At 45.7% G+C, this 115,343-nt stretch carries 89 protein-coding genes and 1 pseudogene (1 of these 90 running past the window's edge); 23 read left to right on the top strand and 67 right to left on the bottom strand.

Features of this window, described 5'->3' with window-relative positions:
* Both B5G00_RS07520 and B5G00_RS18635 read right to left on the bottom strand, forming a co-directional pair.
* Positions 1 to 24: the start of an ABC transporter ATP-binding protein gene (locus B5G00_RS07520; RefSeq protein ID WP_087270878.1), read on the bottom strand. 1,122 nt of this gene lie to the left of the window's left edge; 24 of the gene's 1,146 nt are visible here — the first part of the coding sequence; the start codon lies at positions 22 to 24; the stop codon falls past the left edge of the window.
* Positions 25 to 467: 443 nt separating this feature from the next.
* A complete protein-coding gene (locus tag B5G00_RS18635) occupies positions 468 to 623 on the bottom strand; it encodes a glutamyl-tRNA amidotransferase (RefSeq protein ID WP_140403126.1) in 156 nt (51 codons plus the stop codon).
* Between the two features lie 405 nt (positions 624 to 1,028).
* Here B5G00_RS18635 and B5G00_RS07515 point away from each other — a divergent pair, with 405 nt between their 5' ends.
* From B5G00_RS07515 to B5G00_RS07500, 4 genes are read left to right on the top strand one after another with little or no spacing between them, the layout of a single operon-like run.
* Positions 1,029 to 1,862: a GDSL-type esterase/lipase family protein gene (locus tag B5G00_RS07515; protein WP_087270874.1), complete on the top strand. Its 834-nt coding sequence runs from the start codon at positions 1,029 to 1,031 to the stop codon at positions 1,860 to 1,862.
* Positions 1,855 to 2,340 (top strand): DUF4358 domain-containing protein, encoded by a 486-nt coding sequence (locus tag B5G00_RS07510; RefSeq protein WP_087270871.1) that lies wholly within the window; start codon positions 1,855 to 1,857, stop codon positions 2,338 to 2,340. The genes B5G00_RS07515 and B5G00_RS07510 overlap by 8 nt, the downstream gene beginning before the upstream one ends.
* Before the next feature lie 28 nt (positions 2,341 to 2,368).
* Positions 2,369 to 3,781, top strand: coding sequence for an MBOAT family O-acyltransferase (locus B5G00_RS07505; protein ID WP_087270868.1), 1,413 nt, complete (start codon positions 2,369 to 2,371; stop codon positions 3,779 to 3,781).
* A gap of 42 nt (positions 3,782 to 3,823) precedes the next feature.
* On the top strand, positions 3,824 to 5,185 hold the full coding sequence (locus tag B5G00_RS07500) for a DHHW family protein (protein WP_087270865.1): 1,362 nt from the start codon (positions 3,824 to 3,826) through the stop codon (positions 5,183 to 5,185).
* Between the two features lie 202 nt (positions 5,186 to 5,387).
* Here B5G00_RS07500 and B5G00_RS07495 read toward each other — a convergent pair whose 3' ends face one another.
* On the bottom strand, positions 5,388 to 7,331 hold the full coding sequence (locus tag B5G00_RS07495; RefSeq protein WP_087270863.1) for a glycoside hydrolase family 127 protein: 1,944 nt from the start codon (positions 7,329 to 7,331) through the stop codon (positions 5,388 to 5,390).
* Positions 7,332 to 7,456: 125 nt separating this feature from the next.
* On the opposite strand from B5G00_RS07495, the gene B5G00_RS07490 reads away from it, so the two are divergent.
* From B5G00_RS07490 to B5G00_RS07480, 3 genes are all read left to right on the top strand, one after another.
* Entirely contained in the window at positions 7,457 to 8,359 is a 903-nt protein-coding gene (locus B5G00_RS07490; protein WP_087270859.1) for an AraC family transcriptional regulator, read from the top strand.
* Positions 8,360 to 8,449: 90 nt separating this feature from the next.
* Complete coding sequence (locus tag B5G00_RS07485) at positions 8,450 to 9,634, top strand: amidohydrolase (RefSeq protein ID WP_087270856.1); 1,185 nt, start codon at positions 8,450 to 8,452, stop codon at positions 9,632 to 9,634.
* Between the two features lie 39 nt (positions 9,635 to 9,673).
* The gene (locus tag B5G00_RS07480; RefSeq protein ID WP_087270853.1) at positions 9,674 to 11,071 is read left to right on the top strand and encodes a YfcC family protein; all 1,398 of its coding nucleotides are present in this window, start codon (positions 9,674 to 9,676) and stop codon (positions 11,069 to 11,071) included.
* 88 nt (positions 11,072 to 11,159) lie between these two features.
* On the opposite strand, the gene B5G00_RS07475 is transcribed toward B5G00_RS07480, so the two are convergent.
* Positions 11,160 to 12,116, bottom strand: coding sequence for a 2-hydroxyacid dehydrogenase (locus B5G00_RS07475; protein WP_087270851.1), 957 nt, complete (start codon positions 12,114 to 12,116; stop codon positions 11,160 to 11,162).
* Positions 12,117 to 12,385: 269 nt separating this feature from the next.
* Here B5G00_RS07475 and B5G00_RS07470 point away from each other — a divergent pair, with 269 nt between their 5' ends.
* The 9 genes from B5G00_RS07470 to B5G00_RS07430 all read left to right on the top strand — a co-directional run bounded on the left by B5G00_RS07470 (position 12,386) and on the right by B5G00_RS07430 (position 23,184).
* Positions 12,386 to 13,600 (top strand): MerR family transcriptional regulator, encoded by a 1,215-nt coding sequence (locus B5G00_RS07470; protein WP_087270848.1) that lies wholly within the window; start codon positions 12,386 to 12,388, stop codon positions 13,598 to 13,600.
* Positions 13,601 to 13,842: 242 nt separating this feature from the next.
* Positions 13,843 to 14,739 (top strand): glucose-1-phosphate thymidylyltransferase RfbA, encoded by an 897-nt coding sequence (gene rfbA, locus B5G00_RS07465; protein WP_087270845.1) that lies wholly within the window; start codon positions 13,843 to 13,845, stop codon positions 14,737 to 14,739.
* Positions 14,740 to 14,834: 95 nt separating this feature from the next.
* The gene (rfbB, locus tag B5G00_RS07460) at positions 14,835 to 15,854 is read left to right on the top strand and encodes a dTDP-glucose 4,6-dehydratase (protein ID WP_087270842.1); all 1,020 of its coding nucleotides are present in this window, start codon (positions 14,835 to 14,837) and stop codon (positions 15,852 to 15,854) included.
* Positions 15,855 to 15,866: 12 nt separating this feature from the next.
* On the top strand, positions 15,867 to 16,802 hold the full coding sequence (gene rfbD / locus B5G00_RS07455) for a dTDP-4-dehydrorhamnose reductase (RefSeq protein WP_087270840.1): 936 nt from the start codon (positions 15,867 to 15,869) through the stop codon (positions 16,800 to 16,802).
* An 84-nt stretch (positions 16,803 to 16,886) separates the two neighbouring features.
* Positions 16,887 to 17,489 carry a dTDP-4-dehydrorhamnose 3,5-epimerase gene (rfbC, locus tag B5G00_RS07450; protein ID WP_087270837.1) on the top strand — a complete coding sequence of 201 codons (603 nt, stop codon included), beginning with the start codon at positions 16,887 to 16,889 and terminating at the stop codon, positions 17,487 to 17,489.
* 165 nt (positions 17,490 to 17,654) lie between these two features.
* Positions 17,655 to 19,025, top strand: a complete 1,371-nt coding sequence (locus B5G00_RS07445; RefSeq protein WP_087270835.1) for a DUF262 domain-containing protein — start codon at positions 17,655 to 17,657, stop codon at positions 19,023 to 19,025.
* A gap of 33 nt (positions 19,026 to 19,058) precedes the next feature.
* The gene (locus B5G00_RS07440; RefSeq protein ID WP_087270832.1) at positions 19,059 to 20,180 is read left to right on the top strand and encodes an AAA family ATPase; all 1,122 of its coding nucleotides are present in this window, start codon (positions 19,059 to 19,061) and stop codon (positions 20,178 to 20,180) included.
* Positions 20,177 to 21,025 (top strand): hypothetical protein, encoded by an 849-nt coding sequence (locus B5G00_RS07435; protein ID WP_087270829.1) that lies wholly within the window; start codon positions 20,177 to 20,179, stop codon positions 21,023 to 21,025. The genes B5G00_RS07440 and B5G00_RS07435 overlap by 4 nt, the downstream gene beginning before the upstream one ends.
* 110 nt (positions 21,026 to 21,135) lie before the next feature.
* Positions 21,136 to 23,184, top strand: a complete 2,049-nt coding sequence (locus B5G00_RS07430; RefSeq protein WP_087270826.1) for a right-handed parallel beta-helix repeat-containing protein — start codon at positions 21,136 to 21,138, stop codon at positions 23,182 to 23,184.
* A gap of 144 nt (positions 23,185 to 23,328) precedes the next feature.
* Here B5G00_RS07430 and B5G00_RS07425 read toward each other — a convergent pair whose 3' ends face one another.
* From B5G00_RS07425 to B5G00_RS07395, 7 genes are all read right to left on the bottom strand, one after another.
* Positions 23,329 to 24,669, bottom strand: a complete 1,341-nt coding sequence (locus B5G00_RS07425; protein WP_087270823.1) for an MATE family efflux transporter — start codon at positions 24,667 to 24,669, stop codon at positions 23,329 to 23,331.
* 274 nt (positions 24,670 to 24,943) lie between these two features.
* Positions 24,944 to 25,783, bottom strand: a complete 840-nt coding sequence (locus B5G00_RS07420; RefSeq protein ID WP_087270820.1) for a hypothetical protein — start codon at positions 25,781 to 25,783, stop codon at positions 24,944 to 24,946.
* Positions 25,784 to 25,790: 7 nt separating this feature from the next.
* Complete coding sequence (locus B5G00_RS07415; RefSeq protein WP_087270817.1) at positions 25,791 to 30,599, bottom strand: AAA domain-containing protein; 4,809 nt, start codon at positions 30,597 to 30,599, stop codon at positions 25,791 to 25,793.
* 6 nt (positions 30,600 to 30,605) lie between these two features.
* A complete protein-coding gene (locus B5G00_RS07410; RefSeq protein ID WP_087270814.1) occupies positions 30,606 to 31,190 on the bottom strand; it encodes a hypothetical protein in 585 nt (194 codons plus the stop codon).
* 13 nt (positions 31,191 to 31,203) lie between these two features.
* Positions 31,204 to 32,163 (bottom strand): VWA domain-containing protein, encoded by a 960-nt coding sequence (locus B5G00_RS07405; protein WP_087270811.1) that lies wholly within the window; start codon positions 32,161 to 32,163, stop codon positions 31,204 to 31,206.
* Between the two features lie 12 nt (positions 32,164 to 32,175).
* Positions 32,176 to 33,390, bottom strand: a complete 1,215-nt coding sequence (locus B5G00_RS07400) for a protein kinase domain-containing protein (protein WP_087270808.1) — start codon at positions 33,388 to 33,390, stop codon at positions 32,176 to 32,178.
* Positions 33,391 to 34,200, bottom strand: coding sequence for a PP2C family protein-serine/threonine phosphatase (locus B5G00_RS07395; protein ID WP_087270805.1), 810 nt, complete (start codon positions 34,198 to 34,200; stop codon positions 33,391 to 33,393).
* A 79-nt stretch (positions 34,201 to 34,279) separates the two neighbouring features.
* Here B5G00_RS07395 and B5G00_RS07390 point away from each other — a divergent pair, with 79 nt between their 5' ends.
* Positions 34,280 to 35,137, top strand: a complete 858-nt coding sequence (locus tag B5G00_RS07390; RefSeq protein ID WP_087270802.1) for a protein kinase domain-containing protein — start codon at positions 34,280 to 34,282, stop codon at positions 35,135 to 35,137.
* 9 nt (positions 35,138 to 35,146) lie between these two features.
* Here the strand turns inward: B5G00_RS07390 and B5G00_RS07385 are convergent, their stop codons facing one another.
* From B5G00_RS07385 to glmS, 9 genes are all read right to left on the bottom strand, one after another.
* Positions 35,147 to 36,655 carry a penicillin-binding transpeptidase domain-containing protein gene (locus B5G00_RS07385; protein WP_087270800.1) on the bottom strand — a complete coding sequence of 503 codons (1,509 nt, stop codon included), beginning with the start codon at positions 36,653 to 36,655 and terminating at the stop codon, positions 35,147 to 35,149.
* A complete protein-coding gene (locus tag B5G00_RS07380; RefSeq protein ID WP_087270798.1) occupies positions 36,585 to 37,982 on the bottom strand; it encodes an FtsW/RodA/SpoVE family cell cycle protein in 1,398 nt (465 codons plus the stop codon). The genes B5G00_RS07385 and B5G00_RS07380 overlap by 71 nt, the downstream gene beginning before the upstream one ends.
* Positions 37,983 to 38,005: 23 nt before the next feature.
* Positions 38,006 to 38,656 carry an FHA domain-containing protein gene (locus B5G00_RS07375; protein WP_087270795.1) on the bottom strand — a complete coding sequence of 217 codons (651 nt, stop codon included), beginning with the start codon at positions 38,654 to 38,656 and terminating at the stop codon, positions 38,006 to 38,008.
* 66 nt (positions 38,657 to 38,722) lie between these two features.
* Entirely contained in the window at positions 38,723 to 40,342 is a 1,620-nt protein-coding gene (locus tag B5G00_RS07370; protein WP_087270792.1) for a hypothetical protein, read from the bottom strand.
* On the bottom strand, positions 40,339 to 43,335 hold the full coding sequence (locus B5G00_RS07365) for a hypothetical protein (protein ID WP_087270789.1): 2,997 nt from the start codon (positions 43,333 to 43,335) through the stop codon (positions 40,339 to 40,341). The genes B5G00_RS07370 and B5G00_RS07365 overlap by 4 nt, the downstream gene beginning before the upstream one ends.
* A gap of 15 nt (positions 43,336 to 43,350) precedes the next feature.
* On the bottom strand, positions 43,351 to 44,943 hold the full coding sequence (locus tag B5G00_RS07360; protein WP_087270786.1) for a hypothetical protein: 1,593 nt from the start codon (positions 44,941 to 44,943) through the stop codon (positions 43,351 to 43,353).
* A 15-nt stretch (positions 44,944 to 44,958) separates the two neighbouring features.
* Positions 44,959 to 47,580, bottom strand: a complete 2,622-nt coding sequence (locus tag B5G00_RS07355; RefSeq protein WP_087270783.1) for a vWA domain-containing protein — start codon at positions 47,578 to 47,580, stop codon at positions 44,959 to 44,961.
* A gap of 109 nt (positions 47,581 to 47,689) precedes the next feature.
* Positions 47,690 to 48,727 carry a YARHG domain-containing protein gene (locus tag B5G00_RS07350; protein ID WP_087270780.1) on the bottom strand — a complete coding sequence of 346 codons (1,038 nt, stop codon included), beginning with the start codon at positions 48,725 to 48,727 and terminating at the stop codon, positions 47,690 to 47,692.
* A 180-nt stretch (positions 48,728 to 48,907) separates the two neighbouring features.
* On the bottom strand, positions 48,908 to 50,746 hold the full coding sequence (gene glmS, locus B5G00_RS07345; protein ID WP_087270777.1) for a glutamine--fructose-6-phosphate transaminase (isomerizing): 1,839 nt from the start codon (positions 50,744 to 50,746) through the stop codon (positions 48,908 to 48,910).
* A gap of 228 nt (positions 50,747 to 50,974) precedes the next feature.
* Here glmS and B5G00_RS07340 point away from each other — a divergent pair, with 228 nt between their 5' ends.
* Positions 50,975 to 52,378 (top strand): leucyl aminopeptidase, encoded by a 1,404-nt coding sequence (locus tag B5G00_RS07340; protein ID WP_087270774.1) that lies wholly within the window; start codon positions 50,975 to 50,977, stop codon positions 52,376 to 52,378.
* A gap of 81 nt (positions 52,379 to 52,459) precedes the next feature.
* On the opposite strand, the gene B5G00_RS07335 is transcribed toward B5G00_RS07340, so the two are convergent.
* The 34 genes from B5G00_RS07335 to B5G00_RS07165 all read right to left on the bottom strand — a co-directional run bounded on the left by B5G00_RS07335 (position 52,460) and on the right by B5G00_RS07165 (position 90,328).
* The gene (locus B5G00_RS07335; protein WP_087270771.1) at positions 52,460 to 52,765 is read right to left on the bottom strand and encodes a hypothetical protein; all 306 of its coding nucleotides are present in this window, start codon (positions 52,763 to 52,765) and stop codon (positions 52,460 to 52,462) included.
* Between the two features lie 61 nt (positions 52,766 to 52,826).
* Positions 52,827 to 53,555 carry a hypothetical protein gene (locus B5G00_RS07330; RefSeq protein ID WP_087270768.1) on the bottom strand — a complete coding sequence of 243 codons (729 nt, stop codon included), beginning with the start codon at positions 53,553 to 53,555 and terminating at the stop codon, positions 52,827 to 52,829.
* Between the two features lie 19 nt (positions 53,556 to 53,574).
* Positions 53,575 to 53,883: a hypothetical protein gene (locus B5G00_RS07325; protein ID WP_087270765.1), complete on the bottom strand. Its 309-nt coding sequence runs from the start codon at positions 53,881 to 53,883 to the stop codon at positions 53,575 to 53,577.
* Between the two features lie 283 nt (positions 53,884 to 54,166).
* A complete protein-coding gene (locus tag B5G00_RS07320) occupies positions 54,167 to 54,742 on the bottom strand; it encodes a VanZ family protein (RefSeq protein ID WP_087270762.1) in 576 nt (191 codons plus the stop codon).
* Between the two features lie 135 nt (positions 54,743 to 54,877).
* Positions 54,878 to 55,600, bottom strand: coding sequence for a tyrosine-protein phosphatase (locus B5G00_RS07315; protein ID WP_087270759.1), 723 nt, complete (start codon positions 55,598 to 55,600; stop codon positions 54,878 to 54,880).
* Positions 55,593 to 57,161, bottom strand: coding sequence for a CpsD/CapB family tyrosine-protein kinase (locus tag B5G00_RS07310; protein WP_162613496.1), 1,569 nt, complete (start codon positions 57,159 to 57,161; stop codon positions 55,593 to 55,595). Before B5G00_RS07310 ends, B5G00_RS07315 begins: the two co-directional genes overlap by 8 nt.
* Positions 57,103 to 58,509 (bottom strand): tyrosine-protein kinase domain-containing protein, encoded by a 1,407-nt coding sequence (locus B5G00_RS07305; protein WP_087270752.1) that lies wholly within the window; start codon positions 58,507 to 58,509, stop codon positions 57,103 to 57,105. The genes B5G00_RS07310 and B5G00_RS07305 overlap by 59 nt, the downstream gene beginning before the upstream one ends.
* Positions 58,510 to 58,522: 13 nt before the next feature.
* Positions 58,523 to 59,350 carry an immunoglobulin-like domain-containing protein gene (locus B5G00_RS07300; protein ID WP_087270749.1) on the bottom strand — a complete coding sequence of 276 codons (828 nt, stop codon included), beginning with the start codon at positions 59,348 to 59,350 and terminating at the stop codon, positions 58,523 to 58,525.
* A 21-nt stretch (positions 59,351 to 59,371) separates the two neighbouring features.
* The gene (locus B5G00_RS07295; protein ID WP_087271000.1) at positions 59,372 to 61,132 is read right to left on the bottom strand and encodes an ABC transporter ATP-binding protein; all 1,761 of its coding nucleotides are present in this window, start codon (positions 61,130 to 61,132) and stop codon (positions 59,372 to 59,374) included.
* Between the two features lie 489 nt (positions 61,133 to 61,621).
* The gene (locus B5G00_RS07290; protein WP_087270746.1) at positions 61,622 to 62,395 is read right to left on the bottom strand and encodes a hypothetical protein; all 774 of its coding nucleotides are present in this window, start codon (positions 62,393 to 62,395) and stop codon (positions 61,622 to 61,624) included.
* 4 nt (positions 62,396 to 62,399) lie between these two features.
* On the bottom strand, positions 62,400 to 62,807 hold the full coding sequence (locus tag B5G00_RS07285) for a hypothetical protein (protein ID WP_087270743.1): 408 nt from the start codon (positions 62,805 to 62,807) through the stop codon (positions 62,400 to 62,402).
* 1 nt (position 62,808) lies between these two features.
* Positions 62,809 to 63,867, bottom strand: coding sequence for a radical SAM protein (locus tag B5G00_RS07280; protein WP_087270740.1), 1,059 nt, complete (start codon positions 63,865 to 63,867; stop codon positions 62,809 to 62,811).
* Positions 63,864 to 64,190, bottom strand: a complete 327-nt coding sequence (locus tag B5G00_RS07275; RefSeq protein WP_087270737.1) for a PqqD family protein — start codon at positions 64,188 to 64,190, stop codon at positions 63,864 to 63,866. Before B5G00_RS07275 ends, B5G00_RS07280 begins: the two co-directional genes overlap by 4 nt.
* Before the next feature lie 346 nt (positions 64,191 to 64,536).
* On the bottom strand, positions 64,537 to 65,748 hold the full coding sequence (locus B5G00_RS19935; RefSeq protein WP_087270731.1) for a response regulator transcription factor: 1,212 nt from the start codon (positions 65,746 to 65,748) through the stop codon (positions 64,537 to 64,539).
* Between the two features lie 451 nt (positions 65,749 to 66,199).
* Entirely contained in the window at positions 66,200 to 66,991 is a 792-nt protein-coding gene (locus B5G00_RS07260; protein ID WP_087270728.1) for a response regulator, read from the bottom strand.
* Positions 66,969 to 68,771 carry a sensor histidine kinase gene (locus tag B5G00_RS07255; RefSeq protein ID WP_162613495.1) on the bottom strand — a complete coding sequence of 601 codons (1,803 nt, stop codon included), beginning with the start codon at positions 68,769 to 68,771 and terminating at the stop codon, positions 66,969 to 66,971. The genes B5G00_RS07260 and B5G00_RS07255 overlap by 23 nt, the downstream gene beginning before the upstream one ends.
* A gap of 107 nt (positions 68,772 to 68,878) precedes the next feature.
* Positions 68,879 to 69,652 (bottom strand): sulfite exporter TauE/SafE family protein, encoded by a 774-nt coding sequence (locus B5G00_RS07250; protein ID WP_087270723.1) that lies wholly within the window; start codon positions 69,650 to 69,652, stop codon positions 68,879 to 68,881.
* A 96-nt stretch (positions 69,653 to 69,748) separates the two neighbouring features.
* On the bottom strand, positions 69,749 to 70,786 hold the full coding sequence (locus tag B5G00_RS07245) for a galactose ABC transporter substrate-binding protein (RefSeq protein WP_087270720.1): 1,038 nt from the start codon (positions 70,784 to 70,786) through the stop codon (positions 69,749 to 69,751).
* Between the two features lie 13 nt (positions 70,787 to 70,799).
* Positions 70,800 to 71,774 (bottom strand): substrate-binding domain-containing protein, encoded by a 975-nt coding sequence (locus tag B5G00_RS07240; RefSeq protein ID WP_087270993.1) that lies wholly within the window; start codon positions 71,772 to 71,774, stop codon positions 70,800 to 70,802.
* Positions 71,761 to 73,638 carry a cache domain-containing sensor histidine kinase gene (locus B5G00_RS07235; protein WP_242971312.1) on the bottom strand — a complete coding sequence of 626 codons (1,878 nt, stop codon included), beginning with the start codon at positions 73,636 to 73,638 and terminating at the stop codon, positions 71,761 to 71,763. The genes B5G00_RS07240 and B5G00_RS07235 overlap by 14 nt, the downstream gene beginning before the upstream one ends.
* Positions 73,619 to 75,229 carry a response regulator gene (locus B5G00_RS07230; protein WP_087270718.1) on the bottom strand — a complete coding sequence of 537 codons (1,611 nt, stop codon included), beginning with the start codon at positions 75,227 to 75,229 and terminating at the stop codon, positions 73,619 to 73,621. The genes B5G00_RS07235 and B5G00_RS07230 overlap by 20 nt, the downstream gene beginning before the upstream one ends.
* Before the next feature lie 164 nt (positions 75,230 to 75,393).
* Positions 75,394 to 77,043 (bottom strand): galactose/methyl galactoside ABC transporter permease MglC, encoded by a 1,650-nt coding sequence (locus B5G00_RS07225; RefSeq protein ID WP_087270715.1) that lies wholly within the window; start codon positions 77,041 to 77,043, stop codon positions 75,394 to 75,396.
* Between the two features lie 50 nt (positions 77,044 to 77,093).
* Entirely contained in the window at positions 77,094 to 78,602 is a 1,509-nt protein-coding gene (locus B5G00_RS07220; protein ID WP_087270711.1) for a sugar ABC transporter ATP-binding protein, read from the bottom strand.
* A 131-nt stretch (positions 78,603 to 78,733) separates the two neighbouring features.
* A complete protein-coding gene (locus tag B5G00_RS07215; protein WP_087270708.1) occupies positions 78,734 to 80,038 on the bottom strand; it encodes a substrate-binding domain-containing protein in 1,305 nt (434 codons plus the stop codon).
* 266 nt (positions 80,039 to 80,304) lie between these two features.
* Positions 80,305 to 81,618, bottom strand: a complete 1,314-nt coding sequence (locus B5G00_RS07210; RefSeq protein ID WP_330396323.1) for a HAMP domain-containing sensor histidine kinase — start codon at positions 81,616 to 81,618, stop codon at positions 80,305 to 80,307.
* Positions 81,611 to 82,327, bottom strand: a complete 717-nt coding sequence (locus tag B5G00_RS07205; protein WP_087270702.1) for a response regulator transcription factor — start codon at positions 82,325 to 82,327, stop codon at positions 81,611 to 81,613. The genes B5G00_RS07210 and B5G00_RS07205 overlap by 8 nt, the downstream gene beginning before the upstream one ends.
* Complete coding sequence (locus B5G00_RS07200; protein ID WP_087270700.1) at positions 82,320 to 83,366, bottom strand: hypothetical protein; 1,047 nt, start codon at positions 83,364 to 83,366, stop codon at positions 82,320 to 82,322. The genes B5G00_RS07205 and B5G00_RS07200 overlap by 8 nt, the downstream gene beginning before the upstream one ends.
* Positions 83,353 to 84,927, bottom strand: coding sequence for an MBOAT family O-acyltransferase (locus B5G00_RS07195; RefSeq protein ID WP_087270695.1), 1,575 nt, complete (start codon positions 84,925 to 84,927; stop codon positions 83,353 to 83,355). Before B5G00_RS07195 ends, B5G00_RS07200 begins: the two co-directional genes overlap by 14 nt.
* Before the next feature lie 2 nt (positions 84,928 to 84,929).
* Positions 84,930 to 85,157: an acyl carrier protein gene (locus tag B5G00_RS07190; RefSeq protein ID WP_087270692.1), complete on the bottom strand. Its 228-nt coding sequence runs from the start codon at positions 85,155 to 85,157 to the stop codon at positions 84,930 to 84,932.
* Positions 85,141 to 86,337: a diaminopimelate decarboxylase family protein gene (locus B5G00_RS07185; RefSeq protein ID WP_087270689.1), complete on the bottom strand. Its 1,197-nt coding sequence runs from the start codon at positions 86,335 to 86,337 to the stop codon at positions 85,141 to 85,143. Before B5G00_RS07185 ends, B5G00_RS07190 begins: the two co-directional genes overlap by 17 nt.
* Positions 86,334 to 87,848, bottom strand: a complete 1,515-nt coding sequence (locus tag B5G00_RS07180) for an amino acid adenylation domain-containing protein (RefSeq protein ID WP_087270686.1) — start codon at positions 87,846 to 87,848, stop codon at positions 86,334 to 86,336. Before B5G00_RS07180 ends, B5G00_RS07185 begins: the two co-directional genes overlap by 4 nt.
* 101 nt (positions 87,849 to 87,949) lie before the next feature.
* Positions 87,950 to 88,447, bottom strand: a complete 498-nt coding sequence (locus tag B5G00_RS07175; protein WP_087270683.1) for a hypothetical protein — start codon at positions 88,445 to 88,447, stop codon at positions 87,950 to 87,952.
* A gap of 272 nt (positions 88,448 to 88,719) precedes the next feature.
* Positions 88,720 to 89,454 (bottom strand): glucosamine-6-phosphate deaminase, encoded by a 735-nt coding sequence (gene nagB, locus B5G00_RS07170; protein WP_087270680.1) that lies wholly within the window; start codon positions 89,452 to 89,454, stop codon positions 88,720 to 88,722.
* A 16-nt stretch (positions 89,455 to 89,470) separates the two neighbouring features.
* Positions 89,471 to 90,328 carry a MurR/RpiR family transcriptional regulator gene (locus B5G00_RS07165; protein WP_087270677.1) on the bottom strand — a complete coding sequence of 286 codons (858 nt, stop codon included), beginning with the start codon at positions 90,326 to 90,328 and terminating at the stop codon, positions 89,471 to 89,473.
* Between the two features lie 211 nt (positions 90,329 to 90,539).
* Between B5G00_RS07165 and B5G00_RS07160 the strand changes: the two genes are divergently transcribed.
* Positions 90,540 to 90,893 (top strand): leucine-rich repeat protein, encoded by a 354-nt coding sequence (locus B5G00_RS07160; RefSeq protein WP_087270674.1) that lies wholly within the window; start codon positions 90,540 to 90,542, stop codon positions 90,891 to 90,893.
* Positions 90,894 to 90,962: 69 nt separating this feature from the next.
* Here B5G00_RS07160 and B5G00_RS07155 read toward each other — a convergent pair whose 3' ends face one another.
* A complete protein-coding gene (locus B5G00_RS07155; protein ID WP_140403125.1) occupies positions 90,963 to 94,277 on the bottom strand; it encodes a DEAD/DEAH box helicase in 3,315 nt (1,104 codons plus the stop codon).
* A gap of 194 nt (positions 94,278 to 94,471) precedes the next feature.
* On the opposite strand from B5G00_RS07155, the gene B5G00_RS07150 reads away from it, so the two are divergent.
* Positions 94,472 to 96,982 carry an excinuclease ABC subunit A gene (locus B5G00_RS07150; RefSeq protein WP_087270669.1) on the top strand — a complete coding sequence of 837 codons (2,511 nt, stop codon included), beginning with the start codon at positions 94,472 to 94,474 and terminating at the stop codon, positions 96,980 to 96,982.
* A 256-nt stretch (positions 96,983 to 97,238) separates the two neighbouring features.
* Here the strand turns inward: B5G00_RS07150 and B5G00_RS07145 are convergent, their stop codons facing one another.
* From B5G00_RS07145 to B5G00_RS07105, 9 genes are all read right to left on the bottom strand, one after another.
* A complete protein-coding gene (locus tag B5G00_RS07145) occupies positions 97,239 to 97,661 on the bottom strand; it encodes an AAA family ATPase (protein ID WP_242971315.1) in 423 nt (140 codons plus the stop codon).
* A gap of 357 nt (positions 97,662 to 98,018) precedes the next feature.
* Positions 98,019 to 98,870, bottom strand: a complete 852-nt coding sequence (locus tag B5G00_RS07140) for an aldo/keto reductase (RefSeq protein ID WP_087270663.1) — start codon at positions 98,868 to 98,870, stop codon at positions 98,019 to 98,021.
* A gap of 129 nt (positions 98,871 to 98,999) precedes the next feature.
* Positions 99,000 to 100,457 carry an MATE family efflux transporter gene (locus B5G00_RS07135; protein WP_087270658.1) on the bottom strand — a complete coding sequence of 486 codons (1,458 nt, stop codon included), beginning with the start codon at positions 100,455 to 100,457 and terminating at the stop codon, positions 99,000 to 99,002.
* Positions 100,454 to 100,843 (bottom strand): MarR family winged helix-turn-helix transcriptional regulator, encoded by a 390-nt coding sequence (locus B5G00_RS07130; RefSeq protein WP_087270655.1) that lies wholly within the window; start codon positions 100,841 to 100,843, stop codon positions 100,454 to 100,456. The genes B5G00_RS07135 and B5G00_RS07130 overlap by 4 nt, the downstream gene beginning before the upstream one ends.
* 77 nt (positions 100,844 to 100,920) lie before the next feature.
* Positions 100,921 to 102,150, bottom strand: coding sequence for a Wadjet anti-phage system protein JetD domain-containing protein (locus B5G00_RS07125; protein ID WP_162613494.1), 1,230 nt, complete (start codon positions 102,148 to 102,150; stop codon positions 100,921 to 100,923).
* A complete protein-coding gene (locus tag B5G00_RS07120) occupies positions 102,137 to 105,379 on the bottom strand; it encodes an ATP-binding protein (protein ID WP_162613493.1) in 3,243 nt (1,080 codons plus the stop codon). The genes B5G00_RS07125 and B5G00_RS07120 overlap by 14 nt, the downstream gene beginning before the upstream one ends.
* Positions 105,333 to 105,962 carry a DUF4194 domain-containing protein gene (locus B5G00_RS07115; RefSeq protein WP_087270646.1) on the bottom strand — a complete coding sequence of 210 codons (630 nt, stop codon included), beginning with the start codon at positions 105,960 to 105,962 and terminating at the stop codon, positions 105,333 to 105,335. Before B5G00_RS07115 ends, B5G00_RS07120 begins: the two co-directional genes overlap by 47 nt.
* A 2-nt stretch (positions 105,963 to 105,964) precedes the next feature.
* Entirely contained in the window at positions 105,965 to 107,380 is a 1,416-nt protein-coding gene (locus tag B5G00_RS07110) for a Wadjet anti-phage system protein JetA family protein (protein ID WP_140403124.1), read from the bottom strand.
* 217 nt (positions 107,381 to 107,597) lie between these two features.
* Positions 107,598 to 107,894: a hypothetical protein gene (locus tag B5G00_RS07105; RefSeq protein ID WP_087270637.1), complete on the bottom strand. Its 297-nt coding sequence runs from the start codon at positions 107,892 to 107,894 to the stop codon at positions 107,598 to 107,600.
* Between the two features lie 59 nt (positions 107,895 to 107,953).
* On the opposite strand from B5G00_RS07105, the gene B5G00_RS19495 reads away from it, so the two are divergent.
* Together B5G00_RS19495 and B5G00_RS07100 are read left to right on the top strand one after the other, a co-directional pair.
* Positions 107,954 to 108,079: a hypothetical protein gene (locus tag B5G00_RS19495; protein WP_275532364.1), complete on the top strand. Its 126-nt coding sequence runs from the start codon at positions 107,954 to 107,956 to the stop codon at positions 108,077 to 108,079.
* A 21-nt stretch (positions 108,080 to 108,100) separates the two neighbouring features.
* Entirely contained in the window at positions 108,101 to 108,442 is a 342-nt protein-coding gene (locus tag B5G00_RS07100) for a hypothetical protein (RefSeq protein ID WP_087270634.1), read from the top strand.
* A gap of 92 nt (positions 108,443 to 108,534) precedes the next feature.
* On the opposite strand, the gene B5G00_RS07095 is transcribed toward B5G00_RS07100, so the two are convergent.
* The 3 genes from B5G00_RS07095 to B5G00_RS18630 are packed head-to-tail and all read right to left on the bottom strand — an operon-like array spanning position 108,535 to position 112,952.
* A complete protein-coding gene (locus tag B5G00_RS07095; RefSeq protein WP_087270631.1) occupies positions 108,535 to 108,849 on the bottom strand; it encodes an ABC transporter permease in 315 nt (104 codons plus the stop codon).
* A 23-nt stretch (positions 108,850 to 108,872) separates the two neighbouring features.
* Positions 108,873 to 111,467, bottom strand: coding sequence for a hypothetical protein (locus B5G00_RS07090; RefSeq protein WP_087270628.1), 2,595 nt, complete (start codon positions 111,465 to 111,467; stop codon positions 108,873 to 108,875).
* 18 nt (positions 111,468 to 111,485) lie between these two features.
* On the bottom strand, positions 111,486 to 112,952 hold the full coding sequence (locus B5G00_RS18630; RefSeq protein ID WP_140403123.1) for a hypothetical protein: 1,467 nt from the start codon (positions 112,950 to 112,952) through the stop codon (positions 111,486 to 111,488).
* A 1,236-nt stretch (positions 112,953 to 114,188) separates the two neighbouring features.
* On the opposite strand from B5G00_RS18630, the pseudogene istA reads away from it, so the two are divergent.
* A pseudogene (gene istA / locus B5G00_RS07080) lies at positions 114,189 to 115,205 on the top strand (IS21 family transposase); the annotation flags it as partial.
* Between the last annotated feature and the right edge of the window lie 138 nt (positions 115,206 to 115,343).

The raw sequence follows: 115,343 nt of genomic DNA, 5'->3' as shown, positions 1-115,343 counted from the left end.
ATTTCTTAATGTAATCTCTGACACGGCGTTTTCTCCTTCCTTCTTTTAAATCTTGTAAATTTTCTACACGCATTTTTTTACTCGAACAGTTGATATTTTAAGCAGTAAATTATTTTTAAACTATCGCATTTGTAGAAAAACTACGTAAAATCTCTGTAAAAGCCTCCCGCCCGGAGAGCTTTTTACCCTATGGTCTCAAAGGGGTGCTCGACAAATTCGCATAAAATGTATAAATGTTCCTGACATACGATCAATGCAACAGCTCCATAGAGTCAAAGACCCTCGCGGCAGTCGCCAAATGGACATGCGAGCATGCCCGCTTGGCTCGTTGCTCGCGGGAATAAAAAAGCGGATATTTTTACATCCTTTCCTTTCTGCTCTGTACATCTGGAAGGAATGTAAAAATATCCGCACTTGGGGACAAATATGAAAACTCTTATTTTACATCATATATATTACTTTCTCTATTATTCAAATCTATAGTACCGGTTAATATGAAAGTAATATTCTTCATGGCGGTCTGTGATTCCTGAAGGTGAAATTCTGGACATATCCATCATATAGTCATGAAGTTTCTCTTTGAATGTTCTTCTCTCTTTCTTTTCTTCTCTCTTATTGCTCATAAGTCAATGCCTCTTTCCTTTTATTCATCTTTTTCAGCTGAATCTTAGCACCAATTCAGGGCGACTTCAATAGGTTTCCATGGAATTCTCCCTTTTGCTCTTTTCTGCTTTATTATGGTAATCTGTTCAAAATCATATCTGCTCTTATCAGCGGATGTTTCATACATTTTTTATGCACTTTGTTTCTTCTTTCCCTCTCCCACCGTTTATATGACCAGACATCTCCAAATTTTTTTGTATTTTTTTCGTGTCGATGCATGTCACATATTGCCATATTTTAAAAAAGCTTTATAATAATAAAAGATAAATTTTATCTGCCGGAGATTCTTCCGGAAATCCCGACTGAATTTTGAAGCATAAATAAATAGTATAATAATATAGAAGTAAAACGAGGGGACATATATAATGCAGAAAAGGAAAAAATATCCGCTTTCCCGGCGGATACGGAGATTTTTCAAAAAACAGTTCCGAAATCCTCGAAAACGGCTATTCCTGGAATTGGCCGCTGTGGCAGTGATCATCGGAATTGTTATTTTTATTGCCCTGTCAGGGCAAAATATTGCAACAGATGATGTTAAAGAGGGAGTTGCTTACATAGAAGGACTGGAGGCCACTGACACTGCTTCCATTGAAGAAGAGTTGAGGCAGCTGCGCAGAGCTGAACGTAAAGCAGCTCTGGAAAGCGGCGACCTGGACGTGTGGGCGCAGTTCACTGATATAGCCATTATGGGCGATTCCAGAGCTATGGGATTCTCTTCTTATAATCTGGTAGATGAAAGCCATGTTTTTGCTGCTTTAGGAGGAACTATCCGGGACATTGACACTTATACTGACCAGCTGGTCAGTTTAAACCCCTCCAATATCATTCTTTGTTATGGTCTTAATGATGTTGGATATTGGAGCAGCGTAAATGACTATCTCTCAGATTTGGACAAGACCATTGAAGAACTGCAGACCCTTCTTCCTCAGGCTATAGTTTATGTAAACTCAATTATCCCTGTTACCTCCTCTGCTCTTGAAAGCTATAGTAAGGAAGTTTCTGAAAGGATACAGGATATCCCAGATTGGAACGAGGCCATCAGCCAGCATTGTGAGGATAACAGTATTCCTTATATCGATATTACAGAAGAAGTAGAAACCCACAGAGATCTCTATGATGTGGACGGAATCCATATGCAGAAAGCCTTTTATGAATACTGGGCTATTGATATGATCACGGAGGTGACTGAAAATGAATAATAAGTCTATCTCTGTATTAACAATCATCCGCATCGCCATGGTTGCGGCTCTTCTGGTCTTTGTTATTGTCCTCCAGGCTGGAGATAAAAGCAGCAGCGCCTCTTTGGAAGCTGTTACAGAAAGTGTAGTAGATACTCTGGATCTGGAGGGAATGCAGGAAAGCAATAACCGGATGTTCCAGAAATTTTATGGACTGAACCCTGAAGATTATGAAGGTGTTACCCTGTACTCCCCTGCCAGTAATATGGATGCTCAGGAACTTTTGATCATTAAATTAAAAGACAACTCTCAGGCAGAAGCTGTAACCGAAGCCATTAACACACGGCTGGAAACCCAGATGAACAGCTTTGAGGGGTATGGGATTGAACAGTATGCCATGCTGGAAGACCATGTTCTGGATGTACAGGGAAATTTCATCCTCTATATCGTACATCCCGATGCCGGACAGGCTGATGAAGCCTTCCGGAACAGTTTATGATAAAAATAATCAGAAAGGATATTAAAATATGATATTCAGCAGCATTTTCTTTCTTTTCGTCTTCCTGCCCATAACTCTGCTTTTGTACTTTCTGGTGCCCTGGAAGCTGAAAAATGCAGTTCTTCTCATTGTCAGTCTGATTTTCTACGCCTGGGGAGAACCTGTATATGTATTTCTGATGCTTTTCAGCATTGTCTTTAACTATATAAGCGGAATTGAAATCCATAAATATCGTGAGGATGATAACCAGAAATTTCTGCGTTTTAGCTTCTGGTTTACAGTAGCAGTCAACCTGGCTATTCTCGGATTCTTTAAATACTATGGATTCCTGCTGGACAATATAAATGCCATCCTTCCTGTGGATATTCCCTACCGGGAGCTGGCACTTCCCGTAGGTATTTCCTTTTATACCTTCCAGACCCTTTCCTATATCATCGATGTATATAAAGGGGAGGTTCCGGTGCAGAAAAACTTTATAAATTTCGGCACTTACGTTACCATGTTTCCTCAGCTCATTGCCGGTCCTATTGTCCGCTATGCAGATATCGATGCTCAGCTTGTCCAGAGGCAACTGAGTCTCTACAAATTTGGTCAGGGCGTTGCCTGGTTCCTGAGAGGTCTTGGGAAAAAAGTCCTTCTGGCAAACAATATCGGTATGACTTTCGACGCCATTGTGGCTATTGCCCCTGATCAGCGTTCTGTTCTCACTGCCTGGATCGGGTGCCTTGCTTACGCCATGCAGATCTATTTTGACTTCAGCGGTTATTCTGATATGGCAGTAGGACTTGGAAAAATGTTTGGCTTTGAGTTCGTACGAAACTTCAATTATCCATACATATCCAAAAGTATTACGGATTTCTGGAGAAGATGGCATATCTCTCTGAGCACCTGGTTCCGGGAGTATGTATATATTCCCCTTGGAGGCAACCGGGTATCCAGACTGAAACATGTACGGAATATCCTGGTGGTATGGATGCTCACAGGTTTCTGGCACGGAGCTGCCTGGAACTTTATGTTCTGGGGTCTTTACTATGGTCTGCTCCTTCTTCTGGAAAAATATTTCCTGGCGCCTAAACTTCAGAAACTGCCGGATATAGTCCAGCAGATTTATTCCTTTGTGCTGGTGTTATTGGGCTGGGTACTGTTTTTCTCTTCTTCCCTGACAGACGCTTTGGCGTACCTGGGAAATATGTTTGGCATCGGCGGCCATGGGGTCATTGATTCTACCGGTCTGTACTACCTTGCAGGAAATCTGATTCTTCTGGTAATCTGCTTTTTCTGCGCCACTCCCTTTGTGTGGAAGAAATTCCGAAAGTTGGCTCTGAAGCCGGGAAATTCTCCTTCCATAGGGGCTGTTGTAGTCTACACTGCCATATTTGTTTTTTCTATCGCCTACCTGGTGAACGCAACTTACAATCCTTTCCTTTACTTCCGATTCTAGGATTAAGGGAAATACTTTTATAGAAGGAAGCATTCAGTTATTATGAAAAAAAAGCGATTAACCCCTGAAGAAAGGCAAAAAAAGAGGGCCAGGATATATCGGCAGAGAACTGGAAAAATTTATTTCAGGATTACCTGTATTTTCCTTCTTTTCATGGTCCTTGCTATAGTTCTTAACATCTTTATGCCGGACAAAAAATATTCGGAATCTGAAAACCGCATGCTGGCTCAGGCTCCGGAATTCTCTCTGACCAATCTGGCCAGCGGCAAATTTATGACGGATATGGAAGATTATGTCACCGACCAGTTCGTTTTCCGGGACCAGTGGATCAATCTGAAGGTCCTGGAGGATATGGCCCTGGGAAAAAGAGAGTCTAACGGTGTCTATATAGGAAAGCAGGGATATCTTATGCAGGTTCCTGAAAATAATATAGATGATGATTCTGTAAACGATAACTTAAATGCCATCCGGGAATTCGCCCAGCGCCATGAAGACGTGAATACGGTTATGAGTCTGGTTCCCAATGCTGCCTATATTCTGGAACAGCTGACGCCTGCCAATGCGCCTGTCCGGGATCAATCCCAGGATATTGCCCTGGCAGAGGAAACTGTAGGTGATGTTCTTACCTTTGTGGATCTGACAGAAACCATGTCCTCTCATCGGGACGAGGCTATTTATTACAAAACAGACCACCATTGGACCAGTCTGGGGGCCCGATATGCCTTTGACACCATTTACAGCGCCCTTGGGATTTCAGAGCCGGCACAGGACTATACCGTTTACCCTGTATCTCATACCTTTTCCGGAACCCTGGCCTCCAAAAGCGGATATGACAGATCTCGGGACACCATTGACATCTATGTTCCCCAGGATGTAAGCACCGAATATGTAGTAAACTATGTGGAAGAGGGCGAAAAAACTGCTTCCATGTACGAGAGCAGTGCTTTGGAGCAAAAAGATCAGTATGAGGTCTTCTTTGGAGGAAACCACAGCCGGATCGACATCACCACACCTGTGGAGGAAAACAAAAACCTCCTGATTTTTAAAGACTCTTACGCAAACTGCTTTATCCCTTTTCTCCAGCCCTACTTCCGCAGTATTATTGTTATAGATCCCCGTTATTACTATGACGATGTGGATCGGCTGGTGACAGACAACAGCATCACAGATATTCTCTTCCTTTATAATGTGGATACTTTTATGACAGATACATCTCTGGCAGACAGCCTGGAGCCCATGCCGGAGTCCCAGACAGACAGCACAGCAAACGTAAGTGATTCAGAAGATGCTGGTGCTGCGGAAGATACAAACGGTACGACAGATACAAGCGATACGGAGAATGGACAGGCAGAAGGCGCAGATTCTAATGGTACTGATGCAGATGAGGAAGCGATTATTCCATAAAATCAGGAATTTTACTGCAAAAACGCCCGGCAGGTATTCTCTCATATTGGCATATAACAGTCTCTCGCCGGAAATATCAAAAAAGAACGGTTAAAATCTGATTTGCGTGATCTTAACCGTTCTTTTTTCTGCTCTATGCGGTTGAAATTGGAGTTTTTGAAAATTTAACCGTATTATTGGCACCTGGTTTTACAGACTCCTCTCACACTCGAACCCACACAGCCATTTCCCCTGGCGTGCGGTTGGTCCATGCATAGTAAGGAATAAATTTCAATTCTGCATCTTCGAACTGTTTTCCTGTATAAGTCCTGTACAGTCCTTCACCTTCCCATCCATGAGAAGAAACACGTTTGCCTTCCGCCTTGATGGTCACTACTCCTTTCAGCAGTTCCGGCTGGAATTCTGTGCAAAATTTCGGTTCTTCCTTCAGATAAATCTGCTGGAGCTGAGGCCCATTGTCTGCTTCTTCCAGACAATAGACCAGAGGTCCTCTCATAACCACCGCCTTTCCAATATCTTCTCTGACTTTCGGGTTGGCTTCTACCAGTCGAACCGGCATATCCATTTCCAAAAGAATATTATCTTCATTTTTCCATACTTTGTTCAGCAGAACATAGCCTTTTTCCGGAACAGCTTCCACTTCTTCTCCGTTAATCTTCAGGCTGCAGCTGCTGCACCAGCCGGGAATCCTCAGGGCCAGAGTAAACTCTGTATTCTCCTGATTTTCTATAGTAATCTTTACCTGACCATTCCAGGGGTAATCTGTCTCAAAAGTAATCTGATTTTCTCTGCCGTTCTTTCTTGTATTCAGGACTCCTCCCGTATACAAGTTTACATAAAGTTCATGTTCATTTTCCTCAAAAGCATATCCTGCCAGAGATGACAACAGTCTGGCAATGTTTGGCGGACAGCAGGCACAGCCAAACCATTTCTGTCTTACAGGTTTCACATGGCGCTTATGGTAATCCTTCTCACAGGCCTCTGGAACAACCTCCAGGGGATTCACATAGAAAAAGCTCTTTCCATCCAGAGACATGCCGCTGATCACCCCATTATACAGGGCTCTTTCCATCACGTCTGCATATTTTCCATCTTTGGTGATCTCAAACATTCTTCTGGCAAAGAAGATCAGACCAATAGCCGCGCAGGTCTCTCCGTAAACAGTATCATTAGGCAGATCATAGTCAAAGGTAAAAGCCTCTCCATGCTCTGTAGCTCCAATGGCTCCTGTCACATACATCTGACGGTTCACAATGTTCTCCCACAGCTTTTCACAGGCTGCAAAAAGTTCCTGGTCTTCTGTTCTGGCAGCCACCTCTGCCATTCCGGAATACAGATATACGGCTCTTACTGCATGGCCTTCTGCCTTATCCTGGTCCCGCACTGGCTTTCCTGCCTGATAATACTGCTTTTGCATATAAGTATCATCCCAGAAGCATTTATTCCCATTCTTTTCACACTCCTGGTCAAAAAACAAAGGCTGCTGACCTCTCTGGTCAATAAAATATTTTGCCAGCTTCAGATGCTTCTCATCTTTCGTGATATCATGCAGGGCGCAGAGAGCCATCTCTGCTACCTCATGGCCTGGATACCCGGGGATCTTGCCGTCTTCCATGCCAAGATGGTCATAGACGCAGTCTGCATAGCCGATAGCAATATCCAGGAATCGCCTTTTTCCTGTAGCCTTATAATATGCTACTGCCGCCTCGGTCATATGCCCCAGACAGTACAGCTCATGATGATCCATAAGATTGGTAAATCTTTTTTCCAGACCATTGATAATATAGTAGGTGTCCAGATATCCGTCAGGCTGCTGGGCCTTTCCAATCAGCTCAATCGTCTCGTCTGCAGTTTTCTCCAGTTCCTCATCTGGGTGCCACATCAGGGAATATGCCACTGCTTCCAGCCACTTATAAACATCACTGTCCTGGAAGACCATGCCCTGGAAAGTTCCTTTCTCAAGCCCCGCAGCTACCCGGAAGTTCTGGATGCAATAACTAGGTTCCGCATTTTCAATCCGGTCATTTAGAGCCTCCCACTGATACGGGATCACATGATTTCTGATAAGTTCCATATATTCTTTCCAGAAGCGGTCCTGGATTTTCATATGGTCTGGCGCTACAGGTTTTAATTTTTTCTCAAACATTTTCCTTCTCCTTTCTTTTAAGGTGGACATTTTACCTTGTCCTGTTTTTTCACTAATGGTATTATAGTTTATATAAAACCTTTAAAACAACTGACATTCTTAAAGAAAGGGTGGACAAATCCAAGATGTTATATTGTACTGCAAAAGCTTCTTTTCCTGCTGAATTTCTCTCCTGCGGCAATCTGGTAAGTGACGGAGGCTTTCTCCACCAACGCCGGTGTATCGACGCCTTTGTACTGATCCTGGTCTGCCGGGGAACACTCCATATAAATCAGAGCGGCAGGAACATAGATGTTCACGAAAATGAAACCCTGCTTCTTTTCCCCTGCCAGATCCACTACGGTTATGCCCCCAGTGAAGGAAAGCTTTCCTATTATTGGGTGCATTTTCATATGACAGATCCGGAAAGCCGGATCATTTCCAAAAAAGAGCTGTTAAACTTCCGTAAAGACCGGTCCAATCCCCTTTTATCTCCTTTTTCTCCTTCCGCAGAAGCTTTTATCCTTCCTGAATCCGGAAGGCTCTCTATGGAAAAACGGAGCCATCTTCTCTTTGTCCAGCTCCTGGATATTGCAAAGAGAGAAAACTACCAATCTTCCTGGAAGACCAGATACGCTTTGAATCTGCTTTTGCTGGAGCTCTCCTCCGAAACCCTTTCTCTGGACCGCATCCTGGAAGACCAGGCTCCCGGAAAGCTCCTGGATATAATCGAATGGATCCGCAGCCATTATGACCAGCCAGTTACTGTAGAGGAACTTGCGGCCCGCTGTCATTATCATCCCACCTATCTTACTTCTCTTATGAAAAAATATACCGGCTATTCTGTTAATACTTATGTAAATCACATAAGACTGTCCGCCGCCAAGAATCTTCTCTGTCAGGGAGAATTCCTGTCTGTATCCGCCATTGCCCATACCTGTGGTTTTCCAGATGAGAAATACTTCATGCGTCTGTTTAAAAAACAGGAAGGAATGACCCCAGGCCAGTACCGTCAGGCTTTCCGCCAGAAAAGTATTAATGCAAGATAGTCTGAATTTTCTTGTATCTCCCTCGCTTTAATGTTATAATTTATTAATACATTAAACTAAACACTTCTTAGACAAAGGGGGACTGTTATTATGAGTATTGAAAAGGAACAGGTTCTTCAGGCTCTGGAAAAACATTACCACAAAGCCGTAGCTCTCAGTCTGGACCTTTCGGATCATCCGGAGCTGCCCTATGAAGAATATGAATCCAGCCGAAAAATCGCTGAAATCCTGAAAGAAGCTGGCTTCCAGGTAACCTATCCCTATGCAGGGTATGATACAGCTTTTTGTGGTTATCTGGATAACGGCCAAGGGCCCTCCGCTGCTTTATTAGTAGAGTATGACGCTCTTCCCGGAATCGGTCACGGCTGCGGCCATAATCTCCACGGATCCTTGTCTGTTCTGTCTGGTCTCGGACTTATGGAGCTGAAAGATTCTTTTAAGGGAAAGCTCTATGTCATCGGAACTCCCGCCGAAGAAGAAAACGGGGCCAAAATTGGGATGGCTGAGCAGGGAATTTTTGACGGCATGTCTCTGGCAGCCATGATGCACAGTACAGCAGGAGGACTCTCTGTTCCGGATATGGACGAGCTCAGCCTCCGTTGCTATGTGGTAGATTTCCATGGAAAAACTGCTCACGCAGTAGGGGCTCCCTGGGAGGGAAAAAGCGCCCTGGCTGCTGGAAGAAAATTTCTGGACCTTATTGATGCCAGACGGGAATGCTTCACCCCAGATGTCCATGTAAACTCTGTGATACTGGATGGAGGCAAAGCACCGAATATCATCCCTGACTTCTGCCAGATTCGCATGGAATTCCGCACAGATTCCATGAAAAAACTGGAGGTCATGGACGAAGCTATCCGCAAGTGCGCCAACGCTGCTGCTATGGCTTTGGACTGTACGGTCACTCTGACTCCAGGGCTTTCTGATTTCTTTGACATGGTGCGCACTGTTCCTCTGGAAAATACTGTGGCCCAGCTTCTGGAAAAATACGGTGAAAAAGTAGGACCTATAGAAGCCCCTTCCGGCTCCTCAGACGTGGGAAATGTCAGCTACCGCTGTCCGGCAATCCAGCCTCTGATCGCGGTCACGGAAGAAACAATGGCTCTTCACACCGCAGAATTCCGTAATGCCTGCCGTACAGAGGCCGCTCATCAGGCTATGCTTTCAGGGGCAGCCGTGCTGACGGAGCTTTTCCTCAAAATTTATAATGAGCCGGAATTCTGTGAAAAAGTAAAAGAATCCTGGGAAGCCGCCCTTAGTCGAAAGAAAGGGTAAAAGCTGAAGAAAATCAAAAAAGATCGGAGTATTATTCATATGGGAAGAAAAGTAAAAAAGAAATTTCACCTGCCTCACATCTATGTGCTGCTGGTGAGCTTTATCATTGTATGTGCTGTAGCCACCTGGATTCTTCCTGCCGGGGAATTTGACCGGGAGGCAAATGAATCTGGAACAGAACTGGTAGTTCCGGGAACCTATCATGAAGTTGAACAATCTCCTGTTGGGCCTTTTGAAGCCGTAAAATCTATCTACGAAGGCATGGTAGCAGGAGCAGATGTTGTTTTCTTCGTATTCGTGGCCTACGCTTCTATCGGATTAATCATTGCCTCAGGGGCCTTTAATGGCCTTGTAGCCTGGATGCTGCGGATTCTAAAGGGAAATGCCCGAGTCATTATCATTCCTATTTTTATTACCCTTATCGGAGCCGCTTCTTCCAGTATCGCCGTATTTGAAGAAATGTTTCCCTTCATCCCTATATTCGTAGGAATTGCCATTGCCATGGGATATGACGCCATTGTAGGTCTGGCCATTGTGGCTCTGGGTACTGGTCTTGGGTACAGCGGCTCTATTATGAATCCTTTCACCGTAGGCATGGCCCAGGAAATTGCCGGAGTTCCCCAGCTTTCCGGTTCCGGATACCGGCTGATCTGCCATCTGGCCATGATCGTGGTGGCTTCTATATTTACTATCCGCTATGCTTTAAAGATCCAGAAAGATCCTACTAAGAGTCTGGTCTACGGCGATGATTTCAGTCATCTTGCCATGTCAGAAGATGATGTACATAAGCATCCCTTCGGTATCCGTGAAAAAGGCGTTCTGGCTGTTCTGGTAGCCGGTATCGTGGTGATCGTCTGGGGTGTAAAAGTCCAGGGCTGGGGCTTCGGAGATATTGCAACCACCTTCCTGATCATGGGCGTCATAAGTTCCTTTATCATGGGCTGGGGACCTAATACCATTGCAGAGAAAATGGCCAACGGCTTTAAAGATATTGCAGTAGCCTGCCTGATGATCGGTATTGCCCGGGGTATCCTGGTGATCCTTCAGTCCGGTCATATTATCGATACTGTAGTATACGGACTGTCCATCCCTCTGACCAACCTTCCGGGCTGGCTTTCTTCCATAGCCATGCTGATCGTTCAGACTCTGATCAATTTCCTGATCCCTTCCGGCTCCGGACAGGCAGTGACCAGTATGCCCATTATGGCGCCTCTGGCTGACCTGGTAGGTATTTCCCGTCAGACCTCTATCCTGGCGTTCCAGTTCGGCGACGGATTGTCCAACGTCCTCTGGCCTACGGCTTCTGCTCCGATCATCTGCGGTATTGCTGGAGTAAAAATCGAAAAATGGTGGAAATGGTTTGTTCCCCTTTTCCTGTTAATCCTCCTTACCCAGGCAGTTCTGGTGGCAGTTTCAACTGTTGTTTGGCCTGTATGATATGAAAGGGGCTGTCGCATTAGTCATATGTCTCATAAAATACAAAAATATTCCTGATATATGACTAATGGGGCAGTTTCTTATTATTTTATAGTTTACATACATTCTCCGGCTTTCCTTCCAGATAAGCAAACACATTCTGGAAGACAATTTCTGCCCTTCTCAGCATAGATTCCTCAGAAATAAATGCCTGATGAGGCGTCAGCAGAGTATTCTTCCCATGAAGGAGAGGGTAATCCTCCGGAATCGGAGGCTCCATGTCAAAAACATCCACACAGGCAAAGCCCAGCTTATCCTCATTTAACGCTTCTGCCAGAGCCTTATTATCCACAATGGGACCTCTTGCACAGTTGATAAACACAGCGTCACTCTTCATTTTTCCGATTTTTTCTTTATCAATAAATCCTCTTGTCTCATCATTTAAAGGCAGGTTCAGAGAAATGATGTCGCTTTCTGACAGTACTTCATCCAGAGACCGATACTCAATTCCCATGTCAATGGCCTTCTGAGACTGACTTCTGTTATAGGCGATCACCTTTGCCCCAAAGGCCTGGAAAAGTTCCGCTGCTCTGGTTCCGATCTGTCCCAGCCCGATGATTCCCACCGTTCTTCCACAGATTTCTCTGCCGCCGATTCCCGCGCTGGTGCCTCCTTTTCTCACTACATCATTGGCTTTTGCCACGTTTCGTAAAGCGTCTACTGCAAATCCCAGGATCAGTTCTGCCACAGTCTCGTTAGAATATCCTGCTGCGTTACACACAGTCACACCTTTTTCTTTGCATGCTTTGGTTCCTACATGATCGATTCCTGTAAATGCTACAGAGATCATCTTTAAGTCCTCAGATGCGGCAACTACTTCATCCTTATATGGGTGATTGGCGATCATAACGATCTCACAGCCTTTAGAACGCTCCTTCAGCTCCTCCGGATCTGTGGTCACCGTATCATAGCTTACAAATTCATGGCCCAGGCTGCGGATCTTATCGCCATATGCCTGAATGGTCTCTTCTGGTACTCCGATAGGTTCTAATAATGCGATTTTCATACTTCTGTTCCTCCTAATTTTCAGACTTCCAATGTATTTAAAAAATCTGACAAATCTTTTCTCTTATTTTAGCAAAAAGAACAGGAGTGCGCCAGTAGTTCTTCTACTGGTCCTAAACTCTTCCATGCCAAAAATGAGAATTTTTTAAATCTCTTGTCTCACTCCTATCTTTCCCCTTATAATAGGGATAGTCAAAGACTCTTGCGGCAGTCACCAAATGGACGTACAAGCATGCCCGCAGGAATAAAGATTTAATAAGGAAGTCCCCTATGAAACCAGAAGGATACTATACCTCGGGACAGTTTGCCAAAATGGCCCGCATTTCTGTGCGTACTGTCCGTTTTTATGACAAACAGAATATTTTAAAGCCTTCCTACGTCTCCCCGGCAGGATCCCGTTTCTATACAGATAAGGACTTTGCCCGGCTTCAGCAAATCCTGCTGCTGAAATATCTGGGTTTTTCCCTGGAAGATATCAAGGAAATGACCATCGACGACACAGACTATCACTTTACTCTGAATTCTCTCGCCCTCCAGCAGAAGCTGGTCCAGGACCGGATCGAACAGTTACAGCTTGTAGAAAAAGCTATAGAAGATACTACCAGGGAGATTCAGGAAAACCGCAGTATTAACTGGAGCCATATGCTGGATCTGATCCACCTTACAGGAATGGAAAAAAGTCTGAAAGGCCAGTATCTGAACTCAAAAAATATTTCTGACAGAATCCGGCTCCACAGCCTTTATTCTCAAAATAAAGAGGGGTGGTTCCCCTGGCTGTTCCGAATGTATCATATCCAGGAAAGAACGGATATCCTGGAGCTTGGGTGCGGAGACGGCTCCCTTTGGTCTCAGAACAAGGAAAAGATTCCAGAAAATATTTTTCTCACACTTTCGGATATCTCCGATGGTATGCTCAGAGACGCCAAGAGAAACCTGGCGGGAGGAGATCCCCGTTTTTCCTTTCAGGCTTTCGACTGCCAGGAAATCCCTTTCCCTGATGAAAGTTTTCACACAGTCATTGCCAATCACGTACTGTTTTACTGTGATGATCTGGATAAAACCTTAAAAGAGATCCGACGGGTATTAAAGCCTGGCGGAATTTTCTACTGCAGTGCCTATGGAACCCAGCATATGTGTGAAATCAGCCGTCTGGTCCAGGATTTTGACAGCCGTATTATACTTTCTGCGGACAAGCTTTATGAAAAATTCGGCAAAGAAAACGGTCCTTCTATTCTCAGTCCTTATTTTTCAGATGTAGAGTGGCACCGGTATGAGGACAGTCTTCTGGTCACCCAGGCGGAGCCCCTTATAGCCTATATCCTGTCCTGCCATGGAAATCAGAATCAGTACATTCTGGACAGATACAAAGAATTCCGATCCTTTGTATCCAAAAAAACTGCCGATGGCTTCTATATCACCAAGGATGCCGGCTTTTTTGCCTGCCGCAGTAAGTCAAAAAACCCGATGCAGGCATCGGAGTATTAGACCCTCGCGGCAGTCGCCAAATGGGCATGCAAGCATGCCCGCTCGGCTCATTGCTCGCGGGAATAAAATATTTCTTAAAATTGGAAAATAGGGGTTGAAGGTGACGTAACGTCATCTTATATAATAGATTTAACATAAGGTCAGGAGCCTTAATCCTAATCTTATGAACATATCCGTTTATAATCGACAGCTTATGGAAAACTAAAGAACAAAAATAACTAATATACAAAGGAGATTATCTCATGAAAGGTATTATTCTTGCCGGCGGTTCAGGAACCCGCCTTTACCCTTTGACCATGGTAACATCCAAGCAGCTGCTGCCAATTTATGACAAGCCTATGATCTACTATCCTCTGTCTGTTCTCATGAACGCAGGGATCCGGGATATCCTGATCATTTCTACCCCTCAGGACACTCCCCGGTTTGAGGCTCTTTTAGGAGACGGCCACCAGTTTGGCGTTGAACTCTCCTATGCCGTACAGCCCAGTCCTGACGGACTGGCTCAGGCCTTTATCATCGGCGCAGACTTTATTGGAAATGACTGCGTAGCCATGGTTCTGGGAGACAACATTTTTGCGGGCCACGGCCTGAAGAAAAGGCTGAAAGCAGCTGTAGAAAACGCAGAAATGGGCAAAGGCGCCACAGTATTCGGTTACTATGTAGACGATCCGGAGCGTTTCGGTATTGTAGAGTTTGATGAAAACGGAAAGGCCATCTCCATTGAAGAGAAACCGGAACATCCAAAGAGCAACTACTGCGTTACCGGACTGTATTTCTATGACAATAAGGTTGTAGACTATGCGAAAAACTTAAAACCAAGCCCCAGAGGAGAACTGGAGATCACAGATCTGAACCGTATCTATCTGGAGGCCGGACAGCTAAATGTAGAGCTCCTGGGACAGGGCTTTACCTGGCTGGACACTGGTACTCATGAAAGCCTGGTAGAAGCCACCAACTTTGTAAAGACCATGGAAGACCATCAGCACAGAAAAATTGCCTGCCTGGAAGAGATTGCCTACTTAAACGGCTGGATCACCAAAGACGATGTTATGAAGGTATATGAAGTCCTGAAGAAAAATCAGTACGGCCAGTATTTAAAAGACGTTCTGGACGGCAAATATCTGGACAGCCTCCACTGATTTCCCGGAATTCTTCTTAAAACAGTTTTCCGGATGAGCGGGTTTTTGTCATAAATCCGCTTTATTAAAAATATCATTATAAAAGGAGAACCATTATGACCATTATTGTTACCGGCGGAGCCGGATTTATCGGAAGCAACTTTATTTTCCATATGCTGGACAAGTATCCGGACTATCGGATCATCTGTCTTGACTGTCTGACTTATGCAGGAAACCTTTCTACTCTTGCCCCTGTTATGGACAATCCTAATTTCCGTTTTGTAAAAGAAAGCATTACTGACAGAGAATCCGTATATAAATTATTTGAAGAAGAGCATCCGGACATGGTGGTAAACTTTGCCGCTGAAAGTCACGTAGACCGTTCCATTGAAAATCCGGAAGTATTCCTGGACACCAATATCAAAGGAACTGCCGTACTTATGGACGCCTGCCGGAAATACGGGATCCAGCGTTATCATCAGGTATCTACAGACGAAGTTTACGGAGATCTGCCTCTGGATCGTCCGGACCTGTTCTTTACAGAAGAAACCCCTATCCACACCAGCAGCCCTTACAGCTCCTCCAAGGCAGGAGCCGACCTTCTGGTACTGGCTTACCACCGTACCTATGGCCTGCCTGTGACCATCAGCCGCTGCTCCAATAACTATGGACCTTACCATTTCCCGGAGAAGCTGATCCCTCTGATGATCGCCAATGCTTTAAATGACAAGCCTCTTCCTGTATATGGAAAAGGTGAAAATGTAAGAGACTGGCTGTATGTGGAAGACCACTGCAAAGCTATCGACCTGATCATCCACAAAGGCCGTGTAGGAGAGGTCTACAACATCGGCGGCCACAACGAAATGAGAAACATTGACATTGTAAAACTGATCTGCAAGGAACTTGGCAAACCGGAAAGCCTGATCACTTACGTTGCAGACCGGAAGGGTCACGACATGCGCTATGCTATTGACCCAACTAAGATCCACAACGAGCTGGGCTGGCTGCCGGAGACCAAGTTCGCAGACGGCATCAAGAAAACCATTAAATGGTATCTGGAAAACAGAGAATGGTGGGAAACTATCATCTCCGGTGAATATCAGAATTATTATGAAAAAATGTATGGAAATAGATAGGAGGACATGCTCATGAAAGTATTAGTTACAGGTGTTGCCGGCCAGTTAGGCCATGACGTGATGAACGAACTTGCAAAGAGGGGCTATGAAGGCATTGGATCAGATATCAAAGATACCTACAGCGGTATCCCCGACGGCACCGCCGTTGTAACTATGCCTTATGTTCCCATGGACATTACAGACAAAGCCTCTGTAGAAAAAGTATTAAAAGAAGTAAATCCTGACGTAGTGGTACACTGTGCTGCCTGGACTGCCGTAGATCTGGCAGAAGATGAAGATAAAAAAGAAACTGTTCAGAAAGTAAACGCCGATGGTACCAGAAATATTGCTCTGGTGTGCAAAGACCTGGGCTGCAAGATGGTGTACATCAGCACCGACTACGTCTTCGACGGCCAGGGCACTCAGCCCTGGGAGCCGGACTGCAAGGACTACAAGCCTCTTAATGTGTACGGAGAGACCAAGCTGGCCGGAGAACTGGCAGTTTCCGAAAACCTGGAAAAATATTTCATTGTCCGTATTGCCTGGGTATTCGGCAAAAATGGCAAGAATTTCATTAAGACCATGCTGAATCTTGGAAAAACCCACGATCAGCTCCGGGTAGTCAGCGACCAGATCGGCACTCCTACTTACACTCTTGATCTGGCCGTACTGCTGGTAGATATGATTGAAACAGAAAAGTATGGCTACTATCATGCTACTAACGAAGGCGGCTACATCAGCTGGTATGATTTCACAAAAGAAATCTTCCGTCAGGCTATTGAAGCCGGCCACAAAGAGTATGAAAAGGTGACCGTAACTCCTGTGACCACAGAAGAATACGGCGTTTCCAAAGCAAAACGGCCTTTCAACAGCCGTCTGGACAAGAGCAAGCTTACTGCCAACGGCTTTAACCTTCTTCCAACCTGGCAGGATGCAGTAAAACGCTATCTGGCTGAAATTGAATTTTGATGCTGTCAAGAATCAGGATTCTTTGTTCCGGCAGAATTTTTATCAAATTTATCACAGAACTTTATATAAATAAAGGAGGATTTCATGGGACAGATCAAAGTAACTAAATGCCCTATTGAAGGGCTTTGTATCATAGAACCTGCTGTTCACGGCGATGACAGAGGTTATTTTATGGAAACCTATAATCAGAAGGACATGGAGGAGGCAGGCCTTACTATGAACTTTGTCCAGGACAACCAGTCCTGCTCCACAAAGGGTGTATTAAGAGGCCTTCACTACCAGAAACATTTTCCCCAGGGCAAACTGGTCCGGGTCATCAAAGGAAAAGTCTTTGATGTAGCTGTAGACCTTCGGACCCACAGCGAAACCTACGGCAAATGGTTCGGCGTAGAGCTTTCTGAAGAAAACAAAAAGCAGTTCTACATTCCCCAAGGCTTTGCCCACGGCTTCCTGGTACTCAGCGATGTGGCCGAGTTCTGCTATAAGTGCACAGACTTCTACCATCCCGGTGACGAAGGGGGCATGGCCTGGAACGATCCGGAAATCGGTATTGAGTGGCCGGAAGTTACCGGAGAATATAAAGGCACTGCTTCTGCTGAGGGGTATTGCTTAAAGGATGGAACGCCGTTGAATTTAAGTGAGAAGGATCAGAAGTGGGACGGGTTTAAGGATACCTTTAAGTTCTAAAAATATTTATTATCTATTCCCATATAGTTTCCTTTATATGGGAATAGATATATCTTATAATTGTCTAAAGTTTTGCTCTATACAATTCTTCTTTTTCGTTCTTGAAGACACCCCTGATTGATGATAAACTGTTTCTATAAATGAGACAGAAAGGATTATTTTATCATGAAATTGTCTGTTCGTATATTAGACATTGATGAGCATATAACAGATTTTCATTTATCTGCAAATCCAGACGGTACTGAATGGAAACAGTCAGAAACCGAATATGCCGGGCCTGATTTTCTCCTTATCTTTTATGTAGAACCTGCCACATTAAAAATCAAAGATATCAAGAAAGGTCCAAATATTTGCAGCACAGATATAGAGCTCCGTCAGCAGTTTTCAGAATTGCTGTTTGAAGAGAGTATTGCCCGAGACATTACAGAAAAAGAAGGTTTTGACAATGCTCTGGAATCAGAAACAGAAAATTTTGAAAAATTTAATCCATATAATCCTAAATTGATTCGCGTAGATCAAAAAAATTTTTCGATTTTTCAAATTAATCAGATGATACAGAATGGAGATATTGACTTGACTCCTGATTTCCAGCGGCATTTTGTATGGAATGATATAACAAGGAAGTCTCGGTTAATCGAATCTCTGCTTCTCCGAATTCCACTTCCTGTATTTTACTTTGCCCAGGACGAAGAAGGTCTCTTTCAAGTCGTAGATGGCGTGCAAAGGCTTACTGTCATCCATTCTTTTATAAATAATGAATTTCGTTTAAAAAATTTAGAATATCTATCCGAGTGTGAAGGAAAATGGTATAATAATCCGTCTTTTTCAAAAGACAGCAGCCTTAATAATATGTATATCCGAAGAATCGATCAATCACAGCTTTTCATAAATATCATCGATCCTCAGACTCCATCCAAGGTAAAATATGATATTTTTAAGCGTATAAATACCGGTGGAAAAGCTCTAAACAATCAGGAGATCCGCAATTGTCTGGCGGTGCCAAGAACCAGAACTCTTCTCCGCTCACTCTCTCAGAGTGAAGAATTTTTGACTGCTACAAAAGGAAGTATTAGTCCTGTCCGTATGGCCGATGAAGAATTGATTCTCCGATTCATTGCCTTCTACCTAATAGATACAGGAAACTCTACGATTAAAGAGTATCGGGGCGGAATGGATGAGGTGCTGGATGAAACCGTCAATATCTTAAACACTGCACCTGCCGAAATCTTTTCCTCCATACGCAAAAATTTTATAATTGCCATGACAAATTCTTACTCTATCTTCGGTGATAATACATTTCGAAAAGTCCGTAATATTAATAAATCTTTGTTTCTCGGTCTCAGCAGGGTTTTAAGAAAATATTCCTGTCGTGAAGTAGATACATGGAATAAAAAGTCTATTCAGTCTGCTCTTCAGCAGGAAATTGAAAGCAACTATGAATTCAGCAATGCCTTATCTATGGCTACAAATGATGCAAGAAACATATTTATCGTATATCAGGCTCTTCAATCGATAATCAAAAACAATATATCTTAAAGGGAGCGCCCAGCAGGAAAGGAGGAACCCTCTATGTTGAAATCTTTTAGTATAGAAAATTTTAAATGTTTTTCTCAGCGAAGAACTTTTTCTTTCGGGAAAATAACTGTCTGTGCCGGTATGAACTCTGTAGGAAAATCTTCCCTTATTCAGAGTCTCCTTTTGGTACGACAGATCTATGACAATACTCTTCTATATCAAAATACAAACATTAAGGAACTTACTATTCAGCTAAACGGAATATATGGGCTCGAACTCGGCCAAGCCGAAAGAATAAAGTCTTCTTCTGAACGGGATAATATACTGCTTACAGCCGATAATTTTGAGTTTCGTCTTTCTTCCAAAGATCAGTATCCACGACAGCTTTTTGTTCCTCTCAAATACAGTTTAGTTGCATTTACCCCAATAACCGGATTGTTTGCCCCTGATTTTTATTATCTAAACGCAGAGAGATTAGGTCCAAGAAACTATCAGCAGATACTCCCTGAGACTACTACCGGCTGCGGAATTCATGGAGAAAATACTTTTCATTTTATCAGCCAGCACCTTTTGGAAAAAATAGAGGAAGAACGGCAGTTTCCTTTTTCAGAAGACAAAATCACTGCAACTCTAAATAAGCAGTTAGAATATTGGATGGACTACATTATTCCTGGGATTGAACTGAATATAAGTGAATTATCAGAACTCGGTCTCAGCAACCTAAGTATTCGACAGCCGGTTTTTGACACCGACTTTACAACACCTTACAATTTCGGATTTGGTATTTCCTATGTTCTCCCCATTATAGCAAACGGTCTCCTGTCTAAAAAAGGCTCTATGCTCATCGTAGAAAACCCTGAAGCACACCTCCATCCCTGCGGGCAGTCACGTATCGGCTTTTTCCTTGCCTATATCGCTTCCGCCGGTATCCAGGTCGTAGTTGAAACTCATAGTGAACATGTGATCAATGGTATACGTATAGCAGGTCTCAAATCGCAACTCGCACAAGAAGATATCTGTATCAACTTCTTTTCTGTAGACTATAAGAATAGCCAGCAAAAGGTACAGCAAATTCCCCTTGATGAAAAAATGGATATTTTAGAATGGCCGGAAGGTTTTCTTGATCAAGAAGAAAACGACTTACGTACTTTACGCATACTAAGGAGGGAAAAATGAAAGCAAACTCTATCTGGACGCAAGAAATTTCCTCTGAATTTTCGCGGCAGCCTGCCGGGAAAATAGAAGAGCTTCTGGAATTGATGACTTTTTCAAAAGAAAACAAAATTGATCAGTTTATAAATGACATCAGCCTTTATGACAATCCTATCTTTTCCAAGTGGATATATTCCACAGATTGTCATGAATTAAATGATATCAAAAGAGAACTTCAAATAAAAATTGCCCGTTCCCGCCACGTCGATGATATTCAACAAAGCCAGCTCTTAAGGGCTATTGGAATCCTAAGCACGTCCAAGACAGTCGGTATTGATTTTGAAAATCCTTCTGCCTTTTTTATCTATAATCAACAAGGCTTTATTCAGGCATGCCGTGAATATTTAAAAAATGAAGATGAATCTGACTTTATAGATGATATGTTATTTTGTTTTCCTAATCTCTATTTTCATCCTTCAGTAAAAACCTCTTTGCATACTCTAAACAGGAATTTTCGTGATATTCGCAATGAAATAATTGCACATCTTACTGCTTTAGATGATTATTGTAAAAAGTTTCTGGAAATGACATATGAACACAAAGGCTATCGGGAAATGGCCGCAGCATTTCAAAAAGATACCCATATTGAATGTTCTCCTCAGGCCTCAAGAGACCATGTTAAATCTTTAAAATATTCTTTTACCAATACAATTACCAACCAGACTGAGGAAATCACCTGTGAACTGCATACGAAGTTCCGTAAACATAATATTAATCGTCAGAAGCAGGACCGTATTTACTTTGCCCCTCCCCGTCCTGAAATTTTAGACGGAAAGGTTATTATTGTACATATAGGGGCTCATCTGTAGTAAATCTCAAGCTGTTTTTTCTATAAAAATCCCCCTTTTTCCTATTGAACCGGAAAATCTCAAACTCTATAATGCAATTAAGAAATAACAAATCGGGAGGTTTTGATATCATGAAATACTACGTTGACGCCTCCGTCTCCAGAAGCGGAAACGGAAGCAGAGAATACCCTTTCAAAAACATTCAGGAAGCTGCCAGTCTGGCGAAAGCCGGAGATGAAGTCCTGGTATATCCGGGCGTTTACCGGGAATATGTAAATCCCGTAAACGCCGGAACCGAAGACGCCAGGATCACCTACACTTCCGTGGAGCCATTAAAAGCTGTGATCACCGGAGCAGAAGAAGTGAAATGCTGGGAACCTTATGAAGGGAAAGAAGGCGGCGGTAATGTATGGGTCGCCAGGATCCCCAACGGCCTTTTCGGAAATTACAATCCCTACACCACCCTGGTAAGGGGCGACTGGTTTATTGCCACTTTCATCGCTCACACCGGAGAGGTATATCTCAATGACAAGTCCTTATACGAAGTTACCGAGCTTGATAAAGTTTTAAATCCTGTAAAATCCAGGACTTCCTGGGATCCTGATTTTTCTGTTTATACCTGGTATACAGAGCAGGACGCAGAAAAAAATGAGACTGTGATCTACGCCAATTTCCAGGGTGCAGATCCAAATAAAGAAAATGTAGAGATCAATGTGCGGAGAAACTGCTTCTATCCTGACAAAGAAGGGGTCGGCTATATCACTCTGTCCGGCTTTACAGTAACCAAGGCAGCTACCCAGTGGGCGCCTCCAACCGCTTACCAGGAAGGCATGATCGGTCCTCACTGGTCTAAGGGCTGGATCATCGAAGACTGCGAAGTATCCCACTCCAAATGCTCTGGCATTTCCCTGGGAAAATATAGACAGCCAAACAATGACAACAAATGGCTTACCTGGAAATTTAAAGACGGGACCCAGACAGAGCGCGACTGTATCTGTCAGGCCCAGAGAGAGGGATGGACAAAGGAGAATATCGGCTCTCATATTATCCGGAGATGTAATATCCACGACTGCGGCCAGACCGGCATTGTGGGACATTTAGGCGGGGTATTCTCACTCATCGAGGACAACCATATCCACCATATCAATAATAAGCAGAACCTGGCAGGGGCAGAGATCGGCGGAATCAAAATGCATGCTGCTATTGACGTTATTTACCGGAGAAATCATATCCACCACTGCACCAGAGGTCTGTGGCTGGACTGGCAGGCCCAGGGCACCCGTGTGACCCAGAACCTGTTCCATGACAACTGTCTGCCTCTTCCCGACGACTGCATAGATCCCAGTGATCCCGGCATGGGGGAGGATATCTTCATCGAAGTATCCCACGGCCCAACTCTGGTAGACAACAACCTGCTTCTTTCTGACCGCAGCGTAAAACTGGCCACCCAGGGCGTAGCCTTTGTCCACAACCTGATCGCCGGGGCCCTTACTGCTGTAGGAAAAGGCACAGACAACGGAGCCCTTACCTTATCTTCGCCAAGATATACCCCATACCATGTTCCCCACAGAACAGAAGTGGCAGGATTTATGACCTTTCTTCATGGAGATGACCGTTTCTACAATAATATTTTTGTTCAGCAGCCAAAGCGTCCTGGCATGGTGAAGATCTACGACTATCTCCAGGGAGAAGGAAAGAACGGCTGGGATGACGGAAACTTAGACGCAGGAACCTGGATGTTTGACAACGGATACCAGCTCTACGAAGAATGGGTAAAAGAATTTGAGGGTTACTGCGGCATGGGCAGTCCGGACAGTGACCGGTACTACATCCACCTTCCTGTATGGGCAGAGGGAAATGTATACTTAAACGGTGCAAAACCCTGGAAAAAAGAAAAGAACTGCGTGGTAGACGATACTCATAAAGTTACCCTTTCCCTGGAAGAAAAAGACGGAGAATGGAAACTGAAGACCAACCTCTATGAACTCCTGCCTGAGATTACAGCAGGCACTATCAGCACCGAAACTCTGGGAATGGCCTTTGAACCGGAAGAATCTTTTGAGAATCCCGACGGTTCCCCTATCACCTTCAACGAAGACTATTTCGGAAACCACAGAAGTCTTCATCCCTGTGTGGGACCTTTTGAAAATCCGGATGACGCCGGAAAGAAGCTGAATTAACAGTTTATCACCTCTTTAAATAGCATAAATAAAGGAGCTGCCCTATGAAACAAAATCCAGAATACATAAGTATTCCTGACATATGTCTCATATGGCAGCTCCTTCATATCTGTGTATCAAACCTCAACGAAGTGTTCCCTGCTTTTATGCTGCTTCTTTCTTTTTCTCGTTCCTCATGGTCCAGAAATAATAAGGGATCAGCGGGATCAGCGCAGCGATCCAGGCTGCCGGGTCAGACATGCACACAGCTCCGAAACCGGCGTTTCCAGCCACCAGGGCCACGATCCCCCATCTGGCCAACAGCTCAAAGACTCCTCCCATCATAGGAACAAGCCCATAACCAAGGCCCTGAAGAGCGTTCCTGTAAAGGTAAATACTTCCCAGGAAAGGATAGCACCAGGCCACCGTATTGAAATAAATCTGAGCCGCATGGATCACATCCGTCTCTGATGGATCCACAAAGATCAGCACCATATATTTTCCCAGGAAATAGATCACCGCCATAATTACAAAACTGCACACCAGGATCATGGCCTGGGTCATATATACCCCTTTCCGCACACGGTCCATCTTTCCTGCCCCACGGTTTTGTCCCACAAAGGTTGCTATGGTAGCCCCAAAGGAAACAAACACCGTACAGATAATATTCTGGATCTTGCTGGCTGCGGAAAATCCTGCCATCGAAACCGGTCCATATACGTTAATAGCGCCCTGAACAATAATAGTCCCGATGGCCGTAATGGAAAACTGCAGACCCATGGGAACTCCCAGGGACAACAATTTCCTGATCACAAAAAAAGAAAATTTAAAGTCTCTTTTCTTCAGCTTCAGCACATCAAATTTCTTAATTATGTAAACCAGGCACAACACTGCGGAAATTCCCTGAGCGATCACCGTGGCATAGGCGCAGCCTTCCACGCCCATATGGAAAAACACGATAAATCCGATATCCATAAATACATTCAGCACTGCGGAAATGATCAGAAAATACAGAGGAGAGCGGCTGTCTCCCAAAGCCCGCAGCACTGCCGACAGAGCGTTATAGGCACAGGTAACAAAAAGTCCTGCGTAAATGATGGCCATATACTTGCTGATATCTCCCATCAGCTCCTCCGGGGCATTCATCAGCCTCAGGATCGGCTCGTTCAGGAACAGCAGCCCCACGGTCATAATTACTACAAAAAACAGACATACATAAATAGACATGGCAATAAAATGCCGCATTCTGTTCAGACGCTTAGCTCCGAACCATTGAGCCACCCAAATGGAAAAGCCGCTGGTCAGTCCGTTCAGCCAGCCTGTCACAAAAAAAATCAGGGAACCTGTGCTTCCAATGGCCGCCAGGGCGTTTACTCCCAGAAACTGTCCTGCCACAATGGAATCCGCAATATTATAAAACTGCTGGAAAATATTTCCCAGACACATAGGAATCATAAACTTAATGATCAGTTTTATAGGACTTCCTGTTGTCATATCATTTGTCATAGCACTATACCTCCTAGCGTATCCTTGGGGCAGCCACGTTGACGTATAAAGGCTACCTGTAGTCTCGTATAGCTGTATATCCGAAACTTTAACACGTAATTTATTGTACACTGTAGAGATATTTTATGCTTTTTTATAAAAAAATCAAGATAGCAAACAAAATTTCTTTGTAAAAAATACGGAGGAGAAGGCTATCTGCTAATGCCGTTTTTTATGATCCTGGAGTTTGATATAACTCCGGATCCCGTTTTGGCATTTAGCCTTTAGATACTGCCTATCTCTGTGATTCTTCTATCATATAGCCTGCCCCATATTCCTCCAGTATCTCCTCATACTGCTTCCTGGCAGTGTCATATCCGCTTTTCCGTCCAGCCATATAGCAAAAGATCCCTGTAACAGCCAGTACAAGAATAAGGAGTGCAGCCGCAGCAGGCTTTCTGTATGCCCTCAGCCCTCTCCTGAGTCTTCCTAAAATCATACTTGCCGGTCCCTGTTTTTCCACGGCTTTTTTTGCCTTTCTCACTCTATCAAAAAACTCTGCTGTTTCCTCTGTCCTGTAGGGCTCCAAAGTTTTTTCTCCTATCTCGATTTCCTTCATTTCTGCCAGATTGTGCCCGCATCTTTTCGCCACCCTCTTCCTGGCATCTTCCCCGTAGAAGTCTCTGGCTTTCCCTGTCAGATCGCCCAGAATGTTATCCAGCATTGCCGGATACAGGACTTTTTCTTTCCCTTCCTGCATAAAAACCTGAAGGATATCCACCAGGATATCCAGGATAAAGTATGCTTCCTTTCCGCGGCTGCCGGGTTTTTGTATAAAATATTCCATGTTCCTTTCCAGAACATCCAGCATTCCCGTGAGGAGCCGTTCTGTTTCTTTCGTCTCGCAGGCGGCGATAAACTCTCTCAATTCATCCAAAAGAGCCCTCCAGTCCTCTCCCCGTGTCTTTAAAAACAGCCCCGCATTTTTTTTCGGCTGGTCATACAACGCAAAAAAACCATCTCTTCTTTTATTTATGATTTCATCTCTGCACCGTTTATACTGCTGGATAAAATCACTGTAGCTGTTGCTGTTTCTGATACATTGTTCAAAATCCTGGTCTTTTTTTCCCTTCATGTCTCTCCTACCTCTTCTCCAAAATTTCTCTGATCTGATCCAGCTCCGCATCTGGGTTTTCATACCAGCTCACTGCGTGGAGATGATACAGATTCCATCCCTTTGTCCTGAGGATTTCCGGAAAGATCAGTTCTCTGTCCCGGATCCTGTGCCGGAATTCCCGAAAATGATCCAGAAGGATACCCAGGATATATTCCCGGGGATTTTCTTCCGATACAATACCAATATCCACCTTGCATTTGCCGCTTCCGATATTCGTATGTACCTGATAGCCCATTTTCCTAAGTTCTCCGGCGATGGTTTCCGTCAGCCCACGGTTCTTTCGGTCTGCCTTCTCCTCTCTCCGGTCATATTGGATAGCTCCCCGGACATAGGCCAGGAAATCCCGCAGATCTTTTACTCCGGGTTTGTCGGACTGCCCCAGCATTTCCGGAAGCATGCTGGTAACCACCCACATTCCTTTTCTTGCCCTGGTCAGCATTACATTCAGACGGCTGCCTCCTTCACTCTGATTTAAAGTTCCCAGATTCACAGAAAAATTTCCCTTCTGATCCGGCCCGTATCCGGTAGAAAGCACAACATAATCCCACTCTTTACCCTGGCAGGACTCCAGGTTTACCACACTGACAATCTCATCAATATCCCGGCTGTCCTCAAGGTCTTCCATGACCTTCTGCATCAGAAGTGTCTGGATAAGGTTTTTCTGTGCCAGATTAAAGGTAATCACCCCTACGGTCTCCCCGGAATTCCTGGGAATCCCGGCACAGATCTTCAGCACCTCCTCCACCGTGCGCTCCGCCTCCAGCTGGTTGGTAGCTGTTCCGCCTCTGTCATAGCATCCATCCTGGACATAGACATAGCTGAGTCCCTGAAGAGGCGCTGTGTTACAGGAAGGGAACGTGATGATCTCGCCATTATAGTATTTATAATTTGAAAAGGCGATGAGGCTTTCGTATTGGCTTCTGTAATGAAATCTCAGCAATTTCCTGGGCATAGAGGTACTGATAGCATCCTCTAAAATGGAGTCCACGGTTATCACATCTCCCATATCGTCCTGCTGGGTTTTTTTGAAAAATCTGGTAGGGGTCAGCTGCTTTTCATCTCCGAAAACGAAACAGCGCTGTCCGTGGGCAATAGCCGGCAATGCCTTATAAGTAGGCATCTGGGATCCCTCATCGATGATGACCATGTCAAACTGGGGAAAATCCCAGGGCATATATTCTGCTACAGCCGATGGATTCATCAGCATACAGGGAAAAAGCCGGCACAGATAGTTGGGAACCTCCTCGAAATATTTCCGGATAGGCGCCGCCTTTCCTCTTTTCCTCACCATTTTATTGATCTTACCAACCTCCGGCATATCCGTGGCGCCATCCTCTGGCCGCGGAAGTCTTCCCATCTCCAGGCATACCAGATTCTTTTGCAGCATCTTTCTGGCGTTCTCCGCATTTCTTCGGTATTTCTCAATTGCCAGTCCATACTCGATGCCCCCTGCCTCCCGCAGTTCCGGAAAACAGTCATAGATCTTATGAATATTGTGTTCGCACCAACTTCTCTTAAAGATCCTTCCGATCTGCTCTGGTCGGATGGAGCCATGCTCCACACCCTGGCGGATCCGTTCCACAAAGTCCTCCATTCCCACTGCTTTTGCCTTCTTTTTCAGCCCCTGATAGTTGTCCAGAGTCTTAGAGCTTCTGCCTTTTTTCTTCCACTCCTCAAAAAGCACCAGCTTCATCTCGTCAGGATGATCTTTCTGAAATCCTGAAAGATTGCTGACGATCAGATCTTCCGCTGCGCTCTGTGCCTTCTGGAATGCATGGAAGGTTTCCATGAAGCTTTCTGCTGCCGGCTTCAGTTCCAGGGGATCAGATTCTGCAATCTTCTCTGCCATTTTCTTTATCCGGCGGATCTCTGTCTCCGGCCGATTCATCTCAGACAGACGGTTCTGCAAGATGACATATTGCTCTTTCTCCCGTCTGCTCCGGCTGCTCTCTTTTTCATCCCGGAAGCAGGGAGCAAGATCCAGATTGCGGATATATCGGCGCTTTTCCTCCAAACTTGAGAGATTTTTAAAGTTCCGGAATTCATTATTGGACATTACCGGTGCAAGGAGTTCCCTCAGATCATTTTCATAGTTTTTCTGTATAAGCCTGAAAAAGCCTTTATCTTCCTCTTTTTCCAGGAACCTTAAGATTTTATCTCTGAGAGCTTCCTCTTCCTCGGAATTTTGTGTAAACACCGCATCTAGCGGTTTATGGAACACTGGAATCTGCCGAAGGACAGAGGCGTAAGATCCTATGATCTTGATTTTTTCTTTATCCGGACACTCTAATGGCAGTTCTAGCTTTTCTGCCAGCGTCTCCATGCTTTCCAGCAGCTTTTTGCCTTCCCTGGATGCTCTGTCCACGGCTTCCTCCACTTCCGGGTCACCTTTTCTGGAAAAATTCAGATACTGGGTATAGTCCTGGCCGCCATTCCAATATTTCATGATTTCTGCCAGAATCTCCAGGATATCTTCCGCCTCTCCCATGTCCTCCTGGCCGACAGCATCGTCCAGCGGCAGGATCATCTCTGAGGGATCACAGGCTCCCTGAAGCTCCAGGAGTTCCTCCAAGGATTTTCCGCACTCCCTTTTCTCCGTCATAAAATCATACAGCTTCTTCAGTTCCTCCCCTGCCGTGCGGTACCGTTTTTCGTACTGTTCCTGCTTCTCTTCCCAGTTATCCCCGTAATATTCATACTGATCCAGATAATTCAGGGTATCCAGAATCTGGCGGGAAACATCGGAAGCCTTATGTTTTCCTTCCACGATCTCCAGGCAGAACTTTCCCAGGCCCGCCTGTTCCATCATTCGTTTTTCCACCTCAAGGGCCGATACTTTTTCCGATATAAATAAAACCTTCTCGTCTTTCCTCACAGCCTCCGCCATGATATTAGCAATGGTCTGTGATTTTCCGTTTCCTGCCGGCCCAATGACCACCTGGGTCTTTCTCTTAAAGGCACTGTCAACAATCTCTTCTTGGGAACTGTCTGCGGGAAAAGCATAGATAGTGTTCTCATCTGCAGGCTCTTCATCCAGCTTATTGTTCCAAAACATATTCCCCTGTAGAATGCCCCGGACAATCTCGTGCCGGGACAGTTCTCCGGAAGCAAGGCATTCCCATATGGCTTCATCAGGAATGGTATAGAGGGACAGCCGGGCGGTATTCTCCGCCACTGTCCATCCCTTCTGTTTTTCTACTCTGTACTCCAAAAGTTTCATCTGCATTCCATACTGGTCCCCCGGCTGATTCAGCAGGTCTGCAATATCAATATTATAATCTTCCAGAAGCATTCCTTTCAGGACCGGATTAAACCGGATCCCCTCTGGATCTACCTTCAGGCAGTATTCGCCACGTTTGCTGAGATATACTTCTGCTGGGCACAAATACAAGGGAGCTCTCCCATTCTCATCAGAATCCGCTTTATACCATAAGAGTTCATTCACCGCCAGATAGAGGCTGCCCTTTCCTGTCTCTCTCTTCTTTTCCAGATCCCCTATGCGAAGTCTCTGAAAGCACTCGCTGATCTGTTTTTCCTCCATACCGTTCTCGCTCAGATATTTCTTTATCTGCATGTCCAGATTTTCATTAGTATAGCCGTACTTCAAAAATAGCTCTGTGTTGATGGGAAATACCAGTTCACTGCGATCCTTCTTTCCTCTGAGGAGACGATTGCTGAAGGTAATGTTCATTGCCTGTTTCCTCAGCTTAGCCAGCCTTTCCCTTTCTTTCTCTGTTAGTGCGGCGGCAGATTCCCCTTCTTTCTCATCTCCGGTATTACAGATAGGTTTATCCACAAAGGCAAATACCGGATAAATTCCCTGCTCCCTGGCCTTGTGTACATCCTGTATATAATACAGCCGCTCCATATTTCCGGCAGCAATCTCACAGGCCTGGGAAAAAGGAGTCCCGGTACCATCTGTCATGGTGGTGCATTCAACGGGGAGCAGATCCTCCCGCATCTGGGCCCGGTCTTTTTCCGTAAGAGAATCCTTCATCACAAAATGCTGGGAAAGTCCTGTGTGCTCATTGCGCCAGACGCCAGAAAAAGCGTGGCCATCGATTACCACCAGAACTCCGTGGAGAGAAGCCGCCTCCAAACAGCTGGCGTAGAGGATTGCCAGATCCAGACAGGTTCCCTGCTTCACTTCATCGTGAAGAACCTGATGGGGGATCCGGATTTTCTGCCCCGCCTGTTCAAAGCTTGGAGGGCTGGATATATAATGGACATTTTCATCCTGCATCGCCCGGTAGATGCATTCTGCCTGACGGCAGACATCCTCCGCTCTGCCACTCTGATAGCCGCTCATAAAAATCCCGTTTTCATCTGCATATTCCCCTGCCCGCTTCAGGACTTTCATCACATAGGGATCATTGGGCTGCATAAAAGCCGGAAGGGTATAGGCGTGATGCCAGCCATCCCAGTGGAGATAGGGTTGGATATGAACCGGGACATTTTTAAATCCCAGGATCCGGTCCTGCTCTTCAAAATCCAGGATTTCTACCTGGATTTCCCCTTCCTTTGCCTCGATAAACTCTTGTCGGAAGCATCCGTGATTCAGCTTCAGCGGGGGAGCAGCGATCTGGGCCTTTCCGTTTTGCAATTCTATTTCGATCTTATATTCATAGATAAATTCTGGAACGGCAGTGATCCTGCATACCGCCTTTTTCATTTCCAAATCCTGGATCTCAACCTTTCGTACCAGCAGTTCTCCGCCCTCCGCCGCCGCATAATTGATCTGTTCGATTGCATCTACTGTTACCACAACACTCATAAATCTTTACCTCCTGGTATTTTCTGTCCGGAAGCCACCGGGTACCAATTCCGTATCCAGCAGCACCTTCCCTTTTTCGGCGATGTAGGCTTCCAGCGCTCCTCCACCTGCCTGACTGTCCTTCACCAGAACCGGCGTATAAGAAAAATGTTCAAAACGCCTGGCTGCAAGGATCTTCTGTTCTTCTGCCCGCTGAAAAACGGTATTGGTCACCAGAACCAGATAATTCTCCGAGGGAAATCCCTGTTTCCGGTCCTGTTCCGCTTTTTTTTCCAGAAGCGCCAGGCTCATAAACCACAGATGATCTATCCGCTCCCTGGATTCCTCATAATCAGTATAATAGATTTTTTTCTGATCCACCTGATCAAAATCCATGGCACAGGTTATCCCGTCAAAAAAGACAAAGGCTTTCCTGATTTCTGCCTCTTCTCCGTTCTCCCAGTTTAACTTTTCCTGAAGATACTCCAGAGATCCGTTCACCTGATGTCCTCCTTCAGATGCCGCCTTATATACACAAAACACCACATTTTTGTATCGCCTCTCCACAGAAAATTCTTTGGAAAACATGGACGCTATTCTTTCTCTTCCCACCTTTTTCCCTCCGTCAATAAACTGAAACTTTTCGCATAATATCCAGGATCACTTTTCCAAGGAGCTTCTCTCCATCTGCACTTAAGAGGCTTCGGATCTCCAGGAAGGTTCCGGATTCATTCCTTTCATTCTCCTCAGGCTCTCCGTAGCGGTTTCCCAGATCAAACTTAGGCGCATAACGGTTGCTGTACAAAAATCCCACGGCAAACCGCAGGCCTTTGTCCCGACAGCCCTCTACATGTCGGAAATCCGGTCTCACATCCTCTGGCATAGAGTCTGTGATCAGAATAATCCCCCGGTTAGCAGAGGACGCGCTGTTTTTTCCAAGTTTTTGGAGTGATGCCAGGATGGCCTCATTAACAGGTTCTGCTCCACTGTCTGAACCCCCCTGAAAATTCAGTTCTCTCAGGTGCTTTAAAAATTCCTCCTCGCTTTCTGTAAACGCACCCTTTTCAAACCGATCCACCTGGATCTGATCTCCCAATACCGTAAGGCCGTAGCGCAGGACAATACCCTTATACTCCCTCCTCTTAGATTTCAGAAGATTCATACTGTTTTCAAGGACATAGTAAACCTCCGGAAAAATTCGGGCAAAAGACAGCGTTGTGTCAAGAATATAATCAATATAAATGCAGTTATCTTCCGGTTTTTCTACTGCCATTTTTGCTTCTATGAAATTTTTATGCAATGCACGTCTGGTCTTTCTCTCATCTGCCTCCCCCTTCTTTCGAGCCTCTTCTTTTTGAAACATCCGGGTTCTTCCCTCTGCTTCCTGCTTTCCGTCCTGGGATTCCTGCTGGGATTCCGCTTCCTGCTTCCGGTTGTTTTCGCCGTCTCCCCGGTCTTTTCTTTTTCTTCTGGTGTTCCAGAGCCGGTCCACCTCTTCCTCTGTCATTTTCCAGGAGTTGACCTCTTCTTCCCGTGTCAACAGTTTTTCCTCTTTCAGTTTGATTATTTTCTCATATTTATCCATCTGTTCTTCCTCTTAATCAATCATAAAATCCAGTGCAAATCCATCGGTTCTGAACACATCCCCGTCATGGATCTGAAAGCTCTGATCCTCTCCCTCTTTCCGCAGTTCCGAAAGCAGCGGTACGCAATAAATATTCCCATCCAGATTATATACTTCCATCACCGGCCGATTCTGCACTTTAATGTCGCAGACCCGGTGATTTTCCAGGCTGAACGTATTCCGTATCCTGTCCACTGAATCCGCCGCCCCCACGCGGACGGTACTGGCTGCCTTGATGTCCATGGGTTTCTTCAGAAGAGCCTCCTCAGGAATCTTCTGCTGATAAACTTCCTCCCCTCCGTAATATCCGATGAGAAACCGCTGCATATCCCTCAGAATATCCGAAATATTTTTATATCGTCTGTTCAGAGGAGCCACCATTTTCTCTATGATCCGGATAAAGTCCCTGTATTTTTCCTGCCTAAATTTCTCCGGGATCCTTTCCATTTTCAATCCGTAAGCCAGCTTCGGATCTTCGATATATTCCTTGTCTTCATCCCCCTGAAAATAAGGTTTTCCCCGGAGCCAGAAACAAAAGACTCTTCCCAGTGCATAGATATCCATCTGTATATCTGTATCGCTCATTACAAAAGCCCTGGGATCCGTGTAGCCACGAGTACCGCCGATGCTGTTCATATAGCGGGTACCGTTTCCACTTGGCACATGGGCCCAATCGAAATCGCTGATATAGGCTCGCTTTTTTTCAGAGCAGATCATAATATTCTCCGGCTTTAGATCCCGATGCACATAGGGGTCCCTGTCTGAGATTTTCACATAATACTGCACGGCATACAGGATCTGGACCATATACCGGAACATTTCCTCTTCATTCAGCAGCTTTTCACGTCTCCGGTACTCCTCCAGATCCATCCCATGGATAAACTCTGCCAGTACGCCCCGGATACGCCCATTGCTGTCCTCCCAGCTAAAGGAACCATAGATATGTTCAATATAAGGATAATACATACGGAATTTTTCTTCCCGTCCCAGAATTTTCATGGCAAAATCATTGTTTTTTTCATAAGCATATTTCACAAAATATTTTTTACCGGCAGCCCCCTCCGGCAGGATCTGCTCTGCCGCCGCCGTATAAGTCACACAATCCCAGCCTTTTTCATTTCTCACCGGATCGGTGAGCAGCCGTATTCTTTTCTCGCCGATATCGATACAATCTCCCTTTTTCAACATTTACACCTCCCCGCAGACCTTATACAGGATTGCTGTCTGGTCATCGTCTTTATCCTCCCTCGCTCTCTCAAACAGATTTTTCAGGACCGTGTACTCTTTCTCATCTCCGATGATCTCCAGGATCTCCGGTTCCCGCATCTTCCCGAATGCCCCATCAGACCCGGCCAAGATCATATCTCCTTTCTCCAGCCGTTCCAGTACAGAGACACATATGTCGCTCTTTGCAAGTTCCTGGCGCTGTCCCAGGCACCGGTAAAGAATGTGGTCATTCTCGTAATACTCCTTTGAAAAACGAGGATACCTGCCCCTTTGAACGTCCTGCTCCGCCTTAGTCTGGAGAGTGGATACTAAAGTGAGTTCCTCCTCTCTGCTGCTGTAATAGTAAACCGGGGAATCCCCCACATTTACGATCACTCCGCAGGTGCCCAGAATCAATACCGCACTGAGCGTAGTCCCGGTTTCCTCGAAAACCTCCGCATGCCTGCATACTTCTCTGTTTGCTTCCAGAACTGCCTGTTTTGCGATCTCCCGGATCCGTTCTATATGATGAGTCATGGAAAAACCTTCCCTGTTATTTTCCATATAAATTTTCAGAAGAGACTCCCAAAGGTCTCTCATAAATCCTTCTGTCCCGTGATAAGAAGCTTTTTCTCCGTTCTGCAGTCCGCCCATGCCGTCCGCCACCAGCATGATCTTCAGTTTCTCATCATTCATCAGACTGTTCTCCGCAAAAAGCATCCGGTCCTGATTCACTTCATGGTCCAGCTCTTTCGACTTTTCTGTTCGATAAAAAATCCTATAATCTGCCATATTCCGTTTCCTTTCTTGCAATACTTCTCTTCGTTATGCTATAGTAAATCATATAAGACCATCTGATGGAGGGATTGTTATGTCACTAGAACTTTTGGATTTTTCGAAAGATTTTGAGGATTGTTCTTTTTTTCTCAGCGAAGATCATCTTACCTTTTACAAGGTCTGTAAAAATCCTCTGAAGTATTCTCTGTACCAAAAATCCTTTGACCTGGAATATCAGGCCATGACCCAGCTCGCCCTGTCTTCCCCCGGGGAGTCCTATTTTCCCCGCTACCGGGATACCGGCGACATCAATGGTCAGCCCTTCATCTCCATGGACTATATTCCCGGAAAAAACCTGGAAGAGATCCTTTGTTCCAGGAAAAACCCTGCTTTCCCGGAACCCCGTTATCTCTTTGACCGGAAGATCCTTTTTCATATCTGCTCCCAGGTCATAGAGGCTCTGACCCGGCTCTACCAATCCGGTATCCTCTACCTTGATCTGTTTCCCGGCAATATTTTAGTACGCAACAGGGATTTCGATATTCAGATGATCGACTTTACTTCCTGCTGCTATCTGGATCCCTCCCTGGAGGCATCCTCCTGGTCCGGGAAAAAGATTGATTTCCAGATTCCCTCCGACTATCCGCTGGAGCTTACCATCCGAAAAACTTTCCTGCTATTCTTTTCCCGCCTGTTCTATTCCGGTTCTGAAAACTACTCAGAAATTTTTTTTACTTCCTGCGAATATGGGAATTCAAACCGTGCTTTCTTCCAACGGGAGTTTTCTAATCTCCTGGGCCCCCTCTGGAAGCATACCCGGGAAGAAGAACAGGCCGCCCGCCTCCTGTCCTGTCTCCCGGATGAACAAGTGTTATCCGGGCAGTCCAGGGTGTTTGAGGATCTGGCCTTCTGGCTGGAGAAGCTCCGAAAAAAACTGGATATTCCCCTTTAAGCCCCAGCCTCACCGTTCCTGGAAAAGGTAGCGGTAGATCTGAGCTGCCGTATCCATCATGTCCTGTCCAAATTTCTGTGTTTTACACTGATTTACCACCACCACATATTCCGGATCCTCTGCCGGGGCAAAGCTGATCAGCCAGGCGTTATTCGTCCCCTCCTGATCTCCGTTCTCTCCGGTTCCGGTCTTACTGGCAATGGAATATCTCTGGTAAATCTCCTGGTTTTCCTCTCCTTCCACAACAGAAATATGGGAGGCAGTAGCCGCCAGCATGGCCTCTGTGATCTTATCCGCAGTCTCCCGGCCGGTGACTTCGCTTAAGACATCGGCTTCCCCTTTCTCCAGGGTCCTGCCTTTGGGGGTACGGATTTCTTTGATCATATAGGGCTCCATCATAATCCCGTCATTGGCAATAGTCTGCGCCTCCATGGCCCCGTAGATGGTAGAAAATAGGGTTTTCCCCTGGCCATAGGAGGTATCTGCCAAATCGTTAGGATCGTCTGGGTCCAGGCCCCAATTGCTGCTCACCGTTCCGAAATCCAGTTCCAGCTCCTGCCCGATCATAAATTTTTTCGCTGTTTCTTCCAGCTTCTCTCCCCCAAGCTCAAGTCCAGCCCTGGCAAAAAACACATTGGAGGACCGCTCAATGGCTGTATAATAGTTGATCTCATCTCCTATATTCCCATAGGAGTTCACTACATTCCTATCCTCCACAGAGAAGCTCTGGTCGGCGGCCGTAAAATCTTCCAGCCCGTTATCCAGCAGGCTGACCGCCGTGATCACCTTAAAGATACTGCCAGGCACCGCCAGCCCTTTATGGGATATAGGATAAAAAATCTCTTGCTCGCTGGGTGCCTGATTCATCTGGGAAATGCTGCTGTCCAGATCATTAGCATTAAAACTTGGCAGAGAAACCATCGCCAGAATCTCTGCGGTTTTGGCATCCAGCACAATGGCCGATCCCCGGTTTCCTTCTCCCACTTCCTGCATCAGAAGTTCATAGACCTGCATCTGGAGTTCATGGTCCAGAGTGAGGACCAGACTGTTCCCCTCAGTGGCATCCAGATTCTGTGTGCCGTACAACTGTTCTCTATAATATTCCATCAGCCGATACTGTCTCTGAGACTTGCTGATTTCCTCGCCGTAAATGATCCTTGCAGGTCCCGTATAGCCCAGCACCTGGGAGTAGGCATAATCATCAATATAGATGCTGTTCTGCCCCGGCTCTGCATTTTCCACCAGCACTGTATCGTTTCTGTCATAAACATCTCCAGGAGTGATGGTGTTGGCGTCCGCCTCCGTGATGGCCGCCTCTTTATATTTATCCGCTTTTTTATTGAGCCCTTCAATGTATCCGGAATCCCAGAAGGTCACCGCCATTTCCACTACAAAAATCAGTCCCACAACGCCATATGCCATTCTCCCTCTGGACTTTGTTTTTTTCTCATGCTCTTCTTCTGGATGGGAAAATACTTCTCTGAAGCCTTTGGAACCGTTCTTCCCAAATCTTTTCATAGTCTTCTCTCCTCTCCTGGTTATCTGCAGACATGACCAGCAAAAATCCCATCATCACCATACCGGTGGTCAGGCTGGTAAAGCCCTGGGAAACAAAATACAGGGGAATCCCGGTAATCGGAAAAAGCCCTATATTGCAGGCAATATGGACGATCCCTTCCATTGCGAACAACAAGGTGATCCCGGTGGCCAGGCCGCTGTAATAGAGATCCTCTTTTTCCCTGGCAATCTTCATTCCCTGGCGCAGCAGCAGCAGGAAAGACAAGATCATAAAAACCCCTGTAACAAACCCGCAGGTCTGTACCAGTTTTGCAAAAATCAGATCGTTATTCTCTTGGGGAATGGTAAAAAGATACCGGTCTGTATCCGGTCCCAAAGCACCCCCGACCGTCAAAGCTTTTTTCGCCAGAAGCCCCTGATAGCCGTCCCCCAGAGCATCCAGTTCCGGCTGTGCCATATAGTAAAACCGATTATACACTTTTCCAAGGGACGGGATTGCCTCCCGGAAAAGGATACAGGCTCCCGCTCCCAGTGCTACGCACAGTAGAACAAGAAGCAGCAGCCATTTGATATTTTTTCTGTTTCTGCTGTAGATCAGAAACAGGATCCCCCCCACAAGAAACATGATCAGAAAGGTCCCCAGCTCACTGAAAAGCAGCAGCATAGCCAATCCCAGCACCGCTGTATAGAGGATTGCCAAAAGCTCCCGGGGCAGCCAAAAGATCCTTTGATCCTTTTTTTCTTCCTTGCACAGGAGAATCACCATCACAAAAATATACAGGATCTTCACCAATTCCAGAGGCTGGACGCTCACCGGCCCCAGATCCAGGTTCAGGACAGCCCCCTGATCTTCCCTGTCCCCTGTGGTTTTTCCAAACAGGAACAGCAAAAGGCAGAGCAGCGCCTGTATCCCTGCCATCAGAGGAAGCACCCTGTCCATGCTGAGCAAAAAAGAAAACTTCCAGAACAGCCCCCCAAAGAAAATTGCCGCAGCAAATGCAATACAGCATTTCAGCACCGTTGCAGAGAGAAGTCCTTTATCCTCTTTCTGTGCAAACATCTGGAGAAGAAAGCCGAAGTTCAGCAAAAAGACCGTGAAAATCAACAAATACCGATCCGCATTCATCCGGAATATCATGTAACAGCAAAGCAAAGAGAGGGGGATCACCGCCAGGCTGATCTGAAAAAACAGCAGTCCCCGTCCCTTTGCCACCGCATACAGCCAGAAGACCAGTTCCACTCCCAGAAGGACGCAGAGGCTCTGCATATCATACAGACTTATTTTTCTGACAAATAACTTTCTTCGTTTTCTATACTTTTCTCTCATGTTTCTCCCGTCTCCTGTAAGGCTCAGATATCAAAATCATCCTCTGTATAAATTCGTTCCGTGTGTTTTCGGTTGGTATATTCCTGTTTCTTTTCTGCCTTTTCCCATGTCTCTGCTTTTTCTTTCTCTTCCGGATGGATCATACCCCGGGTCTTTGGCCCCACTTTCTGATCCATCTGCGGTGTCATGATCAGCAGCTGAACATCTCCGAAGCAAAAGATATCAGTGCCTCCCAGCTCCACCTCGTCCTCTTTGTCCATCCACTCATATTTGTCTTTTTCCGGATTATAATATTTTGTACTGTTGGTTTTCCCATAATTTGTGAGGGTGTAGTAAATCTCCCCGCCCTCATTGACTCTCCGGATCTTGGCCTGGTTCCTGCTCACATATTCCCGGTCGATGCACAAGTCCGCCCTGGAATCCCGCCCAATGGTAAAGACCGGCGACTTCATCTCATAAGTAGCCTTTTCTCCATTATCCTTGTAGATCACCCGGATCGTAGGGCCCATATACAAAACTGTTTTTCCCTTTTTATGATCTTTCTCTTTCTTCTTTTCTTCCTTCTCTCTCACCGACTTTTTCAATTTTTCCCAAAATCCGGAGTCCTTCATCAAAAAAGCAATGGCCAGAATAAGGATCAGAATAAAAAGTACGGTAATAATTTTTCCAATCATAATGTTCCTCCCTCAGTTCTTTTTCTATAAGTATCTTATCATGAAAAATTCTCTGTCCATAAAACCTTAATTTGTGCATTCCTCGCAGGTCAGATTCCAGACAGTGCTGATCCCGATCAGCACGTCTTCCAGATCCACCGCCGGAGTCTTCCCTGTCTGTCTGGTCGCAAAGAATTTCCCTTCTATTTCCGTAAGCTCCCCTACATCCAGAAAAGCAGCCCACAGATTATTGAGAAAATAGTAAGCCCCTGCCGGCCCGCCGTTTTCCCCGATATATTTTCTCACCTGATCCATGTCCTTCTGACGGATCCTCCCGGTGTATAATTTCCCTGTAAATACAGAAAAGAAAAAAGCTGCCAGGAAAAGGAGTTTTTCCGCCTGCTGCCGGTGGACAATCTTCCCCTGCTTCTCCTCCGGAATCTCCCAGTATCCAGAGAATTCCCGGCGGTATTCCTGATAGGCGGCCCTCTCCCTCTCAGACACTGCCCGTTCCCCGGTCTCCCACAGAAGCACGGCCATCTGCTCCGCACAGCGTCCATATACCTTCCAGGGAGTCTCCTCTCCCTGTTCAGAAAACTCTTCCCGGGTTTTTTCCTCCTGCCGGAGTATTTCCTTTCCCTCGCTGCACTGAAGGAAATACTCCAAGCAGTAATCTATGGGGGGAAATTCCCGGATATCCTTTTCCTGCCAGACCCAACATGCCGTCAGGGTACACAGCGCCAGCTTTTCCTTCAGAGAAAGCGCCACTGTCTCAGAATAACGGACAGAAAAATATCCGTCCTCCCTGGCTCTGTCCGCATACCAGGAGACAGAACCTGTTTCATCCTTTCCCTGTATCTCTCCCTCCCAGTGAAGAGAGTCTTCCGACAAAGCCGGCATGTTGGCGTTTTCCAGCATCTGGCTGATCTCCTCTCTAGAAAACCGCAGATGCATACACAGATCCACGATCCACCGTCTGGATACTCCTGCATCGCTGGAAAAGATTTTATGATAGCTTTCCCGGTAACGGGGGGCATAGATATTCACTCCCTGCCCCAGCGTGAGCCCGGCTTTTCCTTTTTTCTTCTTTTCATACATGTTTTTCATTCGGATGCCGAAAGTCCTGGAGCCGGAGCAGAGATAACTGCTCCATTCCCTTATCAGACTGTAAAAAGCTTCCCGATCCCGGATCTGGAGGAGTTCCGCCTCCAAATTTTTTGTCACCTTCCGCAGAGCATAGATTTCCCGATCCTTTTTGTCCATACAGGTTTCCTCCAGGATCCTGCGAAGTTTCTTCCGCTCCCCGGGCAGTTCCTCTATCCGATAGATTCCCATAATCACCCCGATCAGCAGAGCGTCGTTGATATTCCGGCAGTACAGATACTTTCCATAATATTCCTGCAGTCTCTCCTGGACAAAATGATATCTTTTTTCTACTTCTTTTTCCGGATTTTTCTCTCCCGGGCTGTTATACTCTACCATTGCAATGGAGAGTACTGCTTCCAGATTTCTGGGAAGATTTTTCCCCTTTTCCCAGTTTCCTACAGAATTCCGGTGGTAGGTCATGCAGATCTCCTTCTCCCCGGAAAATTCGAAATGGCAGATCTGAGCTCCGAAAGCCTCCTGATTCAGGGCACTCTTCTTTCGTACCTCCCTGATCCATCCGGCGTATTCCCTTCGCTCTTCTCTGGGGCTGTCCTGTCTCATATATCCTCCCGGCTTTTCAATATCTGGGCATATTTTCCGTTAACTATATTTCTATGTGCAAAAATAAAATCGTTATCTTCTATTCGGGGCAGCTCTTCTTTCTCCCCGGTCTCTGCCTGTAAAGAAAACGCCCAGGGCGCCTTCTCCAGTTTGTTCTGCACTGTTTTTTTCTCAGGTTTTACATAAATCTTATTTTCCAGATTTGCGTGAACCTCCCTAGCTAATTCCTCGTCCGCATTTTTCTGGTCAAGCAAGTCCTGATACTCTTTATAGACTTTCTCACACTCCGCCTTTTTTGCAGCCAGTTTTTCTTCGTTTGCTTTTTGTAACTTATCCATATATACTTTGCACCTCTTATTCAGCTTTACCACTTCTTCTGCCTGCTCCAGGATTCCGCCGGTGAGACAGCCTGTTGTTTTTGACGCCAAAGAGACATTTTCTCTGGTCAGCCTCTCATTCCAGTCCAGCACAGCAAAAAATTTCCGGCAGACCTCTCTCAGGCTCCCTCTGGTCAGCCAGCCCATTCCTCCCGGGGAACGGATCTGGTCTGCGAAATCCCCGTACTCTTCGTATATGTTCCGGAATCTCTCACCCAGCTTCTCCCCGGACAGTGACGCTGATCTGCTCCGCTCCCACTCCAGGATCTGAAAATAATCGGCCACATCGGTCTCCCTGGGAAATTCCCTTTCCAGGATCTTTCTGCGGATGATCTTCTGAAATCCTTCAAGCTGTCCGTTTTCTTCCTCCTGACATCCCTTCAGAATGCTAGTCATATCCTCTGTGATCCTCTCTCTGTTTTCCACGGCCAGCCAGATCCGGCAGCAGTTTCTGACAGTCTCCGCAGGGTCTGCGTACTCTCGGAGATTTCTGGCGAAATCTTTTATCTCCGGCTCATCGCCCCTTTCCTCCAGATCCCTCTGCAGATTCTGGAAATCTTCTTTCTGAGTGATATCCATATTCTGCCACACAGAGTATTTCCGTATATAATTTCCAGTCATTTCCTGTTTATTGACAAATAGGATCTGTCGGTAAGGACTTCCCTCCGCTATATCCCATAGAAGCTTTTCATAATTTGCCAGTGCCTCCTGGCTGCAGTTTGGACTTCTGTAAAGTTCCTCCAGCCGCTCAAGAAGCCCCCGATAGGTATCTTCCTCCGGATATTGCCGCTTTGTCTGATACTGCCGCAAAAATCTGCACACACATTCCAACCATACCTTCCGGCATTCCTCTGGACAGGTTTCTATTCTGCGCCGCTGCGCCAGTTGTATCAAATCTTCCTCTTTTATCTGCCGGATCTCCGCCTGGATATCCCAGTTCCGAATAACCTCATTCATCTTTTCCCTGAAGGGTCTGGATTTGATTTCCACTCCTCCCTGGGTGAGCTGGTCGTATGCCCTGCGGATCTCTTCCCGCTCTTCCTCCTTTGCCTCCTCTGCGCAGCCAAGGAGCTTCTCCAGATGCATAGCCTGCTGGCTGCTCTCTATGCGGCCCCTGTTTTCTTCCAGATACTTCCGGTAGTCCTGCCAGTCAGCCAGCCTCTCCAGCCTCCCTCTCAGATATTTCTGCCAGGCTTCCTTATCCAGGTTTTCCATTGCTACGGTGATCCTGCTGCGCTCAGAAAGCTCTGCCGGCTCGTAAAGCTGCTCTCCTTTTTCCAGCAGATCCCAGCAGAAGGTTTCCTCTTCTTTCAGCTCCCGGTAAGCCTCCAGATAATCCTCCAGTTCCTCTGCACTACGGATCTTTTCCATATCCTTTCGGATGCCGGTTTTTCCTCTCTCATAAAAACTTCCCAGAGCTTCTTTTCGTATCTGTCTGGGAATGGCCTTGATCAAAATCTGATAATTATGCCGGTTTACTCCATACAAACTTTCCCCGAGAAACACCACATCCTGGATCAGTTCTTCCTTTTCTTCCGGTCCATAGCCTCCCACCTGGTCAAACTGAGGAGACACCAGCCACCGATATATCTGCACAAGCCGATGGTTATCCAGCTCCGCCCCCTGCCTCAGATAGTCCCGCAGCAATTTCCTGTGCCACCTTGAACGGCTGCACTGTACCAGCAGTACGTTCCATTCCTTTTCCATCTCTTCCACAGAGACAGTTTCTCCCTGATTCAGCTTCCTCCTCAGATACAGCATAGACAGCATCCGGGTCTGGATAGTTTTTGTATACCTGCAGTCATAGATCTCCTGATAAAAAGCCTGAAGGGACTCTTTCCCCTGCAATGCCCGATCTGCTAAAGTGATATATATATCTGGAATTTCCTCCTCCGCCCCAGAGCCACCGCACAGAGAAAAGGTATCTTTTCCTTCCTCTTCCTTGTCTGTAAAAAGAAAGCGGACCGCCTGGGCATTGTCCACAGTGTAAACCCCGCAGGAAATGTTTTTCCTGCAGCTATCCCGTTCTCCCCATACTACAGGGGCCAGCATACTCAGCAGCCAGCACACTTCCCTGGCGATCTGTCCATAGGCTTCCTCAGAATATTTTTCCCGGTCTATAATGAAGACCAACTGATTCTGTTCTCCACAAATACAGGGAAAACTCTTCCACAGAAGCTCTGCCAGCCTCTCCCGGTCAAAATGATATTTTTTCAGAAGTCCCCGGTAATCATAGCGGGCCTTTTCCAGCTCTGCCTGAGGAAGTTCCCCCGGTTCTGTCTCCCGCTGAAAGGGATATTCCAGGAAATACTCCTCCGGTTCCCGAATCCCCTCGGTCTGTGCGGGGATAAAGAAATGGCAAAGTTTATTCATCCTGCCATCGGACCCCGCCTGTGCCGGGCTGATCCCTACTCCTACAAATGTCTGAAAATCCTGGGAATACAAAATAAACTCTGTAGTCCGTTCTGTATGTTCTGTGTTAAAAAGGCCCCCTAATCCCAAACATTTATCCAAAAAGCTGTTCTGCAGACAGCTGGATGCGCAGACGCCCAGCCCTTTCTTGTATCTGGAAAGCTGGTTTTCTCCCCATGTATAAAACGCCTGTTCAAATTTCATATATATTCCGCCTCTCTATTCTTGCTCCTCCCATCCATTCTCCCGGAACCGGTTCCTCATACAGATCACCAGGGGTTCTTCCACCCGGATGGGATCAAATCTCCCCTTCAACCGAAAAACTAGCGGCCTTATTTCTTCTGTTCCGCACCCCAGGGAACTGATACAGTGCCAGGACACGGACTTCATGTCTTTTTCCATGATTTCCATCTCTCTACGAGAAAAGACGAACTGGGAACATACCTCCTGCACAATTTGCTCCCGGGCATACTGGATATCCTCGTCCAGGTAATTGTATTCCGGATCCCTGGTAAACAGTTCCGTCATGTGAGGAATCTCCCGCATCTGAGGGCTTTCCTGGAGAAGATCGCTTTTGATGATGGTGCAGCACAGATGCTGCTTTTTCATAAAACGTTTGTTCCTGTCCAGCATCTCTGGATCTGCGGTCATAGTGGCGTTCCGAAAATCCCGATAAAGGGCAAAGGGGCTTTCCTTCTCTTGCCTAGTACTCTGCACCATCTCTCTGTCTTCCCGAAGGAGTTCCTCCCCCCGGGCACGAATCCTCCTATTTTCTCTCTGAAATTCTCCCTGTTTCTGGATGGTATCAAGCAGATTGGCTTCTACCCTCGCTTTTCGCTGTCTCGCCGTCTCTGCAGGGAGCTCCACCTTCATGTTCTTAGGATCTATGAAATAGATAATGGCATTCATATTCAACAGCATCTGGATCCTGTTGTCTCCGGGATTCATAGCCCTTAAAACCTCACCAGAGTTGTCATAGATCCCCAGGAGCATGTTGTGCAGGATCCTGTTTTGATCTTCGTACTGGACTCGCAGGAAGACAGGGTTAATCTTTACGTAGCCATTGGGGGTCGGAGGCGGGCATTCCCCATGATCCTGGCACATTTTTTCACTCTGATTCTCCAGGCTTCTATACTGGTCATGGTCATCGTCAATGATATGGGCCGGGTAGACGTAAAGATTTGAACTGATAGCTCCCAGCCTTCTCCACTTTTTCTCCATCATGGCAAGAAGAAAGCTGGTCTTTCCCTCACCTGTACTGGACAGCAGACTGATGCTGTAGAAGTCTTCGATATCTTTATTATTCCACCCCAGGGGCAGGCGCTTGTGGCACCTGGGGCAGCAGGGCAGGGCCCGCATGATCTCCCCCGCTGCCTTTTTTGCAGAAGGGGAAAAAGAAAAGCCGTAGCTTCCGTCCTCATGAAGCTGATAGTCCAGCAGAAGCCCGGTCTCGCCTCCCTCTGGAACTTCGGTATCCTCCATAGCATCCGGACTGCCGTTTCCTCTGCCTGCTGCCGAGGTTTCATTCTGTTTTTCTTCATCCAGCCTTCGCAAGAGTTCCTGAAGCTGATTTTCCTGTTTTCCCGGGATACCCTCCTCCAGGATCATTTTTGCACTGGCATCCTTATAGGCTTTAAGTCTCTCATCTGTCTTCGCCTTAAGATAATGACTGCTCTCCAAAATCGTGCCTTTCAGATCCAATTCCGTATACCCATTTTGGTAAATCAGTTCGTAGGCCAGGTTGCTCATATCGATCCTGGCAAATTTTCCTGTTTTTTCATCTGTCTCAAAAGGACAAAAATCTAATCCCATACTATAGTCCTCCTGCTATTTCACTTCAATGGTCATAATGCCTGTACTCTCTGTATCGATGGTATATTTCCTTCCTCTATGCAGCAGCGCCTCCTTCACGGATCTGGCCTCCTGGCCGGAAGCCATCTCCCGGAGCCGGAAGGGGAACTCTCCTCTCAGGAAAAGACCTTCTTCCGCCTCTTCCCGGCTGCCGTAGACATAGACCCCCGTGGTTTCTCCTTTCAGAGCATCGCCCAAGGTAAGTTTCTCTCCGCCAGCCAGAAACACTACATCATCCAGCCTGTAATATCCGGTTAATGCTTTCCCCTTTTGTCTGGCTCTCTTGGCACCAAAATACTCACCCCACTCCAGGGTCAGATCGCAGGTCACAGGCCGGTTCAGCATTTCCAGGATCTCCATCTGCAGCCTGCTGGCTCTGTCTCCCAGTTTCTCCATCTTCCGATATCTGTCCCGGGCAATCCTGTCTCTGTCCGACAATTCCTCCTGTTCCTCCTCTGTACTCTGGATTTCCTCTTCCAGATCTTTTTTCATTTTTTTCAGTTCCCCTTTGGTTTTCCCTGTCATATCTGCAGACCGAAGTCCCCTCGGATCCGGAATATCCTCCAAATCTAAGATAAACTCGGGGCTTTCGCTGTTCCCGTCGGTGCTGCCCAGGAGTTTTTCCCCCTGTTTCAGAAGTTCTGGAACCTTATAGTCTTCCATCTGCCATTTTGTGAGATGTGCCTCACAATGAGCCCGAAAGCTCTTCAGCAATTGTTCCAGATTGGTTTCCATTTCTTTTTCCTTTTTTCTCCGGCCTTTAACCGTTTTTTCCGCCTGTTCGTACTGATCGATCATACCTGCCAGACGTTTTTGAAGCTCCCGGATCTGTTCCTCCAGTTTTTTCTTCTTTCTTTTTCCTCCTGATCTTATGATTAGAAAAGCAATAATCACACATACTGCAATAATAATATAGCCTGCCATTGTCATAGTTCCTCTCTCCCGTACCTCTCCTTTTATTGTGGCGATCGATTGAAGTCCTGTTTCATCCTGAAGGTTTATGGCAAATTCTATATCACCTTCTGTCTTGGCTGTGACCAGCACAAGACCGTCCTGTTCTTCTACTTCAACCGGATTCTCCTTATTTATCTGTGTAACCTGGCCCAGGGTCACCTGATCTCCATCCGGATCCTGGAACATATCCGCCTTTTCCAGGGAAAATGTAATCTCGTCCTGATGACGCGTGCCATAGTAAACCTCCTCCTTGTCATATGTCACAGGGGCTCTTCCTTCAATCTGTCCTTCTGCCAGCGTGTAGTTCAAATCGATCAGGTCTTGATACTTTACATTCAGCTTCACAGTATAGGCGCCGTAGTCATCTATAGCAAATTCTTCAGATTCCCAATTTTCCTCTGTCTGGGAAAAACTCAGGTTTTGTTCCTCTGTCTCACCATTGTCTTTCTTCAAAGTAACAGAAGCTGTAAGCTCCGCCCCGGAATTCATATGAATAACATCGCCGTTTTCATCTATCAGCTTTACTCTGAGAAGCAGCGGCTCCTTTCTATAAAGCTGCTCCGCCTTCTCTTCCTGTTCCGCAGAAATAAATTCTGCCTGAGCTGTCAAATATGAATAATACGCAAGGCTTCCATTTACCTCTTCTTTATTGTCACCAGTTATTTCCAGTGTCCAGTCTCCAGATGTGGGATTATTTACTGTAATATATGCACTTTTTCCATCTGTCCAGGAAGCAGCATCCTCCTCCGCCTCCGTAGGACTGTCCAGCACTGCCTCATACTGGACATTTCCGTCCATAAACAGCTGTATCTTGTTTATCCCCAGTTCCGGTACATAAAATCCCATCTTTCCTGAGGAATCCACCTCCACCTTCCGGTACTTCATATCATTCTGCATGGAAAAGAAAATTTGAGCAAACTGTGCAGTTAGTGTATCGATCTGATCTTCCGTAACCTTCTTAAACCGCTCCTGGTCATAGGAATTCTCTCCAAAATAATTTACCAGATTGCGGAGATACTGCTCATCATTTCTCTCCTTCTGCAGATAGACACAGTAGATTGGTATATTTTCCTGCTGCAGCAGCTGAGCCTGTTCCAGGGTTTTTTTGTCCGCCGCCTCCTTATAGGCAGAATCCTGGGCAAGATTTTCATTGATCCCATCACTGAATAAGATAACAAATCTTTGTCTGGACGCATCCTGATCCTCAAAAAGGCCTCTGGCTGCCTCCAGGGCATTCCCGATATTCGTATTTCGATTATTTTCATCCTGCCTTTTCTCATCTACAAAGCCCTCAAGTATCTGTCTGCCTCCCTCCTCTTTCTCCATAGGCGTAAGTCCTTTTGTCTTGTAGATGTCACCGGCGAAGTATACTCCGCCAATATGAATATCCGATCCCACAGCCAGATTACAAATACTTCTGACTGCCTGATCCCGGATTTCCTGCTGGCTCCACATACTGCCGCTGTTGTCGATGCAGAACACAACATCGATCCCCTCTCCTCCTACATTATCCGGGAGGACTCCGTTGGTATTCTCGTTGTCAGACTGATCTGCCATACAGATTCTGGGAAACATCAAGAATATAAGCAGCAAAATCAACATCTGCCAAAACAGTCTGACTCCTGTCTTTTGTACATTTTTCATATGCCATACTCCTCCATAATAACTTCCTTTGATTATAATGCTTCCCCTCTCATTTGTGATAAAAATTACAAATTTGGGAGAAAATTTGTAATAAATTTCACATTTTCTTTCAGATAATATAATTTTTATATTGCTTCTCTAAATCCGCCAGAAAATCAATATTCGCTTTTTCATATCTATTCAGTTCTTCTTCCTGTACAGTTTTCCCAGTCACCGGAGAATACCAGTTCTTATCTTGAAAATATCGTTCATAGTCTGTTCCTGTAAAGTCATAATTTTTCCTGGCATAGATCTCATTGATAGCATAGCGGATCTCCTGCACCGTACTCGCCGGATCCTGAGTGATCATCGTTTCGTAAAAATATCTTCTCTCTACCTCTTCCTGATTTAAGTAAGCCTGACTGCTGTCTTCAAAAATATATCCGCTCTCCGCATATTCCTTTGCACCCTCTCCCAGTCCATAGATGTCTGTCTCGTTAAGTATTTCCCCTGTATTATAAGAAATTTCCATCGAGTAAAAAGGAATCTCCGACCCCACCGTATACCAGTCAAAGCTTACAGTTTCATCAGTTTTATCGATAAATTGCGCTTCTGCATAGATGAGTTCTCCAATCCCCGGAAGAGCTGCAATTTTTTCTGCTTCACTACAGTTAATCGCCTCATAAGTTTCTCCATAGTCATGGGACACGTAGGGGCCTGCTGTCTCTACCGTACCAATACCTTCTATTTCCAAAAAAGTCCCATCTAGGAAATACATATCCCCGACACCCGCAGTCTTATGAAATTCTCTTATACGCCATACATCTCCGCCATCTAAAGAATAAACCTCGCCTCCATATACTTGGCACATCCCTCCCTGGAGGCCAAATACCGCATATATAAAATCCTGATCCTTGTATACCGTAATCTTATGTCCTATCGCTACATTATCTAATCCTGAGTAAAATCCTACATCTTCCCCTTCCCAATCATTCTCCCGGATCCTTTCAATCACTTCTTTTCCCTGTTCAAATATTTCATCCCGACATCCATTCCCCCGAATAGCCGTATACTCTTCTTCTGCACTTACATTCTTGCTGCATCCGAAAAATAATAATACACAGCTGATGAATAATGGAACTGCCTTATAATAATTTTTCCTTCTCATATTGCATTCCTCCTCACTTTTCCTTAGAGATATTGCTTTATGGTATCATCTTACTCTGCTCTCTTCTGACCGACAACAACCGTACTTTGTGCAAAAAAAGCGGGGCTGTCGCATTAGTCATATTCCTGAAATATGACTAATGCGACAGCCCTGCTTTTTTATTATTGCTTTTCTTAGATTTTATTCCACTGTCACCGACTTCGCCAGATTCCTTGGCTTATCCACATCCAGGCCCTTTGCCACACTGACATAATATCCCATCAGCTGCAGCGGCACGATTGCCAGGCTGGTGGTAAAATACTGGTCTGTCTTCGGCACATATACGGAGAAATCTGCCGTGTCTTCAATGTTATAGTTTCCATACTGGGTCAGTCCCATGAGATAAGCGCCACGGCTCTTTACCTCTACCATGTTGCTCACTGTCTTCTCAAACAGCGCTTTCTGAGTGGCCACGCCTACAACCAAAGTTCCGTCTTCGATAAGGCTGATGGTGCCGTGTTTTAATTCTCCCGCAGCGTAAGCCTCAGAATGAATATAGCTGATCTCCTTCATCTTCAGGCTGCCTTCCAGACTGATGGCATAGTCGATGCCTCTTCCGATAAAGAAAATGTCTCTTGCATTGGCATATTTGCTGGCGAACCACTGGATCCTTTCCTTGTCGTCCAGAGTTTTCTGGATCTTATCCGGAAGAGTTCCCATCTCCTCCAACAGAGCCGTATACCTGTTTTCATCAATAAGGCCTTTTATTTTTGCGGCCTGGACAGCCAGAAGATATACAGCAATCAGCTGGGTGCTGTAAGCCTTTGTAGTGGCCACAGAGATTTCCGGTCCGGCGTAAGTATACAGGATATAGTCGCTTTCTCTGGCAATGCTGGATCCTACTACATTCACGATTCCCAGCACCGGTACGCCTTTTTCCTTAGCCAGACGAAGAGCAGCCAGACTATCTGCCGTCTCTCCGGACTGGGAAACCACGATCACCAGAGAATTTTTTACCAGGATGGGATTTCTGTAACGGAACTCAGAAGCCAGGTCCACTTCCACCGGAATCTTTGCCAGACCTTCGATCACATATTTTCCTACCATTCCCACATGATAGGCAGAACCGCAGGCTACGATATAGATCCGCTCTATACCTGCCAGAGTCTCATCTTCCAGTCCCACCTGGGAAAAATCAATGCTTCCCTCTTTTACATAAGCGCCGATAGTATCCTTAACCGCTTTCGGCTGTTCATGGATCTCTTTCAGCATGAAATGCTCATATCCGCCTTTTTCCGCAGATTCTGCATCCCAGTTGATGGAAACCAGATCCTTCTGGATCTCTTCCCTGTCAATATTATAGAAATGGATCTCTGTTGCTGACAGTTCAGCGATCTCCATATTTCCGATATAATATACATTTCTGGTCCTATCCAGGATAGCCGGCACATCAGAAGCGATCAACGCGCCTGTATCGCTTTTTCCTACGATCAGCGGGCTGTCCTTGCGGGCTGCAAAAATCTTTCCCGGATAGTCCTGGAACATCACACCGAAAGCGTAAGATCCCCGGATACGAAGCATAGCTCTGGACATAGCCTCCAGAGGAGTTCCGGTCTTTTTATAATAATAATCTACCAGCTTAACAGCAATTTCTGTGTCTGTCTGAGAATAAAAACTATAGCCGGATTTCAGCAGTTTTTCCTTCAGTTCCTGATAATTTTCAATAATTCCATTGTGTACCAGGATCACAGAACGGTCGTCAGAACAATGAGGATGGGCATTTTTCTCGGAAGGTTCCCCATGGGTTGCCCACCGGGTATGTCCGATGCCGCAGGTTCCCGGCACTGCCATTCCTCCGTCTGTTTTCTCTACCAGGATTTTCAGACGTCCCTTGGCTTTTACAATCTCTGTCTTACCGGTCCCGTCATTTCTCACTGCGATTCCCGCAGAATCATATCCTCTGTACTCCAGCTTAGACAGCCCGCCAAGCAAAATCGGAGCCGCCTGCTCTTCACCTACATATCCTACAATTCCACACATAACATTCTCTCCATTATATTCATATTCAAAATTTATCCGGGAGTTTCCTCCCCTTTGCAGTCACATTTTAAACGAGTATATTCTACCATGTATTTCAAAATCTGTCATTATGAAATTCTGATTATAATCCTGTCTCTGCCCCAAAAATTGACTTTCTTTCAGGAATATGCTACCCTCAGTGTGCAAAAACAAAACGAAGAAAATTATATATAGAAAGGACGGATTATCATGAAAACATACTCCATCAGCGAATTATCTTCCATAGATACTTCTGTACTTCTTCCTCTCTATGAAGGAGCCTCCATTCCCCGGGAGTTTTCCGGGTATCTGACCGGCACCCAAGACCTGGATCTGGAAGCCGGAAACCTGTACCACATCCTGGCCCCCAAAAAGCTCCTGCTTCTGGGCCTTGGAAAAGCAGAGGAGATGACCCCGAAAAAGTTCCGGGAGACCATAGGCGCAGCTATCCGCTCAGCCAAAAAAGACTTGTGTATCTTTGTTGATTCCCCAGCCATGGAAGGTTTTTCCATAGAAGAGGCTGCTGCTGAGGCAGCTTTTGCCGCAGGTTTCAGTCAGTATGACTTCACGAAAATCGGAAAACAGCCGGAAAAGAAGCCGGAAATTGCCCTGATCTCTTCAGCAGACATTGACGCTGTATGCCAGAGGGCCCAGACAGCCGCATTCTGTGTCAACCATGCCAGAAATCTGGGGAACACGCCCAGCAATATTATGACTCCCGAAGCCCTGGCAGAGGAAGCCGCCAATATAGCAAAAGAGCTGGATCTGGAATGTGAGATTCTTACGAATAAAGAACTGGAAGAAATGGGGGCCGGAGCCATCCTGGGCGTCAACAGAGGCTCTTCCCACGGTGCCCGGCTGATTGCCGTGAAATATGAGGGGGCTCCCGGCGAGGATTATACTGCTCTGGTAGGAAAGGGCCTGACCTTCGATGCCGGCGGCTACAACATAAAAACCGGCACGCATATGGACGGGATGAAATTTGACATGTGCGGTGCTGCAAATGTTCTTTGTGCCCTGGAACTGATCGCCAGAAGCAAGGCAAAAGCAAATGTTATGGCTGTCATCGGCGCCACAGAAAATAAGATCGGTCCCGACGGCTACACCTGCAATGATGTTCTCACTTCCCTGTCCGGAAAGACCATAGAGATCACCAATACAGACGCTGAAGGCCGTCTGGTTTTATGCGATGCCATTACCTGGGCCCAGAAGCTGGGCGCTAAAAAGATCATCGATATGGCTACCCTTACAGGGGCCTGCGTAGCAGCTCTCGGCAAAAACTATACCGGAGCTTTCACAAATTCTCAGGATTTTCTTCAGGAACTGGAAAAGTATTCTCAGAAGACCGGAGAAAAACTCTGGCAGCTGCCTATTGACGAAGACTTCCATAAGCAGGTACTGGAAAGCAATGTAGCAGACATGAACAACTGCGTGATCGGAGTCGGTGCCGGCAGTTCTCTTGCCGCCGCCTTCCTGGAAGAATTTATTGACGAGGGAGTAGAATGGATCCATCTGGACATCGCCGGAAGCAGTGATTTCTCCGAGGGCAAGCCATATATGGCAAAGGGCGCTACCGGAGTGCTGGTACGGACTCTGGGAGAGATGTTTCAGTAAAAGGCAGTAATTTTTCAGGGAGTCAACTGTTACAAATAGTTCGCTCCCTGATTACTATAATCTGATGTACTCTGCTTTTATCTATAAAGGCTCTTCCCTCCCCTTCTCCCGGACTGTCCTGTTCGCTTTCAGCCTGTACTGCTGCGCTATTCTCATCCCTTCTGCCACCTGGCATGCCTGCTGATAATAATATCTTACAGCAGTCTGAAAAACATTCTGCCGCTTTCCTTCCAACAGGTCCCTGCTGAACTGTATTTTTTTCCGGTAAGGGATTTTTCGGCTCCCGGTCTCAATATAGTTCTCCTGGCTCTTTAAATTTACAACAAGCCTGGGATCCTTCCCTATAATCAGAAGATCGCCCTTCAACTGCACTTCTACATTTTTCATATTTCACCGCCTACCAATACTTTTTCCGTCTCCTTTTTACTGAAGGAATTTACCTCTATGTTCAAAAGATTCTCTTTTGACGGTATCGCCTCTTCATTATAAAACAAGGCGTTCCCTGTATCAAATATTGGCGCCATAGACACAAGTCTGTGCTGCTTTTCATCATATAAAAAGCCAAAATTATTAAAATGCCGGTCTGTATTGGAGCAGGAACAAATTCCAGTTCCTGAGAAGTAAACAGGGGCGACAGAGAACAGGGATAGTTCTTCCCTTCTATAACAGCCTTGTCAATCCTATAAGGAATATAGTTCTTCCTCATCTCCCCATTCACAGATGAAGAAGGTGAAAATTTAGAAACAGGAAAATCCAGATCCAGCTCTCCGGAATCCGTAAGGAGCTTTCCCAATTCATCGGAAAAATCATTTTCATAAAAGTTCAGATCTTTCCAGTAATATTCCCGGTCTACCGGCTGCAGCCAGTAATGGTCTGTCAGGCTCAATCCATAAGCAGACAGCATCAGAGACTGACTGGTTTTTTCATTCAGGGAATTTAATACCTGCCGGATCCCCTTCCTGGACTCAGGGATCGCCCTGGCTTTCCACCATTCTTTCACTCCGCCTCCATTGGCATCGCAGCCAAGAGGCAGTTCCTCCGGGATATAAATATCTAAAATATACTCTATGGAGCCTGTCATATTATCAATCTGTACCATCGCCACATCTAAGTCTTTATGTTTCAGAACATAAAGGCTTGATAAGCTGTCTTTTGATCCACTTCCGCTAAACTGCATATACTGACCTCCACCAGATTTATGACATTAGTGTAATACCTCCGCCAACGCCTTGTCCGCTTTTGAAGAAGCTTTCCCGTCCTTCTGGAATAGTCTTCACCTCCGCCCGGTTCTTCTCCAGAAACTCTTTCAGGATTCCTTTCCGGATACACTCTGTAATGGCACGTTCCACCGCCTCTGACAGGGGCAGTTCTCTGGCATATTTCCGCACCCGATCTACGTATTCCGCATAATCTTTCAGATCCCTGCATGCTTCCATCAGTTCCCGGTTATGATTCCGGTTGATGTTCAGCAGCACTGCTGTCAGCTCCAGCTGTGTTTCTTTCATCCTTACCGTATAGAGGTCCGACAGCCGCAGGATCTTCCGGTCCGGCTGAGGCTCTGCCCCGTTTTCATAACATCCCCGGGATCAAACTCATTTTGCAAGGCACGCCTCCTTGCAACTATATGTTAGCTGCATAATACTCTTTTTTGCTCTCTGTCAATTGGTAAATGGAGAAATGATATACCGAACGGATTCTTGAATTGTTTCTTGAAGTGTCTTTCAGACTTTCTATCTTGTTTTCTTTATGATATCCTATCTGTTTTTATAACAGCAGACGGAAATTTTTCTAAAAATTTCCCCTCTGCCGCCTTGGATTTTTATTTGATTTTGTACAGTAAAACCACAGCCATCCCCCGATCCCGGCTCCCAGGGTATTCCCCATCACATCGTCAATCTCACACAGCCCCAGTCCGGTAAATCCCTGGACCAGCTCAACGGTTAAAGACAGTAATGCTCCCGCCAGTATAATATACCGCAGTTTTTTAAACCGTGGAAAGTTCAAAGGCAGGGCAAATCCAAAGGGAATAAAAAGAAGGATGTTGTTCACGATCTGTATTCCCAGTCCCTCATCTCCCTGGGTAATGGTTCTCCAATAGGACCAGAATGGAAAGAACTGGAAACGGCCTCCCATCCGGCTGCCCCACTCCCGGCCGCAAAGAGTCAGCGCCAGTATCCCGGCCAGGGACACTGCCATAAGCCCTCTGGAAAGAAATGCTTTCAGGGCAGTGCTGTGACGCCGGGCCATTCCCCGCCTTTCCAGATACACCATCAGGCAAAACAGCACAACCGTCAGTATCAGGATATAAAGCCAGGCAGAAGACACCTGTGTTGTATAGGTTTTTATAAATTTTTCCAGTACCATACAGCCCTTCCTTTCCCTGTTTTATCTGCATTCTCTTTCTCGCCTGTTTCTCAGAATGACTCTGCTTATCTTGTATTGTCTTCTTTTATCTCCAGTATTGCGCATTCTGCTTCCCTTTAAACACAAAAACTGTTTCTACAGCTCCCGCCCCTCCAGAATCCTCGCAGGATTTCTCTCCAGAAGGATCCGGGAAGCGCTGCTTCCGTAGTATATGTCCAGGACTCTGGCCGTTTCTTCCAGATCCGGCGTCCGCAGCACCGGGTCATGAGCGTCTGAGGCCACCAGTCCTGCCATCCCCCGGCTAAGAAGCCAGTCTGCTGTCCTGGCAGCTCTTCTTCCCAGTTCTCCCAGGATGCTCCCCTTGTTTACCTGAAGGATTACTCCTCTTCTCCAGAATCCTTCCAAAGCCTCCGGCTGCCGCTTTGCAAAATCATACCGCTCCGGATGAGCCAGAACAATCTGATAACCCATGGCTAAGAGTTCATCTGTCCATTTTAATGCAGTAGTCCTGGAAATGTCAAAGAAAAATTCCACCAGCAGACGGCGGCTGCCGCCGTATCCGGGCAGGGGGCCTTTCCGCCCTGCCTTAAGAAGGGATTCATTGACCATCAGCTCCATGCCTCTGTGGACTTCCAGGGGGATCTGCTCCTCTTTCAGGGCCCGGCAAAAGTCCTCCAGTTTTTTTCCATAAATTTTCAGATATTCTTCCGGTTCATAAAAGGAAAAATCCCCGTGAGAGGTGGCGGAAACGGCCCGGACTCCGCCTGCGGCGGACATCCTGGCCATTTCCACGGACTCTTTCAGGGATTTTGCACCGTCGTCGATTCCCGGAAGGATGTGGATATGCAGATCAACCATTTCCTGCCTCCTCTTCATAAGCATTCTTCTGACCATAAGGCTGTCTGTAGGAACCGCCGCCGTAACCATATTTTCCATAGCCGTAACGGCCATATCTTCCGTAACCATAGCGGCCGTAACCGTATTCACTGACTGATTCCGGATAAGAATTAAACACATATCCTAATATCCTGGCGCTTCTGCCTCCCAGGAAGGACAGGCCCTCCCAGATCCGTCTCTGGGGAATAAAATCATATTTCACCACATAGAGGATCCCATCGGCATAATCTGACAGCATTCCTGCATCCTGGAACGTTTCACAGGGAGGGGTATCGATGATGATATAATCCATCTCTTTTTTCAGAGCCTGTATCAGCTCTCCTGTCCGGGGACTGCTGAGAACAGAAGCCGGCTGCTTCACGGTCCTGCGGCTCCCCAGAAACCAGATACCGCTTTTCTTCAGCTTCCGCAGGCCTTCCCGAATAGTTTTCTCTCCTTTTACAATATCTGCAAGTCCTGCGCTGTCCCGGATCCCGATGATCCCGGCGTCATCCTGTTTCCGCAGATCTCCGTCTATGAGAAGCACCCGTTTTCCTCTGGATGCCAGCAGCTCGCTTAAGTTCACTGCCAGTGTGGATTTTCCCTCCCCGGAAGCCGTACTGGAGATCAGCAGGACCTTGCCGCCTTCTTTTGCCATCATGTTCTCCAGACGGATTTCCAGGGCTCTGAGACTTTCCCTGTAACCAAAAGAGAGCCTCTTGTCCAGCACAGAAATCTTCTTTTTCTTCTGCTTTTTCCTTGCCTTAAAGCGAACCTGAGGGATCATTGCCAGGCACCGGAGACTGGTGATCTTCTGCATCTCCTCCGGGTTTCTGGCAGTCCTTCTGAAAAGAGCCGTAAGGCCCAGGATCAGAATTCCCGCCAGTGCGCCGGCTCCTCCTCCCAGAGCCAAGGTACGCCTGAGACCAATATGATTAAAAGGCTCTGTGGGAGTCTCTGGCTCATTCAGATAATTAAACTGAATGTCACCCAGGACAAACCGTGCCGTTTCCGGATAGATTTCCAAAGCTGTATCCAGGATCTTCCTGGCGTCCTCCGGATCCGGGCTTTCCACCCGCATGGTGACCATATTGGAATTTTCCACAGTCTCTGAAGTAATGGTGCCGTTTAAGGTATCTGTTCCCAGCCGCTCCAAAAGGGCGCTCCTGAAAAAGCTGCTGTCCAGAATATAAGGAAAAGTCCTGGACATCTGATCCGCTGTATTGCTGTTGTAATAAAAATTATAGGTGCCGTTTTCTCCGTCTCCGGTAGCTACCGTAAAGGTGGCACTGCTGGCATACAGAGGCTCATAACTCAGATTCTGAAAAGCATAGAATCCTCCCGCTCCTGCAAGGATCAGAATCAGCACCAGCCACCACAGTCTGGTAAAGCTTTTCCAGAAAGCCCCAAAAAGCAGGACAAGGTCAATTTCCATCTCATCGTCTTCTCTGTTTTCTATCTCTTTTCTCTGATCTTCCATACTTTTATCCTCTTTGGTCTCCTCTCCGGATGTTTTTCCCATAGTCTCCATAATCATATCCATATCCGGAACTCTGGGAAATCCAGTCTCTGTGAAAAGCATTCAGAATAAATCCTGAGAAATCACAGCCGCTCTGCCAGATCATATCTACCGTATCGTTAACTATCCGCACATCAGACCAGTCCTCCCGGACTACTAATAGCACAGTATCCGCTGCTTCCATCCAGACTTCTGCGTCAGTGGATACTGCCGTAGGCGGACAGTCTATGATAATATAGTCCATCTCCTGTTTCCACTCCCGGGCCAGAGTCTTCATAGGTGCCTCTGCAAAGACCGCAGCCGGATCTTTTGCGCCGGAAAACTGGAACAGCTCCCATATACCTGCAGCTTTATTGTAATACAGATTCTCCTTCCAGGAGGCCTTTCCCCTAAATACCTGCTCTACAGAAGTCCTTCCTGCACTTTTTTCCTCAAAAACCTTATACTGGGCAGGCTGCCGCAGATCCCCGTCCACCAGAAGCACCTTCTGGTGCTTCTCCGCCAGAGCCAGGGCAATATTAGCCGCCACTGTAGATTTCCCTTCATTTTCACTGATACTGGTGACCAGCAGGATCTTCTGATCATTCCGCCTCATATGATACTCTACCTTCGCCTCAGCTCTTCTGCTGGCCTCGGCAAAGTCCATGCTTACCAGGGGAGAATTCAGAAGAAGGGCTTTCTTGGCATTCTTCCTTCCCAGGATCCCCTTGCTCTCAAAGGGAATGATCCCCCGGACCGTTCCATCCAGAAGCCTGGAAGCGGAAGAAGGACTTTTCACCGTAAACCGGAGGAGATAGAAAAGACAGATCACTGCCGCCATTGCCAGCATTCCTGCTGCTGCCAGCAGATTCCGCCTGGCCATGATCCAGGAAGTATTGGAAGGTGAAGAAGGCACCTGAGGCTCCTGTAAAATCTGCAGGGAAGCGTTAGAGAACACATCCTGGGCCACCTGTTCATAATTTTCCAAAGCAGAATTGATAAACAGATACGCCTGCCGCGGATCCGGGCTGGACACGCTTAAAGTAAGCAGGTTGGTGTCTGTAATAGGAGTACAGGTAATATCTCCTGCGATTTCCTCTCCCACATCTTCTATGATCCTGGACCTTAGCGCCGAACTCTGAAATACCTCTCCGAAAACATCTGCCATCTGGCTGGTCACCGACAGAGAGGAATAGGCGCTGGTCTGTCCCTTCACTGTTACCACCAGGGTAGCGGTGGAAGTATAGACCGGCTCATAGATCAAAGTATGGACCCCGGTGATCCCCAGCCACAGAGACACCCCGATCACCAGGATCATCCATAGACTCTGAAGAAGCTCAAGACAGAGGCCTCTTATGCTTATTTCATCCAGTCGAAAAAGTTCCCGATTCATCTGCCTCCTCCTTTCACCCTTCTACGATCACAGTCAGCCAGGTTTCCCCGGAATTTCCCTGTCCGTCCTCTGCCTGATAATGGACCTCATAACAGCCTGGCGTCTGGGGATCCACATTGGATTCCGACGAAATAAGGCTGGTATCCAGATTATTGCCCTGGCTGTCCAAAAGTTCCTGAATATAAGCTGCGGCGTCAATACCGCTGCCCTGGTCTATATAAACAATCCCGGTATTCAAAACAATCTCCAGAGAATGCCCCTCTGCAGCCACCACATGGATCGGCAGATCCTGGGTCACCGTATCCCCCAGGCTGTTGCTCATCTCTAAAGTCGTGGTATAGCTTCCTGCCCTCTGATAATTTACATCTGTATCTGTCTGGGTGATCCAGTCAGAAAGATCCCCATCCAGCTGATCCTGGGCACCCAGCCGGCCCATCAGTTCATCATAGCTTCCTTCTCCCTCTGAAAACACCAGAGGCTCCGTCAGGGTAAACCTGGGAGAATGATAGTCGGTGAACCTTACCTGTCTGGTAAGAGAGGCAGGCTGATCAGCAGAGTCAAAGACCACATAGGTCATGTTGCACAATCCCGGCTCAATAAATCTGGAAAAAGAGCCTGCCACGATCTGCGAGGTCAGATCCCCGTCTTCCTGATCTGAGGCTGTAAGCCCCTCTAACAGCTGTTCCTGGGTATACTCACAGGGAATCTCCAAAATCTCCCGGTCACTTACAATCTCCGGTTCATTGGGATCCCGGTTCTGAAAAAGAACTACCCGGGATACGCCAAAGATTACCAGAGACAAAATAAAAATCATCACTACCCCAGCTCTGACAAATCTCATAACAGTTTCCTTCCTTTATTCTCAAAACTCATTCAGGAACTCCTGAATCTCCTCTTCGTCTACTTCCCGTACTTTTCCTTCTCCTACCTTATAAACCCGGCTGCACATAGAGAATACGCTGGGCCTGTGGGCGGCTACGATCACCGTCCGGTGAGGCTCCTTCTTAATGATCCTCCTGAGAACCCTTCGCTCCGTAGCCACATCCAGGGCACTGGTAGCCTCGTCCAGGATCATCACCGGTGCATCTGCCAGAAGAGCTCTGGCAATGGAAAGCCGCTGTTTCTGGCCTTCCGAAAACCTGGTGCCCCGCTCCCGGACCTCGGTATCCATGCCGCCATCCAGCTTCTCCACAAACTCCCAGGCGCAGGCAGCCTCCAGCGCCTCCCGGATCTCCTGGTCTGTGGCTTCCGGCTTCACCATCCGCATGTTCTCTGCGATGGTTCCGGAGAACATGGTATTTCCCTGAGGAATATAGCTGAACAGACATCTGGTAGAAGAAGAAGCCCGAAGGACCTGACCATCCGGATTCCCCACCTGGATCCGTCCCTTCTGGGGATGATAAAGACCCAGGATCAAATTTAAAGTTGTAGTTTTTCCCTGGCCCGAAGGGCCGATAAGCGCCACGATTTCTCCCGGCTCTGCCCGGAAATTCCCCTCCCGGTAAATCCATTTCTCTTCTTCATAGGCAAAGTCCACGTCTTCCATATGTACAAAGACGCCCTCTTCCTTTGCCCTGGCCTTGATCTCCTCAGCCTCTTCTTTATCCTCCATGGAATCCCGGGGAAGGCTGGTGATCTCCATGATCCGCTCTGCGCTGATTCCTGCCCGGATCACCATTGGAGCCATATTCAGGATCCCGCTGAAAGATCCCCTTAAAGACCCGGCCATAGACACAAACATGGTCATAGTGCCGTAGCTGATCTCCCCCTGCCACAGGCGAAAAGCTGCAAATCCATAGCAGGCATATCCCACAGCCTGGCCCACCAGGGAGGTAATAATGGTCATATACTGCTGAAATTTATTCTGCCGCAGAGCAATATCCACAGACTCCTGCTGAATCTTGTGGAATTTCTCCGTTACCCTGTCCAGCATGCCAAATGCCTTGATAAACTGCAGATTCTGAAAAGTCTCCTGATCAAAAACCGTCCGGTCGCTGGCTACATTCTGATTGTCTCTCTGAAACTGCCGCATACGCTTTGCCGAATATCTTGAAGTAATAAAAGATATGGGGGCTCCCAGAAGGGCAATCACTGCCATCACCGGATCATGTTGGATCACAATAACAAAAGCACCTCCAAAACTGATCAGTGTGGTCACCACGTTAGGAAGAAAAGAAAGAATGGTATTGGCCACCATTCCTGCATCTCCATTTACCCGGTATAGCAGGTCTCCCGACCGGTATTTGGCCAGCGACTCCCAGTTGGTCCGGAGTACCTGTTCATAAATATCCGCCCGGATCTCATTGGTCACCTTCAGACGCACCTTCAGAGACATCCTGGACTTTACCGCATTAATAAAAATCTGGGAAACCCCTACTCCCACATAGGTAGCTGCCACCCGGACAATCTCCATAGAATTTACTCCTGTGACAGCGTCTACCAGGTCTCTGCTCACCACAGAAGTCCCCAGAGACAGAACAGAGCCTGAAGCTCCCAGAAGTATGTAAACTCCTATCAAAAACCAATAGCGCCGGACATAGGCATACATCCACAGCAGTTCACCTATCAGCTGCTTCAGCCTGCCCTCCCGGATCCGCTGAATGATATGTTTTACGCCGCTCATAGATACTCCCCTTATCTGGATACAGCAGGCTTTCTGCCTGTACTTATCCGCCGGATCTTTCGTCCCGCAGACATAAAAATCCCATTCCCATATTCTGCATTTCCCCCGAATACAGGAATGAGATTCTGTTGAAAATTTTGACGCCCAAAACGATAAGTAAGTGTGTGGCAGGAATCGCTGCAGGCTTTTGTAGACTATGTACAGAGCTGCCCGGTATAAGTGAAATCGGGAATATTTGTCCATTTTCATGGTCAGTCTGCGCTGCTTTGAGCCTGTAGTCTCAAAGTCATGCTCGACAAATGCCCATAAAATGGACAAATATTCCTATTCTGCACTTCATGGAGCAGCTCTGAGGCACAGGTTATGGGAAAGCCTACGGCGATTCCTGGTTGTACTTTTCCGGCTTAGTTTAGGGTACTAAATTTTCAAGGTTTGTAATGTGTTTTGGTATGTATACGTCGTATATAACGTACATAATATATACATTGTTTATTTGCCGAAGATGGTCTCTTCGGTGAGCTTCACCGCATCCTCATCCGGGCGGCAGGAGAGTTCGTAGACTGGAAGCTTTGTAAGCAGGTGATCCAAAGTTTCCAGACAAAGTTCCATGCCATTTTCCAGCCAGGTTGGATAAATAATGTTATTGGATACAAGCTGTACCTTTTCAAATCCCGACAATTCCCGTATATAATTCTCCGAAGCCTGCTTCAAAATGATTAGGGACTGTATAGGCACACTGGTATTCTCGCAATAGGGCGATGAGCCATGCCAAGGAGTCCCCCAGCCGATAAATTCATCACCGGTATCCTGAACAAAGTTCATGTCACCATTAATGATTAAAGCATCTCTGTATTGATTCCAAAGTTCCGCCATAGTTGTCTTGCCAATGCCCGATGGGCCGAGGAAAAGCAGGCCCTTACCACGATAGTCTATCATAGAGCTGTGGATTTGAATCATATGGCGTTGAACGGCATGGGTGTAGAAAATTAAGTTAGTAAAAACGTTAAAACTACTTTTATTTTTTAGTTCAAAGACAAAAGTCTTGCTCCAATCATTATTCACCAAAAGTATATCATTTTCATAACGGTAACACCTATTTAAATCCTTTTCTAAGTAATATTCATTAATGTTATACACCTCTCTACCAAGCATGTGTTTAATTTGTACTACATCACTGCTCTCATACGTAATAAACTTACTCCAGCCTTTGTCTATTAAAAAAGGATCTATACTTATGTCTAATTTTGCAATAGAATAATGCATATCTCTAATACAGTTGTAAGCAGCCTTGTGCTCTCAGGATTCCATAATAAATATCAATAAAAGCTTGCTTTGTTGACGAGGGCCATGCACCTAAAATATCATTTAAATTTGTAGGCATTGTTGCCACCAGCCATTCAGTAAAGCCCGTAAAGTCCGCGGAATAGTTCCCTCTTCCACTATAATTAGACCATCCTGTAGACAAATAGTTATTTGAATCATCCCAGTACCAGCCAATCCCTGTATATCCACCACTACTATAACTTCCATCTGGATTTGTAGTAAAGTTCCAATATAGCCAATAAGTATTTGGCTGTTGTCCCTCTTCTTCATCTCCCCATGCTGACCCGGATGTTGACAATGTGCTAATTCCTCCATTTGCAACTTTTGCTTCTATTACTACATATCCTTCCATATTATATTTCCTCCATAAACTTCTTATATCTCTCACAAAATGCCTCTGTCACCGTCTCAGGTCCTCCACATTCGGCATTCAATGCCCCTGCACATTTGAAACATATCTTATTTGCCTCGCATGTATAGCATTCCTGGGGCCATCTTAGAGATTCTTCATATTCTATCAGTTCCTGCCATGATTCCTGAAATCCTTTTTTTAGAACAGGAATGTCCGGCTTGTCCATGAAACTGCAGAATCTCATCTGCCCGTTCCATGTGATCCAGTAGCCTAATCTGTAATCTTTACAATAGGTACATGGTTTTCTTTCTATATTAACAGGATTGTTTTCCAGTCGAGACCGCATCTGCTGTTTCCATACAGCCTCATTTTTTATGGAAAGCCTCACCTTATTAATCTCTCCTTCTTCATTTCTGACGGAAGCTTTTACCCCCGAAGTTGGAAACCAGTGCATACGATTCTGATAAGCATAAAGTGCCATCTTCTTTACGTCTTCCTGATTCTGGCTAATAATGGTACTTACCAGCTCTATGGGAATTTTCATCTCTTTCAAAACCTGGATTCCATGATCCACCTTCGTGAATCCTTCTTCCACCCGGCATACCTCTTTATAGACCTCATCACTTGATCCATAAAGGGTTATTTTAACTGCTCTGGGAGGGAACTCTTCCAAAAGTTTCTCTGCCTTTCCCTTGATCATGGAAGCATTGGTCTGTAAGGTAATGAAAAACCCCATTTGAGACAATTCTTTCCAGATAATCTCAAACTCCGGATGCATAAAAGGCTCCCCTCCAGTGACACACAGCCAGGTTGTTCCTGCCTCTTTTGCTGCCCGGGCTATGTTGATCCATTCTTTTGCCGTCAATTCTTTTCCATATTTAGGAATCTGCTCCGGTTTTAAATGTACATAGCACATTCGGCAGTTAAAATTGCATCTTGGGGTCAGCTCAAAAGTTCCGGAAATAGGTATTGCCTCTGCAAAGGCTTTCTCCCATACTGCTTTATAAAAGGGATCCAGCCATTCCATTCTTCTGCAGGCAGGCTCAAAGTCATAACTCATAAGGTATCCTTCTTCTTGTCTATTTTCACCGAAACCCTTCCTCTCACAGTGCCGTCATCTAAAATATTATTTATTGACAAGGTATTAAGAAATTTGTCAATATCGGCATCTGCCTTCTCCTCTGTCACTCCCGAATAATGCTCCAGGATTCTTTTCACTAAGTCTTCTTTCTCAAACTCATGGTCTTTCATATAATCCCACAAATAGGCTGCTGAGGAAGATATATATACAATATTGGTCACATCCTTGACCCGTTTCCCTGTCGGTACGATCACATACTGACCAGCCACTTCCCTGAGTATCAGTCCATCTTTTAATTTCATCCCATCACTCCCTGTTATATCCGCCTGCTTTCCTGCCTGAATTCAGCTCTCAGGAAAGCGTTCAAGGCGATCCTTAGTGCAAATTTCTGTCTTTTCCAGTATTCCGGGTTCTCCGATAGTTCTGTGTGACAGCCTCCATACCAAAGGTTCCACAATCATGGTTTCTTTTCCTTTTTCATAAAAGAGCGTCGTTCTTCCATCACAGAATACCTGGCCTCCGGGCAACTGTTTTCTATCAGTATCCACAATGCAGCTTTTTTTATTATACAGGGAAAATCCTGGAAAAACCATCACCCATTCTCCCCGTCGAAATGGGTGATAGCCAAAGGCTTTTCAGATATTTTTCTTACTCTAACATATATTGTTTCAGGCTTTTCCGGTTCCTTACATTCAGTTTCCGCATGGCCTCGGAGATATGGCTTTTTACCGTGTTTACGGAGATATTCAGGTGTTCTGCGATCTCCTGGGTTGTCCAGTTACGGGCTGCAAGCATGGCAATCGCAAACTCCGTTGTGGTCAGATCATCGGCTACATCATGGCCGGTTATAGGGTTATGAACTCTACGCCATCCGGAAGAAAAACGGTAAGTAATGTCGATAATTCTTTTGAAATCTTCTGGCCATTTGGGTTTTATAACCGCTTCCAGCATTGCGCCTAAAAGCCCATGGTGTTCTCCAAAGCCCTCAATGAGATCATCCGGCCGGGCCATTTCCCATGCCGTCAGAAGATGCCCTTGCGCCTGTTCGGACTGCTTCAGACTCATATAGTCCATAACTGCAACCAGGTGCAGGTAAATAGCAGGAATGGGATAAGCCGAGGCGCCCATAGCAAGTGTCGCCTCTACCGTCCCGGCGCTTTTGCTGTATTCCTTTTTCAAATAGAGATAGTGGGCCTGTACATACAAAGCAAAGGCCCGCAGTCCCGGCGGAAGCAGAGGCAGAAAGCTTTCAATCTCCGGCAGTTTATCCGGCATCGGCAGATGCAAAAGTACCGCCCCCGCCGATGCAACAAAGGCCGCTGCAGCCCGGAACTCTGGGGATTCCTTTCCAGCAGAAGCAAGGGCGGCATTCAGCTCATCAAGGGCAAATCTTGCCCGGGGAATACGTCCCAGAGACAAGTTGGCATAGGCATAGATCAGACAGGCAGAAAGTTTCGCCCCGATATCAGGGCTGGTAAGATACGCTTCAGCCTCTTTTGCTGCAGCCTCCGGCTGTCCGCTGAAATAATGATACTCTGCCAGAGCGATATCCCTCCGGGGTCCCGGGGTCATAGCCAGGGCCGCAGCCTGGCAGTTTCCCGGTACAAATGCCGTATTCATCAAGGGCATAAGGTTTGCGTGATTCAGCCGGCCGCCGGCAGATGTCTGCAGCGGAGGAATTTTTCCCTGCTGACGCATTCGTCTGGGATCGCCGGGCTTTTGTGCATTAGAAGGAATTGCCCAGGCTTTCCCGATCCGCTGTGCACCGGCTATTCGGCCTTCTGTACAATATTGGTTAATTCTCCTTTCGGACACCCCCCACTTTTGGGCCGCCTCCCTAAGAGAAAGATAATCTTTCATGTTCACACCGCCTTTATTTCAGATATTTTCACCTTCATTGTATACGAATATTCGTATATTTTCAATGTTAGGAAAACGGTGTAGCCCATGCTCCTTTCTGCCTGGTCTGCAGACTCCTTTGGGGCATTCGAAACAATCCTTCGTGCAAATATGCCGCTTTTTTACAGATTCCGGATTTTTCTTTTCGTATTCTGTTTTTGTCGCTATAGGATTTTTATATACGACATTTAAGTATACTCTGCCCGGTGTTACCGAAGTGTTACTTTTTATCTGTAAAAAGTATGTTTCTATTTTTAATCATTGAAAAATGTCCGACTCGGACAGATCTTTAAGACATCTTGGGATGTGATGAAATGTAATTAATTGCACCCTTTATACAAAGGGCAGAGCAGATATAAACTATAGCCTGCCCCCATCAAAGGGCTGTACCTATACGGATTTTCGCAGAAAATCATAAAGACAGCAAAACGGCCTGGGTTTCCTCAGCCCAGGAATATTCTCCCATATATTCTTTTGTCAGCATCCAGGCTCTCCTGGCAGTTTCATCTCCTTCCAGCAGCCGGTAATAATCACAGTCTACCTTTCTGCAGTCAATGCTGCACTCCCCTCTGTTGTTGCTGAATACGTCCGCCAGTCCATGCTCTGCAAAAGTCTGCCGGAGATTCATGATGGCTTTTCTGTACAGGTTTTTTACCCGGTCGTCATATTCCCGTCCTTCCCAAAGCTTGTCTACAGCTTCCCAGATGGTCAGACTTCCTCCCCGGCGGTCCACACAGAGGGCCAGCAGTTCCTTCGCCTTATTATTTGCAAAAAACACCACCTGTCCGTCTACAAACATATCAAATTTTCCAAAGGTACGCAGATATACCCGCTTCTTCAGTCTGACAGACAGCAGTCTGGCCCGCTCTATGGCTTCCGCTATATCTTTCCGGTCATAGGGCTTTGTCAGATAAAAGTCCGCCTTGATGCGGAAAGCATCCATAGCATACTGTTCATATCCCGTAACAAAGATAATCACGATCCCCGGAATGATCTCCCGGAGCTTCTGAGCCAGGACCAGACCATTCATAACCGGCATTTCGATGTCCAGAAAGGCTGCTTCCACCGGATTTTCTCTGGCATATTCCAATGCCTCTTCCGGATTGGTAAAGGCGCCTGCGATCTCCGTTCCTATCACGCTTTCCGCTTCCATCTGGAACTGCCTTACTCCCAGTCTTTCGTCATCTACTATGATTATTTTCATGTCCGTCCTCTTCCTTTCCGTAATACGAAGTCTTTTTTTCAGGAACCCGCAGTACTACTTTTGTTCCTTCCCCCGGACGGCTGAAAATCTCCATGCTGCCTCCTGAGATTTCCTGTATCCGGAAGCAGATATTTTCCAGCCCCATAGACTTGTTCTGCCGGTTCTTTTCACCTACATTGCTGCTGTCAAATCCAATACCGTTATCCTCTACCTCAATCACATAATCTCCGGATTCCTTATAACTGCGGATCCAGACAGTTCCGCCCTGGATTTTTTTACATATTCCATGCTTAACAGCATTTTCCACCAAAGGCTGAACAGAAAGAGGCGGCACCTGGAAATTCTGTTCCCGGATATCAAACACCACCTGGACTCGTTCTTCAAACCGGATCTTCTCGATATTCACATAAGCCTTCACATGTTTCAGTTCCTGTGAAAAAGGGATCACATCCACATCCTCCAGAGATCTGAGATTTTCTCTGAGGTAGGTAGAAAAATCATAAATTGTATTATAAGCGGTTTCCGGATCGATCCGTACCAGAGCCCTGATCGAATTCAAAGTATTATAAATAAAATGAGGCTTTATCTGACTGGTCATTAATTCTGCCTGGCTTCTGCGAAGCCTTTTCTCCAATTCCGCCCTTTCTCTCAAGCCGTAATAAGTCTCCAGCAGATCGATCCGAAAATGGTTCAAAGCATATAAGAGCATGGTCAAACGTACAAAAGGCCCTGCTATATTGTTAGATCTTGAATAAAAAAACAAGATTTCCACCAGCGCAGCTGCCAGGATCAGGCCCACACAGACAGTCTCCGATCCCAGGTATCTTCCCTCTTTCTTCAGAAAAGCCCTGAGATGTATCCAGAAAGCATATCCTGCAGTTCCTCCTGCAAATACCAGGATCCCGGGCATGATCCTCATAAGGTCCCAGATACCTGCCACAGACAGCCCCATGGTTCCGGCTCCGGCTATACCGCTGAAATAAAACAGTCTTCTTGTGATTTTCCCCTGAATGTTTCCCCATCTGACATAAAGATATCCATAGACAAACATAAGCAAAAACAGCAGCGCCATAATCGTCACATAGTATTTCGCTTCTACTCCCAGAAACACCAGAGGCATCTGAGACTCGCCGCACAGCCATACCGAAGCCAGGATCAGCAGCCCGCCCAGCAGTTCCTGATAAGAATAAATTCTGTATTTTCGCAGAACTACTGCCAGAACCTCTATGACTGCTCCGGCAATTCCGATCAGAATCCCCATTCGGAATATCGGGGTTTGCTTTTTTATAATAAAATCCAGCAGCTCACTATAGTTTCCATAATAAATCTCCCCTATCTGGCCGGAAAATTTCTGATATGGGGATCGGATCTTCACTGTCAGTGTTTTCCCCTCACAATCTTTCGGAAGCATTACAAAATTCCAATTTCCCGGAAGGGATTGTCCTATCAATTCTTTCTCCGGGTATTTATAGAGCAGCTCTTCCTCCATATAGACTTCCACTTCCTGCTGTCTGGATCTGAAAACAATTCCGCCATTCATATAAAATTTATCCGGTATTCTGTTTTCCAGTACCAGTTCCTGTCCCGCCGGCACCTGACGTTTTACCGGAAGCGTCACCTGCACACTTTCTCCGTTTTCTTCTTTTATCGTCCAGTTATCATTAAAGGAGGAAACGCCCACTTCTATATCCGGAATAACTTTATAGGAATAGATTTCCATAATCACTGCAAAAACAATCATAACCAGCGCCATAGCCCCGGCAAACTTCTTTTCCCCCATATACGGTTCTCCTGTTCTTTCATTTCCGGTCATTAAATCTATAATGACAGGTAATATTTTAGCATATACACAGATGAAAGAAAAGAAGCCAGAACCTATCTAAAAAGCTAAAACAAATTCACCCCTATCATGACCAGTCCCAATACTACCAGGACGACTCCTGTAACTCGGTTCAGAGTTATGGGGGCCGCCTTATTGGCAAACCGGGCTGCGATCTCTGCCCAGATCAGGGTAAAAATAATGCAGAGGGCCAGACAGCTTATATCCGGCAGTCCTCCGATGGCAAAATGGCTGACAGCTCCGGTAAAGGCTGTAAAAGTCATAATAAAAACGCTGGTCCCTACAGCTGTTTTCAGCTCATAGCCCAGAACAGAGGTCAGGATCAGCAGCATCATCATTCCCCCGCCGGCACCCACAAAGCCGCAGATGAATCCGATCACAATACCGCAGACAACGGACTGAAGCATCCGAACTTTCCTGCTTACTCCGTTCATAAGTTCCTTGGTGGTCATAACAGGGCTGGCAATAAATTTGACGCCCAGAAGAAAGGTCATGATCACAGAAAAGCTTCCCATCGTGCTATCCGGCATAAGACTTGCCAGCCAGCTTCCTGCCATGGTCATTATCAGAACAGCCGCCATCATGATCAGACCGTTGCGGATATCCAGATTTTTATTCTTTCCGTAAGTATAAGCGCTGGCAGCGCTGGCCAGCACATCGCTGGCAAGAGCGATCCCCACCGCCTGGTACGCCGGCATCCCAAGAAATGTGATCAACATAGGGCTGATTACTGCTGCAGCGCTCATTCCCGCAAATCCCGTTCCAAGACCTGCTCCCATTCCTGCAATGAAACATACAATTACTTCTAACAACGCTCTCATTCCTTTATCAATAAGTATAAGTAATAGTATACCACAAAGCAGGCAGCCGGGTGAACACTTATATTGAAGTTCCTTACCCTCAGTGTACAAGGAAAACTATTCTTTCTCTATATAGTCCTCTACATTTTCAAAGGTAACCTTGGAATAGGGAAGATAAATATATTTCTCATTTTCAAATTCTATATCTGACAGTCCGCTGCCGGAAACAAGGGCTTCTGTCAGTTTTGCCATGGCCTCTGCCTGGCCTTCCTTGTCGTTATACACGGTTCCGGCCATCTTTTTTTCTTTAATAGCCTCCAGTCCTTCTTTCGTGCCGTCAATGCCGAAAAATACGGGAAGGGCTGATTCTGTCCGGTTCAGTTTTTTGTAGGCGTCAATAGCCCCCAGAGCCATGGCGTCATTATTGGCCAGTACCAGTTCAATCTGGTTCTGATGCTGTCCGATCATCTGGAGCATACGGTTTTCCGCCTGAGCCTGATTCCAGTTGGCAATGCCATAGCTGAGTTTTTCAAGCTCCACACCCTTTCCTCTTAAAGTATCTACTGCGTTCTCCGTCCGGATAATGGCGTCCTGGTGTCCCGGTTCTCCCTCCAGTACCACATATTGAATCTTCCCGTCTTTATTCCTGTCAATCTGAGGCTCCGTCTCTATGGCATCTGCTGCCAGTTCACCCTGCATCACTCCGGACTGTTTTGCATCTGCCCCTACATAATAGAGCTTGTCCCACTGCATCATGTCTTCCGCCACCGGCTCCCGGTTAAAGAAGATAATGGGTATATCATTTTCTCTGGCAATATCTATGATCTCCGATGGGTCCGCCCGGTCCACCAGGTTCACACAAAGCACATTGCAGCCTGCATCTACCAGCTCTTTTACCTGATCGTTTTGGATCCGCTGAGAGCCGGCACCGTCTCTCACAGTCACTGTAGCCTCGAAAGAGCCCTTCTCCAGCTGGTTCAGTTTCTCCTCAAAACAGTCCAGCAGCTCACTGATAAATATATCGCTCTGATTATAACAAGCCACGCCTACCTGGGCCCGGGCAATTCCCGTCTGTTCTTCTGCTGTACAGGAAGCCAGCACCTGTATGCTTATACCAAAAACCAGCACTGCGGCTAAAACTTTTCTCTTTTTCATTCTTTATCCCTTCCTACTGGCTCATTGTAAAAAGAATCTCCTGATTCTCCTTTGTAAAGAGAGTATCTCTGCGGATCACTGTATAGTCAGTCTCCCGGTCCTCCATTTTTCTGAAAGAGTGTCCCAGCTTTTCAGAAACCTCCTGAAGGCTCTGATACCCTACATTAAACTCATCAGGAACCACAAGACACTGGGCAGCTCCTGTATCCAGATAATATGCCGCTTCAGTAGAGTTCCCAATTCCATACACAATGGCTCCGTGAAGGTCATTGGCTGCCGAGTATTCTCCCGCTGCAGTCAGGCTGGTATCATCCAGGGCGATAACAAAATCTACTTTGGGCAAATTCACCAGAGAATCTGTGCTCCCTTCTTCCGAAGTTCCTTCTACAGTCCATCCTACTTTAGTTCCCTGGTCTTTTAATGCTTCTTTAAATCCTGCCGCTCTGTCAAGGGATGCCTGCGCTTCCATCGTTTCCGAAATAATTCCCAGGGTTTTGCCCTTCAGATTGTCCCCGCAGTCCTTCAGAAGTTCCGCTCCCAAAGCTTTGCCCATGGCATAATTATCCGGCTGAGTAACCGGAAAAGAAGATTTCTGAGCCTCTCTGGAAGCCGTAGACTCCACCAGCATCACTGGCACTTTCTTTTCAATCTTTTTCAGCATCTCCTCTGTATCCTCTCCTGGAACCGGCTGCAATATAATGCCATCAGCGCCATTATCTATTTCCTGCTGGGCCAGTGCCTGCTGCTCTTCCAGTGTCATAGTCCCTTCTGTGCTTACCACAGACATTTCCATCTCCTGGTCTTCTGCCGCCATTCTAAGTCCATACCGAAAAGCTGCCCACTGATTATCATCTGAATTTTCAACGATCACGGAAACCTTCTGGAGTTCCTTTCCATTTCTTCCCATAAGCATAACTACCGCCAGGATGATGACCAGTATTCCCAAAACAGATTCTGTGAGGATAAACACTTTTTTACTGTTTTTCATTTTCTTTACCTGCATCTTCTATCTTTTTGATCACATTCTTACCGAAGAGATAACCTTTTTCCAAAATCTTCCGATTTTCCTCCGTATAGGGCACTGCCGGTATGACAATGGATACCACCGTTCCCTCATCAGGCTCGCTTTCCACCTTCAGGCCATACTCCTTTCCGAAAAGAAGCTGAACTCGGTTATTTACGTTCACCAATCCCACTCCGGAACCGTGTTTTGGCACTCTCGTGCTGTCTGTAAGAACAAATCTTACTTCTTCCTCTGACATCCCGATGCCATTATCTGTTACAGCCAGAATCACAGTCCCTTCTTCTCTTCGTCCCGTGATCCTGATCTCTCCACCCTCATCCATAGCGCTTACCCCATAGCTGATAGCATTTTCCAATATAGGCTGAAGGACCAGCTTCACTGTACAGTAAGAATAGATTTCCTCATCCACGTCAAAAACAACTGCAAAAGAATTCTTATACCTCACCTTTTGTATGTTCATATAGCTCTGAGCATGCTGAAGCTCATCTTTAATGGTGATCACCGTCCTGCCCTTGGACAGGCTGATCCGGAAAAGCTTTGCAAGCTGGGAGATCATAAAGGCCGCCTCATCATTCCTTTCTCCCTCTACCATCCAGGTGATGGACTCCAGGGTATTATACAGGAAGTGAGGATTGATCTGACTCTGAAGGGCATCCAGTTCACTTTTCCTTCTCTCATTCTGCTCCAGGACAATCTTCTTCATCAGGTCATCAATCTGTTCATAAGAGCTTTGGATGGAGTAGCCCAGGTGTCGGATTTCCTGAGAGCCTCCGATATAGATTTTTGGCTTCTCTCCTGCCTCATAATCCTTCACCGAGTCATTCAGTTTCAGGATAGGACTGGATATCCAGACGGATACCAGCCGGTTTACAAAGGCAAGCATCATGGCCATGAGCAGGATCAGCATCATAATAAAATACCGGATATTTACCATGCCGTGAGTGAAAGTAGAATAGGGGATCACTCCTACCAGTTTCCAGCCTGTATAGCTTATGCTGTTTACCAGTACCTTCCTGTGTTCTCCGTTAAAGACTTCGTCATAGACCCCTTCCTTGTACCCGGCGGCAGTCTGATTATTTTCATCAAAAATGCCGTCACTGATCTGTATCTGCCTGGGATGATAGATGATTTCCCCGTTGCTGTCGCAGAGGTAAAAATATTGTCCGCTGTTCTCTGTATTTATCTGGTCCATCATACGGGAAATACTGGAATAATCCATATCTACCAGAAGAACTCCCGCTCTGGAGTCTCCTCCATCGGTAATCTCTACCATTCGGCTAAGAGAGATCACCCAGTAATACCCCTTGGTGCCATCATCAAAAAGATTCTGGATATGAGGGGTGGAAAAATGCATATTTTCCACCTCCTCCATTGCCTGCTGATACCAGCTCTGACGGGTCACATTAGGGTCTTCTTTTTGAGAAGCCACAGGCTCTGCTGCCATTAAGCTGCCATAGTCGTTATATATGGCAATGCTCCTCAGATTATCCCGGTTAGCCTCGTAAAGCAGGTTCATTCCCTCCTGGATCTCGTTCTGCTCAGCGGAAAAATCACTTTCCTTCACCACGTTATAGTAAACTGCGTCTGAAATCTGCCGCATGCTTACCAGATAGTCCTCCAGGTTCTCTCCCGTCTGCTCCATCAGCTTCCTGGTAGTTTCCACAATCTCATCTCTGGATACATTGGAAAACCGGATGTACAGCACCACTCCCAGGGTCAGCATGACTGCCACAGAAAGCACAGAAAAGGAAATCATAAGGATAGACTGTATCCCTCTGGGCTTTAGCTTATTCAAATATTCAAAAAATCTATTCTTTACTTTCTCCATATTCCGTCCTGTATTTTGAGGGGGATACCCCAAACTTTCTCTTAAAAACATAGCTGAAGTAATTAGGATCCGTATACCCTACACTTTTCCCTATGATATAACTTTTTTCATCGGTTCCAATAAGCAGGCGGGCAGCCTGCTCCATGCGGTAATCTGTAAGGTAGCCGGTAAAGGACTTTCCTGTCTCCTTCTTAAATATAGTAGAAAAATAAGAATTGGATACTCCCAGGACCTGGCAGATGCTGTCCAGGGAAAGTCCCTCTTCCCCATAATGATTTTTCACATACTCCTCTGCCTTTGAAACAAAGGACTGGGTAGACCGGCTCCTGGCGGTAATCAGGTTTTCTCTGAAATAGAGGCTGATGTTTGTCAGCCACCTCCGCAGTTCCTCAGGCTCCATATCCAGAAGGCGGGTATAGATTTCTCTTGTGTCCTTCGAAAAAAGCTCCTCACCGATATGGTTATTTCCAGCAAATCTGTACAAAGCGCCTACCAGTTCCATAACCTCAATATTATGCTGCTGCAGAGACTTTTCAGGAAAGGACATCCGGGACAGATACTTATCCGCTTCAGCCCGTACCTCTTCTTCCGTCCCCAGCCGGATCATTTTAAAGAGATTTGACAGCTCTCCTTCATTATCCCGCTCCGGCTGCCTCAGTTCCTGAGGCGCTATCTCCCGTATATTAATGGCTCTGGAGGCTCCGTAGATCACCCGGTAGGAGACCGCTTCTCTTGCTCCCCTGTAGGACTGAGCCAGTTCCAGGATGTCTGCACAGACCTGTCCTATACCTATGGTGACTACAGCGCCGATGATCCTGTTGGCATACCGGCAGAACCGGTCACATTCATCTGTCAGTTCAGAAATCTCATTTTCATTCTCAAGCTGACAGAGCATAACCGTATTACCCAAATAGGAAAAACTTTTTGTCCGCCACCTTTCTCCCAGTTTCTCCTGGGCCTGTTTCTGTACAGAAGTGGCCAGAAGCCTGGGGTGCATATTTTCAGGAACCTGAGTAGAAGATGTATGAACCACAAGGCAGCAGTGCCAGGGGCCTTCAAATGAAATCCTGTAATCGGAAAGGTATTTTCCTGCCTCCTTCCTGCTGAGTCTTCCTTCAATCAAAGCAGAATAAAAGTCTGCCTGGAGAAGGGGAAGAGACTCCATATAATGTTTCTCCAAAGTAGCCACGTTCCGTTTCTCACTGATTTCCTGGTCCAGCTTTATCTTCAGCTGAGTAAACACATTGGTCAGTTCAATAGAGTTTACCGGTTTCAGAATGTATTCCTCTATCTCCAGATGAACTGCTTCTTTTGCATATTCAAATTCATCATAACCGGTAAAAAGCAGGATCTTTGTAGCCGGAAAGTCCGTCTTAATCCGATTGGACAGCTCCATACCATCCATATAGGGCATCTTAATATCCGTCATTACCACATCCGGCTGAAATTCTTCCACCATTTCCAGAGCCTTTACTCCATTGTTGGCATAGCCGATTACCGAAAAGCCCAGGCCTTCCCAGTTAATTTTTTTCATAATGACCTGTATTACCTCTTCTTCGTCGTCTACCAGAAGAACTGTATATATATCCATGTTTTTTCTCCAAATCCGTATATTTCCTAATTGTTTTTGTATTATAGCAAAAATTCTGAAAAATGTCAGTAATACTCCTGCATGTTAAAGCTTTTATCACAAAGAAGCCGGCACATAACCCTCTTTGGGGGGCCATGCGCCAGCCTCTTTAAGCAGGAATATAATTACTTTTTCTGAACGTATTTCAGACAGTCAAGGGTTACTGCCACGAGTATGATGATACCTGAGAATACGAACTGAAGGTTTGTATCAATACCCAGGATTGTCAGGGAGTAGGTCAGGGCAGTGAAAATAAGTACACCGACTACCACACCTGAAATCTTACCGATACCACCGGTAAAGGATACGCCGCCTACTACGCAGGCTGCAATGGCGTCTGTTTCCCAGCCCTGTCCATATGCTGCAGAACCGGAACCTACCATACGGATACATTCCAGCCAGGAGCCGAATCCGTAAAGAATACCTGCCAGAATGAATGCGCCTACAGTTACTGCAAATACAGAAATACCGGAAACAGAAGCTGCTTCTGGATTTCCGCCTACTGCATACAGGTTTTTACCGAAAGTAGTTTTATTCCAGATAAACCATACAATAGCGATAGCTGCTACTGCCCAAAGAATGATTGTTGGGAATCCGTTAATCTTAGGGATTACCATATTTGGAATGGTTGGTTCAATAGCGCCAAAGGATACACCCTTTGTAGCATATGTAACAATACCGAAGATCATCAGCATGTTTGCCATAGTGGAAATAAATGGGTGCATCTTGAACTTTGCAGTAAAGAATCCTGCGATGGTAGTAAAGATCGTACACAGAAGGATACACATAACCAGTGCAAAGATCATTCTCACTACGATAGGCAGTCCTGTAAAGTCAAAGATATGTCCGAAGACACCGCCAGTATTTATACCCTGATGCATAATAATGGTGGCAGTGGTCATACCCATACCAACCATACGTCCGATAGACAGGTCTGTACCGGCCAGGAGGATCAGTCCTGCAACACCCAGAGCCAGGAACATTCTCGGAGATGCCTGCTGGAGGATGTTCAGTACATTGTTGTAAGTCAGCAGCGGTGAGCCTTTTACCATAGGAGTGATGATACACAGCATGATAAACACCAGGATAATGGCGATATACAGACCATTTCTGAGGAGGAACTGCCTGCGGTTAAAGGTGTATTTATAGTTCTCCCACTTCTGAGCTCTTGCCTCTATAAATGTAAACTTTGACATACGGAGCATATCGATCAGGTGATACTTATGGGTATAGGCGGCATGTCTTCTGTCCTTAATCGCCTGGTAATCCTTTTCCAGCTCCATCTTCGCATCGAACCGGCGGTTTTTGTATACATAGTTCTCGTCCTTAATTTCCTGATGAGCAGAAAGTTTTGAGACGATTTCCTGGTGTTCTTTCGCCAGATCTGCGATCTTCTTATCATATTTTTCTTTTGCTTTTACTTTTTCCTGTGCGCAGCTTTCTTTTACCGGCTGATAATATTCTTTATCAAAATGTTCTTTCAGATAGCTTACGCCCTGGTCGATCAGTTTTGAAACCTCGTCTTTATTCTTGGCTTCTACAGCTTTTGCCTTTTCCAGCTGCCTGCGAAGTTCTCCCAGACGGTCCTCCCTTTCTCCTTTTGTAAGGCTGCGGTCTCTCTTCACCCCGTCTATGGTATTCTGGATAGCTACTACCTGATCGGTTCCATCTTTTCTCAGGCCGTCGATCTGCGCCTGAATCTTACCAATATAATCATCAATGGGCTGACGCAGCTTCATTTCCTGTTCAGCCGTCAGAATCCTGTCATTAGCCATATCTTTCAATCTCCCTCATATTTCATGCATAGGTATTTTGGTACCTGATATTACAGGTATTTTGCACTGAGCCTTAAAAGCTCTTCCTGATTTGTCTCCTTGGTATTTACAATACCGGAAAGATGTCCGTTTGACATAACGCCGATACGATTGGTAATGCCCAGGATCTCCGGCATCTCTGAGGAAACCACGATAATGGTCTTTCCCGCTTTGGCCATCTTAATGATCAGCTCATAAATCTCGTATTTAGCGCCTACGTCAATACCTCTGGTAGGCTCATCCATCATAAATACCTGAGGCTGGCGCTCCAGCCATTTTCCGAAGATTACCTTCTGCTGGTTTCCGCCGGAAAGACTGGTGATCATATCCTCCGGTCCCATACATTTGGTATGCATAACCTTGATCTCATTGGCTGTTGCCTTTACCATTTTGGAATCAGAAAGGGCAATACCAGATTTATAGTGGTTCAGGTTTGCAATGGTGGTGTTGAAGGTAAGATCCCCTTTCAGGAAAAGTCCGTTGGCCTTACGCTCCTCTGTGATCATGGCAAATCCATGATCCATTGCTTCCTTGGCACTGCCGAAATTCATCAGCTTATTGTTAAAGTATACCCGGCCTGCTGCCCTTGTCCGGACACCGAAGATGGTCTCCAAAAGCTCAGTACGTCCGGCTCCCACCAGACCATAAAGTCCGAAAATTTCACCTTCCCGCACATCAAAGGTAATATCCTGGAGATGAGGTTCGAACTTTGTAGACAAATGCTGGACAGAAAGGATCACATCCTTTGGCTGATTGTCCACAGGCGGGAACCGGTTCTCCAGGGAACGGCCAACCATGGCAGCGATCAGTTCGTTCATATTGGTGTCTTCTGCTCTCTTGGTCATAACCAGATTACCGTCACGGAGTACGGAAATATCGTCACATATTTCGAAAATCTCGTCCATTTTATGAGAGATATAAATAAGAGCGATTCCCTGTTCTTTCAGCATCCGCATCATTTCAAAAAGCTTATCCACTTCCTGTACAGTAAGGGAAGAGGTTGGCTCATCCAGAACAATAACCTTGGAGTTATAGGAGATCGCCTTGGCAATCTCACACATCTGCCTCTGAGATACAGACATATTCCTCATTGGCTGAGTAAGGTTTACTGTCATACCCAGTTTTCTGAAAAGCTCAGAGGCCTCTTTTTTCATTCTGCCCTCGTCCACGATTCCCAGAGAATTCACCGGGTAGCGGCCCAGAAACAGATTATCTACTACATTTCTTTCCAGACACTGGTTCAGCTCCTGATGAACCATAGCAATTCCGTTCTCAAGAGCGTCTTTTGGTCCGGAAAAACTTACTTCCTTACCGTCGAGGTAAATATTACCTTCGTCCTTCTGATAAGTACCGAAAAGGCACTTCATCATAGTGGACTTACCGGCGCCGTTCTCACCCATAAGGCCCATAACCGTTCCCCGGCGCACATTCAGATTGATGTGGTCCAGAACCCGGTTCCGGCCAAAGGATTTGCTCATCCCCCGTATCGATAAGACAATATCATCTTTCTTATCTGCCATTCTTTTTACTCCTGTACTATATATTTTTCGATGAAAGCCCCCTTCTGCTTTGAAACCGGCTTTCACTGTAAAAAGAAGCGGAGCTGCCGCAGCCGTATTCTGCGGCAGCTCCAGCCCTTTACCCTATATCATCACTGACTCAGTAAAGCTGTATAGGAAGCTGCGTTATCTGTCTTAACCATGTTGATAGCAAATGCATCATACTGGCCTGGATTTCCCAGACGGTTTGTGATATTGGATTCTGTCTGTCCGTCACCGCCGATATAGTCAATGTCCAGATTCATCAGATCATCATAGTTCTGAAGCAGAGGCTGATAAGTGGAGCTCAGGAAGTTATCAGATGCGTTGTAGATGTCCAGCCATACCTTCTTAGTTGGATGTGAACTTTCATCTAACTGATTGGATACAGGCTCATAAACCTTTGTAGAGTCTGTAAAGTCCTGATAGTTTTCAGCTGTAACTGCAACGTTTAATGCATAGTAGGAACGTTCTTCTTCGTTATATACATATACATCGTCAGAAAGAACATTTCCAGCCTCGTCTGCTGTTCCGATACCTGTGTCTACATCTACGCCGTCAAGAGCGTTTCTCAGAACACGAAGTGTCAGGTAAGCCTGTACATCTGCATGCTGGCTGATCGTTCCGCCATAGCCTTCAGCGATGGCTGCCACTGCATCGTTGTTTGCATCATATCCGAAAGTAGGTACATCATTGTCTTTTGACCAGGCATTGAACATGGACATTCCCATACCATCATTGTTAGATACTACTACGTCAATCTGATCACCGAAAGAAGAGGACCAGGTTCCGATAGCATTACCTGCTGTAGCAGCATCCCATGTAGCTCCTGCAGAGTTCTTCATTTCCTGAGAAGCCAGCTCACGGACTGTATAAGTTTTTCCGTTAACCTCAAGGCTGCCGTCCTGTACAGCAGAAGCTGAACCGTCTGTATTTGTTCCGATAGGCTCACTGTCGATGCTTCCGTCTTTTTCAACTCCTGTTCCCAGAGCTTTACGAACGCCTCTTGTACGGGCGATTGAGTCGTTATGTCCGATATCACCGATAGCCAGAACGTATCCGATCACACCGTCACCATTGCGGTCAATGGTATCAATATTTGCTTCAATATAATCTTTAACCATGGTTCCCTGAAGTTCAGCACCCTGGTTTGCATCAAATCCTACATAATATGTATCCTCATTGAAGCTCAGCGCAGCCATGTCCAGTTCTCCTGTAGAGCTGTTAGATGGCTGACGGTTAAACCATACCAGTGGTTTGTCTTTGTTTGCTACAGTTCCGGAATCTGAGGAACCGGAGCTGCTGGATTCTGCAGATGTGTCTGTTCCCCCTGATGAGGAGCCTCCTTCAGAGCCGCAGGCTACTGCTGAAAGCCCGAACAGAACTGCCATTGTCAGTACAACGATTCTTTTTTTCATATGCGTTTTCTCCCTTCCGTTTCACACTTTATGTGTGCCCTTTGTTTATATTGCCAGTATAAGGAAAATCCCAGAAAGAAAACATAGAATATTTTTCTGTGTACATTGAAATTTTTAAGATTCTTTACTGCATTTTCACTAAATCTTTTTCTATATTTAATGCAAAAAGGAAGTACAGACTGTAATTTATAGCTTACAGTCTGCACTTCCTCTAAAAAGTATTGTGCAAAAATTACACCTTTATCTGGCGAAAGCCAGCCCCTGTCTTATGTTTCCTGTTCTTCAATTATTGGAAATAGTACTGTCAGCCGATAAAGATCTCCCAGGCCTTCTTCCACACATCTGCCGCCCATTGCGTGGGTCATATTCTTCATGCTCTGCATGCCGATGCCGCTGCTCTCCACTTCTTCCTTTGGAAACCGGACATGGTTCTCGAAGGTAAACCCAGCCATATGTCTTTCTCTGGCGGAAGAAATCACCACAGGAAAAGCAGGATCTGCATACTTCACCAGATTGGAAGTAATATTATCCATGATCCGAAGGAGATATTCTGTAGAAATCCGGATTTTTGCTTCCAGCCATTCCACCTGAAACCGTACCTGGAATCCTTTTTGGTTCAGATAACTGCAGGTTTCAGAAAACAAGTCATAAAACAGCACTTCATAGAGTTCCGGCTCTTCCATTACGGTCTTCTTTTCTCCTGTGATCAGGGAATATTCAAAAAGATGATCCGTCAGCTGTTTCATGCGCCGGGCCTTCTGGTCAATCTTTTCAATATACTCTCTCTGCTGTTTCAGGTCTTTATAGGTACCTTTTTTCAGGATTTCCGTGTATAAGATAATGGAAGTAACCGGCGTCCGCAGGTCATGGGACATTTCAGTGATGATCCGCTGATTTTCCTGGACCATTTTTCCCTCCTGCTCAATGAGTCCTGCGAAAGATTTCCGCATGTTGTCCAGGCCGCTGGCCAGAGCGGCCAGTTCGTCTTTTCCTTTTATGGTGATCGGATAATCCAGGCTTCCCCCTTCCAGAATTTCAATCTCATCCCGAAGCTGGAGGATATAGGCCATTTTTCTCCGGATCCCATAGAGGACCAGAACAAGGAACAGGCCGAAGCACAGCAGCAGTTCCCCTGCCATCGCATAATTATAGTACTGATAAGCGTAGCCTCCGATCATATAGACCTCTCCTGTGCCATCAGAAAAGTTCACGGAAGAATGATAGTCCAGTTCATAATCCCGGGCTGCGATTTCTTCCTCCCATATTTCCTCCTCAGGGTATGCAGAGTCAAAGACCAGAATGTTATCCTTGTAGATCTGGACATACAGAATGTTCTGCTTTTTCACCCACTGGCTCAGGGCTTCTCCGTCTTTCATACTCAGCCCCTGCCTGTCCACATATTTCTGCAGCTTTTGGGCATACTTTCTGTTCTGTCCCTCCACATACTGAGGATTTTCAAAATAACTGCTGATCAGGCAGCTTACCCCATAGTCCAGTCCTGCAAAAACCGCCGCAGATATAACAGCTGAAAGGACTAACTGCCTGAGAAGCTGAAAATAAATCGAATTTTTTTTACTCATAATCTGCATCAAATTTGTAGCCCTTTCCCCATATAGTCTTGATATATTTCGGATTTTTAGGATCCTCCTCTATCTTCACCCGCAGCTTTCGGATATGTACCATAATGGTGCTGTTGCAGGAGTAAAAATAAGGTTCTTCCCACACACTTTCATACAGGTTCTGGGCAGAAAAGATCTTTCCTGGATATTCCATCATCAGCAGCAGGATCCGGTATTCCAGTTCTGACAGATCTGTCTCTTTTCCCCGGACAAAGACCTGGTTAAACTTCTGATGGACTCTCAGCCCCCGGCTCTCCAGCCAGGAATCCTTCTTTTCGTCCTCCGGTTTTACCCGTCCCATATAAATGTTGTAGCGGCGGAGAAGGGCCTTCACTCTTCCCAGAAGCTCTGCATAAGAAAAAGGTTTTGCCAGATAATCATCTCCTCCGGCCATCAGGCCGATGAGCTTATCTGACTCCTGGGCCTTTGCTGTAAGGAACAGCACCGGCACATTGGAAACCTTCCGGATCTCTTCGCAGGTACGCAGGCCGGAAATCCCCGGCATCATAATGTCCAGGATTACCAGATCCGTCTCCTGATCCAGCATCTCCAGCCCCTTCCTGCCGTTTTCCGCCTCCTGTACCCTGTAGTTCTCACTTTCCAGAAGAATCCGGACCCCCTCCCTGATGTCCTTATCATCTTCAATGATCAGTACTTTTTCTTTACTCATACACCGGTAAACTCCTTTCCCTTCTGTTATCTGCTTCTTCCCCTGTTATCTTATCATCTTTTTTCATTGCTTCCAATTTTTCTTTCGCTCTTTCTTCGTATTTTTTCCCCAGCTCATTCCAGGAAGCATAGGCCCCATCCTCTCTTCTGTCAGGGAGATCGAAGTTCTCATGAAGATAAGTTCCGATAAAATCTGTTACTTTCCAGGCGCCGGACAGATTCAGGTGATCCCCTTTGTCCAGACTGTCCCTTTCCCAGTCCATTCCCAGCTCTTCCTCTTTCAGGTTCAGGTCTTCGTACTTCAGCCCTTTCTGCCTGGCATATTCTTCCAGGGTATTATGTTTTTTATAATTATAATTGGCCGGAGAAGGTGTGCTGATCAGTACCAGTTCTGCCTTGTTTTTCACACAGAGCATCCGGATCTTTTCCAGATAATCCTCTACAGTACTGCTGATTTTTTCTTTCTGACTGGTCTCTTTCATATATGCCCCGCCCCGGTAAGGGTCCGTTACTTCCCGGAACTGGAATCCTTTATAGTTCTCCTCAGGATATTGTTTATCTGTAAGCACGGATTTCCAGATGTCATGATGGGTAAATAGAGGGAAGTAATAGCTTCCCATAGCGGCCAGGGTCATGGTCAGTCCGCTGTTTCCCCTCTGGGGCCGAAAGATCACATTGGTTTCTAAAAGAACCAGCCGGGGTTTCTGATTCTCAAAAGCCGTTTTCAGCATATAATAGCTTTCCTGGATATTCTGTCCAGACTGTCCTCCTACGAAAGCGGCAATGCCATGTTTATTCCACATCTGCATAGGCGAAAAAGCCGTGTAGCTGAGGCTGTCCCCAAGAATCAGCACATCTATGGTGTTTTTCGGTTCTTTCCTGAGCAGAAGGGCGCTTTTATTCCGGTAATGCACCCACTCCTCATGGTCAGCTGCCGTCTGGCAAACTTTCCAGGACACTCCGCCCAAAAGCAAAGCAAGGATCAGAAAGAAGAGAAACACTCTCCCCCTTTTTCTTAAATTGTTTTTAAAATCCTGCATAGATTAAATCCACCTGCTGATAGCCGATCCCATAGGCTCCGAAGATAAGAACGGACAGGATCAGTCCGTAATATACCGCCCACCGAAAAGGAGTTTTCATGTCCTGAAGTCCTTTTCCATTCAGCAGATTCCTTTCTTTTATGATACCTGCAGCTGACACAAGGAGGATCCCCCCAAAGATCACCATGTAGTCCCCTTTATCCAGTCCGAAACCGAGAAAGGTTCCGTCCCACAGGGTGTCCAGACGGAAGTCTTTGAAAATACTGAAAAACATAGTCATCCCTGCCTTCAGTCCGTTGGCACGGAAAAAAAGCTCTCCCACAAAAATGATCACCCATGTCTTCAGGATCCGGGGGATCTTCCAGTACAATGCATTCTGGTTGATGCCGAAAGCCCGTATCATCTGGTCACGGGCCGGTTCCAGAGCGCTGCCTGCCAGCAGTATGACAAAATAATACATGCCATAAAAAATATAGTTCCAGCTTGCCCCATGCCACAGACCATTGCAGAGCCACACAGGGAACAGGCACAGCGCTGTGGCGCCAAGACGGGTAAAATATTTTCCCAGATGTTTTTTTCCAAACCGGTTCCATTTTTTAACCATTCGGGATACCGACAGAGGATAAAACACATAGGTCTTCAGCCATGTGCCCAGGGTAATATGCCACCGGCGCCAGAATTGCGCCGCATTTTCTGATGCGAAGGGACGGCAGAAATTTTCCGGAAGCGTTACTCCGAAAAGCCGTCCGCTTCCTATAACGATATCCATACAGCCGGAAAATTCCATATATAACTGAAGGGTATATGCGATAGCCGCAAAGGCCACGATACTCCCGTTATAGTCCTGATAATGTTCAAAAACCGCCGTTACCAGCACATAAAGCCGGTCGGCAATGATCATCTTTTTGAAAAGCCCCCACAGAATACGTGCGCATCCTGCAGACAGATTTTCTCCCCGAAGGTCTTCGCCCTTCCACAGAGCCTCTCCTGTCTGTCCGTACATACTGATAGGACCTTCCATGATCTGAGGAAAAAATCCGAGAAACAGAGCCAGCTTTCCCAGATGTCTCTGAGGACGGATCTTTTCCCAATAAACGTCCGCCATATAACTGATGGCCTGAAGGGTATAAAAAGAGATTCCTACAGGGAGAAGGAGGTTTTTCACCTGGAAAATGCCTCTCTGCCCTGCATGCTCCAGAATCAGATTTGCGTTCTGAGCAAAAAAATTATAATATTTCAGACAGGCCAATGCGCCGAGAAGTGTACAGACCCCCAGTGCCAGCACCAGTCTTTCTTTTTTTCTGTATTGTGTTCTGACAGCTTTTTCCTTTTCCCCTTTCTCTTTGCAGCTGGTTTTTAAGAGGTCCAGCCACAGACCAATGTAATGGGTAAAGAAAGTTGTCCCGATAAGATACAGCACCAGCTTTCCGCTTATGGTCCAGAAGAAGAAATAGCCTGCAAAAAGCAGCAGGATCCATCTCCTTTTCCTGGGTGTCAGCTGATAAGCCAGCAGTACAGCCGGCAGAAATAAAAACAGATATACGGGATTATGATATGACATTTTTATTTCTCCTGCAGTCTCTGGATCATTTCGTAAATCGCCTCTACGGAATTAAAGTTTTCCGGAACCATTTCTCCCGCTTCGATTTCAACCATAAAGCTGTCTTCCAGCTCAGAAACCAGAGAGATCACCCCGAAAGAGTCCAACAGCCGTCGGTCAATCAGTCCCTGCTCCTTTTCCCATTCAATGCTGTCATCTATATCCTTTAAAATCTCAATTATTTTCTCCATTGTTATCCTCACTTTCCATATTCCATATATAAGTCTGCTGTTCCCTGCGTATCTGCTTCCAGCCTTTTTCTCTGCTGTAGGATACCGCTCCCGGCAGTTCATGGCTCAGGAACAGGGCCATACCTTCCATATGGGAATAGGCGCCTGCATTTTCAAAAGCAAGAACGCTGCCTTTTTTCAATCCTCTCAGCGGTATGTTCTGTATCAGAAGATCATGGACCGTACACAAAGAGCCGTATACATTCCATTCTTTTTCTCTTCCTCCGGCTTTCTCCAGCACCTGGATCCTGGGCTGATACATCCCTCTGATCTGTCCGTCATAGTGGAGCTGATGGATCCCGCCGTCGACGATGCAGATATTTTTCTCATGGTTTTTCTTAACATCTTCTACACGGGTAAGGTAAGTTCCGCAGGAAGCTGCGAAGGCTCTTCCCATTTCCAGTGTTACTCTGCCTTTCCAGCTCATATTTTTTATAGCCTGGGAGAGAGCTTCCAGGTCCTCCCGGGTCTGGTCTTCCTGGCCCTGAAAATAAGGCACAGAAAGTCCCGGTCCATATTCCAGCTCTTTTGTGTGGAATCCCAGATCTTTCTCCAGCTCACGAAGGAAACCATCCAAAAATTTCAGTTCTTTCTCCATCTTCCAGGCTTTTTTCAATGTCCCGGAAAAATAATGGATCCCCCGTATCTTTACATACGGCCAGGCATCTCTGGTACGGATAATGCTGCGTATTTTCTTTTCATCCATTCCAAACTGACTGCCGCTGGCAAGTCTCAGGTAAAGAGAAACCGGTTTTTTGTTCTTTTCTCCCCACTCTGCCATGGCAAAAAACTGTCCGGGTGATTCCACATTGCAGCAGCATTGTCCCCGGCTGTGATCCAGGATCTGCCATATTTCTTCCTTTTTCTTCAGTACACCGGAGATAAAAAGCTTTTCCGCAGGTATATCTTTTTCACGGCAGATATAAAACTCGCCCATAGAGCAGACTTCAATCCGGTCTGTAAGTTCGGCCATCTGTTTTACCAGAAAAGGGTTGGCCTTCATGGCGTAGCACAGTCCGATCTCTTTGCCCAGGATCCTGCGGAAAGACTTTACCTGTTCTGCCGCCTGGTCTGTGTCAAATATGTACAGGGGTGTGCCGTATTTTTCTGCTCCCTGGACAAGCAGCTCCTTTTTTGTCATCTTTTGTCCTCCAGTCTCCTCTGTAATTCCTTCCGGTCTGTTTTTCCGTTTTTTGTAAGAGGCATAGTTTCTGTCTGAAATATCTTCCGGGGCACCATATAAACAGGAAGCCGCTTTTTCAACTCTATCCGGGCTTCTTTAGGTGTTGTTTTTCCCATATAGTAAGCCGCCAGGCAGGTTTTCTTCTGGTTTGTTACACAGCAGCTTTTTTCAATTCCCGGTATCTGGTCCAGAATTCTTTCGATTTCCTCCAGTTCGATCCTGTGTCCGTTAAATTTAATCTGAAAATCCTTTCTCCCTGAGAAGTAAAGTTCCCCGTCCTTTCCCAGAAAGCCCAGATCACCGGTCCTATAGTACCGCTCTGTTTTCCCTTCAGGAGAGATCCTTTCCCGGAAGCTCTTCCCGGTCTCTTCCGGATTACGGTAATATCCAAGGGAAAGAGACTCTCCCGCCACACAGATCTCACCGGTCTGCTCCGGCTCCCGGATCTCCCGGCCTTCTTCTGTCAGCAGAAAAACCTTTCTTCCCGGGAATGCTTTACCTATAGGAAGTTTCTCTTCCTCCCCGCAGATTTTCTTCACCGGAAAATATGTGCAGTTGCAGGTAATCTCCGTAGGGCCGTAGAGATTTACAAACTCTGCCTTGGGCAGCGCCTGCTGCCAAAGAGCCAGCTGCCCTCCCGGCATGACTTCGCCGCTGAACATGACCTTTCTCACATCAGATGGGATCCGGTATTTCAATCCGCCCAGGGCAGAGATCATTGTCAGCGCAGATACCGCCCAGATCAGCACAGTGGTCTTTTTTTCACATAAATAATCTAAAAGAGCTGCTGGAACAGAAAACATCTGCCTTGGTATCAGCACCAAAGCTGCTCCTGTCATTACCGCAGAATAAATATCCTTTACGGATACGTCAAAGTCAAAAGGCGCCTGATTCCCGATCCGATCCTCTTCATTGATTCCAAAAATCTCCGTAAAATGGGTGATAAAGTCGATCACTGCCTTATGACTGACCACAATTCCTTTCGGAGTTCCTGTAGAACCGGAAGTAAAAATCCCATAAAGAATATCTGTACTGCTTCCGGCTTTTCGCCGCTGTTTAAGAAGCCCTTCATCTCGTTCTTCCCTGGCCGCTTCATGGAGCAGGCAATAGTCTCCCTCATAACCTGCCTGTCTGATCAAAGGGATTTCCTCCGGATGGATCAGGACCAGCTTTGGCTGAAGGACCCGGAAGATTTCCCGAAGACGTTCAGGGGGAAGCCCTGGATCTGCATTGACATAGAATCCTCCTCCATAGACAGCCCCGAACATAGCGGCCAGCCCAAGAGGGCTTTTCGGCGCCAGGATCATTACCGGATCTCCCAAGTCGATCCTTTTCCCTGCGGCAGTCCCGATCCTCTTAGACAGATCTTCCAGTTCTCCCCAGGTAAGAGAGTCCTTTGGGTCTTCCACGGCTGTCCGCCGGGTGTATTTTTCTGCAGTCAGCTCTAAGTACTCCAGTATATTTTTCATCTCTTTGTATATCCTTTCCTCTCAGAAAAGAGGCTGCGCAGTTCTTCTTTTCCTACTTTTGAACTACTCCAGCCTCTTGTTTCTGTTAAATACCTGTTTTCTTACATGGAAGTGTTTTTCTTGGAGCTCTTCCCTGCTGTGTTGTTCTGTACTTTGCCCTTACTGGATTTCTGTGTTTTTTTGCTGCTTCCTTTCTTTTTTGTGTTTTTATTTGATTTTACAGTATTTTTGCTTTTCTTCGTTCCGGATGCTTTCTTTCCGGTTTTGTTATCCTCTGTCTTTTCCTCAGTTTTCTCTTCTGTTTTTTCTTTTGTGTTTTCTTTTGTATTCTGCTGCTCCTGGTTCTGTTTGTTTTCCGCTTCTTTTTCTGCTTCTTTAGCCTCCTTTGCCTTATCCTCCTGCAGATCCTGCTTCTTCTGCTCTTTATCGTCTTTCTCGTCTTTTGACTGGGAAGATTCTACTTTGCTCTTTGGCTGGGCTTCCTCCGCTCCTTTGCTCTTTCCTCCGGTGCAGGCGATCATTCCCAATGCCATGACCCCAACCACGCAAAATATCATACCTTGTTTCAGAATTCCTTTTCCTGTTTTTCTAGCTGCCATTTCTTTTAGCTCCTTTTCTCGTGTATTTCAAAGATGTTTTCTTTGATGGAACTTATTGTGACAGGAAATTCTAAATAGATCCTGAATGAAACCTTAACAATTCTAAAGGCTTGATTTCATAAATATGGAATATAATAGGAAACTCCAGAAATTAGAGCTGTTGCATTAAATAGTTTTGATTAATGCAACAGCTCCAGAACAAAAAATTCAAAGAAGTGTGTAAATAAGTGATAGAAAAAGTCTAAAATTTATTCTTAATACCTTAAGTATATTCAGCAGCTTTCCATCTCCGAAAGTGCCTCTTCGTCTGCTACAAGGATAACATTGGGATGGAGCTGGAGGATAGAAGCGGGAATCTGAGGGGTGATCGGCCCCTGAAATGCTTCTTTTAAGATTTTTGCCTTTCCTTTTCCATTAGCAACCATAAGTATCTGCTTTGCAGCCATGATATTCTGGATGCCCATAGTGTAAGCCTGAGTAGGAACCTGCTCACGGCTTTCAAAGAATCTGGCATTTGCTTCGATAGTGGGTTCCGCCAGATCTACGCAGTGGGTCTCTTTTGGAAAATGATCCGCAGGTTCATTAAATCCGATATGGCCGTCATGGCCGATGCCCAGAAGCTGAAGGTCCTGCTGCCCTGCCTGATGGAGGATCTGATTATACGCTTCACAGGCCTTCTGGCTGTCTGCCTCTCTGCCGTCAGGAAGAAAGGTTTTTTCGGGACGGATATTTACATGGGAAAAAAGGTTTTCTCTCATGTAGTAGGCGTAGCTCTGGGGATCTTCTCTATCCAGTCCTTTGTATTCGTCCAGGTTCACGGTAGTAACTTTGGAAAAATCCAGATCTCCTTCCTCATAGCGGCGGACCAGCTCTTTGTAAATTCCTACCGGACTGGAGCCTGTAGCAAGTCCCAGAACACAGTCAGGTTTCTCTGTCATAACAGAAAAAATAATATTTGCTGCTTTTCTGCTTACCTCATCGTAATCTCTGGCTTTGATAATCCTCATTTTTCTTTATCTCCTTTTAAAATAATTTATCCATAACAGCTTTTGAGGCATTTTCTCTATATTTTCTGCTGGTCTCATAGTTTCTCCTCCGATATTCCTGGTAAAGGAGGTCTATGAGGTACATCTGTCCGATCTTGGCAGATACAGACCCTCCCTCCATTGGTCCTTCATTGGCCCCGGATTGAAGGACCACATCGCAGTAAGCGCTAAGGGGAGATTTCCGGAACCGGGTGATACAGCCGATCCCTGCTCCTGCCTGCCGGGCGATCTTTGCTGTGTAAATATTATCTTTGGTGGCCCCGGAGTAGGAAAGAAATACCAGAAAGTCTTCCTCTGTCATAGAGGCTGATGTAACCGCCTGCATATGGGGGTCTGCTATACTGTATGCTTTTCCTGATATACTCATGAACTTATTTCCTGCTTCCTGAGCGATCAGCTGGCTGTCGCTGATGCCAAAGAAAAAAATCCGCCGGGCTTTCTCCATTCTCTCAAGAAATCCCTCAAAACTTTCCTGGTTTAAAAGCCGGTAAGTTTCTTCCAGAGCCTCTACATGCTTCTGAAGAAGCCTTTCCGCAGATTCCTTCAGAGTTTTTTCCAGGCTCTGATTGTCTTCCCTGGGCGCCCATTCCTCGTCCTGTTCACTCATTCCCAGAGAAAGCTGCATCTTAAACTCCTGATATCCCTGAAGGTTCATGGTTCTGCAGAACCGGTACACACTGGTCTCTCCTACCTGACAGGCATCTGCCAGATCGGTAATCGACATAAACAGTACCTGCCGTGGATTCTGAAGAACATAATCTGCCACCTTTTTCTCCACCTTTGTAAGAGAATGGTAGGTTTCCTCAATATTCTGCATAAAATGGTTCTGCTCCATGTTCTCACCTCCTGCTGTTGTATTCTGATGCTAGGGTAACATAGTTGAAAATTTTTTTCAATATTTTTCATAATAAAAATTTCTTTTTTTATTATGATTCTTCTTTTGTCAAGCTAACAAAAAGAATCCACTTTTTGTAATATTTTGCTGATTAGCACCTGGCTTTTTCATTGTATAATGGGCTTATTATTACAGATTTAGGGGGAATTATATGAAAAAGAGAATACTGGCGCTTTTTCTCTCATTTGTACTGGCTTTTTCATCCGTTCAGGTTACAAGTGCTGAGGAAAACAACATTTCTGAACCAGAGCCTATTGCTGAGGGAGGAGAAGAAGATCCTGTCCAGGAAGATTTTCTGATTGAAAACGGAGTACTTCTTGAATATCGTGGTTCAGAGGAACATGTGACGATTCCCGATGGCGTTACCACACTGTCATATTCTGCATTCCAGGGTAATCAGACAGTAGTTTCTGTAGTTATCCCGAATTCAGTAACAGAAATCCAGAGTTATGCCTTCATGAACTGCCCTTGTCTAGAAGAAGTAAGGAAAAGAAAACATAATTAAGTCAAAAATCCTCGCAGCAGTCGCCAAATGGATATGCAAACCTGTTCATTTGGCTCACTGCCTGCCGGATTACCCCAGCAGTTCCAGCAGTTCCTCTTTATCAAAGGTTCCGCTGCCCATTCCATCTCCGCTTAAGATACTGTCTGCCAGCTGACGCTTCTGATCCTGAAGGCGGATAATATTTTCTTCAATAGTTCCCTTAGCCACCAGACGGTATACATTGACTACATTTTCCTGGCCGAGCCGGTGGGCTCTGTCCGTGGCCTGATCCTGGACCGCCGTATTCCACCATGGATCATAGTGGATCACAATATCTGCTGCCGTCAGGTTCAGACCTGTTCCCCCTGCCTTCAGAGAAATACAGAATACCGGTGTGTCATCCTCCTGGAAGACCTTTACCATCTCCTGGCGCTTCTCTTTAGACACAGATCCGGTCAGAAGGTAATAAGGAATCTTTCCCTGGTCCAGTCTTTTGCAGAGCTGGTCCAGCATAGTAGTGAACTGGGAAAACAGCAGTACCTTGTGGCCTCCTGCCGCCGCATTATTGATCAGCTCCAGGCAAAGGCTTTCCTTGGCAGAAATCGGCAGGTAATTCTCATAAAGAAGTCCCGGGCAGCAGCAGATCTGCCGCAGTTTTGTGAGTTCCGCCAGGATCTGGAGCTTTGCATTTTTGAATTCTTCTTCATTTTGTTTTTCCATAAACATTTTCAGCCTCTGCACATGGGCGTCATAAATTCTTTGCTGTTCCGGCTCCAGCTTTACATAAGTATTTTTTTCCAGCTTGTCCGGCAGATCCTTCAGCACATCTTTTTTCAGCCTCCGCAGAATAAAGGGCCTCACCATCTTCTGCAGTTTCCGGGCTGTCTGGGTATCCTGGCGGATAATAGGCTGTTCAAAGTCTCTCCTGAAAGAAGGATAAAGTCCGAAAAATCCGGGCATCAGATAATAAAAAATACTCCACAGCTCACTAAGGCGGTTTTCCACAGGCGTTCCTGTCAGCGCCGCCCGGAACTGTGAACGGATCCTTCGCACCGCCCTGGCCGCCTGGGTACTGTGATTCTTAATATACTGGGCCTCGTCCAGGATCTGGCAGGAAAAGTCCAGATCCCGGTAAAAACTGATATCCCTTTTCAGCAGATCATAAGAAGTTACCAGAACCTCTCTTTTCCCTGCATTCTTTATCCATGTCTCCCGTTCCCGGGCATTTCCGGCTACCGCCCGCACAGGAAGCTCCGGCGCAAACCGTTCCAACTCACTCAGCCAGTTATAGACCAGAGAAGCCGGCGTAACAATCAGCGTGCGGCAGTTCTCCTCTTCCCCGGTTTTCCGGTACTGGATCACAAGAAAAGCAATGACCTGAAGAGTCTTTCCAAGTCCCATATCATCGGCCAGGATACCGCCGAATCCGCATTTTTTCAGCCTGCACAGCCATTTTACCCCTGTCTTTTGATATTCTCTCAGAATTCTGTCCAGGTCCCCGGGAATCCTTTCCTCCTCCAGATCCTCATCCATAGCCCGGACTTTTTCTTTCAGTTCCTGATTTTCCCGGACCTCCAGATGAGTACGGCATTCTATCTGTTCCTCCACATAAAGCGCCCGGCAGCCCGGCAGCTGGATGTGCGGCTTCTCCAGATCCTTCTCACGGATCCCAAGATCATTCAGCAATTCATACAGTTCCTGAAGTTTGGGATCCCGCAGATCCAGCACCTCACCATCCTGCAGCCGGTAATATTTCTTTTTCTGACGGTAGGCAGAGAATATCTCCGCCAGTTCTTTCCTGGAAAAGTTATCTGCAGACACCTGAAGTTCCAGAAGATTCTCGGACAGAGATATCCCTGCAGTTACACTGTTGGTCCTGTGAAGTTTCAGTTTCCGCAGATTTTCCGAAACAAACACTTCTCCCAGTTCTTTCAGCTTTTCAATCCCTTCTGTGACAAATTGAAGGAGTTTTTCCTCATCTCCGGTCAGTACCAGCTGCTCTTCTTTCGGGTCAAAAGCGTTAAACCAGGGAGTCAGGAACTCCTGTATCTCCGCCTCGTGAAACAGATCTCTCTTTGAGGGCTCCTGGTCTTCCCTGAGCAGATTGTAATCGGTTTCTCCATACACAGCCACCGGCCGGCAGCTGATCTGATCCTGCCGGGGCATGTCCAGATAAAACCGGAAAGCTGCCTCCGGAAGGATATACTCCTCCTCCCGGAAATTCTTTCGCCGAATCTTTGCATAACTGGAAACTTCCGGCAGAAAGGCGCTGCAAAAAACCGGCAGGTCTTTTTCCTGTATGAATAAGGTGTTCTGTCTTTTTTCCTCCAGACACTCCAGAAGACCTTCTAATGGCGTATCCCTCTCCCTCGGAATGAGAAAGATCTTTCCATTTTGAAAGCTAATTCTCTGATTCTTTCCCGTAAAACATTGTCCGATTTCCAGTTTTATCTCCAGTCCTCCGTCTTTTCCGGTAAGGTGCAGCTTCATCCCCGGTTCCTGCCTGATAATCTGCCAGTTTTCCTCTGTGCCCTTCTCCTGAACAATGATCCGATCTTCTGGATAAACCTGGAAGAACCGCTCCAGTTCATAGCCGTCCATGGAAATCTCTTTGCATTTTTCCATATAGCTGCCTCTGCCGAAATTCCTGTAATAAACCTTCTGCATATAATATTTCCGGTTTTCTTCCGCCCAGTCCAGGATATACTCAGCCAGGGGCCGGGATTTTTCTGTAAACGTCTCCAGGTTATGGATAAAGTCCAGTTTTTTCCCATAAGAATGCGCTCTGTGATCTTTGATATCTCCTGCCAGTTCAAAAATATCCTTTACCACATATTTCTGGTTCCGGCCTATCCGGAAGGATACCTCTGCATGATCCCGTTCCAGCTTCAGATGAGGCTCCAGTTCCACAGTTCCTTCCATGTCTTTCTCTCTGATATGCCCCTGCTTCTGCCGGCTCAGGGACTCCAGCAGCTCTCTGGCCTCCCGGTCCGTGGTCCTCTGCCTGGTTCCTTCGGTTTTCTGTGCTCCATATCGTCCCGGCGCCAGCATAGGCGAAGCTTTTTTTCCCGTATTCAACACATATTCGCTGAGAAGTTTCTGCCTCCTACAGTAGTCCTCATATTCCAGAAGAACCGCTACACAGTGTTTGCAGATCCCATCATACTCCCAGTAAGCGGGACACTCACACTGGATTTCCACGATTTCTTCGGTTTCTGTATCATAGACGCCGGACACAAAATAGCTGTTGCCGTAGCTCCCCTCCACTGCGGCCTCCAGCAGATCCAGATTATCCTCCCGTCCTACGGAAAACTTTTCTATCATCCATCCGGTGCTGTATATCTGTTTTCCTCTTTCATAAAAACGGCTGCTTGTCATTTGTTTTATCTGCTGTTTTGTGATCATTTTATCTAAGTCCTTTCCCTGGGCTTTATCTCCCGGCTTTTTCTTTATTTTATGGCACCATTCGATATAGCGCAAGAAAAATCAGTCAAAGCCCCTTGCTGCGGCAGTCTTGTCATTTTTCCGCAGATACTCTATACTGATTTCAGTTTCTTATTTACTTTGCAAAACCCTGTCTTTACAGAAAGGAGAATCTTATGGACGGCAGACAAGAAGATTTCCAAAATATCCATATTCCAAAAGTTATTCAGATCCGTGGCGCCAAAGTCCACAATCTGAAAAATATAAATGTAGATGTCCCCCTGAATCAGATTGTAGGAATCGCCGGGGTTTCCGGTTCCGGAAAATCTTCCCTGGCTCTGGGCGTCCTCTATGCAGAAGGCTCCCGCCGTTACCTGGAGTCCCTTTCCACCTACACCCGGCGGAGGATGACCCAGGCCTCTAAAGCGCAGGTAGATGAAGTTCTTTACGTTCCTGCTGCCCTGGCCCTGAGACAAAGGCCAGGGGTACCCGGGATCCGCAGCACCTTCGGCACCGGTACGGAACTTCTCAACAGCCTCCGGCTTATGTTCTCCAGACTTGCCAGTCATCGCTGTCCTAATGGCCACTACCACCCGCCAACCCTGGCGGTAGCTGCTGAGCAGGAACTGGTCTGCCCGGTATGCGGGGAGCATTTCTATGGTCCTTCTGCTGAGGAACTGGCCTTTAACAGTCAGGGCGCCTGCCGGACCTGCGGGGGGACAGGGATGGTGCAGAAAGTAGACCTCACTTCTCTTGTGCCTGATGAATCCCTGACCATTGACCAGGGGGCCGTTGCTCCCTGGAATTCTCTCATGTGGTCTCTGATGACCGACGTCTGCCGGGCCATGGGCGTACGGACGGACATCCCTTTTTCTCAGCTTACAGATCAGGAAAAAGAAATTGTGTACAATGGGCCGGCAGAGAAAAAGCATATTCTGTACCGCCCGAAAAATTCTGACCAGGCCACGGAACTGGACTTTACCTTTTATAATGCAGTCTACACTGTAGAAAATGCCCTGGCAAAAGTGAAAGACGAAAAGGGAATGAAACGGGTGGAAAAATTTCTGAAACAGGATCTCTGTCCCGACTGCGGAGGCACCCGGCTGTCAGAAGCCGCCAGGGCACCCAGACTCCGGGGAATTTCCCTGGATCAGGCCTGCCAGATGACCCTCTCCCAGCTGGTAAAATGGGTGTCACAGGTTCCTCCCTCTCTGCCTGAAGAAATGCAGCCAATGGCAGAAAGTATCTGTCAGTCTTTTCAGGATACAGCAAAACGGCTGATGGATCTGGGCCTTGGCTATCTTACCCTTGACCGGGCTTCTTCTACTCTATCCACCGGAGAGCGGCAGCGCATGCAGCTTGCCCGTGCTGTGCGGAACCGGACTACCGGTGTCCTGTATGTGCTGGACGAGCCTTCTATCGGACTTCACCCTTCCAATATTGAGGGGCTCACCGGTGTTATGGAAGATCTGGTTGCAGACGGAAATTCTGTGGTCCTGGTAGATCATGACATCCAGGTGCTTTCCAAAGCCCAGTGGATCATTGAGATGGGACCCCAGGCCGGTTCCCGGGGAGGCCAGGTCATCGCCCAGGGAACTGTCCGGGACCTTTCCCTGGATCCGGCTTCAAAAATCGGTCCCTTCCTCTCCGGGACGGCTATATCTGTGAGGGAGCGGACAAAAGCAGAAGATCTTTTTTCTCTGGGCAGGATCCATCTTTCCACCTCTGCCATCCATACGGTAAAACCCCTGGAAGCAGACATTCCAAAAGGCAGACTTACTCTGGTCACAGGAGTCTCCGGTTCCGGAAAGACCACCCTGGTACTGGAAAGCCTGGTCCCCGGCCTGGAATCCCTGACAAAGAAAAAGAAGCTGCCGGACCATGTGCGTTCTATAGAAGCTCCGGATATCAAACAGGTGAAGCTGATCGACGCCACTCCTATCGGCATCAACGTCCGCTCCACAGTAGCTACCTATGCCAACATCCATGACGAACTGCGGAAAACTTTTGCAAAAACTCCCACAGCCAAAGAGAAAGGCTGGAAGGCAGGGGCTTTCTCCTATAACACCGGGGCTCTCCGCTGCCCGGTCTGCGACGGCACCGGGGTAATCAGCCTGGACGTGCAGTTTCTTCCTGATGTGGAGATTCCCTGTCCCCAATGCCGAGGCTCCAGATACTCCAAAGAAGCCGGGCTGATCCGGTATATAAATAAAGCCGAGGCCTCCTATTCCCTGCCTCAGCTCATGTCCATGGACGTTTCCCAGGCCCTGGAAGCCTGTAAAGATCTGAAATCCGTCCATCAGCGTCTTCAGATCCTTCAGGATCTGGGCCTTGGCTATCTGACTCTGGGAGAAGAGACTCCCAGTCTCTCCGGAGGGGAAGCCCAGCGGCTGAAGCTGTCCAGCGAAATGGGAAAGCCCCAGGCCGACTCTGTTTTCATTTTCGACGAGCCTACCATCGGCCTTCACCCTCTGGATGTCCAAACACTTCTGGGCGTGTTCCAGACGCTGATCAGCCAGGGAGCTACTGTTATTGTTATCGAACATGATCTGGATGTGATAAGAAATGCCGATTATATCATAGACATGGGACCCGGGGGCGGTCTGGAAGGAGGCGGGATCGTGGCAGCAGGTACTTTAGAGGACATAAAAAAATGCTCCCAAAGCCGGACCGGGAGCTTTCTGTAAAATATTTTATATGGAAACAGGACAGATTGTGATTTTAATAAATCTTAATCTGTCCTGTTTCAAACAGTCTATTTTCTCTATAATCTTTTGTTCAGCCTAAATAACTGCTTCAATTATAGTTTTATCCTTTATACGGACTTCTCTTATTCCCGGCGGTGATATTCTTCTCCATGCCATATTTTCATTTCAATAATATACTGTACGCCATTGTAATCTACGATTACGTCTGTTCTGCGCAGATTCCTTGTTCTTGCCTCTATATAATAATTTCCCGGTCTATATAATATGCCCGCAGCTGTGAAAGAAAATCCAGAAAAACCTGATTGTTTGTAGCGCTGTCTGCCTCATCGATGATCAATACCACAGGGGCCGTTGCTGCACCACAGATATCACTAATATACTCAAATAACTCCTGCAGTTCAAAGCTTTCATCTTTTCTTCTTAATATCTCTTCCATATCCCGGATGATTTCCTTCATCCTTTCTGAAAAAGTGTCCTCTTTTCTTTTCAGTACCCTGATAAATACTCTGGCGAATGCCATAGAAAAAACATTTTCATTTTTAAATTTTGCATCTCCAAAGGTCTGAAAATCCATATCTGCCACCAGATATTCTTTTTGAAGGAAACGGCTTAATCCCCGTAATGTTGTTGTTTTGCCATATTGTCTGGCACGATTTATGGCAAAGTATTCTCCTTTGTCTATCAGTTCTTTTATTTTTTTAAACGACTGTCAATGTTTACCATATAATGAAGCTCTGGTTTACAGTCTGCTGTGATATTGAATACTTTTCCCATATACTCCTCTCCTCATTAAAGAAGTGCTATATTCTGACTCCTGACCCTTTTTTCCAATTATAAGATATCCTGCAGGGAAATGTAAAGCCGTATCCAGGTTTTCCTTCACATGGAATCGGATAGGGAAGAGTCCTTCCCTATCCGCTGCGATGCTGCGGGCAGCTCCAGGCCAAGCGTATCGCACAAAAAAAGAAGCCCCACTTGAGCTTTTCTCTCTTTGTGGGGCTCCTCAGGATTTATCTTACTCCTGAGCATTAAAATCAATCTGCAAAGACAGATAGTTCTTAGCTGCATCTTCCAGAGACATATTATAATATCTGGTGTTCTTATCCAGCTTTCCGATCTCTGCCATCTCCTCCTCTGTCAGTGCAAAATCGAAGATGTTGAAATTATCCTTGATATGGTCTGCATTTTTAGAGCCCGGAATGATCACATTGCCAGCCTGTACATGCCATCTGAGAACAATCTGGGCATTGGTCTTTCCGTATTTTTCTGCAAGTTTGGTAAATACTTCTTCACCCACAAGAGATTTGTCTCCGTGTCCAAGAGGATACCAGGCCATCAGCACCATCTCATATTTTGCCAGATAAGCTTTCAGTTCTGTCTGAGGATAATAAGGATGAGCCTCTACCTGTACCATCTGAGGCTTGATCTCGCAGTGATCGATCACATCCTGGATCCGCTCCTGCGGGAAATTAGAAAGACCCAGGGCCTTTACCTTTCCGGCCTTATAGGCTTCTTCCATTGCCTTATATCCTGCCAGATAATTTCCTACCGGCTGATGGAGGATCAGAAGATCCACATAATCCGTATCCAGTCTCTTCAGCGTATCCTCAATGGCTTTTGCTTCGTCTTCATATTCTGTAGGCCACAGCTTTGTCACAAGGAAGATATCTTCTCTCTTAACGCCGCTTTTTTTCATGCCTCTTCCCACGCCTTTTTCATTCATATAGGCATTGGCCGTATCTACCAGACGATATCCGGCTTTCAGTGCCTGATATACGGATTCTTCTGCCTCTGCAGGCTGAAGAAGAAAGGTTCCGATTCCTTCCATTGGCATTTTCAATCCATTATTTAAAGTTGCATATTCCATGGTACATACCTCCTCATCTCTTAACTGCTCTTATTATAAGTCTCCTGGGAGGATTGCAGAATATTCCTTTTGTTTCTGTATCCATACCTGAAGGTTAGGAGTCCTTTCCTTTTCCTGCATTTCCGTCTTTTACTTTTCTGTCTGTAATCTGCGGCCTTGTGTTTTGCCTATGCCTTTCAGGATTTTCTTAAACTGGACAGCAAACAGAACTGCTGTAAATGTTACTGCCAGAAAGTCTGCCATAGGCTCTGCCATATAAACCGCCATAGCCTGGTTGGATTTCATGATCTGAGGCATGATATAGATCAGAGGGATCAACAGTACAAACTTTCTCATTACAGCTACAACAATAGATTCCTTTGCTTTTCCAAGTGCATTAAATGTCATCTGACAGGCCATCTGTATTCCGAACAGGAACATAGCTCCCATATAAATACGAAGGGCCGTCCTGGTGTATTCCATCAGCTGGGGATCCGATGTAAACATAGCTGCGAATCCTCCCGGGAGCAGCATGACCAGGATCCACAGCAGAATTGAATATCCCAGACTGACTTTAAGCAAAAGCTTAAATGCTGCCCGGACTCTTCCCGAATCTCCCGCGCCATAACTGTAACTGATGATGGGCTGAGCCCCCTGTCCAAGTCCCTGAAGAGGAAGCATGGCAAACTGCATAACACTTGTAAGGATGGTCATAGCTCCTACTGCAATATCTCCTCCATATTTCTGGAGCGAGCTGTTAAAGCATACAGAGATCACACTCTCGCTGGCCTGCATAATAAAAGTTGCAACTCCCAGGGCCAGACAAGGCATAATGATCTTTGGAACAAGCCTGAGATTTTTTCTCCGGATTCTCAGAAAGGTCTTTTTCCCGCACAGGAAGCTGACCACCCAGATACAGGAAAAGGCCTGGGAAATGATCGTAGCAAGAGCTGCGCCCCGCACATCCATGTTAAAACCAAAGATAAAAATCGGGTCCAGGATAATGTTGGAAACTGCACCGATGAGAACGGAAAGCATTCCTGTTTTTGCAAAGCCCTGAGCAGTAATAAAGGCATTCATTCCCAGGGTAATCTCCACAAATATGGTTCCCAGAGCGTAGATGTCCATATAATTAACGCCGTATTCTATGGTATTCTCACTGGCGCCAAAGGCCATAAGGAAATCTCTGTTCCATATCAGCAGTATCACAGTAAGTACAACAGAAATAAGGATTTGCAGCATAAAGCAGTTTCCCAGGGTTTTTTCTGCGGATTCCTTATCCCGTTTTCCCATAAAAATAGAGGCTCTGGGCGCTCCGCCGTATCCCACCAGGGCTGCAAATGCAGAAACAATCATGATCAATGGCATACAAACGCCTACGCCCGTCAGAGCCGTAGCTCCTATATTGGGAATATGGCCGATGTAAATCCTGTCAACAATGTTGTACAGCATGTTGATGAGCTGTGCCGCTACTGTGGGCAGCGCCAGTCTTAAAAGCAGCTTTCCGAGCGGTTCTGTCCGCAGAAACTCCTTGTCTTCATTAACACCGCCCGGGCTGCTGTTAGCTTTTTTCTCCAATTCTGTCTGATTCTTTTTTGTCTGTTTCATATTTTATCGCTTCCTTCCATTGCCTTCTTTATATTGTCGAACAGCCTGTCTCTGAAACCTGCATACACTTCCAGTTCCTCTTTTGTAAACCCTTCCAATACCGTATTTACAAATTCAGCTCTTACTTCATCAATGCTCTCCGTAACAGGCCCAACCTGGGGTTTCAGTTTCAGATGGATCTTTCTTCTGTCTTCTGTATCCGGAATCCTCTCCAGAAGAGATTTCTGTATCAAAGATTCTACTGCTTTTGATACGGCTCCCTTGGAAAGTCTCCGAAGTTCCACAATGTCGGCGGCTGTATCTTTTTCCGGGTTATTCTGCAAAAAACTGATAACATCTGCTTCCACAATTGTAAGGTCGTGTTCTGTACATACTTTCTTCAGCATCCCGATAAGTCAGTTCTTGACGGATAACCTTCACAATTATTAATTACGTCTCACGGGCAGTATACATCCACATTATATTATGTCTGTTCTATCCCTTCCTGTTCCAGCTTCCTTCCCTTCTCTTTCATATACTGAAGCACCCTGGTATCTCCACCTTCACTTTCCATTTTCCTAATCAGCACTTCCAGCCGCTTGCAGTCACCTTCTGTCAGTTTCTGGGTACAGCTTTTATATTTTTCCAATTCTTCAATACCCATATGGTAAGTTTTAAAGGGAATCCCTGTTTTTCTGCAAAGGTCCCTGTAGATCTCAAATCCCCCTACATCAATATCTCCGAAGTGGAGATATTCCGCCTCTGGAAAACTCTGATGCAAAAGTTCCAGAAGTTTTCTTCTTACAGAATTATGATAACCGCCCAGATAGATCATCAGGCTGTCCTTTTCCTTCCATCTGAAGAAAGTGGTCAGATTTTCTATGGTAAGGATCTTCTTTATCTTAGAGTTTTCCAAAATTCTTACCCTTCCTATATCTTCCCCGGACAGTCCGATTCCCTGTTTCAGCCAGGTCAGGTTTACCACTGTACTTAAGTCTTCCCCAAAGATAAGTTCTCCCATACCTTTGATATACACATAGTCAGGAGTATGGTATACGGAATATTCCGCCAGGATCCCACAATCGTCCATGTCCTCAAATCCTTCCCCGAATCGCTGCAGGATCTTTCTCACAACTCCCAGCATAGACTTTAGAGTCTTTGAATTTCCAAAGTGGCGGATGGAAAATTCCCGGATATAGCAGTCTTCACGATTATTCTCCAGTTCGCCCACAGCTTTTAGAATTTTTCGAGTTTTATCAGGCTTTTCAATGTCTATAAACTCTTTCACAGATTTTCCTTCTATCAGCCGTTCCTGGAGATAAGCAAGGAATCCCTGTAGTATAGGCGTCTGATATCTCTCTTTTGCTTCCTCCAGCAGTTCCAAATTCTCTCTGACATATTCCCTCCGAGGTTTTCGATTCAAATAGGCATAGGCCTCTGCCACATTTTTATCATTTAGCAGCACTTTTTCAATAATGTGGCCTTCCTTTCCATTTTTCCAGACAGCCGTCACCAGTTCCTGCTCTTCCAGAACCCTCACAGAACTATGGATTTTTTCATATGCTAATGAACTTTCATTAAAGTATTCCGGCAGGTTCTTCCGGGTAAAAGGAAAGGAAATATGGACAGTTACCTTATTTTTGCCCTGTGATAAAAGGCTCCTCTCATAGGAATCCAGCAGTCCTTTTAAAATCTGTATGTCATACCCTGCCATTATAGTATTCCTCCACATAGCTTACTTTCTCATCGGTCATGATCAAAAGGGTTTCTTCCATCTGAGGACCTATATACTGTATTTTATCCGGAGGGGCTGCAATCAGAATCTGCAGGGGCAGGCGTTTTAAGAACTCCAGAACACCGCCGATCCGCTCATCGTCCATATTGTTAAAAGCTTCGTCAAACATAACCAGACCTGCAGCTTCTCCGCCGATGTTGTTACTGTAAAGCTGTACAAAAGAAGCTGCCACAGTTACATAGAAAGGAGTCTGGGTCTCTCCTCCGCTCTTTTCTTCGCATACCTTAGAATAATAAGAATAGCTTCCATCACTGTGGATGATCTTAATATCATAATCCATGTAAGTCCTATAGTCTGTAAATTCATCTAAAGTCTTGGAATTATTATCGTTCTGTATAGCCAGACGCTCAAAAAGCTCATCGATGACTTCTCTGTGATTTTCATGGAAAATACCGCTGAAGATAGATTCTCCCTGGACCACATTAAAGTCATCCATCAGCATCTCATAATAACTCCGGTATTTTTTGCTGGGCATATACAGAAATTCATACTGTTCGCTGCTGAAGGCAATATCCTTCAGAGCTCTGTTCAATTCCTTAAACTCTCCCTGGGCCTGTTTCATATTTTCCTGAAGCTTTGCCAGGAACTGTTCCCGGAATTCTTCCTCTGCTGCCTGTTTCGCAGCTTCCACTTTCTCTTCGTAATCCAGCAGTTCTGAGGTACGGAGACGGTCATAAACTGCGGCGAACTCCGGATAGCCTTTCATGGAAGCCGGAGCCCCAAAATTATATTCTGATTTATACTGAACCATCTGCTCTGTCATAAAAGCTTCCGAATTCTCTTTCCGGGTCCAGTTAGATTTTCTTTGTTTTTCATAATTCTCTTTAAACTGCTGGAAAGTCTTTTGGGAAGTCTGTTTTTCATATTCCTTTTTCCAGTTCAGCACCCTATCACCGGCCTTTTGCGTAAGGTCCGCAGTATGGGCCTGGAACTTAAGTTTTTCCTGTATCCCTGCCTGAAGCTGTTCCTTTCTATTCTCTATCTTTTGCTCTGCGATTCCTATCTGTCGGTTCAGGTCTCCTGCTTTCTTTTCAATCTCTGTTCTAATCTTTTCCAAAACCTCCAGCTGAATCTGCTTTTCAATTAACGTAGAATTCTTTTCAAGGGTCTTAATATTTTCCCTGCATTTTTGGATCAGCGCCTTTACCTGAGAAAGTCTGGTCAAAATCTCCAGCCTGTATTTTACATCCACATCTTCCCCAGTTAAAAGAGGATCTGCTGCAAATTCCAGGTTTTTTATCTTCTCCTGAAGCATTTCAAGCTCTTCATTCAGGACTTCCCTTTTCTTTTCCGCCTGTTCCAGCTGCACCTTAAAAGCATTTTTCCCAATAAAAGGCACACGGAAAATTTCCGGCTTAATGGCGCTGGCTACCTTATTCTGGTATCTCATGCATTCCCGTGTGATCGAGGTGGAATATTTCTTCAGATCCTCGTATCGCTGGCACATTTTCACTTTCCCCAGCACCATATTGATATAGCGTCTGGCATACTTATTCTTCGACGTAACCGTCTGGGCAAGAGTCCCCTCCGGCGCTTCATCGAAATCCTCCATATGCTGGGTATTAATAAGGCCTGCTCCGTATGCTTTTTTCTCTCTTCGCAGTCTGTCGTAAATCCCCAGGGCAATGTCAAAATTTTCCGGTTCCACCAGAATATAAAAACGCTGAGTATTCAGATATCCTTCCACTGCATTTCTCCAGCTTTCATCTGCAATTTCCAGCACTTCGCAAAGTACATGAGGTTCTGCCTTTCTTCCCAGTCGCTGAAATTCTTCCCGGACTGCCTCTGTCAGTCGCTCCACTGCCTCCGGATAAGACAGCTTCTTTCTCTTCAGCCGCTGGATTTCTCCTTCCAGCTGCTCCCTTTCTGTCTGCCTTTCCCTCAGCCGGATCTGTACCTCTGCCAGCTTTCTCTGAACTTTTCCGTACATCTGGTTCTTATACTGGATCACCTGATCCAGCAGCGCCCTGGCCTCTGGAACATTTTGGATTTCCTCTATACTCTCAAGTCTCTTCCGGCATTCTCTGACGCAGGGATCCACATCCTTTATTTCCAGCAGCTTATCCATCTGGTCCAGACTCTTTTTTATACTTTTTTTCAGTATCCGCTTCTCTTCCAGGCAGTTTTTTTCTTCCTCCAGAAAACGCTCCAGCTCTTTTTTCTGTTCTTCTAAGGCAATAAAATCCTGATTCTGTCTTAATTCTACCCGAAGATTTGTCTCGATTTCCTGTTTCTGCGCCCGTTCCTTTTCCGTCTCTTCCAACTGGCTGGTCAGCTGTTTTTTTCTGTATTCTTCTGCCTGTATCTCCTCTTCCAGCCTTTGTATCCTTTCTTTTATCAGGTCTACTTCTGCCTGAGACAGAAAAAATTCGTACATCCCATCTCTTTTTACACAGTCCTGAGCCTCTTCATAAAAGCCTTCGATCTGTTCCAGCTTCTCCATTCGCCTCTTTACAGATTCCAGCGTTCTTTCCAGATCCTGATAGCTGCGGACATTCTCCCTAAGCAGATCTATGTTTACTTCCTTAGCATCCAGTACATAGGTATACACAAACTCTTTAATATCATCAATAGGTTTAAAAGCCATTGCTTTGGGAATCAGGCTGAAAAACTTGTCCTCGATCCGTCCCAGCCTGGCCTTGATCATCTTCCTGGCCTCACTCTGAGTCTTGCACCACTGCCGGATCCCCTTACTGTTAAAACTGCGGAATTCCGAGATAGATCTGGGCGTCTTCCCTTTAAAAAACATCTCTTCAGAAAGCCTGCAGTTATCCATCAGGTACCTGACTGCCGTTTCTTGTCCTTCCGTAGCGGAATCGATCACGGCCCCTACGATAAAGTACCTGTCCCTGCTCTCTTCATAGAACTCCAGAGCAACATGGGCGCTGATTTCTCCGGTCCTCTCATAAGGCTTATTCTCCCGCCCGGTCTTACAGCGGACATATCCGGAAAGGGATCTTTTTCCATTGTCATGAGCCGCCTTATTGAAAAAGTTGGCAGAGCAGATCACAACAAACTGTATCGCGTCCAGGATCGTGGTTTTTCCTGCTCCATTTTCTCCGGAAAGAAGCGTAGTTTCTCCAAAATCAATCACACAGTTTTCAAAGCGATGCCAGTTGATCAGCTTCATCCGTTTCAGTTTTTTCATCAGACCCTTTCCCCTTCCTGTACAGTTCCAGCTTCTCATAAGCCTGTTTAATGTCTTCAATCCGCACTGCCATTATGATCGAATTATAAATAATGATCCGGGACTCCTCATTTCCCAGATCTCTGTCCAGCAGTTCTATAATCTGAAATCTGCGGAAGAGCGAAAGAGTATTCCGCATGGTAGTCTTGTCGATCATCTTGTCCCGTATCTGAAGACTTAAAAATTTTTCCTGAATATCCCCCAGGTTTACAATCACCTCATCACTGATAGAAAGTTCCCGTTTCTTCTCATCATAAAGAACCCGTAAGATCAGCAGGATCACCGATTCTATCAGCTTTAGGTTTACCCGGTTATAATTCTGGGGATTGGTAAGCTGTATAACACCGTCATCCTCATTAATTTCCAGCCGATATCCCAGAACTGACAGATATTCCTGAAACTCCTTTTTATACTTTAGCACAAAATAATAATCTGCCCTTCCTGACTCGTTAGCCTTACACAAAAAGCAATGACTAAGAAGCTTATTACAGATCTTCTTAAACTCATCCCTGTCTCTTTGCAGCATTTTCTCCAATAATTCCACTTCTATTTCCTCCAAATCCGGAAATCCTTAAACCGGTATCCATTGACCTCTTTTTCTTCCAGAGGCTCAACCCCGTACTTCATATTTTTTCTCTGCCCATACAGCCGTATGTAAATAATTTTTATAAAGTCCTCTGTATCTCTGAGAGGAAACTGGACCGCCCGCATTTCCTTCCTGTCTCCCAGGCAGTTATCCACATACTTCTCAATTTTCTCCACGCTTAAAACTCTCTCCATTTTTTCCGTCAGCTTCCGAAGCTTCTCCTGACGCAAAGTCAGATTCGGCTCCCAGTCCCGGATCTCCCGGGGTGTAAATTCTTTTTTCCCTTCTACAGGAGAATAAAGAGAGCTTCCATCCAGAACGCCGCTGCTGTAAATACGGATCAGTCCCTCCAGAAATTCCAGTTCATAAATCCCTCCCAGCTCCAGCTGTTCCTGATTTATCCTCTCATTGATCCCTATAAGGATTTCCTTTATCTGTCCCCGAACGTCCTCATGCCCTGCCAGTCGGAACTTTGCCCGGTTAATAGCTGCCTTTAGATATTGTGTATTTTTCTGGTTGATCTCATTGAGGATTTCATCCATATTCCGAAATGCCTCTATAATCTCATGGAGATATCTGTAAACATTTTCCCTGGCAGTATCTATATCTGTCTCCTGAAGATCAGCCAGTTCCGCCGCAGCCTTTTCAATGTACGCTTTACTCCTGCTTTTACTCTCCAGCCGCTCAATGATCTCCGGACGAAACTTGGACACATTATCAGAAGTCAGAAGCCGATGATAGGCCTTGTCTACAACATTGGCAATATAATCATTAAATAAAGCGTCCATGATCTCCGCTACATTGCTGTATCTGGTCAGTTCATCAATATAACGCTTAATACTGGAATTCAGGTTCTTAAGTCCTGTAATGAGAAAATCCGTATTTTCCAGGATCTGCAAAAGCACCACCCCCGGGTTCTCCCATCCGCCTCTTACCAGACTGTATATGGTATAAATATACCCCTGATATTCCATCTGCCTGCCCTCTTCAATCTCAAGGAGGGTTTTCATCAGCCGTACTGCATAGTCTTTAAAGTTTACTCTCTGGACATAGCTTTTATCCGTCTCAACCTCAATCCATCCATAATATTCCAGCCGTCTTAAAATACCGTTTGCTTTTCCCCTGCTGTCCGATCCGGCAAAATCTTCTTCTACCACTTCCGCAGCCCCAGTCTGGTCAAAATAATACTCCAGCTCGTCTGCCAGTACGTCTCTTTCCACACCAAAAGAAAGCTGGTGTTCCATAACGGAAAACAGCTTGCAGATACAATCCCAATATACAGTTTTATTAGGGGAAGAAAGAGGAATGAAAAAATTATCAGGAAGGACACGGAACATAAGGGGACCTCGCTTGTGGATATATCTATCTATACTCACAGTCATTATACCTCAATCCTGTTTTTGATAAAAGCGTTTTATTTAATAGAACATTCTCAAAGATATTGAAAACAACTGTTAATGTGAACGGTCACAAATAATCCTTCCTTTTGGATTCCTAACCGTGAGTATCTTTTCAATTTTCGAAAGGGAACGAAGTCCCGGCTGTATGCCCTTCTTTTTACTCATAATACTCGCCTGTCTTCTCCGGAGTAATTTACTCGGTAAGCTTTTCAGCCAATTCCCGTATCCGCTTCTCATCTTCTCCCAGTTCCTCCGCTATCTGAGAGATACTTCTGCCTTTTTTCATCATATTTTTAATAATTTTGCTCAGTTGCTGCTCTGCTCCACGGAGTACTCCTTCCTGCATTCCATCCTCCCAGGCATCCTGCCTCTCCATTCGGATATGTTTTTCCTGATCATATTCGTATATACTCATTTTCTTCACCTCCGCCCGGTTCTTCTCCAGAAATTCTTTCAGGATCCCTTCCCGGATACGCACACGGTAAACCACTAGTACCGTGTACGCCTAAAAAACTGACCTATGAAGAACTGCAGGAAAGATCCAGACGCTTGTACCGGACCTGCATGCTTTACTGGGAAGTCCTGGTCAGGAATGGCCTGGGAGAAGAGGCGGATGAGCATCTCCGTCTGCATATCGGAGAAGAGATGCCGTTTGAAGATCCGGCCAGCTGGTGACAGGTCAGAGGAGTAGATAAGATGGGAAAGACAATCATAAGCGAGGATATCTTCCCGGCGTTGGTGGATGTGTACAACCGGGAAGGAAAAACATCGGCATACGATATGATCCGAAACAGATACGGGGTAAAAAATCCATTTTTTGTAATAAACAGGATTAAAAAATGCGGAAAGTATACATACGATCCGGAAAATGACCGGTTTTCTGCCGCAGATTCAGATGCCGCAAACCGAGTATTTATGGATCTGGATGAACTATGCGGAACAATTGTTTCTGAAACAGCTGAAAAAGCAGGAACTATCGAAGACAGCCGTAACGCACTAAAGCGGTGGGTCAATTCACAGTGTAAAAATCGGGATTGACAGATAAAACTGACCCGCCTTAGCAGTTAATATAGCAATCACTAAGGTGGGTCAAAAGAAGATAAAAAAGTGGGTCAATTTTACTTGACATTCTACACACAGCCCGAAAAATTCTGCCACAAAATATTACCCAGATAGTAGAACAAAAACTGTGGTATACCATCCGTAGAAATTCCTGCCGCTATGCCGAAGACCAGGCTTAGAACGGCAGAAGACATCAAAGGTGTCAGCAGCAGCCATACAGGTCCCAGCATGGTCTGGGCATACATGATCTTAAATTCTTTCTTTACCAGGAGCAGAATCAGTTCCCGGTACTGCCAGAGTTCCCTTATGTCTGAAATAAGATTGGATTTGCCCGGGTACAGAATCAGATCCCATTCCTGTTCATTATTTTTTTCTGATATCATTTTCCCCTTAACTCCAGTACTCTTCAATTTTCTTCAACATTGCCTAAAAAACTTTGTTCAATCCCCATTTCCCTTATATCATCAATCCACTGATAGACCATTTGCCGATTATATTTCTTTTCTCCATTAGGCTTCTCCTCACTTTCCAAAGAGGCAGCCAAATAAGAAAATTCATTTTCCAAAGAGGTGCGAAATATTCCTTTATCATCTGTATTGACAGATACAAACAGCTGCGGACATGTATTTTTCTCTTCATAGTCAGCATCCAGACCTTTATTATAAAATCTTAATATGGGATGCTCTTCATAGCTGTTCATTACACTGATCAGATAATTGGAAGTTGGATTCGTCTCTATTCCTATGCCTCTCTCACTCACAAAATTCTGCATAGCTTTCTGCAGTTTTTCAATTCCGTCAATATAGAACTGTGGTATATGTATCTCTTTTCTCTTTGTTCCCTGTGAACGGATATCCCAGGAGTAGTGGTAATAGTAATACAACAGGCTGCACTCCTCATTATGCCTCAAAACTCTGTTTTCTCTGTGTAAATGGTCAACAACATATCGGCCTGCATTTTGATATCTTTCTTTTGAGAATCTGCCGTCAATATAAAGGCTTGGCTCATCGCCTCTTAATTTCCATGCATTATAATAATTATATATGTTAAAATTATTGCCGGTCAGATGCTGGCTTCTGATATTTTTTTCATACAGTTCTGAAAAATAAAAATCAAATTCTTTATTAAGATAATCTCTGAGGATATCACAGCCTTCTATCTGAAACTCTATTATTTTATTATACATCCATGCAACATTATCCAGATAGTCCTGTACAGGAATAATAATCGTATTATGTTTTACTTTGTACCAGGAATGGACGTCTATTCCCAAAACAGTCCCATGTCCTATACGGTCTCCGCACTGCATATTAAGGAAGCGCACACATTCCTCAATGGCCCGTAAACCATCTGCTATATCCAGAAATTCTTCACCGACATGATAGGTTTTCTTTAATTGCGGGACTTCATATTCCAGCCCTTCTTCGCATACATGTTGTCCCAGCCTTCTGAAAATCGTTGCAAAGACTTCCGGCCTGCATCCGATTTCCTGAGAGCAGGCATCAATCCCCAGAACTTTTCCAGCAATCCCAGGGTACTGATTTCTAAATCGGATAATCTGATGTGCCTGCCTTTTCAGACTGGACCTTTTCTGATAGTGCCTGCAGGATTCGCCGGTATAGTTCTCTCTGTCAGGCAGTTGATCCTGGCACTTTGAAAAATGGAAAACAAAATAGAACCATTCTTTTGAAGAAAGTCTATATCCATCTGTCCGGCCAATAATTCTGATGTATTCTGAAATCATAACTGCATTTTCATATGCCGTGTTTTGGGGCGATATGCGGATTTCCAGGCTTTTCATATTTTTTCTATCAGAAAAAACAGCATTCTCTATCATATTTTTTACCATATTTTTACCGTTCAGAAATCCTGATTTTCTCTTGCTGTACACAATAAAATTATCCAGGCCTATATTATCATTTATTTGAACGATCTCTGAACGTATATCTGCTTTGATGAGCAGATATGCATACAACCAATCATAGACTCTGTCATTATAACGCTTTTCGCTGTACAACCCTTTTAAGAGACTATAAATAAGCCATCTATCGCCTGAGAAAATCAAGTTAGGAAGTTCTTGATCATCTGCATTGCACCCCGTTCCATATAATGCATAATCGTAATCCCCCAGCTTCGTTCCATAAGCTGCAATATTCTTAATGTCCTCTGTCAGCGCCTGAATATTACTCTTTTCGTCCATAAGGAAATTCTGTTGTCTTAGGATAGCACCTAGCGCATGGTCAGCATACCCATACCTCTCCAATAGATTTCTGGCCGAACTTATCAGTCCCTGTTCCTCCCAAAGCAGCAATGTCAACACAGCCCGGATCAATACTGCCTGCAGATGTTGAGATTCCAAAGAAGGTCTTATGTCTTGAACACTGTTATATGTATAGCTGGATCTTCTGGCTCTGTCAATTTTTTTCAGATGGTCCCGTATTCGCTTATCATTTACATTCTGCATAAGCTGAATCCAGCTCAATTCAAAAACAGGGGCTGAGCCAAACAGATGAAAATGATTATCTGCAAGTCCTCTCTGCAAGATTCTGTTCAGCTGCGTATTATTATGTCCAATTGTGTTGTCCCATAAGAAAGTCCGATAGCACTCCATACCAGACGCAGTTCTCTGAGCAAGAAATGCGCATATTAAATTCGTTTCATCAATATCTGTCGTCACATCTCTCCATCTGACAAATCGCTCATATCTGCATACTACCTTGCTTTCCTGCATGATAAGCAGATTATCTGCAAGATTTGCCAATGCACAGAATACATTTTCTTCCCTTTGTCTGAAAGCGCCCTCTGCATAGGCATGAAAATATTCCTGTGCATATTCATATAAACCTTCATTTTCCGTATCACTGTAATGCTTCATATACATCATAGCCTTTTTTTGGAAAACTTCCGGCGGATACTTATTATATGATACAGTTCCTTCCAGAACCTCTTTTGCCGTGGTATTTTTAAAGTATATTTTCAATATACTGTCAAGATTATGCACTATGATTCCTCCGCTAGATTAATCATTTATTTCTGTCTCCGGTATACTGGGAGATATTCCAGCTTTAATATTGTTCTGTAAAATTCTCACAAAAAACTCATTGTCCTTTAATTTTTTCATAGCGGCAATATATGGATACTCAGAAAACATTCGACGATAAGGAAAACTACTGCCAGGATTCTTCTCCGCATAATAATTTTCCTCACTGGTCAATTCTTCTTCAATAAATCCATAAATCTTCACAATATTTTTTACAATATCCTGTAAAAGTGTTGGTTGTGTAAACGATCTGCTGCATTTATCCCGCACCCGTTTTATTATATTATAGGACAGATCAAAATCATAAAACGGAAATGCAATGGCGTCCGCAGTTTTAAATTTTTCAAATATAGACTGTTTCTTTAATTGTGCAGTAAGCTTTCTCGTCAGTTTTTCCTCTATCCCCACAGCATTCTCAAGCCTAACATATTCTGCCACATATTTGTAAATTGCCGCTGATATATCTTCGAATATTTTTTTATACTTTTCTCTTTGCTCTTCCTGAGGCGCAATTGACTTCTTAACAAATCCCAATATGTCAAAATCCGCCTGCTGCGTATCTATTCCTACCCGAAGCACTAATCCCTTTCTACGCGGTTGAGGAGTATTCTTACTAAGAGAAATAAAAGTGCGCTCGAATATATTAAAGGAAAAGGAAAGTGCCGGCATTTGCTGCTGGTTCAGACAGGCGTTCTCAAACAACATATCCATGCATTGCAGGCTCCATATTGCTTTATTTTCTTCAAAGTCCTTTGCTACTGCCTCCCCGACTTCTTTGATAAATTTCTCTTGCCAAGTCTTTTCACTCATAGAATATGCAGCAGTCTCCAATTGCATAAGAAATGTATAGAGTCTTTCCAAGGGAAAATAGCAATTTATCATTTGAAACTCTACGGTTCTGAAAAAAGCTAAAGAAAAAATCTCTTCTGAAATACGCACCGGAAGCATTTTTCCTGTCCAATCATTGCCAAATCCCTCACCCAGGAAATGCTCCAGTTTTCTTCTTGACTTGCTCCTCTTTGTTTCATCAGGTGAGTACATATAACAGATATATTCATGAACCATTTCTGAAGTAAAAGATGCCATAATACAATGTATAAGAGGTTTATCCTGTTCTCTTCTTCTTCCCCAGGTATAAATACATTCCAGCAAATCACCATAATAGTAAGAAATAGAAAGTGCATTCCCATTTAGCGCTAAGCTTTTAAAATTTTCCGCTTTAAGAGCCGCTACATATCTTCCTCTTCTTGTCAATTGTATTCCCATCAGATCATCAAAAAATCGTCGTTGCTGTTCATCTGTTTTCTCGAATATCATCCGTTCCTGTATATCTGCATTATATCTCTCATAGTTTCTACCATAGGCACGAACCAGTTTCTTCTGTAACTTTTTTACATTTTCAAAATTCTTCTCAGATACACCAGAAAGAACCTTTCCTTTTATCATTCTGGCCTCTGAAAAGTCTACTGTAGCCAGAGAGTTTAAAAATTCTACAGAAGAAAGCAGTGTCCTGACTGTCCTTTTCTCAACGAAATGCTTTTTTATTCCCAAACCATCATAGTAGATATGCATTTTCCCTGCATTTTTCAACATTATATATTTTTTTGCCTGTATGGATTTTTTTTCATTATCGTTCCGGATCTCAATATCCTGGGACTTTGTATAAATATCCGGCATATAAATACGGTTATTTACAGGAATTAATTTATCCAGATAATCTTTTGCCAGTTCTCTGCCATGTAATGCCAGTTCCTCCGGATTCTTGCCTCCAGCGGAATACCCGATATTTTTAACAAAATGACTTTCTGTAATGAGAGAAAGCTGTTTATATGACAAAGCTGTTAAAATAATGACATTGGAATGAGTCAGGTATTTCTGCAGCTCTTCCAGCATCTGGAATCCGTGTTCCAGGTTCAGATCAAGGTCATCTATCACAATGATCAGGTAATCCACCGCCCGATTTGTATTTCCGCCTTCTACCAGATGAAAAAAACTGTCAATCAATTCTCCAAAAGCAGTCTGGATCTTCTTACTGCTGGCCATTGTCCGCAGCCGGGTAACAACTGATTCGCCCGGATCTTCCTGCCTGTCTCCCTGTTTTACACTCTTATGATTTCTGTATACCTCTCCAAACTTTTTCAGGAGCATTTCCCTTGTTTTTGAATATCTGTTTTCATAAGTATAAGAGCCTCCCCGCCATAGTTCTTCACATTTTTCAAACAGTCCTGCCAAAATCAACTCGAAAAGGTCTTCTTTTTCTTCTAAAAGAGAGGCATCAATAGGTGAAAGTACCGTGAAATTAATTTCTATCCTAAGCAAGCGTTCTTTTGCCTCTTCATCAAGGGGCATACTATTGATCCAGCTGCTCTTCCTTCCGCTCCGAAAATTCTGCAGCAGCCAACAAAATTCTCGAAGTACAGTAGTTTTTCCTGTTCCCCTGTCACCAATAAATGAAATAATGTTGTTAACCTCTCTGGGATATAAGGGTTCTGCTGTTTCCTGTGGTTCCTCAATTTTCCAGTGAGTATTCCGGGGCATTTTCCATCACCAGTCCGGCGATAGGAAATCTCTATTCCGAATAAACGGAAATCACTGTTCCGGGACAGGAAATCATATTCCAGAGCCTTATAATAGAGACATGCATCGCAAGATGTAAATCTATTATAAGGAGGTCACAAGACAATGACCAAGTATCGTGAGATCCTCAGGCTTACCGCTTTGGGACTATCACAGCGAAACATTGTTCAAAGCATCGGTGTTTCGCAGAAAACCGTAGTCAAGGTTCAAAAACGAGCACGGGAAATGCATTTATCCTGGCCGTTGGGTGAAAACTTGACAGATGCAGCGCTTGAGACGCTGATGTTTCCCAAGGAATCAAAGGTATCCAAACAAAAACGGATGCCAGATTTCAACTACATCCAGAAGGAGTTGCTCCGCAACGGTGTCAACAAGAAACTCCTCTGGACGGAGTACCTGGAGGAATGCCGCCAGTCCGGCGACGAGCCGCTCATGTATTCCCAGTTCTGTTATTACATCCAGCAGGATGAGCAGAAGCGCCGCGCAACCATGCATATCAACCGAAAGCCCGGCGAGCAGATCGAAGTTGACTGGGCAGGAGATCCTGCGCAGATCACCGATCCGGATACCGGCGAGATCATCCCCGCATTTCTCTTTGTGGGTGTCATGACATACAGCCAGTATCCTTACGTTGAGGCTTTTATTAATGAAAAGCAGCGCTCATGGATTACTGCACACGTTCACATGTATGAGTACTTCGGTGGTGTAACCCGTATTCTGGTGCCTGATAATACCACGACTGCAGTGATCCACAACAACGACTGGTACAATCAGGAACTCAACACCATCTACCACGAGATGGCTGAGCACTACAACACGGCTATCATCCCTGCCCGCGTCCGGGCACCGAAGGACAAGCCAAATGCCGAAGGCTCTGTAGGTGTCATTTCTACCTGGATCACCGCGGCGCTCCGTAATGAACAGTTCTTTTCGCTGGCCGAGCTGAACAAGGCCATCCGCAGGAAGCTGGAGGAATTCGTAAACCGTCCTTTCCAAAAGAAAGAGGGTACCCGATACGAGATCTTCCGCGACGAAGAACTGCCATTACTGGCCAAGTTACCGGCTACCCCTTATGAACTGGCGGAATGGAAAAAAGCCACCGTTCAGTTCAATTATCACATCTAATGTTAAGCTTAACATTATATGTGAAATGGAAAGTCAGGTAAAATGTAAAGCTACAGCGATTTTATAAGGTATAGATTTTTTTCTGACTACTGTAGCTTTACATTTTATCCCATCTTTACAACGACTGAAGCCACC

It is taken from the genome of Blautia sp. An46, from assembly GCF_002161645.1.
Lineage (GTDB): Bacteria > Bacillota > Clostridia > Lachnospirales > Lachnospiraceae > Blautia > Blautia ornithocaccae.
Note: the sequence above shows the minus strand (reverse complement) of the source record. Positions and strands in the feature narration are given on the sequence as shown.

What these genes read in the sequence shown, in the direction of transcription:
- B5G00_RS18635 (WP_140403126.1), bottom strand. Translation starts at nt 623, where the DNA reads ATGAGCAATAAGAGAGAAGAAAAGAAAGAGAGAAGAACATTCAAAGAG.
- B5G00_RS07515 (WP_087270874.1), top strand. Translation starts at nt 1,029, where the DNA reads ATGCAGAAAAGGAAAAAATATCCGCTTTCCCGGCGGATACGGAGATTT.
- B5G00_RS07510 (WP_087270871.1), top strand. Translation starts at nt 1,855, where the DNA reads ATGAATAATAAGTCTATCTCTGTATTAACAATCATCCGCATCGCCATG.
- B5G00_RS07505 (WP_087270868.1), top strand. Translation starts at nt 2,369, where the DNA reads ATGATATTCAGCAGCATTTTCTTTCTTTTCGTCTTCCTGCCCATAACT.
- B5G00_RS07500 (WP_087270865.1), top strand. Translation starts at nt 3,824, where the DNA reads ATGAAAAAAAAGCGATTAACCCCTGAAGAAAGGCAAAAAAAGAGGGCC.
- B5G00_RS07495 (WP_087270863.1), bottom strand. Translation starts at nt 7,331, where the DNA reads ATGTTTGAGAAAAAATTAAAACCTGTAGCGCCAGACCATATGAAAATC.
- B5G00_RS07490 (WP_087270859.1), top strand. Translation starts at nt 7,457, where the DNA reads ATGTTATATTGTACTGCAAAAGCTTCTTTTCCTGCTGAATTTCTCTCC.
- B5G00_RS07485 (WP_087270856.1), top strand. Translation starts at nt 8,450, where the DNA reads ATGAGTATTGAAAAGGAACAGGTTCTTCAGGCTCTGGAAAAACATTAC.
- B5G00_RS07480 (WP_087270853.1), top strand. Translation starts at nt 9,674, where the DNA reads ATGGGAAGAAAAGTAAAAAAGAAATTTCACCTGCCTCACATCTATGTG.
- B5G00_RS07475 (WP_087270851.1), bottom strand. Translation starts at nt 12,116, where the DNA reads ATGAAAATCGCATTATTAGAACCTATCGGAGTACCAGAAGAGACCATT.
- B5G00_RS07470 (WP_087270848.1), top strand. Translation starts at nt 12,386, where the DNA reads ATGAAACCAGAAGGATACTATACCTCGGGACAGTTTGCCAAAATGGCC.
- rfbA (WP_087270845.1), top strand. Translation starts at nt 13,843, where the DNA reads ATGAAAGGTATTATTCTTGCCGGCGGTTCAGGAACCCGCCTTTACCCT.
- rfbB (WP_087270842.1), top strand. Translation starts at nt 14,835, where the DNA reads ATGACCATTATTGTTACCGGCGGAGCCGGATTTATCGGAAGCAACTTT.
- rfbD (WP_087270840.1), top strand. Translation starts at nt 15,867, where the DNA reads ATGAAAGTATTAGTTACAGGTGTTGCCGGCCAGTTAGGCCATGACGTG.
- rfbC (WP_087270837.1), top strand. Translation starts at nt 16,887, where the DNA reads ATGGGACAGATCAAAGTAACTAAATGCCCTATTGAAGGGCTTTGTATC.
- B5G00_RS07445 (WP_087270835.1), top strand. Translation starts at nt 17,655, where the DNA reads ATGAAATTGTCTGTTCGTATATTAGACATTGATGAGCATATAACAGAT.
- B5G00_RS07440 (WP_087270832.1), top strand. Translation starts at nt 19,059, where the DNA reads ATGTTGAAATCTTTTAGTATAGAAAATTTTAAATGTTTTTCTCAGCGA.
- B5G00_RS07435 (WP_087270829.1), top strand. Translation starts at nt 20,177, where the DNA reads ATGAAAGCAAACTCTATCTGGACGCAAGAAATTTCCTCTGAATTTTCG.
- B5G00_RS07430 (WP_087270826.1), top strand. Translation starts at nt 21,136, where the DNA reads ATGAAATACTACGTTGACGCCTCCGTCTCCAGAAGCGGAAACGGAAGC.
- B5G00_RS07425 (WP_087270823.1), bottom strand. Translation starts at nt 24,669, where the DNA reads ATGACAAATGATATGACAACAGGAAGTCCTATAAAACTGATCATTAAG.
- B5G00_RS07420 (WP_087270820.1), bottom strand. Translation starts at nt 25,783, where the DNA reads ATGAAGGGAAAAAAAGACCAGGATTTTGAACAATGTATCAGAAACAGC.
- B5G00_RS07415 (WP_087270817.1), bottom strand. Translation starts at nt 30,599, where the DNA reads ATGAGTGTTGTGGTAACAGTAGATGCAATCGAACAGATCAATTATGCG.
- B5G00_RS07405 (WP_087270811.1), bottom strand. Translation starts at nt 32,163, where the DNA reads ATGGATAAATATGAGAAAATAATCAAACTGAAAGAGGAAAAACTGTTG.
- B5G00_RS07400 (WP_087270808.1), bottom strand. Translation starts at nt 33,390, where the DNA reads ATGTTGAAAAAGGGAGATTGTATCGATATCGGCGAGAAAAGAATACGG.
- B5G00_RS07395 (WP_087270805.1), bottom strand. Translation starts at nt 34,200, where the DNA reads ATGGCAGATTATAGGATTTTTTATCGAACAGAAAAGTCGAAAGAGCTG.
- B5G00_RS07390 (WP_087270802.1), top strand. Translation starts at nt 34,280, where the DNA reads ATGTCACTAGAACTTTTGGATTTTTCGAAAGATTTTGAGGATTGTTCT.
- B5G00_RS07385 (WP_087270800.1), bottom strand. Translation starts at nt 36,655, where the DNA reads ATGAAAAGATTTGGGAAGAACGGTTCCAAAGGCTTCAGAGAAGTATTT.
- B5G00_RS07380 (WP_087270798.1), bottom strand. Translation starts at nt 37,982, where the DNA reads ATGAGAGAAAAGTATAGAAAACGAAGAAAGTTATTTGTCAGAAAAATA.
- B5G00_RS07375 (WP_087270795.1), bottom strand. Translation starts at nt 38,656, where the DNA reads ATGATTGGAAAAATTATTACCGTACTTTTTATTCTGATCCTTATTCTG.
- B5G00_RS07370 (WP_087270792.1), bottom strand. Translation starts at nt 40,342, where the DNA reads ATGAGACAGGACAGCCCCAGAGAAGAGCGAAGGGAATACGCCGGATGG.
- B5G00_RS07365 (WP_087270789.1), bottom strand. Translation starts at nt 43,335, where the DNA reads ATGAAATTTGAACAGGCGTTTTATACATGGGGAGAAAACCAGCTTTCC.
- B5G00_RS07360 (WP_087270786.1), bottom strand. Translation starts at nt 44,943, where the DNA reads ATGGGATTAGATTTTTGTCCTTTTGAGACAGATGAAAAAACAGGAAAA.
- B5G00_RS07355 (WP_087270783.1), bottom strand. Translation starts at nt 47,580, where the DNA reads ATGAAAAATGTACAAAAGACAGGAGTCAGACTGTTTTGGCAGATGTTG.
- B5G00_RS07350 (WP_087270780.1), bottom strand. Translation starts at nt 48,727, where the DNA reads ATGAGAAGGAAAAATTATTATAAGGCAGTTCCATTATTCATCAGCTGT.
- glmS (WP_087270777.1), bottom strand. Translation starts at nt 50,746, where the DNA reads ATGTGTGGAATTGTAGGATATGTAGGTGAAGAGCAGGCGGCTCCGATT.
- B5G00_RS07340 (WP_087270774.1), top strand. Translation starts at nt 50,975, where the DNA reads ATGAAAACATACTCCATCAGCGAATTATCTTCCATAGATACTTCTGTA.
- B5G00_RS07335 (WP_087270771.1), bottom strand. Translation starts at nt 52,765, where the DNA reads ATGAAAAATGTAGAAGTGCAGTTGAAGGGCGATCTTCTGATTATAGGG.
- B5G00_RS07330 (WP_087270768.1), bottom strand. Translation starts at nt 53,555, where the DNA reads ATGCAGTTTAGCGGAAGTGGATCAAAAGACAGCTTATCAAGCCTTTAT.
- B5G00_RS07325 (WP_087270765.1), bottom strand. Translation starts at nt 53,883, where the DNA reads ATGAAAGAAACACAGCTGGAGCTGACAGCAGTGCTGCTGAACATCAAC.
- B5G00_RS07320 (WP_087270762.1), bottom strand. Translation starts at nt 54,742, where the DNA reads ATGGTACTGGAAAAATTTATAAAAACCTATACAACACAGGTGTCTTCT.
- B5G00_RS07315 (WP_087270759.1), bottom strand. Translation starts at nt 55,600, where the DNA reads ATGGTTGATCTGCATATCCACATCCTTCCGGGAATCGACGACGGTGCA.
- B5G00_RS07310 (WP_162613496.1), bottom strand. Translation starts at nt 57,161, where the DNA reads ATGGATATGATTATGGAGACTATGGGAAAAACATCCGGAGAGGAGACC.
- B5G00_RS07305 (WP_087270752.1), bottom strand. Translation starts at nt 58,509, where the DNA reads ATGAATCGGGAACTTTTTCGACTGGATGAAATAAGCATAAGAGGCCTC.
- B5G00_RS07300 (WP_087270749.1), bottom strand. Translation starts at nt 59,350, where the DNA reads ATGAGATTTGTCAGAGCTGGGGTAGTGATGATTTTTATTTTGTCTCTG.
- B5G00_RS07295 (WP_087271000.1), bottom strand. Translation starts at nt 61,132, where the DNA reads ATGAGCGGCGTAAAACATATCATTCAGCGGATCCGGGAGGGCAGGCTG.
- B5G00_RS07290 (WP_087270746.1), bottom strand. Translation starts at nt 62,395, where the DNA reads ATGCATTATTCTATTGCAAAATTAGACATAAGTATAGATCCTTTTTTA.
- B5G00_RS07285 (WP_087270743.1), bottom strand. Translation starts at nt 62,807, where the DNA reads ATGGAAGGATATGTAGTAATAGAAGCAAAAGTTGCAAATGGAGGAATT.
- B5G00_RS07280 (WP_087270740.1), bottom strand. Translation starts at nt 63,867, where the DNA reads ATGAGTTATGACTTTGAGCCTGCCTGCAGAAGAATGGAATGGCTGGAT.
- B5G00_RS07275 (WP_087270737.1), bottom strand. Translation starts at nt 64,190, where the DNA reads ATGAAATTAAAAGATGGACTGATACTCAGGGAAGTGGCTGGTCAGTAT.
- B5G00_RS19935 (WP_087270731.1), bottom strand. Translation starts at nt 65,748, where the DNA reads ATGAAAGATTATCTTTCTCTTAGGGAGGCGGCCCAAAAGTGGGGGGTG.
- B5G00_RS07260 (WP_087270728.1), bottom strand. Translation starts at nt 66,991, where the DNA reads ATGAAAATAATCATAGTAGATGACGAAAGACTGGGAGTAAGGCAGTTC.
- B5G00_RS07255 (WP_162613495.1), bottom strand. Translation starts at nt 68,771, where the DNA reads ATGGGGGAAAAGAAGTTTGCCGGGGCTATGGCGCTGGTTATGATTGTT.
- B5G00_RS07250 (WP_087270723.1), bottom strand. Translation starts at nt 69,652, where the DNA reads ATGAGAGCGTTGTTAGAAGTAATTGTATGTTTCATTGCAGGAATGGGA.
- B5G00_RS07245 (WP_087270720.1), bottom strand. Translation starts at nt 70,786, where the DNA reads ATGAAAAAGAGAAAAGTTTTAGCCGCAGTGCTGGTTTTTGGTATAAGC.
- B5G00_RS07240 (WP_087270993.1), bottom strand. Translation starts at nt 71,774, where the DNA reads ATGAAAAACAGTAAAAAAGTGTTTATCCTCACAGAATCTGTTTTGGGA.
- B5G00_RS07235 (WP_242971312.1), bottom strand. Translation starts at nt 73,638, where the DNA reads ATGGAGAAAGTAAAGAATAGATTTTTTGAATATTTGAATAAGCTAAAG.
- B5G00_RS07230 (WP_087270718.1), bottom strand. Translation starts at nt 75,229, where the DNA reads ATGGATATATATACAGTTCTTCTGGTAGACGACGAAGAAGAGGTAATA.
- B5G00_RS07225 (WP_087270715.1), bottom strand. Translation starts at nt 77,043, where the DNA reads ATGGCTAATGACAGGATTCTGACGGCTGAACAGGAAATGAAGCTGCGT.
- B5G00_RS07220 (WP_087270711.1), bottom strand. Translation starts at nt 78,602, where the DNA reads ATGGCAGATAAGAAAGATGATATTGTCTTATCGATACGGGGGATGAGC.
- B5G00_RS07215 (WP_087270708.1), bottom strand. Translation starts at nt 80,038, where the DNA reads ATGAAAAAAAGAATCGTTGTACTGACAATGGCAGTTCTGTTCGGGCTT.
- B5G00_RS07210 (WP_330396323.1), bottom strand. Translation starts at nt 81,618, where the DNA reads ATGAGTAAAAAAAATTCGATTTATTTTCAGCTTCTCAGGCAGTTAGTC.
- B5G00_RS07205 (WP_087270702.1), bottom strand. Translation starts at nt 82,327, where the DNA reads ATGAGTAAAGAAAAAGTACTGATCATTGAAGATGATAAGGACATCAGG.
- B5G00_RS07200 (WP_087270700.1), bottom strand. Translation starts at nt 83,366, where the DNA reads ATGCAGGATTTTAAAAACAATTTAAGAAAAAGGGGGAGAGTGTTTCTC.
- B5G00_RS07195 (WP_087270695.1), bottom strand. Translation starts at nt 84,927, where the DNA reads ATGTCATATCATAATCCCGTATATCTGTTTTTATTTCTGCCGGCTGTA.
- B5G00_RS07190 (WP_087270692.1), bottom strand. Translation starts at nt 85,157, where the DNA reads ATGGAGAAAATAATTGAGATTTTAAAGGATATAGATGACAGCATTGAA.
- B5G00_RS07185 (WP_087270689.1), bottom strand. Translation starts at nt 86,337, where the DNA reads ATGACAAAAAAGGAGCTGCTTGTCCAGGGAGCAGAAAAATACGGCACA.
- B5G00_RS07180 (WP_087270686.1), bottom strand. Translation starts at nt 87,848, where the DNA reads ATGAAAAATATACTGGAGTACTTAGAGCTGACTGCAGAAAAATACACC.
- B5G00_RS07175 (WP_087270683.1), bottom strand. Translation starts at nt 88,447, where the DNA reads ATGGCAGCTAGAAAAACAGGAAAAGGAATTCTGAAACAAGGTATGATA.
- nagB (WP_087270680.1), bottom strand. Translation starts at nt 89,454, where the DNA reads ATGAGGATTATCAAAGCCAGAGATTACGATGAGGTAAGCAGAAAAGCA.
- B5G00_RS07165 (WP_087270677.1), bottom strand. Translation starts at nt 90,328, where the DNA reads ATGGAGCAGAACCATTTTATGCAGAATATTGAGGAAACCTACCATTCT.
- B5G00_RS07160 (WP_087270674.1), top strand. Translation starts at nt 90,540, where the DNA reads ATGAAAAAGAGAATACTGGCGCTTTTTCTCTCATTTGTACTGGCTTTT.
- B5G00_RS07155 (WP_140403125.1), bottom strand. Translation starts at nt 94,277, where the DNA reads ATGATCACAAAACAGCAGATAAAACAAATGACAAGCAGCCGTTTTTAT.
- B5G00_RS07150 (WP_087270669.1), top strand. Translation starts at nt 94,472, where the DNA reads ATGGACGGCAGACAAGAAGATTTCCAAAATATCCATATTCCAAAAGTT.
- B5G00_RS07140 (WP_087270663.1), bottom strand. Translation starts at nt 98,870, where the DNA reads ATGGAATATGCAACTTTAAATAATGGATTGAAAATGCCAATGGAAGGA.
- B5G00_RS07135 (WP_087270658.1), bottom strand. Translation starts at nt 100,457, where the DNA reads ATGAAACAGACAAAAAAGAATCAGACAGAATTGGAGAAAAAAGCTAAC.
- B5G00_RS07130 (WP_087270655.1), bottom strand. Translation starts at nt 100,843, where the DNA reads ATGCTGAAGAAAGTATGTACAGAACACGACCTTACAATTGTGGAAGCA.
- B5G00_RS07125 (WP_162613494.1), bottom strand. Translation starts at nt 102,150, where the DNA reads ATGGCAGGGTATGACATACAGATTTTAAAAGGACTGCTGGATTCCTAT.
- B5G00_RS07120 (WP_162613493.1), bottom strand. Translation starts at nt 105,379, where the DNA reads ATGAAAAAACTGAAACGGATGAAGCTGATCAACTGGCATCGCTTTGAA.
- B5G00_RS07100 (WP_087270634.1), top strand. Translation starts at nt 108,101, where the DNA reads ATGGGAAAGACAATCATAAGCGAGGATATCTTCCCGGCGTTGGTGGAT.
- B5G00_RS07095 (WP_087270631.1), bottom strand. Translation starts at nt 108,849, where the DNA reads ATGATATCAGAAAAAAATAATGAACAGGAATGGGATCTGATTCTGTAC.
- B5G00_RS18630 (WP_140403123.1), bottom strand. Translation starts at nt 112,952, where the DNA reads ATGATAAAAGGAAAGGTTCTTTCTGGTGTATCTGAGAAGAATTTTGAA.